Source organism: Bacillus sp. B4EP4a (assembly GCF_006680105.1).
GTDB classification, from domain to species: domain Bacteria; phylum Bacillota; class Bacilli; order Bacillales; family DSM-1321; genus Peribacillus; species Peribacillus simplex_E.
Genome location: NZ_VHIK01000016.1, coordinates 171,110 through 278,514 on the forward strand (window position 1 = coordinate 171,110; position 107,405 = coordinate 278,514).

Genomic DNA, 107,405 nt, shown 5'->3' on the forward strand with positions numbered 1-107,405 from the left:
CAGTATTTCACAAGCGTTTTCGCGAAGGTTCTTATTTTTTTGGCAGGTAAATTAATACTTTACATATCAATTGATGGTTACAAGTAGATGATAGTAAGTATGGATATGCAATTAACAATCTTTTGCAAAAACATTATACGGACTCTAAAATGATAGTGTTGGATAATGGTTATTATACGAGCCCGGCCTATTATACGTTAAGGACTGTGTCCTTGAATCGTTCAGTGCAAATCATGAGTGATGTGTTACATTCTTCGGCGGGTAATGACATTAGTTACTTTACCATTGATTTGTCGAAGCGCCTCTTTCAAGAAAGCTGTTTTCCTAACTTTCTCATCAATATGATGAGTGCTTTGGTTTGATGAGGGTGGAAACGATCATAACGGGGGTCACTCCAACCTTTGCCAAGGAATATGTAAATAACTTTGATTTAAAGAATCTTAAAACTAAAATGGTTCACTTGATTACATAGGTTATGCCTTGATCGAAAATTGAAAATCCATGTTTGAACAAGCCAATTATTATATGATTATGGAACATTCATACAGGTGAATGGAGGTAAGTAAGTCCTATCGATCTTGATTATCAAAAATTGACCTCCCGTAACTTTATGAAGCAGGAAAGGTGGGATGCGTTGTTAATGGCATACATACTTACAACGAAGGTCATCTGTACCCTTCCCGAAAGGCTCCAAACACCCATAGTTCACAAACATATAGTGGTGATGCTGTAACCCGCTAATTCCTTGAACGGTGTCTTTTTTCGAAAAAGTAATAACATAACAAGTCTTCGGTTTTGTTGCGAAGGCGGGGATTGAAATAATTATGATGTTCCTCGTATCCTTTATATAAAAAACAATACATCGTGAAGGATTCATCGCGTTTGATTTCACTAACCTTAATATTCTCCTTGCGCAAATATCGCCTTACCTCGGCAAGTTCGTCTTGAACCACTTTTAAAATATGTTCGACTAGCTCCGAATAGGGCCTTTTTAATTTAAACGGACTAATTTCGATGACCTTGAGATCCCGGTTTAAGACTGTTATAACCATAGGGAGGTAGATGGCTTTTTCAATCATATTTCGGTCATCTTCTGGAATGCGGGTCATCTTGACCGCTCCTTTCTAAAGTAGCACGGTTTTTAATATTAGTATGTATACTATGTAAAAAAAGAACGTTTGTTCTGTTTTTTTATCCTAATGTATTTTCAGTGTATATGCAAGCGGTTTTGATAAATCTAGAAATATTCGTTAACAAGATTATGTTTTCCGGAGTTAGGGAAAGTATGAAGGTATATGGATAATAATTCTTGCAATTTCAGGGGAAAGTGATATATCTAAAATAAACAGTTTTTAATAAGTTTATGCTGCTTGGATAGCAGCATGTCGAGGGAGATAATTATGGATTTGGATACTATACGTGAGTGGTTTACACTTGATCATATATCTGCACTTATTCAGCAATATCGCTCATTCGGTCCAATTCCCGGGATCTTACTGCCGATGCTGGAAGCTTTTTTGCCCTTTTTGCCTTTAGTGGTGTTCGTGCTTGCTAATGCAACGGCTTTTGGCCTATGGTGGGGATTTTTATTTTCTTGGATTGGTGCGGTAGCGGGTTCTTTTTTGATCTTTTGGATTATTAGAAGATATGGTCAAACGAGGTTTTTCCGGTTTTTGCAAAAGCATAAACAGGTGCAGAGGTTGATGGTTTGGGTGGAAAGCCATGGATTCGGTCCTTTGTTCATATTGCTCTGCTTCCCTTTTACACCTTCGGCCATCGTTAATATCGTGGCAGGACTTTCAAAAGTCAGTCCCTTGCAATATGGACTTGCAGTAGTGGGAGGGAAAGCGGTGATGATCTTTACGATCAGCTTCGTAGGTTACGATTTAGTATCCTTAATTCATAAACCTGTGCGTACGATCATTATCGGGATCGTCATCTTTATCCTATGGTATGTGGGGAAAAGACTTGAAGTCCGGTTAAATAAAAGCATGAAGAGGGAAGAAGGACAATAAATTAGAATATAAATGCAGTAGGGGTTGAACTAGATGGAAAAAACAAATAAGAATTCTTTATCCGATTGGATAAAACCAGCGATGATAGCTTTTGTTATTTACATCTTAATCCGTACATTTTTCTTTTCAAGCTATGATGTTGAAGGGAAGTCGATGCAGCCCACCTTAGAAGATGGAAATAAACTTGTCGTGAATAAAATCAATTACCAGATTCATGATATCAACCGTTTTGACATTATTGTTTTTCATGCGAATTCACAAGAAGATTATGTTAAGCGAGTTATAGGGATTGCAGGTGACCAAATTCGTTATAAAGATGATTGGCTTTACGTAAATGGTGAGAAAGTGGATGAGCCTTATCTTGAGAAATTCAAGGAAGGTTTCCCGGGACAGGACTTTACAGGTGATTTTACATTAAAAGAGTTGACGGATGTGACCAAAGTTCCGAAGGGCAAGCTTTTTGTCATGGGTGATAATCGTCTTGAAAGTGCTGATAGCCGTCACTTTGGTTACATATCGGTTGAAAATGTTGTCGGTAAAGTGGATGTTCGATATTGGCCGGTCAAAGAATTCAATTATAAATTTACAGGTGAATGATCGTGGAAGCCCAAAATTATGTGGGCTTTTTCTTTTGGGGAAAAACGCGAACGTACGATTGGTGTTTTTTAAAGGGAAACGGTAAAATAATAGAAAGTAAATCTAATTGGAAACAGAAACCTAGTCATGGTGACTAAAGTATTTCTGGTATGATGGATCTAGATATTATGTTGTAAGGGGGAAAAAGAGATGTCACTCCGTTTTTTACTGGGAAGATCGGGTGCAGGGAAAACTTCGAATATATTGGACGAAATTCGCTCCAAATTGGCAGAAGATCCCGAAGGAAATCCAATTATCTACCTCGTTCCTGATCAGATGACGTTTCTATCTGAATATAAATTAATTAAAACACCAGGCCTTGCCGGAATGATCCGGACACAGGTTTTTAGTTTTAGCAGGCTTGCTTGGCGCGTTCTTCAGGAGACCGGGGGGATGAGCCGGCTGCATTTGGACAGCGTAGGCGTTAATATGTTGATACGGAAGATCATGGATGATAAAAAGGAAGAGTTAAAGATGTTTCGTCGTTCTGCTGATAAGCAGGGGTTCATTGCACAGATGGAGCTAATGCTGGCTGAGTTCAAGCAGTATTGCATCCAACCTGATGACATTCAAAACTATTTGGCCGAAACCTCGCAGGCTGGCAGTGGCATTCAGGATAAACTGCATGATCTTGAATTGGTCTATCAGGCTTTTGAGGATGAAATGGTTAACAAATATTTAGATTCAGAAGACTACTTCACTTTGCTGATCGAGAAAATGGCAGGTTCTTCCTATATAAGGGATGCGGATATATATATTGATGGTTTTTATAGTTTGACTCCACAGGAATTATTGATTGTGGAAGAAATGATCAAGCTGTGCAGGAGTGTAACGATCTCGCTGACGTTAGATCAGCCCTACAGACAATATGCTCCGGATGATTTACAGTTGTTCAGGCAAACGGGAAATCTATATCATCACCTTTATCAGGCTGGATTGAGGAATGGCATACCGATTTCAGAAGATCGAATCTTAAAAGGAACGGAAAGGTTTGGAAAAAGCCCAGGACTGAATCATCTGGAAACTTATTTTGCCATTCGACCTGCACAAACTTTTGAGCAGTCGCCTGATGTAACGATCGCCCAGGCAGTTAACCGCAGAGCCGAAATCGAAGGAGTTGCCCGGGACATCTTGTCGCTGGTCAGACAGAAGCAGCACCGTTTCAGTGATATTGCGATTTTAGTCCGGAATGGAGAAGCGTACGCAGATATTTTACAAACTGTTTTTCGGGATTATCAAATTCCCTTGTTCGTCGATTCCAAACGGACGATGCTGAATCATCCTCTGATTGAGCTGATTCGTTCCACTTTGGAGATCATCAATGGCTATTGGCGCTATGAGCCGGTATTTCGTGCCATCAAGACGGAGCTTCTATTTCCGCTGCAAAATAACCACGATAGAATGCGCGAACAGGTAGATAAGCTGGAAAACTATGTGCTGGCCCGTGGCATTAAAGGAAGCAGGTGGACGTCCAAAGATCGTTGGAACTACCGGCGCTTCCGCGGACTGGAACTCGAGGACCGGAATCAAACGGATAAGGAAATGCAGCTTGAGCAAGAGTTGAATGAGCTGAAGCAATTATTTACCGAGCCCATCTTGAAGCTCTCAAAACGTGTTAAAAAGGCTGTTAATGGCAGGGAATTGTGTGAAGCCCTTTATCTATATCTTGAAGAATTGCATGTATCGGAAAAATTGGAAAAGCTGAAACAAGAGGCAGAAGAAGCAGGTGATTTGGTATCGGCAAGAGAGCATGAGCAAACATGGAATGCAGTTGTCGACCTATTGGATCAATTCGTTGAACTGCTGAGCGGGGAAGAGCTTTCCATGAAACAGTTTGCAGTTATCATTGAAGCTGGTCTGGAGTCGCTTGAATTTTCTTTGGTACCGCCGGCAATTGACCAAGTATTGGTCGCTAATCTAGATTTATCCCGTCTGGATGATGTGAAGACAGCTTTTGTCATCGGCCTAAACGAAGGGGTTTTGCCAGGAAAAGCTGTATCTGACGGGATATTTTCAGATAGTGATCGTGAGGCGCTGCTGGCTGGTGGACTTGATGTTGCCCCAAGTTCAAAAGTGCGCCTGCTGGATGAGGAGTTTACAGCGTACAAAGCCTTTACTACGCCTGCTGAGGCCCTTTATTTATCATATCCGCTTGCCGATGAGGAAGGAAAGGCACTTTTACCCTCATCTTATTTGAAACGGGTAAGGGACGTATTGCCGAACGTGTCCGATGTGTATTATATGAACGATCCGTCCGATCTGCCTGCTGAGGAACAGGTGAAATATGCTGCAAATCATGATGTTGCCCTATCGTACCTGGCTGCCCAATTGCAGCTGAAAAAAAGGAACTATCCAATCCATTCACTATGGTGGGATGTATATAATGCCATTATGGATGATGAAATGGCCGGTCCTTCAGCAACTAAGGTTTTATCGAGTCTTTTTTATCAAAATAGAACAAAGAAATTATCTGAGGAAACAAGTAAGCAATTATACGGTGAGAGCATTCTTACAAGTGTATCCCGGATGGAAATGTTCAATAGCTGCCCGTTTTCCCATTATGCCGCTCATGGCTTGAAATTGCGGGAACGGCAAATTTTCCGTTTGGATGCCCCGGATATAGGCGAGATGTTCCATGGAGCGTTGAAAATGATTTCCGATTATTTAAAGGAACATGATATTCCATGGTCTGCATTGACCCCGGAACAATGCTTGGAACTGGCCAGAATTGCTGTGGAGAGACTTGCTCCTAAACTCCAAAATCAGATTTTGTTAAGTACGAACCGCCATCACTATTTACGCCGGAAACTGGAACACGTGATTGGACGGGCCTCGATCGTATTAAGTGAACATGCAAAGGTGAGCGGTTTTGCCCCAGTCGGATTAGAACTTGGATTCGGAAAAAATGGCGAGCTTCCTCCACTTTCTTTCACATTGAAAAACGGTACGAAGATGGAACTGATCGGGCGGATCGATCGCGTGGATAAAGCGGAAGAAGATGAGGGTGTCTATTTGCGTGTGCTCGATTATAAGTCGAGTGAAAAGGAACTGAACATGAGTGAAGTGTATTATGGACTCGCGCTGCAAATGTTGACATACTTAGATATCGTCGTCACCCATTCCAAGTCGCTTATAGGAAAAGAAGCGATTCCAGCCGGCGTTTTGTATTTTCATGTGCATAATCCTGTTGTCAAATCAAAGGGAATGCTCAGTTTGGATAAAATTGAAGAAGAAATTTATAAAAGTTTTAAAATGAATGGACTTGTACTAGATCATTCAAATGTCATTCAGATGATGGATACCTCGCTTGATATTGAAAATTCGGGTAAGTCGGATATCATTCCAGCTGGATTTAAAAAGGACGGATCGCTCCTTGCGGCTTCCAAAGTTGCCAGCAGGGAAGAGTTCTCGCTTCTGAATCATCATGTGCGCCGTATTTATCAGGAGGCTGGTGATCGAATGGTCGATGGTGATGTGGATATAACGCCATATAAATTAAAGGAAAAAACGCCGTGTACCTTCTGTTCCTTTAAATCTGTATGCCAATTCGACCAGTCACTGGAGGAAAACCAATTCAGGAATTTGGCACAGAAGAAACAAAATGACGTTCTTGAGCTATTAAGGGGGGAGGGAGAGAACGATGAGTAAAACGAAAATTCCTGCTCTGCCAGGAGACGTGACTTGGACGGAAGATCAATGGAAGGCGATATGGGCTAAAGATCAGGACATTCTGGTTGCGGCCGCTGCAGGTTCAGGGAAAACAGCGGTGCTGGTCAATCGGATCATTCAAAAAGTCATTTCCGAAGAAGATCCAATCGATGTAGATGAACTGCTCGTCGTTACATTCACCAATGCCTCGGCTGCCGAGATGCGCCATCGGGTAAGTGAGGCATTAGAAAAAGCGATCAATGATAATCCGCATTCACAGCATTTGCGTAAGCAGTTGAGCTTGATTAATCGTGCTTCGATTTCCACACTTCATTCCTTTTGTTTAGAGGTGATCAGGAAGTATTATTATCTGACGGATATTGACCCGGGCTTCCGGATTGCAGATTCTACGGAGATCCAGCTGCTCCGTGATGAAGTGATGGAAGAGCTTTTCGAGGAGCAGTATGGCCAAAGTGATAATGAAGAGTTCTTTAATTTGGTTGATGCTTTCACAAGCGATCGAAACGATGATGCGCTTCAGAATATCGTTCGATCGCTTCATGATTTTTCGCAATCGAATCCTGATCCGGCCCGATGGCTCGATGGTGCTGCTAGCATGTATGAGTTGGCAGATGATGATGGGATTGATGTTCTTTCGTTTATCGATTCATTGAAGTTTGATATTGGTTTACAATTGGACACTGCCAGGGACTTATTGGAACGCTCATTTGCGTTGACAAAAATCCCTGGGGGGCCGGCACCAAGGGCTGAGAACTATATAGCTGATCTTGCCCTGGTTGCTAAACTTTCGGAAGTGAAGGATCAATCCTGGAACGCTCTTTATGAAGAAATCCAAAATGTGAAATTTGGAACGGCAAAACGCCTTACTGGTGGAGATTTTATCAAAGAAGTTACGGATGAGGCTACCAAGTATCGTGATAAGGCGAAGAGGATCATCAAATCGTTACAGGAAGAGTTATTTTCCCGTAAACCGGAAAGCTATCTGCGTGATATAAGGGAGCTCAAGGGCTATGTCGATACACTTGTAATGCTTGTTAAACAGTTTGACGATCGATTCTTCGCTGCAAAAGCAGAAAAGAACTTGGTGGATTTCGCCGATTTGGAACATTATTGTCTTCAAATTTTGACAGGGGAAACTGTGGATGGTGAACGAAAACCTTCAGCGGCAGCCGTAGAATATAGGAGCCAGTTCAAAGAGGTACTCGTAGATGAGTATCAGGATACGAACCTGGTTCAGGAATCCATCTTAAAACTGGTGACGGCTGACGGCGAATATAATGGGAATCTTTTCATGGTTGGCGATGTCAAGCAGTCCATTTACCGTTTCAGGCTTGCGGAACCGAATCTCTTCCTTGGAAAATACACACGTTTTACTCATGATGGTGTTGATTCCGGACTGAAAATTGATTTAAACCGCAATTTCCGGAGCCGTAAGGAAGTTCTCGATGGGACCAATTTCTTGTTTCAACAGTTGATGGGCATTACAGTCGGTGAGATTGATTATGATGAAGATGCCCAATTGAAAAAAGGTGCCCCATATCCCGAAGACGATCCAAATCCGATCGAACTCCATTTAATTGATGGAACAGCCGATCCGGAAGCTCATTCGGAAACGGAAGGATCGGACGGCGGGTTTGAAGCCGAGGAGCTTGAAAAAGCACAGCTCGAAGCAAGGCAGATGGCCAAGCTCATTAAAAAGGCTATAAGCGAAAAGCATCGGATATATGATACGAAAACCAAAAAGTACCGATCTGCCACTTATCGAGACATGGTCATTCTTCTTCGATCGATGCCATGGGCACCGCAAATCATGGAGGAATTTAAAAAGCAGGGAATTCCAGTATATGCCAATTTATCGACAGGGTATTTTGAAGCGACCGAAGTGGCCATCATGATTTCCTTATTGAAGGTGATAGATAACCCGCAACAGGATATCCCATTGGCATCCGTTCTCCGTTCACCTATCGTCGGGCTGGATGAAGAAGAGATGTCACAGGTGCGTTTATTCCATACAGGAAGCTATTACGAAGCGCTAGCTGATTTTTACAGAAAGAGTGACCCGGAAGAACATCCGGGGCTTTATGAAAAAGCCTCTGCGTTTTATAAAAAACTAGTGAAGTGGAGGAAGCTTGCCAGGCAGGAAGCATTATCAGATTTGATCTGGCTACTATACCGCGAAACGCAGTTTTATGATTTTGCAGGTGGGATGCCGGGTGGCAAACAGCGTCAGGCCAATTTAAGAGCGCTCTATGACAGGGCAAGGCAATATGAAGCAAGTTCTTTCCGCGGTCTGTTCCGTTTCTTGCGTTTTATAGAAAGGATGCAAGAACGTGGGGATGATTTAGGGGCAGCTCGGGCTTTAGGGGAACAGGAAGATGTAGTCCGGCTGATGACGATTCACTCCTCAAAGGGGCTTGAGTTCCCGATCGTGTTCATTGCCGGCCTTTCCAAGCAATTCAATATGATGGATTTACGCAAGCCCTATTTACTGGACAAGGATTATGGCTTTGCGGCAAAGTATGTGAATTCCGAATTACGTATAACTTATCCATCCCTCCCTCAATTGGCTTTCAAGAAAAAAAAGCAGCTTGAATTAATTGCCGAGGAGATGCGTGTCCTCTACGTGGCGCTTACAAGGGCTAAGGAGAAGCTTTATTTGATTGCCAGTATCAATGATGCTGAAAAAACGCAGCAGAACTGGGAAAGTAATGCGGCACATGGAGAGTGGCTATTAAAGGACTATGTACGGGCAGGTGCAAAAAGTTATCTTGATTGGATTGGTCCATCCCTTGTCCGACATCGGGATTCTTTTGGTGCTGCAGGTCTTGGCTTGGAAATGGAGTCACATCCATCGAATTGGTCCATTTCCGTCATTCCAAGTGAAGAGCTTGCTGTTCTGGATGAGGAAGAGGCACTGGTTCAAGAGCAAATGCTTGATCATGTCCAGAAATCGGAGAAGGTCGGTATCGTTTCCGAGTTTTATGATGATATCAAGGAACAGCTGGAATGGGAGTACCCAGAGCATGATGCGACGGTGTATCGTTCCAAGCAATCCGTTTCTGAACTAAAACGTCAATATGAACTCAAGGACGAGCAAAGCTCCACAGAGTTGTTGCGTAAATTTAAGCGGCCTATCACGAAGCGGCCGACTTTCATGCAAGAAAAGTCACTGACCCCCGCTGAAAGGGGTACGATTACACATTTAGTCATGCAGCATATCGATCTATCTAAAGAGATTACCATTCAATCGATTCAGGAACTGATCGTTGACTTGATTCAACGTGAGTTGTTGACGGAGGAACAGAAAGAAGCTGTGGACCCTGAGGCGATCGTCGATTTCTTTGACAGTGAAATCGGGCAAAGAATGCAGAGGGCCGGGAGCATTCGCCGTGAAGTGCCATTTACGATGTCGTTGCCTGCAAAGGAAGCTTATAGCGATTGGGCAGCTGGAGATGAAGAGATCCTTATTCAAGGTGTGATTGATTGTATCTTTGAGGATGAACAAGGTCTTGTGCTCCTCGATTATAAAACGGATACCATCACCGGCCGTTTTGCTAGCGGGTATGAAGGGGCTAAAGAGATTCTTGCTGATAGATACCGGATGCAGCTTCAGCTTTATACGAGGGCTGTTGAAGGGATAATGAATAAGAAGGTAACCGGCCGTTACTTGTTTTTCTTTGATGGCTCGCATTTATTGGAAGTATAAGAGAGAAGGAGTGTCCCATTGATGTGGGACCTTCTTTTTGGTTAAATAAACAGAATAGTTTGAAAAGGTATAAATGCTTACTATATACTAGTGGAGAAAAATACCTTTTTAAAGGAGTAGAGAAGAGTATGACGAGTGAGATCAAGAGTAAGGGGTACTTTGGTGAGTTTGGTGGAAGCTTCGTACCAGGTGAACTTCAGGAAGTTATGGATATTTTGGAAACGGAATTCCTGAAATACAAGGATGACCCGGAATTCATTGAGGAGTTTCAATATTATTTGAAAGAATATGTCGGGCGCGAAAATCCGTTAACACTTGCGAAGAATTTAACGAAAAAGGTTGGCGGGGCAAAAATATACTTGAAGCGTGAGGATCTGAATCATACAGGTGCTCACAAAATTAATAATGCGATCGGACAAATCCTGCTCGCTAAACGGATGGGTGCTAAACGCATCATAGCAGAAACGGGCGCGGGGCAGCATGGTGTGGCGACTGCGACAGCATGTGCGATGTTTGGCATGGAGTGTGTGATCTATATGGGTAAGCTGGATACGGAGAGGCAGGCATTGAATGTCTTTCGGATGGAATTGTTGGGGGCAAAGGTCGTAGCGGTTGAAAAGGGACAGGGTCGATTGAAGGATGCCGTTGATGAGGCATTGAATGATTTGGTGCAAAACTATGAAAATACTTTTTACTTGCTTGGTTCAGCAGTGGGACCACACCCATATCCAACGATCGTTAAGCATTTTCAATCAATCATAAGTGAAGAATCAAAGCGCCAGATCCTTGAAAAGGAAGGAAAGCTGCCAACTGCCATCATTGCTTGTGCAGGAGGGGGAAGTAATGCAATTGGTGCTTTTGCTCATTATATCGATGAAGAAAATGTCCGTTTAATTGGTGTAGAGCCAAGTGAAGCACCAAGTATTTCGCAAGGTGTCCCGGCAGTATTGCACGGATTCAAAAGTTTGACGTTAGTGGACGAACAAGGGGAACCAAAACCGACATTTTCCATAGCAGCCGGATTGGATTACCCAAGCGTAGGACCCGAGCACAGTTTTTTGAAAGATAGCGGACGGGCGGAGTATGTAACGGTTAAAGGGGAAGAAGCTCTTGAGGCTTTTCAGGTATTATCCAAAACAGAGGGAATCATTCCAGCTCTCGAAAGCTCACATGCTCTAGCTCACGCCTTGGAGCTGGCGAAAGAGTTGACAAGAGAGGATATACTGATCGTCAATTTATCAGGCAGGGGAGACAAAGATGTCGAGCAAGTATTTAACATGTTAGAAAAATAGGCCGAATTTAAAAGCCTCCCTGGAAAGGGGAGGCTTTTTCTTAGACTAATTATTCCCTGTAATGGGCTGGTCGACCCCATTGACATCAAGGACATTACTACCATTCAGGCCATTGGCTGTAAAAACGATTGCAGCTGTGTTAGCTGAACCAGATCCGGTGACAGTTTTGCTGGAAGATTTCGGCGAAATGACGGCTGCATCCCCGAATAACAGGTTTCCTTCCGCGATATTGAATATTTGGATTGGACCGACAATAGCTGGCATATGAATTCCTCCTTTTAAAATTTAAGTGGTGTTGGTTGAACCCTCAATTGGTGTCTCTTCGGTTTTTTTAGGAATCTCCCGAATGTGTTTCACTCTTGATTCCATACGTGCATGGCCTACGTTCCCCACACCAACTACAGATGAGGTTGATATCCCGATTATATTGATATTGCCGACCCGTATGAAGGGATTCGGATTTGAAAAACTTGATATGACTGGTTCATTCAATCTCGGAATATAAAATGGTCTCTTGGAAATTTCATAATCTTCGAAATGAATATCGACTGACTGGAAAGTTTCGCTTTTCTTCTGGATTGCCAAGGCAAATGATTTTCCGTCAATATAAGAACAGTCTCCAATCTGCATGGTGGAGCTAAAAATGAGTGTCTTGGAAGATATAGACTTTACTTTTGATATTCTTGAAAACATCTCTTTTATCCTTTTGGAGCAAATGGGACGAATGGTCCGATGATAAGGGATTCCGGCGGGGTATCGAATGCGGAAGATAGTTGGACCGTTTGTACATCCCCTATGAGAAATAAAGCAGAGCTTGCTACACCGGTAATTTTAATATCTCCTACGCAAAGCTGGTGATTGGTTACATTAAACTCCATTTGGATTTCCTCCTGTCTCGGCTTGTGAATGGGTAATGAATTGAAATAATGCGGTTTGAATATCGGATTTCACCTTTTCCCTGATCTTTTCCTTGATATTATCCCTTTGCTGCGGAGCACGTTCCGCGTACGAAAGATTATCGAAATACATATTGATTCGTTGATGCAGCTGGCGTTCGACGTCCTGCTTAATAAAGTCATGATAAGAGGGTTCCAATGATATTTTCAGCTGGTTTTCCGCATCGTGAATCATATTTTCCAAGTCTGAAAGTATATCGTTGTGAATTTCCTCGACGACGATCTCCCTGCCTGGAAATAGGTTAGGGCCAGGTTGAACAGGTTGGTTGTTGACGGCAAATTCATCAATGTTGTTAAGATCAGTTGGATTTAAACCGATATTCAAAGTTCCATCTAGAGATTCGACCTTTAACTGATCGAATTTATATTCAATTTTATCTACATGGATTGGCGGTTTATTTTTCAGCTCGGCTAGTTCATCTTTCAGGCGTTTGAGTTCGTGTTCAAGTTTCATGATCCGTTTATCCTGGGCTTCAAGAAAACGCTGCATTTGTATGGAATATGAATATAGATCCTGATTCACGATTCAACACCCCACCTTCACAATAAGTTAATTTTATATAAGACAGTATATGAAAAAGTTGGAGGTAGGTGAATGCCTATGAACTAGGAGCGGGTAAACGGGACGAAACTGGTTGATGGGACTACATCAGCTTCAATTTGTGGAGCAGGCTCAGTGAATCCACCAGTATTGGCTAAGGTGGAATATGGTTTAATAACCCCGGCGCTTCCTATTTGAAAAACGGATGAATTGGCGATGCTTTCAATTTTTATCATATTGATTTGTATGGTCTGGTGAATATTGAAGATCATGCTGACTCCTTTCTTAAAACCATTAGAGATTTAAGACCAGTGGCTGATCGACACCATCTGTATCATTTGTATTTGTGGTGCTGTAGGCATTATAGAGGGATATGGATTCACCTGTATTAAAAGAGCCAGCACCTGCAAACGTTTTTGAGGTGGTATATGGACTAATCTTAAAGACGTCCCCAATATGGACAATTCCACTGCTACCGACGTTGATAACTTGAACGACTCCTACGATGGCTGGCAAGAAAATCACCCTTTTTTTATTCTGGTTTTTCCCTTGAATCTCAGGCCATGAGCCTATCACTGAAGGGAGTTTCAAGGTATTGTATGTTGACTCATGATTGATGTGATTCATCTGCCTACTAATATATTGTTATATAACAATGGTAAATGTTATTGGAATTTTGATAACAGATATGGTAATATAATGCTAATTCAGAATCTTCAAATAAAATTAGAGGTGAGGAAATGAATGTACCATTAGTTTTATCGCATTTCTTGGATCGAGCAGCCTTACTATATGGCGATAAGAAAGCCATCATTGGAGATGACAAGGTTTTAACCTACTCAGAGTTGAAAGGCCGTGTAAACCAGCTTTCAAATGGTTTAAGGGACCTTGGAGTCAAAAAGGGTGACAAGGTGGCATATTTGGCACCTAACTCAATTGAAATGCTTGAAGGCTTTTATGGGGTATTTCAGCTTGGGGCAGTAATCGTTCCATTGAATATCCGTTTGAAGCCTGCCGATTATGTATTCATTTTGAACCATAGCGATTCAAAGGTCCTTTTCGTAGATCAGGAATTGTATCATCTAATTTCCCCTGTCAAGGATGAACTTGAGTCGGTGGAGCACATAATCGTTCATTATAAAAATGAAGAGATAAATGAAACCGATTACAACCATTGGCTGGAACGTTATGATAACAAGTGCTTCAACCGGGAGTCCGTGGATGAAAATGATGTTTCGAGTCTCCTTTATACTAGTGGGACCACAGGGAATCCCAAAGGGGTGATGCTGACTCACCGCAACAACTATTTGCATGCCCTGGGAGCGATGCATCATTTCAGGGTCAATGACCGCGATACATATTTGCATGTACTGCCGATGTTCCACGTGAATGGGTGGGGTGCCCCATTTTATTATACGGCAAATGGTGCAACTCAAGTTTGTTTGAGGAAAACCAGCCCCGAAATGATATTTGATGCACTGCAAAAGCATAAGGTTTCCATAATGCATATGGCACCCACGGTTCTGAATTCGCTGTTTCAATATTATGAACGGAATGTTCCGAATATCGAGCAGGATATCCGAATCGTCGTTGCGGGTTCCGCACCGCCTCCTGCATTCGTTACAAGGGTGGAAAAAGAGTTAGGCTGGGAATTCATTCAAATTTACGGAATGACTGAATCAACACCGGTTAGTCTGATATCGCTGATTCGTTCTGAATTCGATGATCTTTCTGAAAAAGAAAAATACAGAATGAAGGCGAAAGCCGGATATCCCATCATAGGCAGTGAGGTAAAGGTCATCCGTGGCAATGGGGAGGAAGTGGCCCATGATGGCGTGGATATCGGGGAGCTCATCGTCCGCAGTCATGGAGTGATGTTAGGTTACTGGAAAAATGAAGAAGCGACAAGCCAGACACTAATAAATGGATGGCTGCATACTGGGGACATGGCCACAATCGATGAAAATGGCAATGTTGATATCGTTGACCGCAAAAAGGATATCATCATTAGTGGCGGAGAAAATATCTCTTCCATAGAAGTGGAAGGAGTACTCTACGAACATCCGGAAATTCTTGAGGCGGCAGTCATTGCCGTTCCGCATGAAAAATGGGGAGAGACGCCGCATGCCTTCATTGTGCCAAGAACGGGCGTGGAATTAACGGAGGATGATATAAAGTCCTTCACACGGGAAAAACTAGCTCATTTCAAATCAGTTACCAGTGTATCGTTCGTCGATGAGCTTCCAAAAACGGCATCGGGGAAAATACAAAAAATCCATCTCCGTAATGATTACTGGGAAATTAAGGGGAAATCAGGAAGATTCGTTAATTGATGCCTCGCTAACGCTGGTCAGAAATGATCAGCGTTTTTTCTGTTTCCCTTTAAATTCGGTTTCATATTAAACTATGAAGAGTAACTCATGCCATTGTTGGATATGGACGGTCATTTTAGGAGCACTGGAATTTGTTTCGAAAAAAGCATCCTGTTTAACGATAAAGTGTTACTATTATAAAATATTTCAAATTATTATAATTTTTCTTTTTCATCATGTTGATTCTAAGATTTTTGGATTGTGGGGGAGAGCATTGAAACGTATTCATTATAGCTGGGTTATTTTAATCATAACCTTCTTCTCGATTATTGTAGCGGGAATCGTTAGGTCATCATCGGGAGTATTCATCGTACCATTTGAAAGTGAGTTCGGGTGGGACCGGTCCGTCATTTCTTTAGCCTTCGCCATAAGTCTTTTTCTTTATGGATTATCGGGTCCATTCATGGCCGCTCTAATTGAAGTGCTTGGATTGAAGAAAATGATGGTATTGGCCATGTCCACTTTATTGGCAGGGATTTTCCTCACTTTTTTCATGGAGCATGAGTGGCAGCTCATTTTAATTTGGGGAATTATCATTGGATTGGGTTCTGGAGTGTTTTTAACGGTTTTGAGCCCATATGTGGCAAATCGTTGGTTCGAGAAGAGGCGGGGGCTTGCGGTAGGGATACTCACGGCAAGTACAGCCACAGGCCAGCTCATTTTACTTCCGGTTTTAGCCATCATCATTGAGAATTATTCATGGAGATGGGCGATTGGATTAATTTTGATCCTTAGCTTGATCATGCTGGCAATCATCCTTTTATTCATGAAAAACAATCCGATGGAAGTTGGCACTCTTCCATATGGATTAGAAGAGGAAAGTCAGGAGGCTGTTATAGTCCAAAAGAAGAACCCCATCGCCATGGCTTTTCAGTCATTGATTGAAGCAGTGAGAGTGAAGGAATTCTGGTTATTGGCAGGAAGCTTTTTTATATGCGGTCTTTCAACGAGCGGGTTGATCGGCACACATTTCATTTCTTACTGCATTAGTTTTGGTTTACCGGTTGTGACGGCAGCATCACTGCTATCTTTCATGGGGATCTTTGATTTGATTGGTACGACTGTATCCGGGTGGTTATCAGATCGTTTCGATAACCGATGGCTGTTGTTTTGGTATTACGCTCTAAGGGGTGCTTCCCTCGTATTACTTCCTTTTGCGCTAAATGAAGGCTCTATCGGTCTATTGATAATCTTCTCCGTTTTTTATGGCTTGGATTGGATAGCCACCGTTCCTCCAACCATAAGCATTTCAAGGCAAGTCTTTGGCATGGAGAAAAGCGGGATTGTATACGGTTGGATATTCGCGGCCCATCAGGTGGGTGCAGCAGTGGCGGCGTACGGTGGAGGGCTTATCTTCAAAATATTCAATTCCTATACATGGGCATTCTTTCTTGCAGGAATCTTTTGCTTATTGGGCAGCTTGTTTGTCATACTGATAAAAAAGCAAAAAGCGGTCACGAAAGTTAGAGATGATGCAATGGAGTTATAGAAAAGATGCTAAATCTGTATGGATGAAAGAGGGTGTACGGTATGAAGGGCACAATGGTACCATTGCAGGAAAATAAACGGATCGTAAGCATCGATGTTTTACGTGGATTAGCCATTTTAGGTATTTTTTTAGTGAATATGCCTTCTTTCCACTCTCCGCTCTTGTACATAGATGGTGCCGAGCGGTGGTCCGAGGGATGGGACAGGATTTTGTACAGATTCAGTGATATTGTCGCACAGGCCAGCTTTTATCCATTATTCGCCTTTCTGTTCGGTTTCGGGGCAATCATACTAGCTGTAAGGACTGAAGAAAAGGGTATTTCATTTCCTTTACTATATATGAAAAGGCTAAGTTTCCTGCTGATACTCGGGTGCATTCATGCTTTTTTCATCTGGCATGGGGACATCCTCATTAATTATGCTGTATTTGGGTTTGCATTTTTATTTTTTTATAAAATGAAGGGCAGGAATTTAATTCTGCTAGGCTCGGTTTGTTATGTCCTGCCTTTTGCGATATTGGGTTCGCTATTTCTTATATTGGGCATTTTTGATAGGGAAGGGATGGCAATAACGACTGATTCGGCGATGATGAAACAGTCTTTGGAAGTTTATCAATCTGGTACATTTACGGACATAATGAGTCAAAGGGCACTGGATTGGTATATGGTGAATAACCCTTTTAATGCCATTATCCTTTTTTTATCGATTTTTCCGTTTTTTTTAATTGGAGCAGGCGTTGCAAAACAAGGCATTCTCCAAAATCCAACCCAATATAAACGACAATTGAAGATGATTTCGATTGTAAGCTTGCTATTGGGCATGTCAATTAAGATTCTGCCATATGTGACGGTTTACCATTTTGGTACGATATTCGTGCAGGATTATTTGGGAGGGCCGTTACTTACGATTTTTTATATCACGGCAATTACGCTTTTGGCGGAACAGGCAGGGGCTTTCCGCCTTTTACACCCGCTTTCGTATATCGGAAGGATGTCGATGAGCAATTACTTGTTCCAATCGATAGTATGTACGGCCATTTTTTATTCATATGGCCTTGGCTTATATGGATCAGTCTCTTATACGACAGGATTTGTTTTCTTAATAGCCCTGTTTTGCCTCCAAATTCTGCTTTCCTTATTGTGGATGGGGCTGTTTAAATACGGACCGGTTGAATATATATGGCGTTTGGTTACATATGGTAAAAAGCCGGTTATGCGCAGGTAGGGACCAGTTAAGAAGAAATGTAAATGGTGTTCATTAAATTGTTGGTTTTACCCGTTCAGGTGATTCCTTAGTTTTGTTTTTTTGTAAAAGCCTATGATATGATGAAATGGAAACTGAACGAGGGGGCAAAAAAATGACACATATGCATATTACGGCTTGGGTTATCGGAATCATTCTTTTCTTTGTCACATATTCGATGCTTAAAGGTGGAAATCCGAAAGCGAAAATGCTACATATGATAACACGGTTGTTCTATCTATTGATTTTCCTGACTGGCGGTATGCTGATCACTGATTTTGGTGCTTACGCAGTAAAAATGATTGTTGGAATCATCGTGATTGCGGCGATGGAAATGGTGCTGGTCCGTACGAAAAAAGGGAAAAGCACAAGTGCCATGTGGATATTGTTCATCGTAGCGCTTATATTCGTCCTTTATTTAGGGCTTTCGCTGCCACAAGGAATGGACTTTTTTTAATACTGAATTGAAGACGGGTAAATGAGGAAACCTCATTTACCCGTCTTCTTTTATCCTTTATTGTGAATTCACTTTCTCAATGACGATCCTTTTTCCAGTGTTCAGGGTGAATTCAAAACGATCGTGATCCTTTTTCCCATAAGAAAAGTGGTGCTGGACGAGGCATATTTGGCTCTCATTATCAAAGGTGAAGAAATTCACGCCGGACTGGTTAGGGACGGCCCTTAAAAAGGTGAGCTGGTTATAACTATATATACAATCATAAATAGAAAAATCAAGTGAATTCAATGTCGTTACAAATTGGAAAAAGGAATCATCGTTCAATTCTTCCAATAAACGTTCAAAAGAGTAGAGCAGTTTTTTGCGTATCCGAATGGGCTCATTTTCCCTTAAGAAGGTGATTTCCCGGTGAAGCAAGATTTTCCCCTCTTCTTCAACTACTCCTTGCTGCCAGCGCCCACCCCTGTACACTTCAATGATGCTATCAACGTGGTCTTCAATGGAGCAGGCCTCATCTGTTTCATCATCGAAAAAAATCCATTGTTGATTGATATTTTCCACTGTTCCTTCGGTAAAAGCTCTTGTTTGCCTGTTCATTAACTTGATTCGTTGTTGCTGACTCATACATATACCTCCAATAGTGGAATCCTCACCTACTTTTTAGTCAAAATCCAATGAAAATATAACTGTATATTTTAAAGTTTTATGGACAAATAACCATCTTTCCGTCTTTGCATAGGCTATGTTTAAACACGGGATGCTTTGCTCAACAATTCATTAACAACGCCGGGCGATGTGGGCAGGGTAGTCCTACGGAATTGCTGATCGGTACTTAGGGACTGTAAATCTTTTTTAAGACAGGGAGCCAATCTATTTTTGATGGTCCGGATAGAAAGGATGAAGTGTAAAATGTGTGGGATAACAGGCTGGGTGCATTTTCAAAAAGATTTACGGACAAAAACGAAAACACTGGAAAACATGACAAAAACGTTGGCAAAGCGGGGGCCAGACGAAGAAAATGTTTGGAGCGAAGCCCATGTTGCCTTTGGTCATAAACGGTTAACGGTTGTCGATGCGGAAGGCGGAAAACAGCCGATGACGAAAAATCACGAAAACGGTAGATATACACTTTGTTATAATGGTGAGCTATATAACACCGAGGATATTCGTAAACAGCTATTATTAAAAGGATATTCCTTTAACGGTCATTCTGATACAGAAGTTTTACTAATTTCTTATATAGAATGGAAAGAAAAATGCATTGACTTGTTCAATGGGATTTTTGCATTTGCGATTTGGGATGAAAAGGAACAGAAATTATTCGTTGGAAGAGATCGCATGGGAGTAAAACCATTCTTTTACGCGGAAAGGGACGGCGGGTTCATTTTCGGATCGGAGCTTAAGGCGATTCTGGCCCATCCGGATGTTAAAACGGAGATTGACCGCGAAGGGTTGTCTGAAGTTTTTGGTGTTGGTCCATCCCGAAAGCCAGGTTCAGGCGTATTTCATAATATCCAGGAATTAAGGCCTGCCCATGCGCTTACCTTATCAAGGAAAGGCCTCCGGATTTGGAGATATTGGAATGTGAAAAGCGAAGAACATCGGGATACTCTTGATGAGACGGCCGAGAAGGTTCGCTTCCTTGTCGAAGATGCAGTCACACGGCAACTTGTATCAGATGTTCCGCTGTGTACCTTCTTATCGGGAGGGCTTGACTCAAGCTCGATAACAGCCATTGCGGCAAACGCCTATCAAAAAGAAGGAAAAGGCCAGCTTCATACGTATTCCATCGATTATGAAGATAATGAGCGCTATTTTAAGGCAAATGACTTTCAGCCTAACTCTGATGGGTATTGGATTAAAAAGATGTCGGATACCTTTAATACGGTTCACCATTCATCGATCATCACTCAAGAGCAGTTGACGGATTATTTAACGGAAGCTGTCCTTGTAAGGGACCTCCCAGGCATGGCGGATGTCGATTCTTCTTTACTTTGGTTTTGTAAGGAAATCAAGCGGGATTTTGTCGTAGGCCTATCCGGCGAATGTGCGGACGAAATTTTTGGCGGTTATCCTTGGTTTCATCGTGAGGATGATTTGAATCGTGCTGGTTTTCCATGGATGAGATCGACCGGGGAGCGGGTATCTTTATTAAAAACGGAATGGCGCGAGAAATTGAAGCTCGAGGAATATGCGCAGGAAGCTTATTTGACCACCCTTGCCGAAACGCCTAAATTGGAAGGGGAAAGCGGTGTGGCAGCAAAGCGGAGAGAGCTTTTCTATATGAACTTATTATGGTTCATGACGACGCTCCTTGACCGGAAGGACCGGATGAGTATGGGTGCAAGTCTAGAGGTGCGCGTTCCATTTGCCGACCATCGCCTTGTTGAATATGCATGGAACATTCCTTGGGAAATGAAAATGGAAGGCAACCGTGAGAAGGGTATTCTAAGGAAGGCGTTGGAGGGGCTGTTACCTGATGAGGTATTGTATCGTAAAAAAAGTCCATATCCAAAAACCCATAACCCTATTTATACAGACCGTGTGCAGGCGTGGTTGAAAGACTTACTTACGGATAAAAATTCGGTCCTGCATGAGTTTTTCGATAAACAGAAGCTAACCGATATAGTAGATTCCAAGGGTGCCGCTTTTAAAGTGCCGTGGTTCGGGCAATTGATGTCAGGTCCACAGTTGCTTGCTCACTTGGCACAAACCCATGTATGGTTCAAAGAATATGATATCCAAATAATCGATTGAAAAAAACGGGGCGGATGACTTTCATTGCCCCGTTTTCATTGCCTCAATGATTGAATGCGAGAATTTTATATTGATAACCACCCAATTCAAATTTACCTTCTTGTGTGGTTTCTTTTGTTCTTAAATCGGTTAGTGTACGTCCTTTCAAATCAAAAGGAAGGGTAAAGGATTGCTGGACATCCGTCGGATTGATGAGGATCACGACAGAACGTTCTCCATTATACTTTTGGTAGGCCACGATATTTTCGTTACCGGCTGTGTCAAGGAATTTGAACTTTCCGTCATTGGCAAGTAATCTTTCTTCTTTTCGCAAGAGGATCAATGTCTTAATTTCATTGAAAAGCTCGGTATTATGTTTTTCTTCTTCCCAGATCATGCATTTTCGGCACCCTGGATCCATGTCTCCGGTTAAGCCGATTTCATCTCCATAGTATATACAAGGGCTGCCATTGAATGTCAAAAGGATTGCGTGGATGAGCTTGGTTCGAGCTAGATCTTCCCCGCAATCCGTGAAAATCCGCGGTGTATCATGGCTTCCAAGAAGATTGAATGTCACGTCAAAAACATTGGTAGGATAACTGTGATAGATGGCTGTCATTTCTTCTGTGAACTCGCGCGCATTGATGGTTTGTGAAGCGACCAAGCGAAAAACTTGGTTGGTAAACGGGTAATTCATGACCGCATCGAACTGATCGCCGCGAAGCCATGGCATCGAGTCATGCCAAATTTCCCCAAGAATATAAAGGTCAGGCTTTATATTTTTCACCGTTGTTCGAAATTCACGCCAGAATGGCTGATCGACTTCATTTGCCACATCGAGCCTCCAGGCGTCTATATCGAACTCCTTGATCCAATAAGTCGAGACCTCGAGCAGATATTCTTTCACCTCCGGATTCGCAGTATTCAATTTTGGCATCGATTCAAAAAAACCGAATGTTTCATAATTGGGCCTTTCCCCTCCTTTAAGAGGAAAGCTGTGTGGGTGGAACCAATCCTTATATTTTGATTTCTCCCCTTTTTCGAGTAAATCCTGAAAAGGGGGGAAATAGTAGCCGCTATGGTTAAAAACGGCATCAAGCATGACCCGGATATTCCGTTTGTGGCATTCGGTTATTAGGGTTTTCAATGTTTCCTTCGTTCCGAATTGCGGATCGATACTCCGATAATCAATCGTATCGTATTTATGATTGGAGTAGGCATGGAAGATTGGCGTGAAATAAATTCCGTTGATGCCGAGGTTCTCTAGGTAATCCAAATGTTCAATGATTCCTTCGAAATCCCCGCCAAAAAAATTGTCCAAGGCCGGTTCTTCACTTCCCCAAGGTATCACACCTTCCGGATCATTTTCGGGGTTTCCGTTCGCGAATCGTTCAGGAAAAATTTGATACCAAATTGTATCTTTGACCCATTCCGGTGCCCCGAAAACTTCATTTTGATGTAGATAGGGAATCGCAAAATAGCTTCCGGGATCTCGGGGTGGTTCTTTAAAGAAGCCCTTTTCCGTGTAAATGGCACTTTCATCTTCTGAGGATACCTTGAACCCATATCGAATTCTTCGGTAGGGAGGCTTCACATAGATATGCCAATAATCATAACGGTTATCGCTGCCTGATAAACTCATGGGAAGTTCTTCGTACAGCCACTGACCATCATTATCTGAAATGTATGGATCCCCAAAAATCAATCCAGCTGAGGAGATATCTTGTTTTTTCGTACGTAGGCGGATATGTAGGGTTTCAGTGTTGATGGTATAGCCGTAATTGTCATTAGGTCTATGGTGTATGGATGAAAATTCCATTATAAAACCACTCCAATTCTATAGGTATTTGGGGATGTGAAAAAGGAAACTTTCCGGCTGTTTATGAGGGGGGGCACCATGAAGTTGCACTAAGCCAGGTTAAGTGTTTTTCAATATGGTTATATACCCGATTTCAATTGAAAAAAGCACTTATTAACTAAAAAATAACAAAAAGTGTTCATCACTACAAGGAAATAAATACACCAAGGAAAATGTTGTAAAAACCAAAGCCGTTCATATAATGATAACAATAGCTTTGGCACCGTTTTCATTAAGTGGCTTTGTTTGAATGACTGAACTGAAAAATAGTATTATTTGGTGCTTTTGGACATGATAGAATAAACATTTTAAAAAGGAGAATGAAAGTGAAGAAGCTGATTTTTCATTTGTTCATGTCCATGTTTTTAATCGTTAGTGTAAGTGCTTGTGGTACCAGTTCAGATTTGGAGAATGAAGTAGTGAAAGAAAATAAGAAAAAAGAAGACAAAGCCAGCAATGAAGCGAAGCCGGAAAAATTGATCATTTGGGAGGAAAAAGGTAAAGCGGAGGCCCTAAAGCCGGTGATTGAAGCTTTTGAAAAAGAATATGGAATCAAAGTTGAGCATGAAGAGCTTGAAATAGCTACCGAGATGTATGAGCGGCTTCGAAGTGATGGGCCAATCGGAAACGGAAAGGCCCCGGATGTCGTAACTTTTTCTCATGAAAAAGTCGGGCAAATCGTGAAGGAAGGCTTAATTCAGGAAGTGAAGGTGGAAGATGAGGTATTGAATGCCTTCATTGAACCTTCAATTAGTGGGGAGATGTATCAAGATAAGGTATTTGGATTGCCAAAATCCGTAAACACATCCGTTTTCATTTATAACAAAAAATTGATGGCTAAGGCTCCTGAGACGATGAATGACCTTTATAAAATGGCGAAGGAATTAAGAAAGGGTAACGTGCATGGTTACTATGCCAAATGGAATGATTTCCATGATTCTTATGGAGTGATCGCTGGAATGGGAGGTTATATTTTTAAAGATAAGAATGGAAAACTGGACCCTTCCGACATTGGTTTGAATAATAAGGGTGCCATAAAAGGGGCTGCGTACATCCAAAAATGGTATAGGGCGGGGTTGATTCCTAAAGGCGACAAGGCAGCGATCGAGAAGTTGTTCATACAAGGGAATTTGGCTTCTATCATGAGTGACAGTGACTCATTTACCGGGCGAAAGGATACAGGAATTGCCCCCATGCCCGAATTGCCCAATGGCCAGCCAATGAAAACGTTGATGGAAATCAAAGGGTGGCATGTAACAGCATTCACAAAACATCCTTATTGGTCTACGAAGTTAGTTGAATATTTGACAAATGATGATAATGCAATGCAGCGTTATGATTTAACCGGGGAAATCCCTCCTAATAAATCAATCAAACACAATGTCGCAATCAATGAAAATGAAAGGGCACAAGCCATAAGTATACAATTACAATACGCTGAACCAGTGCCGAGTATACCGGAAATGAATAGGGTATGGGGACCGATGAATGCAGCCATGGATGAAATAAGCACTCAAAAAGCAAAACCAAAAAGGGCCTTGGATAAAGCGGTTAAGACGATAAAAAAAGAACGTTAATCGTGTTCTGCCTTTTCCGATTCGGTAAACATGACCAGTATCTCCAATTTGTCCCTTTAGTGTAAAGTTTTTTATAAATTGGATTTGACGTTAAGGGGTCAAAAGGCTAATCTTAAAGGCGTAAAGAGATAGCTAGGAGGAGAGCGGATATGAGAAAAAGAGTGTTATCACTCGCTTTAATTCCGTTGCTTCTTTTTTACGCCATTCCAGTAGGAGCAGCTGAAAAAGAACAACGAACTTGGAAGGATGAAATCGTATATTCATTATTGATCGACAGATTTTTCGATGGAAATACTCAAAATAATGGAGATGCGAACGTGAATGACTCTTCCACGTTTAATGGTGGGGATTTCGAAGGTGTCACGAAGAAACTGAATTATTTAAAAGATATGGGTTATACCGCTATCATCCTTTCACCGATTTTCGCTAATGATGAAAATGGCTATCATGGCGATTGGGTGGCAGATTTCTATAAAACGGATAAACATTATGGGACATTGAAAGAGTTTAAAAAACTCGTGAATGAGGCACATAAACGCGATATGAAGGTGATCATTGATTTTCAAGCAAATAATGTGGGTCCTGACTCCACGTGGCTGACCGATCCAAAAAAACAAGATTGGTTCCATGAAGAAAAAAAGATTTCACAGGACAGTAGCCAAAAGGATTTGGAAACAGGCTGGGTTGATGATCTTCCCGATTTGAATCAAGATAATGAGGAAACAAGGAAATATTTACTTGATGCTGCCAAATGGTGGATAACGGAAACCGATATTGATGGTTACCGTATAAATAAAGTCCAATACGTAGCAAAAGATTTTTGGAAGGAATTTGTGGATGCAGTCAAATCTGAAAAATCAAATTTCTATACAATCGGCGATGTACAAGGTGATGCCGATTTGATATCAAGCTACAAGAAGACGGGTATCGATGCTTTTATGGCTTATCCACAAAATGCTGAGCTACGGGAAGCATTTGCTGCACCCGATAAAGAATTGAAACCTGTTTTTAATGCGTTTGAGAAAAGCGAAGATGAATTAGGGGGAAATGCCCAGCAGGCATTATTCATGGATACACAGGGAATGCCCCGTTTTACAAAGGATGCAGCCGACCATAACGAAAATCCAGGTTCCAGATGGAGAATGGCGCTGTCGTATCTATATACGATGCCAGGGGTGCCAATCGTATTTTATGGATCGGAAATTGCCTTAAATGGGGATAATGCCCCGGATAATCACAAGTTGATGAATTTTAAGACAGAACAGGAATTGGTGGAATATATAACAAAGCTTTCTGATCTCAGAGACTTGTACCCAGCTTTGGTAAAGGGGGATATGGAGCTTTTATATGAAAAAGGTGGAGCTTCGGTATTCAAGCGTGTATATGGTGATGAAACGATTGTCGTCGCCATGAACAATACGACTGAAACTCAAACGATAAACCTTACTGATAAGGAACTTGAAAGTAATAAAGAGTTGAGAGGTATGCTGAATGGGGATCTGGTCCGCAGTAAGGACAACAGTTACTCTATCGTAATCGACAGGGAGACGACAGAAGTCTACACACTGTCACCTAAATCGATTATTAATATTCCTTACCTGTTAGTCATAGGATTGGTTCTTCTTATTTTTGGTATATTCATTGCTTTGGTTATTAAGCGTTCAAAACGGAACCAACCAAAATAATCATATACCTCTCGATTGTCGGTAGCCGCCAAACATTGTCCCTAAGGCTTTGTGGAAAACAGGATCGGGAGGTTACAGCATGAATAAGACCTGGTGGAAAGAAGCGGTCTGCTATCAAATATACCCGCGCAGTTTCATGGATAGTAATGGTGATGGAGTCGGTGATATAAAAGGTTTGATTTCAAAGCTTGACTATTTGCAGGAATTAGGGATAGATGTTATTTGGATTTGTCCGTTTTATAAATCGCCCAATGCGGATAATGGCTATGATATTAGTGATTATCAAGCAGTTTCCGATGAATTCGGTTCAAACGAAGATATTGATCTGTTATTGAAAGATGTTCACGGACGTGGGATGAAGGTGATACTCGATCTTGTTTTGAATCATACAAGTGATGAGCACCCCTGGTTCGTAGAGTCACGTTCGTCCCGCGATAATCCGAAACGGGATTGGTATATATGGAGGGATGGGCAGGACGGTCGTGAGCCTAATAATTGGGAAAGCATCTTTTCCGGAAGTGCCTGGAAATTCGATGAAAGGACCAATCAATACTATTTACATTTATTTGCCGAAAAGCAGCCAGACTTAAACTGGAAAAATACTGATGTACGAAAGGCATTATATGAAATGGTCAATTGGTGGCTCGATAAGGGAATCGATGGCTTCCGAATTGATGCGATCACGCATATTCATAAGCGTGATGGCCTTCCGGATATGCCCAATCCATATTGGCATCAGTACGTACCTGCGTTTGAAATGCACACCAATCAGGACGGGATTCTGGATTACCTTAAGGAGTTGAAAGAAGAGACTTTCTCTAAGTATGATATCATGACGGTCGGTGAGGCCAATGGCGTCAGGATTGAGCAGGCGGAAGAATGGGTCGGGGAATCGAATGGGAAGTTCAATATGATATTTCAATTTGAACATCTTGGACTTTGGAATAGGGGACAGAATCACAATGTTGATGTTCAGGGGTTAAAGCGCACAATGACCAAATGGCAAAAGGGGCTGAAAAACAAAGGATGGAATGCTTTGTTTTTTGAAAATCATGACCAGCCAAGAAGTGTATCCACCTGGGGAAATGATCATCAATACTGGTTGGAAAGCGCAAAAATGATTGGGGCTCTTTACTTTTTCATGCAAGGCACACCTTTTATTTATCAAGGTCAGGAAATTGGCATGACGAATGTCCAATTTGATTCGATTGATGATTATGATGATGTAGGAATGAAAAACTTTTACCGGATAGAGACCTCCAAAGGTCGTCCGCATGATGAAATCATGAACATTATCTGGCATAGCGGCCGTGATAATTCACGAACACCGATGCAATGGAATGATTTTGAAAATGGCGGTTTCACGCACGGAACACCTTGGATGAGGGTTAATCCCAATTATCGCGCCATTAATGTAGAACAGCAGAAAAATGACCCGTCATCCATTTATCATTTTTATAAAAAGATGATTGATCTTCGAAAAAAACATCAGGTCCTTGTTTACGGGGAATATGAATTATTATGGGAAGATCATCCTGAACTTTATATTTATACAAGAAACATGAATGATAATTCAGTCATGGTAGTATGTAATTTTAGCATGAATCACCACCAAATCGACCTCTCTCACTGGGGGAAAATGGAACTCTTGCTAGCTAATTATGAGGATTGTCCTGAGGTGTCCCTTATTGATTTACGTCCATATGAAACGAGGGTTTATCGTTATTAATTTGTATATCACTTCTATGGACTTGATTGGAAATCAGCTTAAATCCTATGTAGTTAGTCGTCTGACTTCTTAATCTCCAATAGACATGCGGTTTTTTAGAAGCTGATCATACATCAGCTTCTTTTTGAATTTTAAAACAAAGATGAAAAAAACGGAAAAGTAAGTATTTTCTGAAAAATTGAACAAACATTAAAAAAAGTATGGATATAACTATCGAACTGAGTGTATTATGAATACATACAAAATGTATAAATATAAAACGAATATTAGAGAAGTGTTTATTGGTATTCACCTTGTATTAAATGAAGTCAATAAAGGCTAAGAGGGGAGAGGGGAAATGCATGGCCATAACAATAAAAGATGTGGCACAGTTAGCGAATGTTGCTCCTTCAACAGTTTCTCGAGTGATTGCAAACAATCCTCGGATAAGTGAAAAAACAAAGTTACGGGTACGTAAGGCGATGAGTAAATTAGGATACCATCCAAACTTCATTGCACGTAGTCTTGCCAATCAATCGACCAGGATCATTGGCTTGGTAATGCCAAGTTCTTCAAATGATTATTATCAAAATCCGTTTTTTCCGACGATCCTTCAGGGTCTAAGTGAGGGAGCTCAGGAAAATCATTATTCCCTGTTGCTAAGCACGGGAAAAACAGAAGATGAAATCTACGAAGGAGTAGTGAATATGGTGCAGGGGGGGATGGTTGATGGAATAATCCTGATGTATTCAAGGATGAACGATCACATTCTGACCTATTTGAGAGCAAGGGCTTTTCCATTTGTGATCATTGGGAAACCCTATGATTTTATCGAGGAGATAACATATGTTGATAATGATAATGTCTTGGCTGCCGAACAGGCAACGGATTACCTCGTACAGCTAGGACATGAAAGGATTGGATTCATCGGAGGTGACGTAACCCTTGTGATGACCCTTGATCGCCTGTCAGGATATGAACGGGCATTGAAGAGGGCTGGAATCGATCGAAGGAGGGAATATACCCTGCATGAAGATTTTTTGCATGAAGGGGGACAAGCAGCTGCAAAAAGGTTACTATCCATCGATGAACCACCAACCGCTTTGGTGGTCAGTGATGATCTTATGGCACTTGGCATCGTGCATTCACTTCGTGAGATGGGCGTGCGCACTCCTGAAGAAATTTCAATCGTCAGCTTCAATAACGTTCTTTTCTCTGAACTGTCATTACCAGCCCTGACTTCCGTAGATATCAATATTTTTGATTTGGGCTATCAGGCCGCTAAGGGCATCATTCAAATGCTGCAGACTGGAGATGCTCCTGCTGGGACCATCATTCCACATCATTTCGTGGAAAGGCATTCCTGCAGATCGATCAAGCAAGGTGTAATGGCCATGACTTATTGAACGAAAAGGGCATTGCATAAAAGCAATGCCTTTTTTTCCTAGAAATGTACACTGAAACTTTTGAATGCATGTACACCCGTTCCGTGTCTGACTAAATTATTCTCTTTAAGGTATTGAATGGCTTCAAGGACTTCCTCAAAGATCCCTGGTTCGAGGCCGAGTTGGTTGTGTCCGCCATAAATTTTGGATACTGCCTTGATTTTTGCGATTTTTTCTAATGAATTCACAAGGTCTTCAGGGCTTGTCGAGGGATAAAATGCATAAACTGGAGTATCTGAATAAAGCAGGTCGCCAGTAAATAAATAACCTGTTTCATTATCCAAAATTGAGATGTGGCCAGGTGAATGCCCAGGTGTGTGATAAATGCCTAAACTGCGGTTCCCAAGATCAATCGTGTCCCCATCCGATAAGAGCCTATCAGGGGACCCCCGGTATGGCTTTTATTTAAAAGGATCGAATGATTCGGGTAGGGGGACAGTGATGTCCCGGGCAATGTTCTTTCTTATTTGTTCCAAGGACAAACCTTCAATGCCGTTGATCAGCCAATTGGCATCATCACCATGAACATAAATTGTTTCATAATCCCCATGACCGCCAATATGATCGGCATGAACGTGTGTCGTCAGGACGATAATCGGAAGATCGGTAAGCTGGTCTGTAATCCGCTTAATTGAACAGATGCCTAATCCTGTGTCGATTAACGCAGCTTGGGTCTCCCCAAGTAATAAAAAGGAATGGACTTTCTCCCAATGACCATATTCACTGATTGCAAACGTTTCTGAGTCCAATTCCTGAACGGTGAACCATGGATCTACAATATTTTTCAAAAATGACTCCACTCCTTCCCATTCATATATTCCGCTTTAACCGGAAATATCCTGCTTTTGAAAGGGTAAAGCTTATCCGTTTACCACGGTCCCGCCGTTTACGTGGATGACTTGTCCGCTGACATAGGATGAATCATCACTTGCCAAATATACATATGCTGGTGCTAATTCCTCTGGCTGCCCTGCACGGCCCATTGGAGTATCCTGTCCGAATTTGGCAACATCCTCTTCTCCGAATGAGGCAGGAATCAGCGGTGTCCAGATCGGTCCTGGCGCAACACCGTTCACTCTGATGCCATCTTTTGAAATGGAGTTCGACAGGGCCCTTGTAAATGCCAATATTGCACCTTTTGTTGAAGAGTAATCGATTAGTTTTGGGTTGCCTTGATAGGCTGTGATAGAGGTTGTATTAATGATGCTGCTTCCTTTTTTAAGGTGCTTCAATGCAGCTTTAGTTAAGTGGAACATCGAGAAAATATTCGTGCGGAACGTTTTTTCCAATTGTTCAGCTGAAATGTCAAGGATACTTGTCTGCACATGCTGTTCACCGGCGTTGTTGACTAGTATGTCCAAACCGCCAAATTCATCAACCGTTTTTTTGACGACATCCTGGCAGAAGGATTCATCACCGATATCTCCTGAAATTAGTAAACATTTCTGTCCTTCTTTTTCGATCAATTCTCTAGTCGCTTTGGCATCCTCGTGTTCATCCAAGTATGCAACTGTCACATTTGCTCCTTCCTTGGCGTAATAAATGGCAACCGATTTACCGATTCCGCTGTCTCCTCCTGTTATGATTGCCGTTTTACCTTTTAGTTTGCCGCTTCCTTTGTAGGCAGCTTTAACTGAATCAGGGTTCGGTTCCATTTTTGTTTCCAATCCAGGTTGATGCTGTTGATGTTGAGGTGGAAATCCTTGTTTATTCTGATTTTGATTTTGGTTAGTCAAGATTAAAACGCCTCCTGTTTAATTATCTATACTTTTTCTATTCCTTTTTTAGAAAAAAGAAAACATGGAAAAAATGACCAAGTAAATCATAGGTAATTATTTATATAACTAAGGGAACATGACTAGTCTTTCCTTGTTACATGAAGGAGATTCATTTGAAGAAAAAAGGGAGGGAAGACGGCTATCGAGGCAATGCTGCAAATAAAAAAGACCCACCCAAAGGTGAGGCCTTCATACTTAGCGGTAATTTAAGAATTGTACATCAATGGATAGATCAGCGCCCCGGATTGCGGAAATGATTCCTTGCAAATCGTCACGGTTCTTACCGGTAACACGGATTTGATCATCTTGGATTTGGCTTTTCACTTTAAGACCGCTATTTTTAATGATGGTATTGATTTTTTTTGCTTGTTCCTTATCGATGCCTTGAATCAACTTAGCCCGTTGGCGAACGGTTCCGCCAGAAGCTCCTTCTAATTTGCCATAGTCCAGGTTCTTGACTGGTACGTCACGTTTAATGAGTTTACTGATGAGAACATCCTTCAGCTGTTCGAGCTTATATTCATCGTCGGACACTAAAACCAGGTCTTCTTTTTCAATGGTGATGCTGCTTATACTCCCTTTAAAATCATAGCGTGTTTGTATTTCCTTCATAGCCATGGTAACTGCATTCGTTACCTCTGAAAAGTCTACTTTCGAAACAATATCAAATGAATTTTCCTTTGCCATCACTTACCTCCAGCAGGTTTTATTTCCTTTATTATAGAGAAAGTGTGATAGGAAGACAACTATCTAAACCATATTAAAAAAGCGAGGGGACAAGCCCCTCGCTTCATTTATGGTCTGTTTTCTTCGAATAGGAGTGCTTACCCGCAGCAAGATTTTCCTGATAGGCGACATTTTTTTCAGCATTTCTCGCCTGGTTATCTTTTGGCCTTTTGTTGTCATCGGTTGTTTTTGACATAGAGAAAACTCCCTTCCATTATCTGATCAATATATATTGTTCACAATTATGGAAGGGAGTATGTATGTTTATGATTTCTCAGGGGTATCGTTTAAGAAGAAGAGGGCAATTGTACCAGGACCGGCATGTGCACCGATGACGGAGCCGATTGTATGGACCATGAAATCGGTTGTCCCGAATTCATTTTTAATGGCTTCCTTCCATTCCAGGGCCGTCGCATCATCATCACCATGACTGATGGCAATCGTTTGGTTTTTTAAATTTTTTCCTCTTTCGTGCATTAATTCGATTACACGTTTAATCAATTTCTTTTTGCCGCGTAACTTTTCAAGCGGAACAAGCTTCCCATCTTCTACATGCAATAACGGTTTAATGTTTAATAAACCGCCAACAAGGGCAGATGTCTTGGAGATGCGGCCGCCACGGGCCAAATACTCAAGGTTATCTACAGTGAATAGATGCTCCATATGCCGGGTTTGGAATTCTATGTCAGCTAGGATTTCTTCTTTAGTGGCACCGTTTGCTGCTAGATCGGCTGCTTTCTTTACAATTAATCCGACGCCCATCGAAGCGCATTTCGTATTGACGATTTCAATGTCAAGGTCAGGGTACTCTTCCTTCACCTGATTAAGAATCATCACTGCCGTTTGATATGTTCCTGATAACTCAGAGGAAAAGGCTATATATATCCCTTGTTTTTTCTCTTTGGCAAACTGTGTGAAAAGTTCTATAAAGCATTCTGGTGAAGCTTGCGATGTTTTCGGGGCTTTTCCCTCAATCATCGCTTGATAGACTTCGTGAGAATTAATGGTAAGTAAATCTTCATAATTTTTCCCGTCAAGATGGACTTGTAAAGGAATTAATGAAACATTGTTTTCCTTATAGAAAGACAACGGCAAATCACATGCACTATCTGCCAGAATTGTGATAGCCATAATACACCTGCTTTCTTTTTACAATTTTTAGAAAATGAGTGGTCACTCTACATTTTAGTGTAGCACGTAACGGTGAAAATTCAATCTCTACGTAAATAGAATAAATAATTAAGGTTAAAAAGATAATAGAATAAGGGTGAAATGGAGGTTTTTAGGATGTACAGTGGTGAAATGAAGAAAATTATCATAGTTGTGGTCGGAGCATTACTGAATGCCGTCGCAATGAACTTTTTTCTAATACCGGCAAACGTATATGCAAGCGGCTTTACAGGAGTGGCCCAGCTTCTATCGAGGATGATTGGTTCTTTTGCTCCTTTTAATGTATCGACAGGTATTCTATTGCTTTTATTGAACATTCCAGTGACGATCATTGCTTGGCGAAAGGTTGGAAAGTCTTTCACTTTTTATAGTTTCCTCAGCGTTGTCTTGATGTCCTTCTTTATGGAAATCATTCCGATTACACGCTGGTCACCTGACATATTATTAAATGCGGTATTTGGCGGAGTCATAGCTGCAGTAGGTGTGGGGATCACCTTGAAATACGGTGCGTCGACTGGCGGAATGGATATTATCGCCATGCTACTGTCACGGAAGAAGGACAAACCCGTGGGTACTTATTTATTTCTGCTGAATGGCGTGATCATTGTAACGGCAGGTGCTGTTTATGGACCGGAAAAAGCTTTGTACACACTTGTTACCCTTTACACATCGACGCGTGTCGTTGACGCGATTCATACGCGTCATGAAAAGCTTACGGCCATGATCATTACAAAGAAAAGCGAAGAACTTAAACAGGCAATCCATGCTAAGTTAGTTCGCGGAATCACGAGGGTTCCTGCAAAAGGGGCGTTCACGAACGAAACTAAGGAAATGTTATTGATTGTCATTACAAGGTATGAACTGTATGACCTTGAAAAAATCATCAAGGAAGTGGATCCACACGCTTTCACAAATATCATAGAAACTTCAGGCATTGTTGGAACTTTCCGCAGGGAATGATATTAACAAAAAATTAAGGCCATTACACTTCTATTACAAAAGGCAGTATTTAGGCGTATTATGTTTATTGCCTGTATCAAACGGTTAATTCTTATATTGTAGCGCCAATTTAAAATCTTATGAAGGAGTGATAAAAATGGCTAACGACGAAAAAATGAGCAGACAGGAAGCAGGTCGTAAAGGCGGGGAAGCCACTTCTAAAAATCACGACAAGGATTTTTACCGGGAAATTGGGCAAAAGGGCGGAGAAGCTACATCGGATAATCATGATAAGGAATTCTATCAAGAAATTGGACAAAAGGGCGGAGAAGCCACTGCTGATTCCCATGGTAAAGACTTTTATAAAGAAATTGGTGAAAAAGGCGGTAAGGCACGAAATAACAATTGATAAAGCGAAAGCCTCCAGGAATCCCGGAGGCTTTCACGTTATTTAGAGTGGTTTTCCAGCTCTTCCTGGAGTTCTCGCAGTTGTTCTTTTTCGGCCTCTGTCGTATTGGCAAAGGCTGATGAAAGAGCGTTTTTAGCGATTTCCTCTGTCTTGCGCTGGTCAACGTCATGCTCAGAGTGGAGAGCATTTTTAGCGATTTCCTCTGTCTTATGCTGGTCACCTTCATGCTCAGAGTGGAGAGCTTCTTCAACAAATTCCCTTGCCTTCTGGAATAAATTGTTTCCCATTAGAAACCACCATAGCTTTGTTCTGACATAATTCTTAACCTGTCTTTTTCAGCCTCTTCAAACGTAGTGTGATAAGGGATTTTTTCGGCATGCCTGGCAACACTTTCTTTGCCTTGCTGTACAAATCGTTTAGATTTACTGCTTTTACCCATTCTTATCTCCTCCGATTCTGAGCGTTGTCGACAACGGAATGGAAGCTGTTGTCCATATTAGTTTGGCTTGAAAAAGAGATATTATGAAGGTAAAAAATGACGTATTAGGCTTTTATATTGAATTTTTCTTCGAGGAAGACCGCTATACCATCTTCTTCATTCGTCAATGTAGTCGTATTTGCTACCGTTTTTACTGGTGAAATCGCATTTCCCATGGCCACCCCGGTTCCCGCGTAATCGAGCATTTCCAAATCATTATCTTCATCACCGAAAGCGATTATCCTGTTTTGAGGGATTTCCAGATAGTTGGATACACGTTTTAAACCTACGGCTTTACTTAACCCGCTTTTTATTATTTCGATGATATGAAAAGGCTCTGCCCAGCGGCGATGATCGACTAATTCTGCATGGACATCGGATAAATGCTGGCGAATCTGTCCTACGAATTCACTATCTGTATGAATTAGCATCGAAGTTGGGGAATCCTGAAGATAATTGCGCAAGTCACCTGTCTTCATGATCGGATTTCCTACATTAAACATGTTCATCAACTTTTCATCATGATAATGAACATAAACATCATCCCGGACTTCTGCGATGATGTTGTGATATTTAAACTGATCACACGCTTCAACAATATCTTTCGCAACACTTATATCAAGTGGAGAGTGGTATACCCCCCAGCTTGTATGTAATGGGTGATGGACGAAAGCGCCATTGAAATTAACGATTGGTGTAGTCAACCCCAATTCCCGGTAATAAAGTTCACTTGAGCGAAAGGGACGCCCGGTAGCGATCATAACTTCGTGTCCATCTTCTTTTAGTTTTAGGAGTGTTTTTTTAGTCCTTGAAGAAATTGTTTTGTTATCTGTAAGTAAAGTACCATCAAGATCTAATACGATTAAATGTTTCTCAGCCATGTACACACCTTCTGTTCTTTTTGATTTCATTATATGCAAATATTGTTAAGCCTATTTTAAAGTAAATGTAAATCTTTTTCATTCTTTATGCATTCCTGTATGATATTACTATATCCAGGATCATGATGATTAAAGCGAAGCTCGGGATTAAGGAGTGGAATGATGAATGCCAATGCCATATTGATAATGGCATTGAAAAGACCGGAACAAATTATTCGGAGGGGTTAACTTGATAATAATTGAAAAAGAACTAATTGGACATATTCCTGTACTGCACCTAGGTGAAGAAACCACTTTCAATCAGGAATTGCCGGTTATTATTTTTATACATGGTTTTCAAAGTGCAAAAGAACACAATCTTCACTATGCTTATTTAATGGCAGAAAAGGGTTTTCGTGTGCTTCTTCCCGATGTGATCCATCATGGGGAAAGGGAAGCTGGCTTAAGTGATTCTCAAATGATGCCCCGTTTTTGGGAAATGGTTTTACAGACAATCCGGGATTTATCTTTGCTGAAGGATGATTTATTATCCCGAAAATTAATTGATCCTGACAGAATAGGCGTAGCTGGTACCTCTATGGGGGGAATAGTGACTAATGGGGCCCTGGCTGCATATGAATGGATATCCGCCGGAGTCAGTTTAATGGGAAACCCATCATATGTCGCGTATGCAGAGCTCCAAATGGCGGAGATTAAGAAAAGGAAAGTTAATTTCCCAGCTACTGATGAGGAAGTTGCCAAGGTGATTGAACAGCTCAAGCCATTTGATTTGAGTCTGAATCAGGATAAGCTTTCCAACCGTCCGCTTCTTTTTTGGCATGGTGCCAAAGATCCGGTTGTTCCTTATCAACATGCATATCGTTTTTATGAAGCTGTCAAAGCAGGGTATAATGAGGCAGATGAAAAAATTGATTTCATCCTTGATCCTAAGGCTGGACATAAAGTGAGTAGGGAAGGCGTACTTATGACTGCAGACTGGTTCGCGAAACATTTACTGTCAACTGTGCAAAATGCTTAAGTACTCACTCAAAATCTGTTATGATTCTAATACGGACATAAAATAAAGTCTAAAACGGACATAATGATGAAACCGATAATCTAAAACGAAGAGATTTTCCATAAAAGGAGTGATCGAAGTGGATCAAGATACAAAAGACATTATCATTGGAGCTTTGGAGCAGGTCATTGACCCTGAGCTTGGTATAGATATAGTTAATTTAGGCTTGGTATATGATGTGGATATGGATGAGGAAGGTCTGACTACGGTGACGATGACATTGACAGCAATGGGCTGTCCGATGGCTGGGACGATCGTCGATCAAGTTAAATTGGTTCTGGAAGATATCCCAGAGGTAAAGGAAACGGATGTGAAGATTGTCTGGAGTCCGCCATGGACGAAAGACAAAATGTCCAGATATGCTAAAATTGCATTAGGAATCAAATAATAACTCTATATAGAAATGAAAAGCCAGTCAAAAAACAGTGAACCCATTCAATTGAGTCACTTTTTATGGTCTGGTTTTTTCTAATACTTTCGGCTAGGAGTGGTTAATTGAACAGTCAAATTAAAGATTCATTGGACAGGCCACTAAGGGATTTAAGGATTTCAGTCATAGATCGCTGTAACTTTCGCTGCCAGTATTGCATGCCTGCTGAAATTTTTCATGAGAATTTTCAGTTCCTGCCTAAAAGTGAGCTATTATCCTATGAGGAAATTGTAAGGCTTTCTAAAATATTCGCAAGCTTAGGGGTAAAAAAACTAAGGTTGACAGGCGGGGAACCATTACTCCGGAGAGATCTCACCACTCTGATTTCAAATCTCGTTAAAATTGAAGGTATTGAAGATATTGGACTGACTACGAATGGTGTCTTCTTGAAAAAACATGCCGTGAATTTGAGGGAAGCTGGTTTGCAGAGGGTGAATATCAGCTTAGACAGCCTCGATGATGAACTTTTCAAGAAGATGAACGGCAGGAATATCGGTATAAAGCCTGTTATTGAAGGCATCGCAGCTGCCAAAGAAGCTGGGCTTGGCGTTAAAGTGAATATGGTAGTGAAAAAAGAAACCAATGAATCTCAAATCCTGCCGATGGCCCGATTTTGTAAAGATGAGGGCATTCAATTACGCTATATAGAATTCATGGATGTCGGACATACAAATGGCTGGCAGTTGAAGAATGTCATTACGAAAAGAGAACTGCTTGCAATGCTCCAAACCGAATTCGATCTAGAACCGGTAGAAGAAGATTATTTTGGAGAGGTGGCAAAACGCTTCCGTTATAAGGGCACTACTGCAGAAGTGGGCTTCATAACCTCGGTATCCGAGTCTTTTTGTTCAAGTTGTACACGTGCACGTCTTTCTGCTAATGGAAGTTTATATACATGCCTGTTTAATGGAAAGGGACATGACTTGAAGTCATTGCTCCGTTCCGGCATGACAGATGAAGAATTGACCGGGTTCATCATTTCGCTTTGGAATCGCAGGGACGATCGCTATTCGGATGAGCGGGCAGCGGGAACGGCCAAGAAACAGGAAAAAATCGAAATGTCATTCATTGGCGGGTAATATACAAATACTCCTTCCGAATGAATAAAAAATGAAGGGATGGCAATTACGCCATCCCTTCATTTTTTATATAGTTATTAGGAACTTCTGATGCCAGTCAATGGACGAAATCGATTTTTATGCTTTTTTTATGCATATTTATATTTTTTTATAGGAATCCATGAAAATGAAAATAATTAAATGGTCCTAGGGAAAATTCAGCCTGGAAATAAACGCCGATCAGTTTAAGGTCAGAAAGGCATTATGTATTTACTGCTTTTTATGTGGGATTTAATCGATGGTACAGATTTCTATTGGACAGTTTTCACAGTCGATTTCCTGTTTCAAAAAGTCAAAGTCAAGAATCGTAATGCGTCCCTTTTTAATGGAGATGACATTGTTTTTCCTTAATTGAGCGAGCATTCGATTGACTACCTCGCGGGATGTGCCGCAAAAATTGGCGAGTTCTTGGTTTGTAAAGGGAAGATTGATAACTTTACCGTCTTCTGCTTCAGTGCCATAACTATTTGATAAACGGATAAGGGTGGAGTAAAAGGCACCTTTCTTGCCGTGCAGGAGCATATCGCGGAATTTAGCCTGATTTTTACGGTTTTGAGCCGATAACCATGTCATCATCTCGACTGCAAGGTGGCTATCTGAGGCGATTTTCTCTTCTAATGCTTCTTTGGAAATTACCGCAACAGTTCCATCTTCCATCATCTTTGCATTCATCATATATTTAGGATTTGGAGAAAATAAGACAGTTTCCCCAACCAAATCATTCTCCGAACTAATGCGTATAGTTAATTCCCGACCGTCAGGAACAACCTTACTCACTTCTACTTTACCTTTTAAAATGTAATACAAATCACTTGCTGGGGTGCTCTCCTGAAAAAGATAGCGCCCTTTTTCCATATGTTTAACTTGCTGTTTATTATCTAAAATTGAATGCATCCGATTAGATAACGATAATTCATTCATGCAAATGACCACCTTTCCAAATGCCGTTAAAACTCAATCACTACCTTTGATTTAAACGGAAAAAGCACTAGTAGTCAACAACTTTGGATAATTCTAGGAGTTTTGATGGATAATTTTTCATTTAAAATTTTAGTTTAGAATTTTATAAAAATACATTTGATTTTATTTTTATTCAGTCTTATAATAATAGAATCAAAGAATGACAGGGACCTGAAATTATAGGAGATGGTTTTATGAACGTATCAATAGTAGGTGCAACGGGTTATGGAGGAATGGAACTAATAAGATTTTTGAATAATCATCCGCAATTTAAAATAAAATCATTGCATACTTCTTCCCAATTTGGCCGAAGTTTATCTGAAGAAAATGCACATTTAATGCATATGAAAGACAAATTAGAAGAAATTGACCCGGAGGCGATTGCAAAAAAATCCGATATTGTATTTCTTGCAACTCCTTCTGGTGTTTCCTCACAATTGATTTCGGAATTTTCTGACCTTGACATTAAAGTAATCGACCTATCAGGAGACCTCAGGCTTCAAACTCCAGGTGAATATGAACACTGGTATAAAAAACCAGCAGCGCCTCAGCACATTATTGAAGAAGCCGTATACGGATTGACTGAATGGAATGCCGAAGCAATAAAAAAAGCAACGATTATTGCAAATCCAGGGTGCTACCCAACCGCATCACTATTAGGTCTTGCCCCTTTATTCACTGAAGGATTGGCCGGAGCAGCTGCCGATGTGATCATCGATGCAAAATCCGGGGTTTCCGGGGCGGGTAAATCACTTTCGGCAGTCACCCATTATAGTGAAATGAATGAGAACTTTAAGATATATAAGGTAAATCAACATCAACACATACCGGAAATCGAACAACAGCTTGGGAGATGGTCAACAGGTCTACAGCCTATTACCTTCAATACACATCTTGTTCCAATGACAAGAGGGATTATGGCGACGATGTATATAAAGGTTAATCGGGAAACCTCAAATGTTGAATTAAGGGATTTATACGAAACCGTTTACGAGAACCACCCATTTGTCCGAGTACAGCCCCTTGATCGCTTTCCATCCACGAAACAAGTATATGGATCGAACTTTTGCGACATAGGCGTTGATTATGATGAAAGAACAGGTAAGGTAACGGTGGTTTCAGTTATTGATAATTTAGTGAAGGGTGCTGCAGGGCAGGCCATTCAAAATGCAAATATATTAATGGGACTAGAAGAAACGGCAGGACTATGGAACAGTCCGCTATATCCGTAAACTTTGGAGGAAAATAATGAAAACATTACAGCCAGTTGAAGAAATCAAACAAATTCAAGAAGGAAACATTTTAATGCCCCAAGGGTTCAAAGCGTCAGGTGTTCATGCAGGATTACGCTATTCTAAAAAGGACGTTGGCATCATTTTTACCGATGTCCCAGCATCAGCCGCGGCGGTTTATACACAAAATGTAGTTCAAGCCGCTCCAATCAATGTAACGAAAGATAGCATAGCCGTTAATGGAAAACTTCACGGCATTGTAGTGAATAGTGCTTGTGCGAATGCTTGTACGGGTGAACAGGGTTTAAAAGATGCAAATGAAATGAGGAAGCTAGCGGCTCAAAAGTTCGGTTTGAAGGACCATTCATTTGCAGTGGCTTCAACGGGAGTCATAGGTGAATTCATGGAAATGGAAAAAGTGAAAAAAGGCATAGAGTCATTGCAGCCAGAAAATACACCTGAAGCTGCTGAAGCTTTTGGTACAGCCATTTTAACAACGGATATTGTAACGAAGAGCTGTGGTTATGAAACGATTATTGACGGAAAAACCGTGAAAATGGGCGGTGCTGCGAAGGGTTCGGGAATGATTCATCCAAACATGGCTACAATGCTTGGTTTCATTACGACGGATGCTGTAATTGAACCGGATGATTTACAGCAGGCACTTTCCTCCATTACAAATGATACATTCAATCAAATCACGGTTGATGGTGACTGTTCAACGAACGACATGGTGTTAGTGCTCGCGAATGGAGAAGCGAACAATGAACCATTGACACCTGACCATCCTGAATGGTCCATTTTCCTGGAATTATTAAAACAAACTTCCGAAAATCTCGCCAAACAAATTGCGAAAGACGGAGAAGGTGCCACAAAACTGATAGAAGTGAATGTTCATGGCATGCCTACGAAGCAAGATTCACAGATGATGGCGAAGACGATCGTTGGGTCAAATCTAGTGAAAACGGCAGCTTTTGGAGCGGATGCAAACTGGGGACGAATCATTGCTGCGATGGGAAGAAGCGGAGTGGAATTCAATCCGGATCAAACAACGATCGTTTTTGGTGATATCGTCGTACTTAATGATGGTGAGCCGGTAATGTTTTCTGAGGAAGAAGCCAAAGCATACTTGGAAAATGAAAGTATCATCATTAATGTTTATTTGAAAGATGGTAATGAATCAGGCACGGCATGGGGCTGCGATTTAACCTATGATTATGTGAAAATAAACGGGAGCTATCGTTCGTAAGAGGTGAAAAGTATGGACATATTAGTCATAAAGTGCGGCGGTAGCATCATTAATGAGTTATCGGAGTCGTTTTTCAATAGTGTTAAAGAGTTACAAAACCGCGGGTACCATATTGTCTTTGTGCATGGAGGCGGCCCTGATATAAATTCAATGCTTGAAAAATTTGAAATTGATCCAGTATTTGAAGATGGTTTAAGAAAAACGACCACAGAAGTGCTGGAAATTGTGGAACTTATGCTGGCAGGCAAATCGAACCGCAGCCTCGTTCATAAATTGGAATCCCACGGCATCAAGGCAATCGGTTTAAATGGCTCGGACGGTGGAATTCTCACAGGTGATTATATCGATGAAAAGAAACTTGGAGCTGTTGGTGAAATACAACAAGTCAATACGGAATTATTCGGACTTTTATTCGAAAAAGGTTATTGTCCGGTATTGACGCCCATTTCAACTACCGAAGAAGGCACTAAATTAAATGTGAATGCCGATATGGCTGCAGGGTCTGTAGCGAAGGCACTATCGGCCGATATGTGTTTATTTGTGACAGATGTTAAAGGGGTTTTGAAAAATGGACAGATCATTGAGAGATTGAATGAAACGGAAACGAAGAATTTAATAAGGGATGGAAGCATCCATGGGGGAATGATCCCGAAAGTCACTACAGCGTTGTCGGTACTGAATAAAGGGATTGAAGAAGTGATGATCGTTAGTGGGAAAGATCATTTTTATCAAGACGGACAATTCATCGGTACGAAATTTCTTCAGGAAGAAGGGGTATTTCAATGAGTAATTTATTTCCAACATATGCAAGGTGGAACATTGAGCCAAGAAAAGCGTCAGGGTTGAAGATTACGAGTGCAGCAGGTAAAGAGTATCTTGATTTCACATCCGGAATCGGGGTTTTGAATCTTGGACATTGTCATGAGTTGGTAAAAATGGCCGTCACGGAACAGCTAAATAAATATTGGCATGTATCGAACATGTTTCAAAGTTCCCTACAGGAACGGACAGCAAAAATGCTGGCTGATGCCTCTGGTTTAAGTCAGGTGTTCTTTGCCAACAGCGGTGCCGAGGCAAATGAGGCAGCTATCAAACTAGCACGTAAAGCTACCGGGAAAAGCAAAATTGTCACATGTCAGCAGTCTTTCCACGGCCGTACGTTTGCAACGATGGCTGCAACGGGGCAGGAAAAAATCAAGACCGGTTTCGGACCGATGCTAGCTTCGTTCGACTATGTTCCATTTAATGATAATGACGCCATGACAGCAGCCATCGATGAAAATACGGCAGCTGTAATGATTGAAATAGTTCAAGGAGAAGGCGGCATCCATGTTGTACAGCAATCATATCTGGACACGATTCAAAAACAATGCCAAAAACACGGAGCTCTCCTTATCATAGATGAAATTCAAACTGGGATAGGGCGTACAGGGAAACCATTTGCATTCCAGCATTTCAATATCCAACCGGACATCATCACTTCAGCAAAGGGGCTGGGAAATGGCCTGCCAATCGGTGCAATGATTGGGAAGGAAGCGCTGTCTGAGTTCTTTAACCCTGGAAGTCATGGATCCACTTTTGGAGGTAATCCCGTTAGTGTTTCGGCGGCCGAAGCCGTGTTAAAGGAAATTTTCCAATCAGGTTTTTTAAAAGAAACCGTTAAAAAGGCTGAATACCTTGGGAGCGAATTGGCAAAAGCATTGAAGGACATGGAAGAAGTGAAAGAGATTCGCGGTCTGGGAATGATGGTCGGAATTGAATGTAAACAAGATGTTCAGGTGTTTTTAATGGAACTGCAAGAAGAGGGCTTACTTGTATTGAGTGCAGGTCCTAAAGTGCTTCGTTTACTCCCATCCCTGACAGTTACCGAATCGGAGATCGATATGGCGATAAATAAAATAAAAAAAGTATTGGGAATAAAACAAACTATCTAAATTTATTGAATTTTTATGGAACAAAATGAATAATTATGCTATCGTATATATAAATATACATCATCTAAAGAGGTGAAGATCATGAAAAGCTATCTATATTTAGAGAATGGTTCCGTCTTTGAAGGGGAACTGCTGACTAAAACGACTGAAAAAACAATCACTGGAGAGATTGTCTTTTTCACAGGAATGACCGGATATCAAGAAGTGTTGACAGATCCTTCGTATAAGGACCAGATTGTCATCTTCACATACCCACTGATCGGAAATTATGGAATCAATGAACATGATTTTGAAAGTAAGAAGCCGCATGTTGCCGGTGTGATTGTATATGAAGGAAATATGAGCCATTCCCATTATCAAGCTAAATATTCACTTGGAGAATATTTAGACAAGTGGAACATTCCTCTTTTAAGCCATGTTGACACAAGAGCGGTCGTTAAGAATATAAGACAGGAAGGTTCCATGCAGGCAGTCATCACAGCGGAAGAAGAATACACTGCCGTACCCGGCCTGGTTGGTTTATCAGCCCACGTTGCTGAGGTATCCACAAAGGTTGTCGAGAGTTTTGGGGAAGGCGACAAGCACGTGGTAATGATGGATTTCGGCTATAAAAAATCCATATTGGATTCATTGGTCGAGCAAGGCTGCCGAGTCTCTGTCGTACCATTCGATACTGAATTCGAACAAATCAAGGACTTGAAGCCAGATGGTATTTTGCTTTCAAATGGGCCTGGGGATCCAAAACAGCTTGAATACCTTTTAGGAAACATAAAAAAGATCATTACGAATTTTCCAACGATGGGCATTTGCCTCGGTCATCAATTAACGGCCCTTGCCTTAGGTGGAAATACCAAAAAAATGCTGTTTGGGCATCGCGGTGCGAATCAGCCCGTGGTCGATTTGAAAACGAAAAAGGTGTATATGAGTTCGCAGAACCATAGTTATGAGGTTGATGAACCGAGCTTACAAGGAACATCGCTGCAAGTGAGATTCAGAAACGTGAATGATAACACGGTTGAGGGGCTCATGCATGAAGACTTGCCAATCTTCACTACCCAGTACCACCCAGAGGCAAATCCAGGACCTATCGAGAGTTCATTACTATTCAACGACTTTTTACAAATGATAAATGATTATAGCGGGAGAGAAAAAGCTTATGCCTAAGGACGACACGATACAGACCATTTTAGTGATTGGTTCGGGGCCGATTGTCATCGGGCAGGCCGCCGAATTCGATTATGCAGGTACACAGGCCTGCCTTGCTTTAAAGGAAGAAGGATATAAAGTCATACTGGTCAACAACAATCCTGCAACGATCATGACTGATGATATGAATGCGGATGCTGTCTATTTCGAACCTTTAACAGTTGATGTACTGGAAAAGATCATTTCCAAAGAAAAGCCGGATGGCCTGCTCGCTACATTAGGCGGTCAAACAGGATTGAATCTTGCTTATCAATTGGATGATACTGGAGTACTTGAAAAATATAAAGTCAAATTATTGGGAACTCCGATCGACTCCATCAAAAAAGGGGAGGATCGTGAACTGTTCCGTGAGCTGATGTTTGAAATAGGTGAACCCGTTCCCGATAGTACAATTGTTCATACTCTTGAAGAAGCGTTGGCATTTGCCGACAAAATCGGTTTCCCCATCATCGTTCGTCCCGCTTATACACTTGGCGGAACTGGCGGTGGGATTGCTGATTCACTGGATACCTTTAAGGAACTTGTACGGGGCGGACTGCAAGAAAGCCCAATAACACAATGCTTGATTGAAAGAAGCATAGCTGGTTATAAGGAAGTAGAATATGAAGTTATGCGAGATGGCAACAATACGTGCATCACCATCTGTAATATGGAAAATATCGATCCGGTAGGGATTCATACAGGTGATTCGATCGTCGTGGCACCATCACAGACTTTATCGGACGATGAGTTTCAGATGCTGCGTGCCGCTTCCATTAAAATCATTTCTGCTTTAGGTATCATTGGCGGCTGTAACATTCAATTTGCACTTGATCCTAATAGCAAGCAATATTATTTAATAGAAGTAAACCCGCGCGTCAGCCGTTCATCGGCACTAGCTTCCAAAGCAACAGGTTATCCCATAGCCCGCATAGCTGCAAAGCTCGCTGTCGGCTACGATTTATCGGAGCTCATCAACCCTGTAACGAAAAGCACATATTCAAGCTTCGAACCTGCTCTTGACTATGTAGCTGTGAAGTTCCCGAGGTGGCCATTCGATAAATTCACGACCGCCAACCGCAAATTGGGAACACAGATGAAGGCGACTGGTGAAGTGATGGCTTTACACCGCAGCTTTGAGGGTGGAGTCCAAAAGGCCGTCGATTCTTTGGAATTGAAAACGATTGGGCTGCAGCTATCATCGCTGAAAAATAAAACGGTTCCTGAACTTTGGGGAAAGCTTGCCGAAAAATCTGATGAACGAATCTTTGTCATTTTTGAAATGCTTAGAAAAGGTGTGACGATTGAAGAAATCCATGAAGCGACAGCCATAGATTATTTCTTCCTTAAATCCTTTGCTTCATTGATCCAAAACGAAATGGAAATTGAAGCTAAGGAAATCGATCAGATAACAAGGGAAGAACTTCAATCTTACAAGGAAAAGGGCTTTTCAGATCGCTATCTTGCTTCCGTATGGAAAGTAAATGAAATGGAAGTGAGAGCACACCGGAAATCACTGGGCGTAACTGCTGTCTACAAAACGGTTGATACATGTGCAGCCGAGTTCGAATCACATACGAACTATCATTATTCAACATATTTTGGTGAGAACGAACAGAAAAAAACGGCTAAAAAGAAAGTGTTGATGATTGGCAGCGGTCCGATCCGCATCGGACAGGGGATTGAATTTGATTATTGTTCGGTTCACGGTGTTTATGCACTCCAGGATGAAAATGTCGAAACGATCATGATCAATAATAACCCGGAAACGGTAAGCACGGATTTTGCGACGGCAGACCGCCTATATTTCGAACCTTTAACTCTTGAATATGTTCTGAATGTAATAGAGGCGGAAGATATTGAAGATGTTATCGTCCAATTCGGTGGGCAGACTGCGATAAACTTGGCAAAAGGTCTGGAAGAATACGGTGTCAATTTGTTGGGGACTTCATTCGATACACTTGATCAATTGGAAGACCGTGATCGTTTTTATCAGCTTCTTCAAAAACTGGATATCCCCCATGTACCGGGTTCAATGGCTAATGGTGAAGAACAATTAATTGCCAGTGCAGAGGCAATAGGCTTTCCAGTGCTCTTACGTCCATCCTATGTAATTGGCGGTCAGGGAATGGAAATCATCCGCTCCAAGGAAAGCTTATTGAATAGAATCGCAAATGGATCGGCACTTGTATATCCCGTGTTGATCGATTCCTATATTCCAGGGAAGGAAGCCGAAATCGATTTGATTGCGGATGGAAATGAAGTATACATTCCCATCATTGCAGAACATATAGAGAAAGCAGGCGTCCATTCAGGGGATAGCATGGCATTATTGCCAGCTCAATCCTTAACGGATGATATCAAAGATAAAATGACCCTTTATGCTAAAAAACTAGTTAGGGAACTTGGGTATAAAGGACTCATGAACATCCAATTCGTGATTGAGGGAAATAGTGTATATGTATTGGAAGTGAATCCTCGCGCCAGCCGGACAATTCCAATCATCAGTAAAGTGACTGATGTATCCTTGGTGCAAATAGCGACAAAAATATTGCTCGGGAAATATTCATTGTCGAATGTGTTCGATAAAACAGGCTTAATGGAGGAAATTCCATATGCTGTCGTCAAATATCCAGTATTCTCTACATTTGCACTAAGCGGACTTGATTCGAAGGTAGGTCCGGAAATGAAATCAACAGGTGAAGGAATCGCCATTGGAGAAACGGTAAATGAAGCGTTGACCAAAGTATTCCATGCTCAAAAAGCTAAACATACTACAGGAGTTTATCAATCAGAATCAGTCCAATTAAGTGAAGATTTGTTAATGCAAATCAAAGAAGCGGGTTTGACATTGGGGAATTCAGATTTTGATAAATGGTTAAATGAAGGAAACGCGGCAGTCGTTTTGGCATATGGAACAACGGAAGAAGATAAGAAGCTAAGGTTACTTGCAGCGAAATACCGACTGCTTGCATTTACGGAAGAAGAGACTTTCAAGGCCTATCTACAATCGTTAGAAAATGCTGATCCAGGGGTTACCTCGCTTCAGGAATGGCTTGTACCATATTCGAAAGGAGTGTCACACGTATGAGTTCAATGACGGCACCGACACAAGCGAAGATTTTAAATGGAAAAGATTTTTTAACCATGAAGGAGTCTGCACCAACGGCAATTGCAGATTTGTTAAAGCTAGCGCAGGCCATTAAAGCCAAATTGCATGCTGGTGAAGAATATACGCCTTTAAAAGGGAAAACGCTAGGGATGATCTTTGAAAAATCGTCTACCCGTACCCGTGTATCTTTTGAAGTAGGCATGATGCAGCTTGGCGGACACGCTTTGTTCTTAAGTGGCAATGACTTGCAAATTGGGCGTGGTGAAACTATTTCCGATACTGCAAAAGTCCTTTCTGAATATATTGATGGCATCATGATTCGTACCTTCGAGCATGAAAAAATCCTGGAATTGTCAGAAAATGCCTCTATCCCAGTCATCAATGGATTAACAGATCTTGCGCATCCTTGTCAGGTGCTTGCAGACTTCTTGACAATCATCGAGATAAAAGGGAAGTTAAAAGGCTTGAAGATGAGTTATATCGGTGATGGCAATAATGTTGCCAATTCATTGATGGTAGGCTGTGCAAAAATGGGAATGGATTTTTCCATTGGGTGTCCTGAGGCCTACAAACCTGATGAAAAGGTCGTCGCCTATGCTCAAAAAGTGGCAGAAGAAACTGGCAGTGAAATTGTGGTCACGACCTCCGCTTCGGAAGCTATAGAAGATGCGGATATCGTCTATTCCGATGTTTGGACCTCCATGGGGCAGGAATTCGAGAATGGTATCCGCTTAGAAGCTTTTAAAGATTATCAAATCAATAGTGAACTTGTAAAACTTGCCAAAAAAGATTACTTATTCATGCATTGCCTGCCTGCACACAGGGAAGAAGAGGTAACGGCTGAAGTCATCGATGGACCTAATTCCGTCGTTTTCCACCAAGCCGGAAATCGTCTTCATGCCCAAAAGGCGGTCCTGGTGGACTTAATGTCTTAAAAAAAAGGCGTTTGCTCTCTGAGCAGATGCCTTTTTGATTCAAGCCACTTTCCTAATTTTTCTGACATGAAAGAAAGGAACCTGGTAATAATAACAGGGAAAGCATGTAAAGGGGTGAGATCTATGGGGCAAAATCGTCAATTTAAGCCGGGTCAGAAGGCACCTAATAATGGGACCTACGTAGAAATCGGTGAAACGGGCAGCACGGTAGTGAATCCGAAAATGGTAAAGCTTGATGCAGGGGATTCTTTTCCTGAAACATCCAATCATAACCGGATCTGGACATATAAGCGGAAGCCATGAAACATCTAAAAGCAGGAAAAAGGAATGATCGCATCCTTTTTCCTGCTTTTTTCTATTCAGCGGAATAACCGAATATTTTCGAGATTTCCAAACAGCTCTTTCTTAAATAGTCGCTTAAGGGATCATCATAATGATCTGGAATGCTTTCGGTGAACCCAACGGCAGTGATCGCTCCCAACAATTCTGAATTATAATTAAAAACCGGAATGGACATGGAGGAAACAGAAGGTACAAGAGGCTCTTTGGCAAAAGCTATTTTGTATCTCCGAATTTCATGATATTCATCTGTTTCTTTAAGGAACGAGCCTGTAACATTACGATCTTTTTCAATCCATTCGGCTGTCAAGGAAGGATCCTGAAAAACAGTGAATACCTTTCCGGATGAGGATGATGGCGGAAGACGCGTACCTAACTGTGCCCCGATGTTTAAGTTTTGGTTGGAATTCCAAATTTTCGCCGTGATTGGTCCATCGTATGTCCAAACGGAAAAAAGGACTGTGCAAGAAGTATGGTGACTGATTTCCTGTAAATAAGGAGTTATTCTGCTCGTGACATCCTCATTTCCTATCGCTGCCATGCCGTATTGAATCAGTTTGCTCCCAAGGTGATACATACCGGTTGTCTTATCACGATATAGCAACTCAAGCTGAGTCAAAGTATTCAAATACTTATAGAGGTTACTTTTCGTTATTTCCGTTAATTCTTGAATATCAGAGAATCTTAAAGGAGTCCTTTGGGAAGCAAGTAAATCTATGATGCCCATCCCTATTTGTAATGATTGAATCGTCGAACCGGATTTTACGATTTCCATAAGTCAATCTCCCTAATCTGTTTTAATTTAGGTCTAGTATATCAGAATCTGTAAAATATAAATGAAATTTAGCATGAAAAACCGCCTGCTGCTTGAAGCTATCAATATACTTTTCCTTTTAAATAAATAAATTTAGCGGATTTTAAAATTGATTCCGAAGTACTCATAATGGTGTAGATGATAACATTTGCACAAAAATTTGCAATAGTTTCTTGACAGTATTCCGAAAATTAAGTTATTATTTATATAAATAGTGAACAATGTTATCTATAAGTGAAATTAGTGAGATGTATAGCCGTTCAAATTCTGGTTTGTGAAGTGAATCCAGCAGAATTAGGATGGTGGCATCAAAAAGAGGTTTTTAAAAAATCCGGATTAATAAAGGAGAATGAAATATGAGATTAGTAACTTTCAGCATTCAAGGATATAAACGTATTGGTGCAATTTACCCGAATAATGTAGTAGTTGACTTGAACTATGCCTATCAAGCGCTTCTTGAAAGCGAAGGGAAACTTCGCAGTGAACAAATCGCTGAAGCGTATGTCCCTGCAACAATGGAGGCGTTTTTACAGGGAGGGAATGAAAGCCTTTCCATCGCGAAAAAGGCTGCGGACTATGCTATTAACAATCGTGATTCCTTCAGACATAAATTGGTGCATGAAATTGAAAATATAAAGCTTGAGGCTCCTGTCCAAAAGCCAGGCAAAATTATTTGTGTCGGACATAACTACCGTGAGCACATTGCTGAAATGGGTCGTGAACTGCCGCCATTCCCTGTGGTATTCGCAAAGTTCGCCAATACAGTAATCGGTCCCCAGGATGATATACCGTTTTTCCCAATCTCTGAACAACTAGATTATGAAGCGGAATTTGCTTTTGTAGTCGGACAAAGGGCACGTAATGTATCAAAAGAAGATGCTCTTGAGTATGTGGCTGGTTATACAATTGCGAATGATGTAACGTACCGTGATATCCAACGGCGTACACTTGAGTGGCTTCAAGGGAAAACGGTTGAAGGAAGTGCTCCGATGGGGCCTTGGTTAGTCACTTCCGATGAACTATCCGATCCATCTGGCTTAAATGTCCGATTAACGGTAAATGGTGAAGAACGCCAAAAAACGAATACATCCAACTTCGTATTCGATGTGAAGTATTTAGTTGAATTCTTATCGAATTTAATGACTCTTGAACCAGGTGACATCGTACTCACAGGAACACCTGGTGGGGTAGGAGTAGCCCGTGATCCACAAGTGTTCTTAAAAGATGGTGACGTTGTCAAAATCGAAATCGACAAAATAGGTTATCTTGAAAATCGTGTTCGACGTGTCGGGGAGGGAAAATAAAATGGCTTATCAGGAGATCGGGACATCAATCCAATCGGTTCAACAATCAATCGACCACATTCTTGAGACAGCGGCAAACCTACCGGAAGAAACGATCCGATTTAAGCCGGCAGATGATGAATGGTCTATCATGCAGATACTTTCCCATTTAGCTGAGGCCATTCCTTATTGGTTAGGTGAAGTGGAAACTGTAATAGCGATGCCTGGAGCCAAATGGGGGCGTGGATTGCAAGATCCAGCCCGATTGGCAGCAGTTACCGATACTGACAAAATTGCTGTAGATGATGTCATGAAGCAAGTGGAGGAGCTTAAATATAAAGTGGAGAGCAGTCTGGGGAATTTAGATGAAGAAACACTATCCAAAGAATCGCCACACCGGAATTTCGCTAAATTCGGAAACAAACCAGTTTCTTATATAGTCGATCACTTCATCGATGAGCATGTTTCAGGACACTATGATCAAATTAAGCGAAATCTTTCTAAAATCCAGTGAGGAAAGATAAAAAAGAAAGTAGGGATTAATATGGCTGAAAAATCGGAATACATGAACAGTACAATCGTAAAAGATTTTACAAAGGATATTCAGCAGTATAACCTTGGGCCACTGTGGGAAGCCATTCCCGCTTTGATGGACCATGAACCTAAACCTCATGCACATGCTTATTTATGGAAAGAAGAGCTTTTGACAAAAAAATTGATGGAAGCAGCTGAAATCTTCACACCTGACCGAGGAGGGGAGCGCAGGGCCATTTATTTTCAAAACCCTGGCCTTACTTATCGCCAGCCTTGGGGATGGGCTTCAACGACACAAACGCTTTATGCAGCAGTTCAGCTATTGTTGCCAGGTGAAGTGGCCCCTTCCCACCGTCACTCCCAAAGTGCACTTCGTTTCATTACGAATGGTGAAGGTGCCTACTCCATCGTGCAGGGAGAAAGGATATTCATGGAAGAAGGAGATTTCTTGATCACGCCTAAAAACCTATGGCATGGTCATGGACATGTAGGCGAAAAACCAATGATTTGGATGGATGCCCTTGATATCCCAACCATCTATTCCATAGGTGGCACTTTCTTTGAACCATATCCAGATCGGATTGAAACGCCTAAACGTCCGGATAATTTTTCAGAGCTCCGTTATCAAGGCGGGATGGTTCGTCCAGTATCCGACCGTTATTCACAAGTGGCACCGCTTGCCAATTACAAGTGGAAAGGCACAAAAGCAGCGATAGAAGGATTAATGAATTTCGAACCGGACCCATATGAAGGTTTCGCAGTGGAATATATCAATCCGTCAAATGGCCAAACGGCCAATCCGACGATGGGGGCATGGATGCAGAAACTTCCTAAAGGTTTCCATACGAAAGCGCATCGCCATACCCATTCCACAATTTATCAAGTGCACCAAGGATCAGGCTATACCGTTATTAATGGAGTGCGTTTTGACTGGTCCAAGGGAGATTATTTCGTCGTTCCGAATTGGGCATGGCATGAGCACGTTGCAGAAGCGGATTCTTACTTATTCTCGGTAAACGACCTACCAATAATGGAGAGATTCGATTTGGAACAGCAACAGGCATTAGACACAAACAATGGTTACCAAAAGATTGAAAGTGAATTCAAGCCTGTTTTGGTTTAAAAGTAATCTGTTTGGGACTTTCAGCTTGATCCTGATGAATATATGGAATGCCAGCCGAATGAAAACGCTTACTGTGGCATTGTCCGCAACATTGGCTAAAAGCAACTAATATAGGGGGAATTGATGATGAGCACAGAAAAAAAACCATTCATAGTTATCGGTGGGGGAATTGGCGGTTTGGCAACTGCTTTAGGAATCGCAGAAACTAAACAGTATGTAAAGGTCCTTGAACAAGCTCCCGAATTTGGAGAAATTGGTGCAGGGATTCAGCTTGCAGCAAATGCCACCAACGTATTGCAGCGTTTAGGCGTCATGGATAAAATCAATGAAATTGCAGTATTTCCAAAAAGATTGGTGCTGATGGATGCCTTTTCCGGCAAAGAGCTTTCCGCTTTGGATTTAGGTGATGTTTATAAAGAAAGATATGGAGCGCCATATGTTGTCTTGCATCGTTCCGATTTGCATAAAGTACTGGCTGAAGCTTGTGAAAATAACCCTTATATTGAACTGGTTACGAACCAAACCATTATTGAAACAGTAGAAAATGAAGGTGAAGTTACGGTTACTTCAGCCAACGGGTCTAAACATTCAGGAACTGCTGTCATTGGAGCCGATGGATTATGGTCCAAGGCACGGAAACTTTTTGTGGAAGATCAACCGATCTGCTCTCAATATGTTGCATACAGGGGAGCGATTCCGATGGAAGAGGTTACGAGCCATGGAGATTTAGATGATGTGTATATGTGGATTGGGCCAAACCTTCATCTTGTTCAATACCCGGTTAGAAGGGGGGAACTTTACAACCAAGTAGTGGTGTTCAAAAGTTCTCAATACACGGAAGAAAACGAAAAAACCGATCAATGGGGAACCCCGGAAGAAATGGACAGTGTATTTGCCGGAACTTGTGAGCTTGTTCAAAATGCGATTTCATTCATTCAAAGGCAACGCCGCTGGCCGATGTATGACCGGTTACCAATTGATAATTGGAGTAAAGGAAGAATTACGCTTACGGGCGATGCGGCACATCCGATGCTCCAATACTTGGCACAAGGGGCTTGCCAGGCTTTAGAAGATGCAGCTTATTTGTCGGATATGCTTCATAAGCATGGAAATGACATTGAACAGGCATTTTTGGAATATCAAGAGGAACGCATTCCGCGTACAGCTAATGTTCAAACGAGTGCAAGAATGTGGGGGGAAATCATCCACAATACGACCGATGCAGGCATTCTGCTCAGAGATACGATCCTAGCAGGTCGCACGGATAAAGATTTCCAATTCGTCGATGAATTTCATGGTTATAATAAAACGGCCGTAAAAGCATAAGTCGTTTTGTTTCAGCCAATCAGTGATTTTATGCCATTTTACAAATGGGTCTGCCTTTCTTCTTTTTGAAGAAAGGTTTTTTCCGTTTATCCTCCATACCTCCTGCATTTTTTATAACTTTCCTTTACATGGGGAAAATTAGAAGTATAATGAAAATATAAAGGTCAAAGTTGGTCAAACCGAGTGATAATTCGTTCATGATATAGATGAATGGGAGGTTTCAAGATGGATATTAATAATATGACGGAGAGAACCCAACAGGCGTTCATTGGCGGCCAGGAACTAACCAAAGATAGAGGGAATCCCGAGTTGACGGAGCTGCATTTATTAAAGGCCTTAATGGAACAGGATGAAAGTTTATTAATCAGGATTTTATCGGAATCTGGTAAACCGATGAATCTATTTGATATAGAGCTAAATAAGGAACTGGATCGATTACCGGAAGTGAGAGGGAGTGTTTCCCAGGTTTACATGTCAACCTCCCTACAGCAAATTTTGACGGCTGCCGAAAAGGAAATGCAAATGTGGGAGGATGAATATTTATCCGTCGAACATATACTGCTTGCGTCGTTGCAAGTCAATAAAACGAATGTAATCAGGCTTTTTTCATCATATGGAATTGATTATGATATAGCAAAACGGGTTATAAACGATATAAGGGGGAATCAGCGAGTGACTAGTCAAAATCCTGAAAGCACTTATGAAGTACTGAAAAAATACGGCAGAGATCTCGTTGCTGAGGTTAAATCGGGGAAGGTCGATCCAGTAATCGGCCGAGATACGGAAATCCGTAACGTCATCCGGATCCTTTCACGTAAAACGAAAAATAATCCTGTATTAATAGGAGAACCTGGAGTAGGTAAAACAGCGATTGTCGAGGGGTTGGCACAAAGGATCGTCAGGAAGGATGTGCCGGAAGGTTTAAAGGATAAGACCGTTTTTTCACTAGATATGAGTGCACTTGTTGCAGGGGCCAAATTCCGCGGTGAATTTGAGGAACGCCTAAAAGCGGTGTTGAATGAGATCAAGAAGAGTGACGGTAAAATTCTTTTATTCATTGATGAATTACACACAATTGTCGGTGCAGGAAGAACGGATGGCGCACTTGATGCCGGAAATATGTTAAAGCCGATGCTTGCGCGTGGTGAGCTGCATTGTATCGGTGCAACGACCCTTGATGAATATCGGCAATATATTGAAAAGGATCCGGCTCTGGAACGCCGTTTCCAACAGGTTCTGGTTCCTGAACCGGATGTGGAAGATACAATTTCAATTTTGCGGGGATTAAAGGAACGGTTTGAAATTCACCATGGCGTCAGGATACATGATCGGGCGATCGTTGCGGCCTCTGTCCTTTCGAACCGATATATAACGGAGCGGTTTTTACCGGATAAAGCTATAGATCTTGTGGATGAAGCATGTGCGATGATCCGGATGGAAATCGACTCAATGCCATCCGAGCTGGATGAAATCACGAGAAAAGTCATGCAACTTGAAATTGAAGAAGCGGCCCTGAAAAATGAGGAGGACCCTCAAAGCAAGGCAAGGCTGGAAGTGCTTCAAAAAGAACTATCAGAACTTCAGGATCAAGCGAATAGCATGAAATCCAAGTGGCAAATGGAGAAATCAGCGCTTCAGAAGGTGCAGGATAAACGTGAAGAGCTTGAGAAACTGCGTCATGAACTGGAACAGGCAGAGAATGACTATGACCTTAACCGGGCAGCTGAACTTCGGCATGGAAGGATTCCGCAGCTTCAAAAAGAATTGGAAACAATGGAAGACGAATTGGAAAAGGAAAAACAGGAATCACGATTGCTTCGCCAGGAAGTGACGGAGGAGGAAATTGCCTCGATTGTTGCAAGGTGGACGGGAATTCCGATAAGCAAGCTGGTGGAAAGTGAAAGGGAGAAACTGCTTCGCCTATCTGATATTCTGCATGAACGTGTAATAGGTCAAGGAGAAGCGGTGGAACTCGTATCCGATGCCGTTTTAAGAGCAAGGGCGGGAATTAAAGATCCAAACAGACCAATCGGTTCATTCATTTTTCTTGGGCCGACTGGTGTCGGTAAAACCGAATTGGTAAAAGCTTTGGCAGAAACGTTATTCGATAGTGAGGAACATATGATTCGAATCGATATGTCAGAATATATGGAGAAACATTCCGTGTCCCGCCTTGTTGGTGCACCTCCTGGATATGTTGGATTTGAGGAAGGAGGCCAACTTACGGAGGCTGTTAGGAGAAACCCATACTCAGTCATATTATTAGACGAAATTGAAAAGGCGCATCCGGAAGTCTTCAATATTTTGCTGCAAATGTTGGATGATGGAAGGATTACAGACTCCCAAGGCAGAACAATCAACTGTAAAAATACGGTGATCATCATGACTTCCAATATCGGTTCCCATTTCTTATTGCAGTCCAACCGGGAGGATGGTGGCATTGAAGAAGAAATAAAAGATCAGGTCTTTAAAGAATTAAGAGGCCATTTCCGTCCCGAATTTTTAAATCGCGTTGATGACATTGTTTTATTCAAACCTCTGACGAAACAAGAAATCGTTGAAATCGTGGATAAAATGGTTCATCAATTACAGGTAAGGTTAACTGAACAAAATATAGTCCTGAACGTCACAGAAGCGGCTAAGGAATTCATTGCGGACCAGGGATATGACCCGGTATATGGAGCAAGACCGCTGAAGCGATTCATCCAAAAGCATCTGGAAACGAAAATCGCCCGTAAAATCATAGCTGGGACTGTTGAGCTTAAAGAAGGAATAACGATTGATCATGATCATGATGAATTGGTCCTCATATAAAAACGTTGAAATGTTGTTTACACGTAAGCAAAGTACGGTATAACAAAAAAGGACATCCTAAAAAGGATGTCCTCTTTTGCTTCTTCTTAATGTTGATGAGAGTCTTTAGCTGGCCCGGCAGGCAAGATAGCAGGGATGATAAGAATCAGGATAGCAGCAGCTAATCCTAGAATCGTTCCCTGCGCAGCATCGTATGAAAGTCCGATCATGGAAGAAACAACATATACAGTCATATGCACTAATAAGAATGTCCAAAAAATTGCCCAAGCATAACGCATCGAATTTCACCTCATTCCACTACATTCATTTTTATCTTACCATAATTAATATACAGTTAAAACGTGTTTTTAATAATAACCTTTAAATAATTCAATACATTAAATCATAAGAGAACTTTTTCCGGCAGACAAGTTGGTTCCAAACCCTAAATGGGAAATCATAGGGGGGAATTAAAACAAAAATCGTCCATGCTTGGTTAATTTAAGATAAGAAGTTAGGCGTTTCCACTGACCCTTTCTATTTTTCTTCATAAATTAATATAGTAGTAGTAATATTCCTTAAAGGAGTTTGAACGATGGAACAACGAACTTTTCAAATTGATGAGCAATGGAATATCATCTATTATCCAGAGCGGCCCAGTGGTTTTTCCGTAATGGTAATTGGAGACCGTAGTCATTTTGTCGAAAAAGACAGCAGCTTTTGGCTGCAGCATCCTGGCAGGCTGCAGATATTGGAATATTTAAAGGAATACGGATACACGCTATTTTCATCCAATTTTCACGGAGCCAACTGGGGCAGTCCTAAAGCACTGGACCTTTCCCTTAACCTATATATTCTTTTCATGAAAAAAGAAATAGTCAATCAAAGGGTTCATATATTGGCAGAGGGGACAGGCGCACTACTTGCCCTAAAGCTAATGAATGAACTTGGAAATAAAATTCGGTCTGTCGTATTGATTGATCCGGTTTTTTCATTGAAAGCACAACTTGAGAAAGAAAAGGAAAACAAGTTCTTCTTTAAAAAGTGGCTGTCAGAGGTTGCTGCTGCATATGAGCTCGATCCAGCCGAATGTGAACAGCATATCCTGGACACTGAGGATTCAGTTATCGCAGAGAATATCCCCTTGAAAGTGATCCAGGTTTTTGGAAGCTTACGGAAAGAGCAAGCCTCCCTTTATCGGCAAATCCAGCTGGCTAGAAAAACAGATTTGCAACTGACGTATATATTGCCCGAAAAACGTTATAAAATCCCCTATCAAATACAAAAGTTTTTCAATGAGAATGAAGAGATTTTATGAGAAGTGATATATTTTTACAATAGTTTGCATACGATACAGCATCTAAAAAAACTAGACGTGCCGGGTGAAGTGGGCTTGATGGCATACGAGGAGGCTGTATTTATGCAAACAAACATTGTCATTGGCACTTATCGATTTGTGGGATTCTATGTGACTCAATATTTTTTGAACCAAGGTAAAGAAGTAATCGGAATTGATTGGGCTGATTCCGAAGCAAGTCAATATATTATGGAAGAAAAGGAACTTGAAATAGGCAGGAATTCAAATTATATATACTTTCCGATAAATAAGCTTCAATTATTGGATATTTCACAGCAGGACACGGTATTCATATCTCTTTACGATATTCAAAGCGGAAAATTGGACAAAATCGATTTTCTGATAGGCGAAATCGTTTCATTCATTGAGAAATTCAAAAATGGCAAGGATGAAACGCCAAATTTCGTACTTTTCATGCCCATTGAAAAAGATGTCAGTGTATTTCAGTCCATATTAAGCTCGATTCGTGAAATAGATTCTACGAAAATCATATTTTTACCGACGATTTATGGACCTTGGCAATCGGAAGGCATGAGCTTTGAAGCTGGAATCAATCAGCTTGGACAGTCTGATATCAAAGCGGCAATTGCTGCCGAATATACCGGAGATGCTCTCTATATCACTGATTTTGTTAACGCTTTGGAAGCAGTGCTTACCTCCTCTTCCGATAGGGACATCCAATTGTGCAGCAGTATTGATGACCATTGGAATAAATGTGCCGAGTTAATATTTAGTGAAAGTATGGATTCATTCACTTCCCACTCAACAACTAAAATCAATAAAGGAACAATATTTGAAGTGCAATGCAAAATGGAACCAGAAGAAGGCATTGCTTTACAAAGAAAACATAATAAACGATTAAACTTACTTAAAAAGTGGAGAAAGCGAGACTGACTTGGGAGAGCGATAACCAAATATGAAGGCGAAGCGCATGATCGGGAAAATATGAAATCGATAGTTTTCGATATTAGGGAAGTGCAAAACTGTATATTTGCCTCTAATCTATATGTCTTGTACTATAATGTTCAAGGATAGGAATTCACATCAAAAGATATTCATGATTTTATATGTGCGCCCTTTACGAATGGGTCTTGTGGAATTATGATAATATTGAGCTTTATTTGGCATCACAATGATCAATTGGATGAATATTCAAAAGATAGGGGGGAAACGCGAATGAGTTCAGATAAAACTCTTGAATTTATGGGGATTGCCATGAAATACTTCCCAGAGGCTAAAGCGAAGCTTGAAGCAAGCGGGATTACATTCTCAATGGAGATGGCAGAGCCATTCATGGAGCTCTTTAAAAGCGTAATGCAAGAAGCTTATGAGCTTGGTAAACAAGATGCTCAGCGTTAATTAAAGGAAGGCTGTCCGGTTAAACGGCAGCCTTAATATTTTTATTCTTTTTTCAAGAACTTGGCAATCAATGGGTTCAGATTAATTTTATCAATGGTCGGTTTGTATTGACTGTATAAGCCCATCAATGTTTCAACGCTCTCCATCAATTGCATGTTATCAACTTTCGATTCCTCTTGCTCCGGTTCAGCCTTCCTGCCAAACATCAAATTCGAAAAATGATCATCCGGGTTTCTTTCGCGGTTGCGATTGAAGATGTCCACAATGAATTCCTCCTTTTATTTATAATGTATGTCCTAAATCTCCCTTGGCATAGGCGCTTGACCGACTTCTGAAAGAGATTTCTTTAGCCTTTCAAACTGTTAACTCTTGCAAGGAAGTCTTTTTTTATATAAAATTAGTACCAGGTAATAATAGATGATTATAATAACTCATAAAAATATAAGGGGATGGCAAGATGAATGCTGGAATACTAGGGCTTGGCCGCTACTTACCCGACAAAATCGTTACAAATGCGGATTTAGAAAAAATTATGGACACTTCCGACGAGTGGATCCGGACTAGGACGGGTATTGAGCAAAGAAGAATTGCAAATGATGATATTGATACATCAGATATGGCTTATCAAGCCGCAAAAGCTGCATTGAAAAATGCGGAAATTTCTGCTGAAGAGATAGATTTAATTCTTGTAGCTACTGTTACACCTGATCAGTCGTTTCCTTCTGTCGCTTGCATGATTCAAGAGAAATTGGGAGCGATGAAGGCAGCTGCAATGGATGTAAGTGCTGCATGTGCCGGTTTTATGTATGCAATGATCACGGCACAGCAATTTATTAAGTCAGGTGCATATAAGCATGTGTTGATTGTCGGTGTTGAAAAACTTTCGAAAGTAACCAATTGGGAAGACCGCAATACTGCTGTACTTTTTGGTGACGGAGCGGGTGCAGTTGTACTTGGACCTGTATCTGAAGGCAAAGGAGTCCTTTCCTTTGAATTAGGAGCAGATGGAACCGGTGGGAAGCACTTATTACAGGAAGGAGATTTCATTCATATGAATGGACGTGAAGTATTTAAATTTGCTGTCCGTCAGATGGGGGAATCCAGCCTGAGTGTATTGGACAAAGCTGGTTTGACAAAAGAAGATGTGGATCTGCTTGTCCCGCATCAAGCAAACATACGCATTATGGAAGCCTCAAGGGAACGATTGGATCTCCCGCTTGAAAAAATGACAAAAACGATTCATAAATATGGGAATACTTCTTCAGCGTCCATTCCAATGGCCCTTGTGGAAGAAATGGAAGCGGGAAGAATCAAGGACAATGACTTAATCGTCATGGTCGGTTTTGGTGGTGGCCTTACATGGGGAGCGATCGCTCTTAGGTGGGGTAAATAAAAGAAGAAGCAAAACGTAAGTGCTTTAAAAATAGGAAGGAGCCATTTTTAATGACTAAACGCCGTGTAGTTGTAACAGGTATTGGAGCAATCTCTCCAGTTGGTAATGATGCAGAAACTGGATGGAAGAATATAATCGAGGGGAAATCGGGAATAGGGCCTTTAACTCGTTTGAATGCTGAGGAATTCCCCGTTAAAGTGGCTGCTGAAATCAAGGAATTTGATATAGAGACATATATAAATCGTAAAGAAGCACGCAAAATGGACCGTTTTACCCATTATGCAATTGCAGCTTCCGTTATGGCATATAATGATAGCAAGCTGGAAATAACCGATGAAAATGCTGCACGTGTCGGGGTCTGGATCGGTTCGGGTATCGGCGGGCTGGAGACACTTGAAACACAGCATGAAAACTTTTTAAACAGAGGATATAAACGGGTGAGCCCATTTTTCGTTCCAATGATGATTCCGGACATGGCAGCCGGCCAGGTTTCTATCTTACTGGGTGCTAAAGGAATCAATTCATGTACGGTAACAGCCTGTGCAACAGGAACAAATTCAATTGGGGATGCGTTTAAAGCCATTCAACGGGGCGATGCCGATGTCATGATCACAGGCGGGGCCGAAGCGCCAATCACAAAAATGTCGGTTGCAGGCTTTTGTGCAAATACGGCTTTATCGACCAACCCTGATCCACAAACGGCTAGCCGTCCTTTTGATCTTAATCGTGATGGTTTCGTAATTGGGGAAGGAGCTGGAATTATCGTTCTGGAAGATCTTGAACATGCATTGAATAGAGGAGCCAAGATTTATGCTGAAATAGCTGGTTATGGCTCAACTGGAGATGCCTTCCATATTACCGCTCCGGCACCAGGTGGAGAAGGCGGGGCAAGAGCAATGAAAATTGCAATTGAGGATGCAGGTTTGAATCCGGAAGACATCCAATATGTGAATGCCCACGGAACGAGTACGCCATACAATGACAAATACGAAACGATGGCAGTCAAAGAAGTCTTTGGCGACCATGCTAATAAACTTGCAATAAGTTCCACTAAATCGATGACAGGCCATATGTTAGGGGCAGCAGGCGGTGTGGAAGCAATATTCACGATTCAGGCAATAAGGGACAGCATATTGCCTCCAACCATCAATATTGAAACACCAGACCCTGAGTGTGATTTGGACTATGTTCCGAATCAAGCAAGGAAGGGCGAAATCAATGCAGCCATCAGTAATTCACTTGGATTCGGTGGACATAACGCAACCATTCTTTTCAAGAAGTATCAATAAGTTATGAAGGAAGAGCAGATCCTTTGGGATCTGCTCTTTTTATTTTGAAGGGAAAATGCAAATGCGAGGGATATAAAATGTGTCAACCGCCTTCTTAAAATCATACGATAGTCAATAGGAAGCGGAGGTGTATGGGAAATGGGAGTCATTTCAACCGATGAATGGATGATGAAGGATTTCAACCGCCCGGTACAGATGATGGAAAGACTTAAAAGTACATTCAACAATACCCTTGATTCGAACATGATTTATCATCATTTATTAAAGCATGGCATGTATTCGCCGAATCAAAAAACAAAACTCACATGGAAAGACTTAAAAGAAAATAATGCATGGGAAAAAACTCAAAGCTTGTTTACAGCCTATAAGAAGCTTTGGGGAGGGCCTGATGTTCCCATATATATTTTTCCGCTCATGTCTTCAGGGATATGGAATAAAAAAGTTGAAACGAAGTCAGGGTTGGCATTTAAAGATAAACTTTTCCTTTTTTACGGCACGGGGATGGCCGAAAAGGAAATGGAGGCCCTGTTGATTCATGAATATCATCATGTTTGCCGTCTGCATCATTTGAAAAAGGACGAAAAAGAATACACTCTCCTGGATACGATGATCATGGAAGGACTGGCGGAAAGAACGGTGGGAAAATATTTAGGAACAAAATTTTTAGCGAAATGGACTAAGTTATATCAGGAAGATAAACTACGGGAATTTTGGAACAAGCATTTAGAGGAAAAGCACATGATAAAACGTACAGATCCTCTTCATGATGCACTTCTCCTTGGGGCGAAAGGATATCCGTATATGCTTGGATACTGTAGTGGCTATTACCTGGTGAAAAATTTTGAAAAGCTCTCTGTGAAAAGATCATTCATTATCCAGTCTGAAGAATTCATATCAAAAAAGAGTTAATATATACGTTCTTTTTTTCTTAATCTGTTTTCTAGAATAGGAATAAATTGTATGGTTCCTGCCTATACTGATTGACAAACAGAAATTTGTTTAAGTGAGGGATGAATGATGCTATATCTTCATGATGTATGGGTTAACTGGTTTGAAGGAGAAGAAAACGGCTATAATATTTGTCATTTTCATGAATGGAGGAAGGATGACGGGATCGAACTACTAGATCAAGTTCCTTTGTTGAAAGTGTCATCAACATTGTTCCACTACATAGAGAACGACTTGTCAGAATTACCTAAGCCATTGCTCAATGATGTTTATCAAAAAGCATATGCAAGGAAAAATCATGAAAGAATTCAGCTTGACTATTGTTTTATCGTGACTGATGGAAATGGAATTTTAGCTGTTGATACGATAGGTTATCATATTCCGATTAGGAAAAGTAGAATAATTCCCCGGCAGGAACAAATTGTTTATGACATGATAGAAAACCATGATGAGATGGATTACACCTTTACTGAAAAACCTACATCTGAGAAAGAATATCATATTTTGTCGCCGTCTCCCTTATTCATGAACGGTTTGACAAGAAAAGAAAGACAGCTTAAGCAATTGCTATTCATGGCCATGGACCAATTATTCACTGCGAAAAACACAGCTGAAATCCGCTATTGGTATACAGAATGGGCCCCTGAGAAATATGAAAGCATTCAAGAAATGGATTTTCAGATAGCTTGGCTTGAGTTATATGAAGAAATGAAGGAAGGCTGGTCAGAGAAGCATCTTCAACTTTGTGAAAACCTTGTGAAGGGGCAGCCTTTTTTTGAAAAGCTTTGGCAAGTGGAGGCCGGCGATAGTCCATCGATATTATGAACAAAAAAGACGATCCGATGAGGATCGTCTTTTTTTATCTCTTTCTGCCAAGTCCCATGCCATTATACATTTTTCTGATCATTTTATTGGCTTCAATATTCGCCTTTTCTGCACCGCGGTCCAGAATCTCATCCAATTCAGGCGAATCGATCAATTCATTAAAGCGTTCCTGGATTGGTAGGATTTCTCCAAGAACCACCTCAGCCAAATCACTTTTAAAGTCACCATAACCTTTACCTTCATACATCTCTTCAATTTCTGAATAGGATTTTCCACTGAAGATGGAGTATATGGACATCAGGTTGGAAACACCCGCTTTGTTTTCCTTATCATAACGGACAATTCCTTCCGAATCGGTAACTGCGCTTTTGATGTTTTTTTCGATTTGCTTCGGATCATCCAATAAGGCAATCGTTGCCTTTTTATTAGGATCAGATTTGCTCATTTTCTTGGTTGGTTCCTGAAGGGACATGATACGGGCCCCTTCTGTAGGGAGGCTGATTTCCGGAATTTTAAAAATGTCATTATGCTTTTTATTGAACCGTTCAGCCAAATCGCGTGTCAATTCAAGATGCTGTCTTTGATCTTCCCCGACAGGAACCACATCTGTACTATAAAGGAGAATATCGGCAGCCATCAGCGGCGGGTATGTAAGCAGTGCTGCGGATACCCCTTCTTTGCCAGCGGATTTGTCCTTAAATTGCGTCATTCTCTCAAGTTCCCCTATATAGGATATACTTTGTAAAATCCAGCCTGCCTGAGCATGCGCAGGTACTTCTGATTGAATGAAGATGGTATTCTTTTCAGGATCCAAACCAATGGCCAAATATAAAGCGGCCAATGTTTTAATGTTTTTCCTTAACTTAATGCGATCTTGTGGAACTGTAATTGCATGCTGGTCAACAATACAAAAGAAACATTCATATTCATTTTGTAAGTTAACGAATTGTTTCATGGCTCCGATGTAATTTCCTAAAGTAACGGAACCGGATGGCTGAATGCCGGAGAAAATCCTTTTCAACTGCTAGTCACTCCTCTAAATACGTTTATTGATAAATGGATATTCGCTCTTCATTATTGTAAGGATAAATAGAAAATGAATCCACTTTCTTTGAAAGAAATGTGCGTGCCCCTGTGATGGGGAAAAACGCTCATTAAAATCTTGTGGAGGGCCGTTTTGTCCTGTATCGATGCCATTCTGAGAATACGAAATGTCCACTATACTGTATTTTAGCATTTATTCATATTAAATGTATAATCGAAACGGCAATCAAGCCAATAGAAAGGATTTTCCGTTTCTTTTTTTTGACATGGAAGAAATGAAGGGTTCAAGGAAAATCAAACCGTTTAACATATATCACAATGAGCAGACCATTTTAGGGAAGGATACTCACAAGGGAATACAGGATTATGAACGTATTCTTAAGGTTGAAACATTGTAAGGCAGTTTTTTTAATTATTTATAATATATAGGAGTAAAGTTAATTGTTTGTGGTATTAAAGAAAGGGGTTTATTATATTTGTTGAATATTGATGACTGATGGCGAATGAGGTGGAGAAAATGAAACCAATGTGTAAATGGTTGATGACAGGTATGTGCATATTCCTGATTCAACAGCCAGTTCATGCGCAAAGCATGAACGAAACCAGGCAGGTGGCATTAGAAAATAAAGAATTGCCTGTGAGCGTACCGCGTTTTGTTTTTGATTCGGGGTTGAAATTTGACTATCCGGATGCTGTGCGCGGAATATATGTGACAGGGCCTGCAGCGGGTGGCAATAAATTGAATGAGCTTATTAAATATGTAGATGAAACCGATTTGAATGCGATGGTCATTGACATTAAGGATGACAGGGGGAACGTTACGTATAAACCCGAAGATCCCGATTCTCCATATGCTGGGATCGGTAAAGACTACATAAAAAACCCAAGGTCAATGCTGAAAAAATTTGAGGATAAACAGATTTATCCAATTGCAAGGGTAGTCGTCTTTAAAGACTCCCATTTGGCCAAAGAGAAGCCTGAATTGTCTTTTTTAGATGGAGAAAAGGTATGGAAGAATGGTCGAGGGGAAGCCTTCGTTAACCCATTCTTAAAAGAGGTGTGGGATTATAATGTCGGTATTGCCATTGAAGCGGCAAAGATGGGTTTTAAAGAAATTCAATTTGACTATGTCCGTTTCCCCGAAGGATTCGAAAATAAAGAAGATGATTTGAAATATGATGTAGGTGAATATGATGAAGCGAAAGTGAGTAATACAGCCAAAAGGGTTCAGGCAGTGACAGATTTCGTAAGTTATGCGAGGAAACAACTGGAGCCATATGGTGTGGAAGTGTCAGTGGATATTTTTGGATATGCGGCTACATTGCCTGAAGCTCCCGGAATTGGGCAAAACTTTACAAAAATTTCTGAGAATGTTGATGTAATTTCCTCGATGATCTATCCGAGTCACTGGACATCTTATTTTGGTATCGATAAGCCTGATTTGGAGCCTTATAATCTCGTTAAGGAATATGCGAAATTAGAAAACGGGAAGCTGAAGGAATTAAAAACACCACCTACTTCAAGACCTTGGTTACAAGATTTTACTGCCTCATATTTAGGAGAGGGGAATTACCAAAGGTATGGTAAGGAAGAAGTGGAAGCCCAAATAAAAGCATTGAATGACAATGGTATTGATGAATACTTGTTATGGAATGCAGCAAATCGATATACAAAGGGAGTAGACTATACCCCATGAAAAAAAGGATGACCTAGGAAGATTCTTCCGGTCATCCATATTCTCTCTGAATTACCGCTTTTTATTCCCGCCAACTTGACTCCACCCTGACTGAATTCGTTTCGATTGATCGAAAATATGAGAGTGACGTTTCCCGCCAAACCATTTTTCGCCGATGCCATTCGTCACAACGCCATTCACAGCTGTAATGCCAATAACGCAAGCAGCGACTAAAAAAAAGTCCAAAAAGTAATTGACCATCAAAACCCTCCTAATATTTTCAAGCTATTCAAGTTCCATTGTAGTGGATAAGAAATAATCTGGAAAGTATAAACTAGCAAATGAGGAGATTAAATTATGAATTGGTATGAAAAGCTAAATCAGTATTTCCCTATTGAAGAAATGAAGTCCAAAGAACATATAGAAGTTCTTTTAGAAGATAAACAGGAAATTTATAAAAAAGATGAAGGTCCCGACCATGTTTTATTGTATGTGGAAGGGGAAGAGTTTATATTCGTTGATTACCTTTTTGTATCTAAGAAAACAAGGGGGCAGGGACTAGGGAGGAAATTGATTCAAAAATTGCAAAAAAAGCAGAAAACGATCTTGCTGGAAGTAGAACCAGTACAAGAAAATGATGATGACACATTTAAAAGGCTGAAATTTTATAAAAGGGAAGGATTCCGGCACGCCTCTTCGATTTCCTACAGCCGAAAATCGCTTGCCACCAAGGAGGATACGCCTATGGAAATCTTATATTGGCCTGCAAACCCATCTGTTGATGAAGAAGACGTATTTGATTTCATGAAAGAGATTTATTCTGAAATCCATACTTACAAAGATGATGATCTTTATGGGAAATCTTATCAAGATGTAGAGGATGTACTAAGCTTGAATGCAGGTCAGGAAACGGATATTTTTAAAGAGGTGCAAATTTGAGAAAAAGGGCCGGTTGTTTCACCGGCCCTTTTTAATTTGTCGAAAAAAGTACAGTAAAGGAAAAAAATTGCGTGAACGGCCGAAAAAGTGTTCCAGCAGAAAACAACCGGAACATTTTTTGAAAATTGAGGCAAACTGTCTTTTCTTAAAATTTGTAAATAAAAGGAAGCTTCGAACCCCGAACCATGATTTTAAAAGAAGGTTTGGTTCCCTCATGATTAATATGGGATGAAACCCACACTAGAGTGAAGAAATTTGCGACACTCCTGCCGAAAAACTGGCTCCGCCAAGACCCCACAGTCGGCGGAAAGGGAGCGGATTTCTGAAAACAACTGGATCGTTTTTTAGACTGTAGGCAATATGTCTTTTCTTATTGTTCATATTTTACGGTAAAATGAATTTCTATAACTTCTTGGATGGTAGAATGCTCCCTTATCGCTGATTCTTTCGAATTATCTTTTTACTTTTGGAAATATATGTGCTAAAAGAATGGTTTTTAATGTAAAAGGAGGAATTTGCATTTGATTAAAGAAAATATATTAACATGATCTTGTTTATTGAAAAAGATTGGGGGTAAATAAAAGTAACGAGTTATTTAAAAAATCATGAGGGCCGTAATGAGAGTTAAATGAGAATGGTAGGTAGGTATTTTCAATTAGAAAAAGCGGTTTTAATGTATTACATAAAAAACGGAAAAAGCTATAGTACAGGCTAAACTAGAAGTTTAAAAGGATTTTTCCAAATATCAAAAAGGGTATTCATTTTAAATAAATTAGTGTATAATAAAGAAAATGAAATACTTATTTAAAATTATTTCAAATTAGAGTGGTACTTATGAATACTAATAGTAGATTTCCCCTCATAGATCACCGATTCTATATTTAGGGAGTGTGAGTAAACATGGTAACATTATATACATCACCTAGTTGTACTTCATGCAGAAAAGCAAAAGCATGGTTAGAGGAACATGAGATTGGATATAAAGAAAGAAACATTTTTTCAGAACCGTTAACGATTGATGAGATTAAAGAAATTCTTCGAATGACAGAAGATGGAACCGATGAAATCATTTCAACACGGTCAAAAACTTTCCAAAAGTTAAATGTAAATTTAGAGAGCCTGCCTCTTCAAGAATTATATAAATTGATCAAGGAGAATCCAGGTCTGTTGAGACGTCCAATTATCCTTGACGAGAAACGGCTTCAAGTTGGTTATAATGAAGATGAGATAAGACGCTTTTTACCACGTAAAGTCCGTACCTTCCAGTTACGGGAAGCACAACGTATGGTCAACTAATAAGGTCTTTCAAGCTCTGCCAGGAAATGTGCAGGGCTTTTTCTTTATACATAACGATTTTCCGCTGATTTTTTTAACTTAATGAAGGGGAACATAAAAGAATCCTTAGGCGACAGCAGACGTTTTGGATTTGCAGAAGGTCCCTTGAACCTGTCATCATTTAAAGAAAAAATAAAGAATGAAGCTCATCATTCTGTGTATATAATAAGGCATTAATGGCAGTAAGATTAAAATTGAATAAAGCATTAGGATAGTTGCATGAGGATGAATTATTTTATAGAATGAATGGAATATTAGGCAAACAATTGTTTTTTAGATAAGTAATGTTTTTTATTTCCCTTCTTCAAGGTTTTGTCATAAAATGATGTAAAATAGTCTGTTTTAATGACTATCATGATTTACAGTATTCACTTACGGGTAAAGAGCTTTTAAGAGCAATTTTCGCTTGGGGGTTATTATCCCTTCAAAATGAGAAAGGAAGGGAGAGGGGAATCATGGAAATCGAACGCATTAATGACGATACAGTTAAATTTTATATTTCCTATATAGATATTGAGGAAAGAGGCTTTGATCGCGAAGAAATTTGGTACAGCCGCGAGCGAAGTGAGGAACTTTTTTGGGAAATGATGGATGAAGTGCATCAAGAAGAAGAATTCATGATTGAAGGACCCTTATGGATTCAAGTTCAAGCCCTTGAAAAAGGCTTGGAAGTTTTGGTCACAAAAGCCCAGCTTGCCAAAGATGGTCAGAAACTCGAGCTGCCTCTTTCAGATGATAAGTTAAGGGATTTGAATGTATCAGACAAGATGGATACGCTTCTTGATCAACATTTTCATGGTAAAGATGAAGAAAGCGGTATGACATTCGAGGATGGTATAATTGAATTCATCACGACTTTCGAGGATTTTGAAGATGTCATTTCATTAAGCAAGCGTCATGGCTTGGATGACTGGACAACAAAACTTTATGTTTATCAGAATAAATATTATCTTTATATCGAATTTTCCGAGGCGGAGATTGATGAGGAAGAAATCGATAATGTTTTAAGTCTTTTATTGGAATATAGTCAGGAGTCACCTATAACGGTGCACATGCTTGAAGAGTACGGGAAGATAGTTATCGAAAATGATGTATTCACAACGGTCGATAAATATTTCGCATAGACTGTTGAGGCCGATTTCAGTAGAAATCGGCCTTTTCGTCCAAGATTAAGTGTTTTTTGCCTTAGCATGGAGGTTTTTCAAATATGCCTGTGTTTGTTTGTTAATTGGAGGTAGTCTAGGTGAAGAATATAGTTGGCATCGGTCTGCTTATTCTCTTGTTGGTCAGTTCATGGCATTTTCTAATAAATGGCGTCGATGGCGGGCTGATTTTTTATTCTAGTCTTATATTGACCATTTTCTTGGTGATAATTGGATTCAACATTTTCCTGGAAAACCGAGATCCCATCCAGACCATAACATGGCTTGTTGTTTTTGGCGCTTTCCCATTCATCGGTTTCATTTTTTACTTTTTGTTTGGCCGTAATTTTCGGAAAGAGAGGATTTTTCGCAAGAAGTACTTTTTGGACAAACAGAGTTTCGTGAAAATAAGCGGCGAAGCGGATTATAATGAACGAATTAAGGAAATGGGCGAGAACCCTCAGCAGTTAATCACTCTTGCAAATAGGCTGGGGAATAGCCCTATTTCATTTCAGACTGAAACCCGGGTTTTAAGGAATGGTGAGGAGACATTTTCCAATATCATCGAAGAATTAAAAAAAGCCAGACATCATATTCATTTAGAATATTATATTGTTAGGGATGACCGCATTGGCGGACTGTTAAAAGACATCTTGATACAAAAAGTAAAAGAAGGGGTAGAGGTCCGATTTCTCTATGATGCGGTTGGTTCTTGGAAATTAGCACGCTCTTATATCGATGAGCTGAAGAATGCGGGAGCCGAAATGGTGGCCTTTGGTCCGTTGCATCTCCCTTTATTAAATAATAAATTCAACTTTCGTAACCATCGTAAAATAATTGTGATAGATGGCTCTGTCGGTTTCATCGGCGGTCTCAATATTGGGGATGAATATTTGGGACAAGATCGGAAATTCGGTTCTTGGCGGGATACGCACCTTATCATAAAGGGGGAAGCGGTCAGGACTTTACAGCTCATATTTCTGCAGGATTGGTATTATAGCACCAATACTAGTTTTTTAAGTGATGAATATCTCATGGCCGGACTGCCGAACCATCACGGACATGGCGGAATTCAATTGATTGGCGGCGGACCTGATAGTGAGTGGACGATCATTAAAAGCATTTTTTTTAAGATGATCACTTCAGCAGAAAAGTCCGTCTGGATAGCCTCCCCGTATTTCGTTCCTGATGACGATATCTTACAAGCATTGAAGGTGGCTGCTTTAAGTGGTTTGGATGTCCGGCTGCTCGTCCCGAAGAACCCCGATAAACGTATCGTATTTCATGCTTCGAGAACTTATTTTCCCGAATTACTTGCTTCCGGAGCTCGTATATTCCAATATAATGAAGGCTTCATGCACAGTAAAATCATCATCGTGGATGAACAATTGGCATCAATTGGGACAACCAATATGGATATGAGAAGCTTTAACCTGAATTTCGAAGTCAATGCTTTTCTCTACCGGACGGAAAGTACTCAGCAGCTGGTGAATGATTTTTTGGAAGATATAAAGGTATCCCAAGAAGTGGAGATTGATGCGTTTTCCAAACGGAATTTCGGTTTGAAAGTTTTGGAGTCCACTTGCCGATTGCTTTCACCCCTTCTTTAGATTCTTTTTCTTATGCCGATCAGGCATTTTTTTTTTGCGGATTAAAAGGAATCCTAAGCGAAGCAGGCGAATGTAGTGGAAGAGGAGGAGATGTATGCTAACTGCGATAAAGAAGGATGGGACATGGATTACCCTCCCTGAAAAGATACCGGCAAACGTGATTGATGAATGGAGAAAGTCAGCAGATTATTACTGTCCATGCTGCAAGATGGAAATGACCATCAAAGCGGGAAAAGTCAGGATCCCGCATTTCGCCCATAAAAATAGTTCTTCATGCCGCGCTTCTTCAGAACCGGAATCCGCCTATCATTTAATGGGAAAAAGAAAATTGTTTCAGTGGTTCTTATCACATGGTTATCAAGTGGATTTAGAAGCCTACCTTCCTGAAATTAAGAAAAGGGCTGATATTTTAGCTGTGATAGGAGGTAATCGCTATGCAATAGAATTTCAATGCTCAGTTATCCCAGAGGTTGAATTCATAGAAAGGACAAAAGCCTATCAAAGCATAGGCATCAAGCCAATTTGGATTCTCGCAGCAAAACGCCTAAAAAGGAAAAGTTTGTATGAATTCAGTTTATCCCGCTTCCACTGGCTCTTCGTCACCGGCAGCTTCCATCATCCTTTTCTTTGGATGTATTGTCCGGAAACTGATCATTTATCAGTATTGAAAAACCTCACTCCTTTTACCCCCAGAACCGTCTTTGCCGAATTGACAACAGCTTCTTTAAAGCTCCTTCCCCCTAGTCGGGCATTGCCCCAAAACAGCTTTCGATTCCCTTTTCTGCCTGCTTGGAGATATAAACGAAATGGCTGGTCCCTTCATCGAATGAAAACAGCACGGAGATGCGATCCTTTTTTCGAAGGGCTATATTTACATCATATTTCACCTGCGACACTTCCAATTGAAGTGGGTGTTCCCGTCAGAGGGATGCTGTTGATCGAAACAGCCTCAATCGAATGGCAGGCATGGTTATACATGGATGTGTTTCAAGAGAAAAGAACAGGGGAAAAGATTTTTATGGCTGATATTATCCATATTTTTAGAAAGCGTTCAAAAAAAGGGGAAATAAAGTTCAGACCGTTGCCATTGCTTCATGAGAAACCCATCGAGTATCCTGTAGGTCAATATATCATGCTTTTGGAGCAATTTGGTTATCTATCAAAGCTGAAAGAAGGGGTTTTTAAAGTTGAAAGGGAAATTACCCTTCCCTTCACCAGTGATCAAGCTCAAATTTTGGAAAAAAATTTCTATGATAAGCATAAATTGATGATGGAAAAGGGGAATATCCAGTATAATCAGTGATAACATCTCTATTTATCTTGAATTCAGATGAAAGGGCAGGATTATTTTTGTTAATGGAGAAATAGTAATAAGAACTGGGAATTAAGAAAACTTTAAGAAAGAATGAACGCCGAATGAAGTATTGCAGCGTTCGATCCGGTTTAACGAGTTAGCCCAATGGCAAGTTTCTATAGAATGGGGAGGAATTTTTTTATGGCACAGGAAACAAAAGCGAATACATTACCTTCAAGAAGTGAAATAGCTCCTGAAGATACTTGGAGACTGGAAGATATCTTCGCAACCGAGGAAGATTGGGAAGCTGCCTTCAAAGCGGTAAAAGAAGACCTCAAGAAAGCGGAAGGACATAAAGGGACGTTGGGAGAAAGCGCAGAAAAATTATTTGCGGCCCTTCAACTCCAAGATGAGGTATTCGAGAAGCTAGGGAAAGTTTATTCTTATTCACATATGCGTAATGATCAAGATACAACCAATCCTTTTTATCAAGGGATGGAGGATCGGGCAAAAGCTTTATACGCCCAGGCAGCGGCTGCGTTTTCATTTATGGTTCCTGAACTATTGAGTATTGATGAAAACAAAGTGGAAGGGTTTTTGGAAGAAAAAGAAGATCTGAAATTATACAAACATTCTTTAGAGGAAATTAATCTTCAGAGACCCCATATCTTATCTGCAGAGCAGGAAGAATTATTGGCGCAAGCATCAGAAGTACTTGATGCATCGGGCAATACTTTCGGAATGCTTAACAATGCCGATTTGAAATTCCCGACCATAAAGGATGAAGAGGGAAATGAAGTGGAAATTACTCACGGAAGGTATATCAGTTTTCTTGAGAGTGAAGATCGCCGTGTACGTGAGGAGGCATTTAAAGGGGTATACAGCAAGTATGGAGAGTTCCGTAATACATTTGCTTCAACCCTGTCAGGTGAGGTGAAAAACCACAACTTCAATGCCACGGTTCGAAAATATGAATCAGCACGCCAAGCGGCGTTAAGTAATAATAACATTCCGGAGACCGTATACGATAATCTCGTTAAAACGGTCAATGACAACTTGCCATTACTGCACCGTTATCTTGATTTACGTAAAAAAGTACTGCAATTAGATGAACTTCATATGTACGATCTATTCACTCCTCTTGTTAAAGAAGTGAAGATGGAAGTGACATATGACGATGCCAAAGATTATGTCCTTAAAGGTCTTGCTCCGCTTGGGGAGGACTATTTGAACGTTTTGAAAGAGGGATTTGAAAACCGTTGGGTCGATGTGCATGAAAACAAAGGGAAACGAAGCGGTGCCTATTCTTCTGGTACATTTGGGACGAATCCTTATATTTTAATGAACTGGCAAAATAACGTCAATAACTTATTCACGCTCGTTCATGAATTTGGGCATTCGGTTCATAGCTACTATACACGTAAATATCAGCCATATCCATACGGGAATTATTCCATATTTGTAGCGGAAGTTGCATCAACTTGTAATGAAAACTTGTTGAACGATTATTTACTGAATTCAATCGAAGATGAAAAGAAACGCATCTATTTATTGAATCATTACCTGGAAGGTTTCCGCGGCACATTGTTCCGGCAAACGATGTTTGCAGAGTTTGAACATACGATTCATTTAAAAGCTCAAAATGGGGAAGCGTTGACAGCGGATATGCTTACTAAGGAATATTATGAGCTGAACAAGAAATACTTTGGAGAGAACGTGACCATTGATGAAGAAATCGGTTTGGAATGGGCGCGCATTCCACACTTCTACTATAATTACTATGTTTATCAATATGCAACTGGAATCAGTGCAGCAACAGCATTGAGCAAGCAAATCCTTGAAGAAGGAGAGCCTGCTGTCAAAAGGTATCTGGAGTTCTTGAAGTCAGGAAGTTCCGATTATCCGATTGAAGTGCTCAAAAAGGCTGGCGTCGATATGACTAAAGCCGAACCTGTACAAGAAGCCATGAATGTATTCGAAGAAAAATTAAATGAGTTGGAAGAGCTTTTGAATAAATAGGATATGGAAAGGACCCGAGCACTTCGGGTCCTTTTCAACTTATATGAATGTCCGTCATAATCCTTTAAAACGATTTCTCTGATTTAAGCTATGAAGAATTATGAAGAAAACAAAAAATAAAATAGGGGAGGTAAAATACAGAGGAATGAGGTTCATGATACCGAGCAGCTGGACAAATAGCGACCCTATCAAGAGTATGAGTAGAATAAAGCCTTTCAATTTGGTCACCTCCAACCTGGCCACAGTAAAAGCTCATCTGCGCTTTATTAGATAGTATGTTTTAAAATAAGCAGTATTCTAAGAATATGACAATAATGTGAAGTTGCGCACAAAGTTCTTGCAATTAAGGTGTATAATCTGCTATAGTACAGATATAGAAGTTATCACATCCCAAACATATACCCCTTTGTTTGTTCGTCGTGAAATTTCTCCTATCCCCTTATTCGTATAAATAGATGAAAACCCCAGCAAATTTCGTGATTTGCCGGGGTTTTTCATTTGCATCAAAAGTAAAAAGAACAAAATGACGCCGGTTGTAACAAAAGTTGTACGAAAGATTAGGAAATAAAAACAAATGATTTAATATTTCTTGTGATTTACTTCACAATTAGATTCATTCCCACGCTTATCAGATATCAAGAACACTTATGTCTTTTAATTAAAATGGGCTCTTATTTAGCTATATATACCAGAAACGATAATTAAAAAATGAAAAATATATATTGTGAACAATTTGTGAAATGTTACACATACAGTTGAAACATAACTGGGTTATCTGTTATATTGTTTATTGTGAAGTGAATCACAAACAAACTTATACCCCTTTGTTTGATCGTGAAAAATTTCTCCCATCCCCTTATTTTCTTATAAAAAAAACCATGCAATCTTTTGATTTGCATGGTTTTTCCTTTTTAAATATAACAAAAAAGCAGTCAAATTCATGACTGCTTCTTTGTATATCTCCAAAACGTTCCGTATTTAGCAGGAATCTTCTCTGCCAACTGTTTTAAAACAAGCTTTTTCATTTCCAACTCGACGTTATTCTTATTCATATTATAAACAGTTTCAATTTCCTTTGTGGCCACTAGTTTGAAACAGCTTAAAAATTCTTCGAGAGAGGGGGGTTTTGCAGGGGCTGGAAGACCATTGAGCATATCTTCTAAAATTTGAACATATACCTCGTAAGAATAGACACCTGAAACTTTTATTCCCTCTTCTTCAATATTTTGATTGAAAAAGACAAGGGAAGGTATTTCAGTCACTTCCATTTCGCTTGTGATTTTCATGTCACATTGAAAGCCTTTGGCTGCACTGGAAGAATTGATGTCATAAAGGAATTCCTCCACATCCAGTCCAACCATTTTGGCACATTCGGTCAAGACTTCGATATTGGATATATCCTTTTTTCCTATGAATACATATTCTTGAAGCTGCCTTAAAAAGCGAATGGCCAATTTACGCCCCTGCAATTCCGCTGCTTTTATTGCGATGGAAGCTGTATATGGAGAAGAGATTGGGTTTTCAGACCAAAGGCTCCCGTCGCAGGACATTCCCGAGCGGCTGGCTGTCTTTTCCCAAACTTGAGCAATGTTTTCATAATTTTTATTTTTCCCCATATTAAGAGAATCGATTTTACCGCTTAAAACATGGCGTAAACTGAACAATTGGCCATATTCTATCTGTAATTTCCTAATAATTGGTTCTAAGCCCCAGCATTCGGGACAAAGCGGATCAACAAAAACATAAATTTCAATTGGCTTTTTTCCTATATCATAGCAATGCTGCGTCTTGATCCAATCGGAAATATTGAAAACTGGTTTTTGTGCGCTCAACTGTCTTCTCCTTTCCCGTCAGTTCCGGATGTATTGATCATATGCTGTGCTGTCAAATAGAGGCGGTGATAGAAAAACTCCCTAATCTCACCCTCAAGGCCAACTTCGTCCATAGCTTGATACATGCATGAAAGCCATGCTTTCGCACGTTCTGGTGTAATTTCAAAAGGTATATGTCGAGCCCGCAACATAGGATGGCCATGCTCTTCGGTATATAAAGAGGGACCGCCTAAATATTGAGTCATAAATTGTTTTTGCTTACGGACCGTTTCAGTTAAATCGTCAGGGAATATTGGCTGCAGATCCGGGTGCTGACTAACGTTGGAGTAAAACACATCAATTAATTTGTGTAATTGCCCTTCTCCAATTAATTCATATGGTGTAGGGTTCCCTTGCATCATGTTGATTACTCCTTTTAAAGAAAGATGGTTGATATTTATTCATATTTTATCAATGACGTACTGATATAACAAATATATAGCTTAAAGAAAATTTTACATCTGTAGTATGACACAGGGGAATGATCGGAAATTACACCTTTGGGGGGCTCTCCCATTTGTTCTGGGTTTGTGGAAGAAGCCATATATAGACATGAAAAAAACTGACCCGTCACAAATAAACAAGGTCAGCTTGCTTTAGCTTGAAAATGTGCCATAAACTTTTTGAACATAGTTCTGAGTTTCTTTAAAGGGCGGGATGCCGTTATATTTATCGACGTTTCCTGGCCCTGCATTATAAGCAGCAAGGGCAACCTGGATGTCCCCGTCATATCGTTCCATCATTTGACTTAAATATTTACTCCCGCCCATGATGTTTTGTTCTGGATCGGTTGCATCATCCACCCCAAGGCTTTTTGCAGTTGCTGGCATTAAGTAGAGTAAGAACCCGGCGCCTTTCCATATTTCTATGGTAGGTTTCCAAGAACTCCTCCCCGAACCGTACGTACACCTCTCGACGTATACGGCTCTCCATTTATCAATCTAGCTTCCCGTTATGCAAGTTGAGGTGACATTCTTTACAGAGTGCCATGGTTTTGCGGTTACGTTCTATCATTCGCTTTTCCCATCTCTTCTTGCCTTTGAGGTCTTTTAACTTTTTTATATGATGAATTTGTAGAGGAAGATTTGTCTTCCTACACCATTCACATTGACCAGCTAAAAGTCTTTCGATTAAACTCGTTCGATTGTAGATTATATTTCTTCCCGAAGGGATAGCGTCTATTGTTTCTTCTTTTGAAATGTGAACTTGTTTTTTAAATCCGTCATTATAAAAGAAGGAAACCTTTTTTCCTTTGGCAGTTTCATATCTTACTCCAAAATGACCATTTATGCTGAATTTATTGATTATCTTTTTAACGCTTGATTTGTATTTATTTGCGAATGTTTTATACATGCTATATTCCATGATGTGCTTGAAACCATCAAGTTTATAGACATCATTCGCTAGTCTGTAGTAATTGTACAAACCTCTTATTTCAGCGTTATAAGTAGAAAGTATCTCTAAATCGTCATTTTGAAGTAGGTGCGCTCGGTGAGCTGACTTCCACTTTTTTGTGTTTGAGTCTATTTTTAACGCTTTGTATTCAATCAGTTTGTTTCTCCAAACTTCATGAGGGAGTAAAAGTTCGCAACACATGGTTCTAGTACGTTGTTTGTGACCACTTGCGGTAAATTTAGTCGTCAAATTATCATGACTAATTTTAACATCGTATCCTAGGAACCTCGCTCTATTCTTAGAATGAGTGATTAGCGTTTTCTCTTGAGATAGTTCAATCTTTAATTCATTCTCAAGAAATAGAGTGATTTCGCGCTTAATCTTTCTACAATCTTCTTTACTCCCAATGACCCCTATAAGGAAATCATCAGCGTATCTAACGTATTGAATTCTTTTATAGTTATCGTCCATTGGTTCTTTGTAAGGAAGTTCCATCATGTGTTCTTTTAATTTCTTAACATGTAGTTGTGCTTCATCTTTTTCTTCTGCACTCATTTCGTCCCACTTCTCTTTGTATCTTGCTCTTGCTCTGAGAAGTCTGGCTTCCCGAGTTCGATAATCTTTTAACCTTTTACGACTTTTTCCTTTATCAAAGTTTGATTTATAAACTTTCATAAAGTAGTCTAGTTCATTTAGGTAGATGTTAGAGAGAATCGGACTGATGATTCCGCCTTGTGGTGTTCCACTGTATGTTTTATAAAATTGCCAATCTTCTAGGTATCCTGCTCTTAGGAATTTCCAAATCAAGTTGATGAAGTGTTCATCATCAATTTTTCTTTTTAGTATTCCAATGAGAGTGTGATGGTCAATATTATCAAAAAAGCCTTTAATATCGCCTTCGATGAACCATTTGGCTCCTGAAAATCTATCTTTCACTTGAGCCAATGCAGTATGACAACTTCTTTCAGGGCGGAATCCATGAGACATTTCGGAAAAGTTTTTCCCATAGATACTTGCTAGTATCATTCGCACAACTTCTTGTATTAACTTATCTTCAAATGATGGAATGCCTAAAGGTCTTTTATCTCCATTCTTTTTTGGGATATAGACCCGTTTGGATGGTTTTGGTTGATAACTAAAATCTTTAAGTTTTTCAATAAGTTTCTCAATACGTTCAAGACTCATACCATCAATGGTTTGTCCATCTACACCTTCTGTCATGTTGCCTTCTTTAGAGTAGATCTTCGCATATGCGATAAGATAAAACTCCATGTTGTAAAGATTTCTATAGAGCCTTTGAAATTTGTAATCTTCACGAGTTGTCTGCTTCGCTAGATTGTCTAACACTACTCTTGGACTTCTCATAGAGCCTCACGCTCCTTTCCAATTTAAGTTAGACTAGATAAACTGTTCCCCTTCGCCATGTGATAAGCTTTCCTTATCTCGGACTACTACGGGAACTCCGTTACCTTATTGGATATTCAGACACTATTGTCATAGCTTTTAGAAAGCGTTCCAACTTAGGTAATCACCATTTAGTACATATAAGAACAAGCACGTTGTAATATCGGATGCGACGTTCGTCCTTTTATCCTTTATTGGGAACGGTCAGCCTTGAACCACTCACTTCTGACATGCAGTTAATCAGAGGTGCAATTGAAAATAAGCCAACAGTTATCTTATTTCCCTTGGCTGTATAACGTTTATAACTACTTTCCGTTATAGGTGGGCCTTTAACCCCCTTGGACTGTCGTTCAGGCAGTTTAGCTTTCATCCTTGTTTACAACTTTTCATCTTGCCATTCAGTCGTATCATAGTAGTTTGATAACTTATGGCTTTCCTAACATGCTACACTCCCCGATATTGGTTTCCCTCACGGATAAGTTAGGTGATGACAGGTAATTGTGGTTAAACCTGCTTCTTGCTAGGGAAGATTTCTTATATGACCTTATGGTCGCACCTGCATAAGGCCAGTAGCACCCGCATAACTGGTTGCTTCAGGGGTGAAGTTCGATTCTTGTTTAATGACAGACTTAATCAGTTTTTCCGGGAGATTATATAAACTGGCCGCCTGGCTGATTATATGATCATAGTTTGTTGCGGTTTCGCTGCTGCTCTGATTGTTAGGATGGGCAGCGGATATCGTGTTGATGTTCATGGATGTTAGGCCGCCGGGTTGAAGAAAGGATTTCGTTTCCGCTTCCACATTGGATAATAAGGAACCCAATTTCTGCGAAGTGCTTTCAAGAGCATCACCCGAAACCAGTTCCGAGAGCATGTCCTGGAAAACGAATCGAGATGAATTTGTATTTGTGAGGCTGCCATTTGTGAATTGCTGGATTGCTTGCAATTCCATAAACGTTTTGAAATCTTGGATTTTCAAACTCTCCACCTCCGAATGGGTTCAAACAGGATTATTCCTGGAATTTGGCGCGATAAAACCTCTTAACCTTATTTTCGGTTTCCCTTACCGGAATTTGAAGGGTTTCAAGGAGGGTCAGGAAGTTTTTTTTCCCGGCTTTTGCATCCGTCACTTCATATTCAAGCTCAAAGTCTTCCTGATTCAAATACGAACTATGATCTAATACAAGTAAACCCTCTTTGTAAGGAAATTCAAGACGGTCTGTCTTTAGTGTCCCAAAGCAGGTAAAATCTTTTGGATCAATTCCGCATTCTAGGATAAGATGTTGGATCTCGCCATCAGGGAATGTGTTATGATTCAGAAATGCATATGCGGTTTCTTCAGGAATATCTTGATTCGTTTCCAATAATCCTTCTGTAGCGGGCTGTTTTAAAGTCAGCTCGTAACGCCCGTTTTTCTCCCGGATTCTAAGCGCAGAATCTTGATTTTTTAAAGTGAATCCGAGTGTATCGAAGTAATGATTTTTCTGGGTTTTAAAGTTCGATGCCCCGAGATGAAAGTATTCGATCAGTTGACGAAATTCTTTTTCGCTTAAAAGGTTTTTAAATTCAATTTCAATATGCTGGTTCATGTGTTCCATCCTTTCTGACTGATTCTTAGGTTAATCATATAAGAACCATTCCAGCTGTCAAATTGAATTCAATAATTTTTGCTATTATACTTGAATATTTAGGAATCAATTGCAGGATATGATAAAATATAAACGTTGAGCACGAAAAATGGATTATCGTATATATAGAAATTTAATACATACTTTTTGCTAGAAAAAGAAATAGGATCCAGCGGTGAATTGGCATAAAGTCATGTGACTGCTGGATTTAGGAGAGCGTTCTGCCCATACCAGAGTTGAACAGGCGCTTTTTAGATAGATATAGGTGGTGTGGCAATGGAGAGTTGGGACGATTTCTTGGCGCCTTATACTCAGGCTGTCGAAGAATTAAAGGTTAAGCTAAAGGGATTAAGGAAACAGTTTGAGAGAGAGAATATTCACTCGCCGATCGAATTTGTAACAGGCAGGGTAAAGCCGATTGTCAGCATTTTGGATAAGGCGAGCTTGAAGGATATTCCCATTGATAAATTGGGAACTGAAATTCAGGATATTGCAGGGCTTCGCATGATGTGCCAGTTCGTGGATGATATCGAACAGGTAGTTGAACTTTTACGAGGTCGCAATGACTTCGAGATAGTCGAGGAGAGGAATTATATTTCCCATAAAAAAGCAAGCGGCTATCGTTCTTATCATGTTGTAATCCGCTATCCGGTCCAGACGATCCATGGCGAAAAAAATATCCTTGCCGAAATACAAATCAGGACTCTTGCGATGAATTTTTGGGCAACGATTGAACATTCTTTGAATTATAAATATAAAGGCATTTTCCCGGAAGATATTCAACTGCGACTCAAACGTGCAGCGGAAGCGGCCTTCCTGCTTGATGCAGAGATGTCGCAAATCCGTACGGAAATCCAGGAAGCACAGCGTCTTTTTTCCAGGAAGAAAGATTCTTGAACGCATAAATGGGTAAACGAGAAGAAATCTAATTTGTGAGGTGGTATTACATGAAATTTGCGATTACGTCAAAAGGAGATGCGAAATCGAATACTTTAATGCAAAGGATGCGAACGTATCTTCAGGACTTTCATTTGGAATATGACGAAGATCAGCCGGATATTGTCATTTCTGTCGGTGGTGATGGCACTTTATTATATGCTTTTCACCGTTATAAGAATCGATTGGATAAAACTGCCTTTGTCGGTGTACATACAGGACATCTTGGTTTTTATGCAGATTGGACCCCTGATGAAATTGAAAAATTGGTGATAGCTTTAGCTAAAACCCCATTTCAAATAGTGGAATATCCACTGCTCGAAACGATTGTCCGTTATCAGCATGGAGGACGGGAAGCAAGATTTTTGGCTTTGAATGAATCGACGGTCAAAAGTGTGGAAGGGACGCTTGTCATGGACGTTGAAATACGCGGCCAGCATTTCGAGACGTTCCGTGGAGATGGTTTATGCATTGCGACGCCATCTGGAAGCACGGCGTATAATAAGGCGCTTGGCGGTGCCATCGTCCATCCATCAATCGATGCTATCCAGATTACCGAATTGGCATCCATTAATAACCGGGTGTTTAGGACGGTAGGATCTCCACTTCTGCTGCCGGCACATCATACGTGTATGTTCAGGCCGGTCAATGCGGTCAATTTTCAAATTACGGTCGACCATTTGTCCTTGCTTCAGGAAAATGTAAAGTCGATACAGTGCCGAGTGGCAGATGAAAAGATCCGATTTGCCAGATTCCGCCCTTTTCCTTTCTGGAAAAGAGTGCATGATTCATTTATTGCTAATTAAGGAGATAGATTCACCTCATGTCAAATCAAAACTTTTCTTTGACCTGGTCGGTTTTTGAAGAGGATTCTGGCTCTTTATTGCGAGAGTTTCTCAGCAAATGCGATATTTCAAAACGAGCATTAACGGATATTAAGTTTAAAGGTGGATATATCCAGTTGAACGGCGAAGAAGTGACCGTAAGGGAACGGATTGAAACGGGCGACATCGTCACCGTCATATTTCCGCCGGAGCAGGCAAGCGAAGGTCTTTTGCCGGAACCCATCCCCCTGAATGTCAGGTATGAAGATGAGTTTGTATTGGTGGTGGCCAAGCCCCCTTCCATGAATACCATTCCTTCCCGCGAGCATCCCAACGGCAGTCTGGCGAATGGCCTGGCGGGTTATTATAGGAAGACGGGAATACAGGCGACGATCCATATAGTTACACGTCTTGACCGGGACACATCAGGTTTGGTTTTAATTGCCAAGCACCGGCATATCCATCACCTTTTAAGTGAACAGCAAAAATCAGGACAGGTTAAACGGAGATACCAAGCCGTAGCTGAAGGAATCGTTGAAGGACCTGTAGGAGAGATAGTGGCGCCAATCGGACGAAAATCGACCAGCATCATTGAACGGGAAGTCAGGGAGGATGGCCGGTATGCCTGTACCCTATTTAAGGTATTGGCACATACAGAGTCCTATACATTCCTTAATTTGGAACTCCGAACAGGGCGTACACATCAAATCAGGGTCCATATGGCGCATATTGGTCACCCGCTGGCTGGTGATGATTTATATGGAGGGAACAGGAGAGGTATCCCTCGCCAAGCCCTTCATTGTTTTGAATTGAAATTTTTACATCCTTTCACCAAGAAGATGATGTTGTTTCAAGAAGAGTTACCAGAAGATATGACCCGTTTGCTCGAGGGAAGTAAAGGATGGGATTCCTGACTTTATATCCGTCCGGGCTGCATTAAACGAAACCAAGATTATGAAAAAACTTCATAGACGCAAAAAAAACTCACCAAGATGGCGAGTTTTTTTGGTTAATCAAAAGATGTCCTGAATTTTTCCGCTATATATGGCATGGAAGAAGGCACCTCTTGAAGATCCATTTCGGGATAACGGACAGCCGTCAGTTTTCCACCGAAGACGCAGCCTGTATCAATATTATATGTATGATTGACTCGTCTAGCTTCAGGGACTGGTGTATGTCCATATACGATCCATGTTTCCCCTTTGTATGATTGTGCCCAGTCTTTCCTGACCGGTGACCCATCGGGATGTTTGGAGCCATTGATATCACCATAGAGGACAAAGGTTTTTACCTTATTGCTATATTGGCCAATATAGTCTCTGCGAATTCCTGCATGGGCAATGATCAATCGCCCTTCATCGATGAGTTGATAAAGTGGGGAACGTTCATACAGATCCATAAACTTTTTTCGGATCTTCTTCTGCTCCCGAATGTTCAGTGATTCATATTCAGCTACAGTAGTCTCTAAACCGTGTGAAATTTGAACTTTATTGCCTGAAAAATAACGATACAATTTATTGCAGTGGTTACCTGGGGCATACCTTGCTATATTTTGGTTAATGACTAATTCATGGACAACCTCTATTACTTGAAGGGAGTTTGGGCCGCGATCGGTTAAATCCCCTACAAAGCCGAGAATTCTTCCAGAGGGATGTACAGGAAACCCAGTCTCCCATGTATAGCCCATTTTTTCGGTCAGCTGCCTGAATTCAGCGAAACATCCATGAATGTCCCCTATGATATCGATGTTCATTTGACACACCCTTTGTTTGTTTTGTATATGTTTATGGTATTAGTATAGTATTATTTAAAAAAATAAAATATAAACGAGGAAATGAAAAAATATGTTTTAGGAGGTGTATGGTTATGGAGGAGATGAAGGACCGGGAGCGGGAGAATAGTCAAATGAATAACGAGCTTTTGCTTGAAGCGCTAAAAACGGAAAGTCTAGATCAGTTTCGTACGGAGTTCCTTGAAATGCATCCATATGATCAGGCTCAATTTTATACAAGCTTGTCAGATGAATTCAGATCCGTCGTCTACACATATTTGTCACCGGAAGAAATGGCGGACCTTTTTGAAAATATAGAAATAGATGAAGAGGATTACGAAAGCCTGTTGGCTGAAATGAATCCTACTTACGCAGCCGATATGCTTTCCCATATGTATGCGGATGATGCGGCTGACGTCCTGAATGAAATCAATGATGAGCAGGCAGTCAGCTATTTGACCATCATGGATGATGAAGCGGCAAGTGAAATCCAGGAGCTTCTGAACTATGAGGAATCTACGGCAGGAAGTATCATGACGACAGAATTCATTGCCATTGAAGCAAATGAAACCGCTCGATCAGCCATGCAGATCTTAAAAAGGGAAGCTCCGGAAGCGGAAACAATTTATTATGTGTTCGTAACCGATCAGGATAAGAAGTTGCTTGGTGTTTTATCGCTCAGGACATTGATCATTGCTGATGAAGATGCTTTAATCGGTGATTTAATGGATGACAGGGTAGTTTCCGTACCTGTATCTGAAGACCAGGAAGAGGTGGCACGAAAAATAAGGGACTATAACTTCCTTGCCGTGCCAGTCGTCGATTTCCAAAACCATTTATTAGGGATTATAACGGTTGATGATATCATTGACGTCATGGATGAAGAGGCATCCGATGACTATTCTAAATTGGCAGGTATCTCTGATCTTGATCATGTTGATAAGAGTCCATTTTCCGCTGCAAAAAAACGGCTGCCATGGTTGGTCATCCTCTTATTTTTAGGCTTGCTGACTGCGAGTTTGATCGGCCGATTCGAAGAAACACTAAGTCAAAAAGCGATTCTTGCTGTATTTATTCCATTGATTGGCGGCATGGCTGGAAATACAGGAACACAAGCATTGGCAGTAGCGGTCAGAGGGATCGCAACAGGTGAATTAGAACAAGAAAGCAAGTGGAAACTGGTCCTTCGAGAGGCTGGAACTGGCCTTATTATTGGCCTGACATGTGGAATTGCCATCACTTTCATTGTCTATTTTTGGCAAGGTGATTTAATGCTAGGATTATTAGTCGGTATTTCCATTTTCATAACTCTAATCGTGGCCACACTTGCCGGTTCAATCGTCCCGCTTCTTATGCATAAAATGAAAATCGACCCAGCGGTAGCTTCAGGTCCTTTCATTACAACAATCAACGACCTTATCAGTATTCTTATTTATTTCGGATTAGCAACATTATTAATGGGCTATTTACTATAAGTCAAAGAAGGCCCTCTTGGAGGGCTATTCCCACAGGACTTTAGAAAACGGTGTTTTTATCAAAGGAATTTTGATATACTATCATTAGTAGCAGGTACTAATAACTTGTATTAAAAATAGGAGGTCACATACGATGACTTTTTCATTAGAGGGAAAAACGTTTGTCATAATGGGTGTAGCGAATAAAAGAAGTATTGCATGGGGAGTTGCCCGTTCCTTACATAAAGCAGGTGCAAAGCTGATATTCACTTACGGAAAAGACCGTACGGAAAAAAGCGTTAGGGAACTATCTTCTACATTGGAAGGGGAGCCTTCCGCCATTTTACAATGTGATGTAACGAAGGATGAAAGCATTGAAAAATGTTTTGCGATGATTAAGGAAGAAACAGGTATCATTCATGGCGTGGCACACAGTATCGCATTTGCTAACAAGGAAGAGCTGGACGGCGAGTTCGTCAACACGAGCCGTGAAGGGTTCTTGCTTGCCCATAATATCAGTTCATTCTCTTTGACGGCTGTAGCTAAAGCGGCGAAGGAAATCATGCCGGATGGTGGCAGCATTGTCACAATGACGTATCTTGGCGGTGAACGGGTCATGCCAAATTATAATGTAATGGGAGTGGCCAAGGCCTCACTAGAAGCCAATGTCCGTTACCTGTCAAGTGATCTTGGCAAAGATAACATCCGAGTGAATGCAATTTCAGCTGGTCCAATCCGTACCTTATCCGCTAAAGGTGTCCGTGACTTCAATACAATTTTAAAGAAGATTGAGGAAGAAGCACCGCTCCGTCGTACAACGACTCCGGAAGAAGTAGGGGATACGGCAGTATTTTTATTAAGTGACATGTCCCGCGGAATTACCGGGGAAAATATCCATGTGGATTCTGGTTATCATATAATCGGATGACAGTAATTGAGGGGGGCCGATATCGGTCCCCTTTTTTTGTTGATTGTCCACTATGCAGGTATGAACTGCTACATCCTCAATTGAAATCTTTCCGATTTTTTCATCTTCAAATGTTTTAGTTTTCTCCGCTAATCCCCACCATACTTAAGTTTGGTTAGTGTCCTTTTTTGAGGAGCGGCACATCTCCAGCATAAAGAAGGGTGAATCTCATATAAATGATACATAGAGCTGATATACATTGTTTGCGAGAATCGGCAAAAACCTGCTTTCAACCCTATTCGTGAAAAAGAAGGAGGGGAATCATGGACGTGAAGAAAGTTGGTCTGCCTTGTGCTGTTGGAAAACAAACCATATACAATCCGCTGAAGAGACATATTAATTTGAATGAAAAAAATATCAGCACTCCATATACTGCCGAGGAATTGGTGGAGCTATTGTCCCGGCTTCCAGCCTTTGCACCTAAACCTGTTTGTAAGTTCATCATCAATGACCGTACACTGTTTGGGAAATTGGAACAAAAAAAAGAATCCAGTTTATTCATAAGGCATAAATTTGGGAAAAAAGTTGTCCAATACCATATGGAGCAGCTGCAGTCTGTGGATATCCTGAAATATTAAGGAGGGTTTTCATGTCAGGGAAAAATGGCGATAAGGAATCCAAACCACTTTTATATGTCGATCAAGCAAAAATATCAGATCAGCGTGGGAATATGCAAAGTGATTTTCGAACGAAAAAAGCTACACCTAAAGACAGTGTTGAGCCTGAACCCGAACTACAGGAAGCCGAGCAAAAAGAAGAAAAAATCGAAAAAGTCAAACGAGAATTCGGTGTTTATGATGCCATGAAGGAAATTGAAAAAGAGATTACGGGATTAAGGAAAATCACCGGACAATATGTCCCTGAGCAAACTCCGGTTGAACAAATGGAACATCCTGAACAAATAGAACAAGAAAACGAAAAACCAGTTAAGAGAAAAAGGAAAAAGGTGGAGAAGAAAGAATCTTCCCGCGACATCATTTCCCGCCTATCCAATCATCAAGGTTTTCCAAAGCCATTATGTGAGGCTATTGTTAACGGAAAAACAATTCAGTTTCATGTATTGGGAATGAAGGGGGAATCAGTGAAGATTAAAAGAGGGAAGCATATTCGTTTCGTGGGCCTGCCGGATATCATCGATGCCAAAATAATTGAAGAACCTAAGTGAAGGAGCAATATTAAATGTTTCCCCCACAAAATGAATTTACCTTATTTATAATATTAGGCTTGGCTTCCTTCAGGCTGACACGCTTGATCGTTTTCGATAAGATCCTGGAGCCGCTGCGCCGCCCCTTTTTTACAGAAATAGAGGAAAAAAATGAAAAAGGGGATGTGGAAATATTTTTAATGCCCAAAGAGAAGGGCCTGCTTGGCTGGATTGGTCAATTGCTGAGCTGTTTTTGGTGCGTTGGTGTCTGGGTAAGCCTTTTTCTGGTTTTTCTTTATATCCAACATTGGTTTATTGGCGACGTATTGATATTAATCCTTGCCGTAGCAGCAGTAGGCGCAATCATTGAGGTCATAATCAGCAAAATTATGGACATTTGATTGGAAACAACTTGTCTCTTCGTTCATATAGTATGGTATAGATCTTAAAGGAGGAGTTATAAATTGAATCAGAAACAGAATCCATGGGCTTATGCAAAACCGATTAAAAAAGATCAGCCGGTCAAAATCAAGAAAGACTGTGGCTGTAATAATAACAATAAAAATAAAGGCTATTGAGTGAAGAAACCTTTCCATTTTGGAAAGGTTTTTTATTTCCTAATCCTACCATTCATAAAAAAACAGTTATACAAGAAAATAACAATAGAACGATAAATTAGGATGTGATTCTATGCTCAGACAAGGAAGATATTTTAAGGGCAGCTTGCTGGTTTTTATAGTTTTTTTGTGTGTGCTTACTGCTTGCAGCAATCAGAATGATGGAAAAACGGAGAATTTAGCAATGATTAAACGTACGAATCCTGAACCGATGGATATCATTAATGGAATGGATGAGAAGGATGAAAAGGGACTGATCTCAAAGGTCAAGGAAACAGTTGCTAATGAAGACACCATCTATGACGTGATCGTCGTGAAAAACGAAAAAAAGATTATCGTCGCTTATAAAGTTAAGCACCTGCAACGTTTTCATATGAAGAAAATTGAAAAGACTGTGACTGAAAATCTGGAAGAGAAGTTTCCCAAAAATGATTTTATCGTATCAAGCGATTATAAAATATTTTTGGAATCTGTAAGATTGAACGAATTACTCAAAGAAAAAGATGTACCCGAAAAAAAGGCAAGGAAGAAGTTCAAGGAAATTGAAGAACTTCAAAAAGAATTAATTTAGAAGAGAGGTTCAGCTATGAGTGGCAAGGAGAAAACGACCCCACAGCAGAATGCGTATCAAGAGCTCCAAGGGAAGCATGAAATTAAAAGACCAATAGTGAAGAATTGTTTGAAAGCTTTTTTAGTAGGTGGCATTTTCTGCATAGTGGGACAAGCCATTTCCTACTTCTATATTTACTTTTTCAACTTTACGGAACAGACAGCCGGAGGTCCTACAACTGCCACCATGGTGTTCCTGGCCCTTTTGATGACCGGTTTCGGATTTTACGACCGCATTGGCCAGTTTGCTGGGGCAGGAAGTGCCGTCCCTGTTACAGGATTCGGTAACGCAGTCATTTCGGCAGCAATCGAACATCGGACGGAAGGTTTTGTACTTGGTGTTGGATCCAATATGTTTAAATTGGCCGGATCTGTCATTTTATTTGGAGTATTTTCAGCCTTTGTCGTGGCGTTGATAAAAACAATTTATCAAATGAGTGGGGGCTAAGCGGTGTTAAAGGGAGAACAAACATGGATGTTTACCAATAAACCGGTCATCTTGGAAACAGGGGTAACAGGCGGTCCATTTGAAGCAAATGGAGAAATCGCGGGTGATTTCGATATCCTATACGACAATTTGTGGATGGAGCAGGAATCATATGAGAAGGCACATCGACATTTGATGGAAAAAGCGGTTGAGCTTGCATTGGAAAAAGGTAAGATCAACAAGGAACAGGTACAATTTTTTTTGGCGGGTGATTTAATCAATCAGGTTACACCTACAAGCTTTGCAGCCAGAACTAATGGAATTCCATATTTCGGATTGTTTGGAGCCTGTTCCACTTCAATGGAAGGGCTTGCTCTAGCTGCATTCATCACTAATTATGGCGGGGCTAACTATGTGTTGACAGGCGCCTCGAGCCACAATGCAGCTGTTGAAAAACAATTTCGCTATCCAACTGAATATGGAGGGCAAAAACCACCTACAGCCCAATGGACGATAACAGGAGCGGGGGTGGCGCTGGTTGCTCCTGGTGGAAGCAAGCAAGGGGAATTTCCCCATATTGTCTCGGCCACTATCGGAAAGGTCATTGACATGGGATTGAAAGATCCTTTCAATATGGGGGGAGCGATGGCCCCAGCGGCCGTCGATACGATACTTGCCCATTTCAAAGATACTGGTTTGACCCCGGATGATTATGATTTCATCATTACTGGTGATTTAGGTCAGATAGGGAGGGAGTCAGCCATTGAATTATTAAAGCAAAAGGGCTGTGACATCAATCAGGAAAAATTCAAAGATTGCGGATTGATGATTTTTAAAAAGGATCAGCCTGTTTTGGCTGGCGGGAGCGGTGCGGGATGTTCGGCAGTGGTTTTATACGGTCATATATTAAATGAGATGATTTCTGGTAAATATAAAAAAATTCTGCTTGTCGCAACAGGAGCATTATTGTCACCACTTTCCGTCCAGCAAAAAGATACGATTCCGTGCATTGCCCATGCGGTGGCCATTGAATATGGAATGAATTCATGAAAAAGGAGAGATTTCGATGTTAGCAATGTTTTTTTGGGCCTTTGTCATCGGTGGCTTGATCTGTGTCGTCGGCCAGCTTCTTTTCGATGTTGCTAAGCTCACACCAGCACATACGTTAAGCTTGTTCGTTGTAATAGGAGCTGTTCTTGGCGGATTTGATTTATATGAGCCGCTTATTGACTTTGCCGGTGCTGGAGCAACCGTACCGATCATTTCGTTTGGGAACTCACTGGTGAACGGGGCGATGATGGAATCGGAAAAACATGGGCTCGTTGGCGTACTGACTGGTATGTTTGAAATTACGAGTTCCGGTATCTCTGCAGCAATCGTCTTTGGATTCATCGGAGCTTTGGTTTTCAGACCAAAAGGATGAAATAATCGGAAATAGGCAGCCAGGACTAGGACATGGCCTATACATATTTGTCCAGACCTACATATGTTATCAGTAAGCTTTAGCGAGAGCGAGGTGATATGTATGTTTGGTTTTGGTGGCTACGGTTGTTGTGGCGGCAGCGGTTATGGATACGGCGGCGGTTATGGATACGGCGGCGGATATGGCGGCGGTTCCACTTTTGCGATAATCGTTGTATTGTTTATCCTATTGATCATTGTAGGGGCTTCTTTCTGCTAAGGAAAATGGAATAGGCAGAAGAAGCCTATTCCTTTTTTTTTTTTGTTTGGGCCAAGCACCATTTTTCTGATAATGCCATAGGATAGGTACAGAAAAGGGAGGGGCTTAAGTATGGATAATAACTTTTTTAAAAACATAGAAGGTAAAACCGGCGTAAATATGAAAGATGTATTAGAATTGGCAAACTCGCTGCAAGGAGCCAATTTCAAAGATGAAACAACTGTTAGAAATGTCATTAAGCGTGTTTCAAAAATAGCGAACAAACCGGTCAATAAAGAAACGGAAGATAAAATCGTCCATTCCATCGTAGCTGAAGGGAATAAGCTGGATTTCGGTACTATTTCGAATATGATAAATAAAAAGTGAAAAAAGGCCTGCTATCATGCAGGCCTTCAGACTGCAGACAAACTCGAAGAAAAGCGAGTTTGCCTGCAGTTTTTTTAAAAAAAAGTTGTAGTTGATTCCAGAAATTTGCCGACTGCCTGCCAAGCCTCCTCGCCATAAGCATCTAGCGGTTTCCTGGCAAGTCAGTTTTCCGGCAGGAGTGTCGTAAATTTCTTCATTTTAGTAAGGGTTTCATAAAACAGTAAAAATCCATAAAGTATAAACTAGTCTTAAACCTGGTTCGGGATGAGACCATTCCTAACCTCATCTTGTTTTATCCTTCCATTTCCTAAGATGGGATAGCATCAGATTTGGTCAAAGCTTCAGAAAACGTGATGGATGGGCGGTCCGTCCGCGTCTAGTTTGCAGGATGGAAAGGTAAAGGTCCTTTTTAGCCCTGGTTGCCGCTACATAGAGCAATCGTCTTTCCTCTTCAAGAGGGGATAGTTCCCCTTTCCGGTAAGATTCAAGTGCGAAATCATGAGGAATGCTGCCATCGACAGCAGCAAGAACATATACTGTGTTATATTCAAGCCCTTTGGAACGGTGTATGGTGGTAAGCTGTATGGCATCCTTAAAATGTTTCGATAGCTGTTTAATCTCTTGGACCATCGCAGTCATGTGATCGACATGTTCAAGGAAAGCGGCGACGGTGGGAAAACGATTTGCTGCCACCTTTAAGTCACGGATGTCATCGGACCCTTTTTCCAGGTTCGCATCATTTCCGCGTTTTTTTACATATTCCTGGTATCCTAAATCTTTCTCGATGATTTCTAAAGCTACGAGTGGCGACATAATTTTTAATGAGCGGATCTGTCCTGGAATCGTTTTTAATTTTCGTTCTTGAAAAGCATGTCCTGTCTTAACAAAAGCAAATGCATCGATAAAATCACAATCCTGCAATATTGTCATTGCTTTTAACTCCTGTAATATACTTTGCTTTAAGAATAAGGAGGAAAGGACATCAGATGCTGCCTTGCTGTCATGAGGAAACAAACTCAAGCGCATAAAGGCAAGCATGCCGCGGATGACCCTGCGCTGATAAAACGAATCCGCATCCTTTTCAATGACGAATGGCAGGTTGGAAGCGGCTAGCCGTTCAAAAATGGCCCTGGACATCGTGTGTGTCCTGTACAATACTGCAAAGTCCCCAGGGTTGGCTCCCTTGGATATTTTCTCTTGGATATCGGATACGATCATCGTTGCTTCCAATTCCTCATCATAAGGATAAAATAAAATAGGGGGATTTCCTGAATCATGCTGTGCCCTCATCTTTTTCTCCATCCGGTTCTGGTTGCGCTTAATCAATCGGTTCGCTGTAGCGACAATTTCATGGGAAGAGCGGTAATTCTCCGTCAGCTTCACTACTTGGGATTGAGGGAAATCATGATTGAAATTCAAAATATACTTCGGATCGCTTCCCCGGAATGAATAGATGGATTGATCATCATCTCCAACTGCACATACATTTTTTGATTCAGCAGAGAGGAGTTTTATCAATTCATATTGAACTTTATTGATATCCTGAAACTCATCTACCAAAAAATAGTTAAACCTTTGCTGATATTTCTTTAAAAAATCCGGGTGATTTTTTAAAAATACATAACAGCCTACAAGCATATCATCAAAATCATACTTCCCTGTTTGCTGTTTATATTCTTCATATTTCTTATATAAAAATAAACACGATTTCTCCCAATCGTCCTTAGGGTGAATATCTTCTGGAAAGGCCAAAGAGTTTTTCCAAAGCCCGATTTGCTGAAGGGCTTGATCATATGCAAATTCCTTATCATCAAGTTCCAATTCCCTGCCAGCCTGTTTCAATACCTTTTCTTTTTCCCACTCCCACTTCAATAGAAAATCGCGCTGCCATTTGGCTGGTTCATGGAAAATCAGGATTTTATAAAAGATGCTATGAAAGGTCCCGCTAACGATTTGAGAAACAAGGGAAGGCGTCATAGAGGGATAGCCGAGCAGACGCTGCTGCATTTCCTTTGCGGATTTCGCCGTAAATGTTACAAGCATGATACTTTTTGGATCAATTTTTTTCACTGTAAGCATATAGGCAGTGCGTACCGTCAATACGCGGGTTTTCCCGCTGCCTGCTCCTGAAAGGACGAGAATTGGACCATCGATCGTCATTACGGCCTTGAGTTGCTCTGCATCGAGTACAACCCCTGATGAGGATAATTCTTGAAAGTATGGTTCCTCTGATTGTGCCAGACCATATGGTTTATCTGAATATTTCGGATTGCCGGTTATGGGCCGGCTTTTAAGGAAAGGTTCTGTAATGGTTTTTGTTTCCGTAATGGTTCGTGATGTTGGAATCCTAAATCCATTCTGTTCCATATATTCTAATGGCCTGTCCTCGTTCATCGATTCTGAAATTGGCATTTCACAGGGTCCCTGCGACGGGTCACTATGATAAAAATAAGGTGTCTCATGGATTCCAATAAATAATTTCACTGGTTTATGACAAATGATACAAGAAAGCTGATCACGTTTTCCTTTTTCAAAAAGTGTCTGCAGCTCACCAGCTGAAACGGTATGTAAATGTACGATTTCATTGCCAGATTTTGCTTGATTCATATAAATGGATACCTCTAATCTATTAAAAATATCGGCAATACTCATCATACCAGAAGATTAGGAAAAAAGAATGCGGAAATCATGTTTAAATTATGGTTCCGGATAGGTAATTAAATGACAACATAACTATTTAAATATAAGGAGGGGTTACTATGGGATACATAGCACCTGTCACACAATTTGATTATATTCAATATGCCAACAGGAAGGTCGAAGCTGCAGAGAAAGTAAGAATTGTTAAAGGAACGACACTCATTCAACCTATCCGTTTTGATCAGGTGTTGGAAAGGGAAAGCATTGGAGGATTACTTCAAATACAAGATAATGATCGGGTAAGTACATATGGAGCAGGCATATATAAATATCAAATGGGCATGAGGGTCAGTGAAGATTTAACGGCTGGAATGACAGGAAAAGGAAGGTTTATCAATAAAATTGTCTAGTTTCTCCATGAAAGACAAAAGAGGACACGTGAAGTGTCCTTTTTGTGTTGATTCTTTTAAAGAATGTCAATTTCCACGATTAGAGCTAACAATAGTTGCAGTAATAGTTGGATGTTTAGAGCGATTTGTGCATCAGTTGTTGTAATGTCGATATCACGGCTGTTTTCAACAATTGTTTTTTGGCGCGTGATTTGTTTAACATTAGAAGATTGGATTAATTCTTGAGTGATCTTTTCAGCATTATCAGCATCTGCAATGGAAATGCTTACGATGACCGCAATAGCAGCTTGTAGTGCAGCTTGTAGAGAAAGGGCCGCTTTAACATCCGTTGAAGTGACATTTACATTACAAGAATCTTTAATGTAAATAAGTTCTTCAGAAAGCTGTACTTGATTATTATCCTGTCTTGCCTCTTGGTCAATCTTTGTGTCATCGTCACAGAATCCTGACAGGGGATGTCTGGAAGCGGAATCTAGAGCCGACCATGATCTTTCAGAATCATCATGTGTGTTACAATTGCTACGATATACATTTTGGTTCATGTTGTTTTTTCCTCCTTAGGTTTTATTCCCTATTAAAATATGCTTTGATGATTAATCTGGTTGGACGAATAAATCAGTTAATTCGTCTATTTTTTTAATACTTAGAGAAAGTATTAGTGTGTGGGGGATGAATAATAAAGAAGCTGGAGCTTTAGGAATGAAATGTAAGTGCTGCTATGTCTCGTTTTACTTATTTCTCGCCAGCAAGTAGGGTGATTAGGTGATATGGTGCTTCATTTATCTTTGGAATCCGTGAATTTGTTGTGAATGGAATTTGTAACTGGATTAACATCATGTTCCGTGATGTTCTTTTCTTGGTTTATGATTTTTTGTGATTGCTCTTGTAAATAACGAATGGTTTCTTTAAGGTTGTTTCTCTCTCTTTCAGTTAGATCGACTTTATCCTTTTTGAAACCATGTTTTCTCATAGTCCTCGAAACCAGCAGTTCCATCAGTCTTTTTTGAGACTCCTCCAGGTTAAATTCATTGTTACCCATAAAATTTTCCCTCCTTCTTGCTTTCTATATATAGACTATGTATTTTTGAGGAGATTGCCATTGAACGCAAATGTTTTTTTTTAAAAAACGATATTTAAGTCCATGAACGAACAAAAAAGCTGTCCAATCAGAAGACTGAAAGGACAGCTTTTTTATATCATAAAATGGTTTTCTTCATCGTTTTATGAGGAATGCCAGCATCCATGAATTCGTCGGAAACGATCTCATACCCTAATTTTGAATAAAAAGGGATAGCATGCACCTGGGAATCAAGCTTCAATTGAGGCACTTCCTGCTGGATTGCGTATTCCTCAATAGCATTCATGATCATGGCGCCGGCACCATTCTTACGGCCCGATGATAGTACACAAATGCGCTGGACTTTACCAATGTTGTCAATGACCCTGAAGCGGCCGGCACCGATTGGCTGATGCTGCTCATCATATAAAACGAAATGTGTGGACTCTTTTTCATATTCATCGATCTCTTCTTCAAGAGGGACGTTTTGTTCTTGGACGAACACTTTTTTTCGAATCATATATGCATTTTCAAGCTCTTGGCTGTTCTCTGCGATTTTTACAAACACGAAATCATTCAGCTCCTAATCTAAATGTTTCATATACGGTCCATGCCCCGTCTTCAAGTTGATACAGCAAGTGAACTCGTTTAACTTCTTCTTCATGGCTGATGTCAAGCATGCTTAATTGGCCTAAAACATCAGAATGCTCATTATCGGATAAATCTTGAGCGATGGTAATATGCGGGACAAATGCATGTTCACTTTCACTTTTCATGAAGTCCTCATTGTTAAGTGCATCATGAAGCTCTTGAAGCCCTTCGGATAATTCCACTTTGAAATAAATAGTATTGCTTACGGGTTGGAAAGACTTCGTTTTCGTTACGCTCATCGTAAAAGGCCTGCACTTTTGAGCAATGCCTTTTAATTGTTCCGCGATTGTTGAAATTTCCATATCCGTCGCTTCGAACGTTGGTTTAAGCGTCAGATGCGGTGGTATGAAAGCGTATTTCGTATCATACCGTTTGCGATAGGAGTTAGCTAAATCTTGAAGTTTTTTTGAAGGGAAAATTGCAACACCATATTTCATAAATAAAACCTCCTGATATTTTTTTTGTTGTATTATAGTTGGACATGTTTTTACTTGAAACCATCTCAAAGAGATGATTTCGAGTAAATTAGAACATTTCCAATAGTGCTCGTTTTAAATCTGCCTGCCAATATTTCCAGGTATGATTACCTTCAAATTCTTCATAGAAGCAAGGAAATCCTTTTTGATTTATTAATTTATGCAATTCCCTATTTGGTTCTATGAAGTTTGCCTTGTTGCCATCCGTCGTCGGAACATCTGTTTCACCAGTCCCGATCACATGATAAAGTTCGAGGAGATGCGGATCCTCAAAATTACGTACAGCGTCCATTACTGCTTCATTGGCAAGTGGAGACTGCATGATGCATTTCCCGAATGTATGCGGGTACTGCAAAGCGGCCAATAAAGAAACTGTACCCCCAAGAGAGTCACCGATCAAAGTTCGACCATGTCCCATTTGATAGGTTGGGAATTCATCATCTAAAAACGGGACAAGTTCATGTGCAAGAAAACGTATGTATGAAATGTGCTGTTCCCCGTCCGGATGATATTTGCGCCTGCGGTCAAAGCGGTCTTTATAGGGAATGCCGACAATGATGATATTCTCGATCTCATCGTTCCCTAACAGTTCATCTGCTACCCGACCAATTCGGCCCATTTGAAAATAATCACGGCCATCCTGAGCAATCACAAGCGAATATTTATACAATGGCGAAAAATTAGCAGGCAAGTAAACAAGCAGTTCCAATTCTTCTGCTAAAGCTTCGCTTTTAAACATGTACTCTTTAATTGTGCCTTTGCGTAAACTCATTTTCCCGCACCTCAATGATAAATAATAATGAAAAACAACTTACTTGATTATTTTAGCATAGCCTTGCGACTTTTTCCCGTGACAAGAATTTAGAATATAAAATTTTCGTTATATTTTCTAAAAATTTAAATTATAAGGTGTTATAATACAAGGATATAGAAAAATAATACAAAAAAGGTGGCGAATAAAATGGCAGATGTACACGTACACAGCAGGGAAGTAACAAAAGCGGCTAAACGAACATTATTAGATCGTGGTGTCAGTGTGGAGGCAATTGCAAAAATCGTTTATGAATTGCAGTTCCCGTACAAAGCTGATCTTAAGCTGGAGGAATGCATCCACAGCGTTGAGCGTGTCCTGTTGAAAAGGGAAATTCAACATGCCATTTTAGTCGGTGTGGAGCTGGATAAACTGGCAGAGCAAAAAAAGCTATCAGAACCCTTGCAATCGATTGTTGAGTCTGATGAAGGGCTATTCGGAGTGGATGAAACGATTGCCTTTGGTGCAGTACTCGGTTACGGAAGCATTGCTGTAACGACCTTTGGCCATTTAGATAAAAATAAAATAGGCGTCATACACGAACTTGATAAGAAGCAAGAAGGAATCGTTCATACCTTCCTGGATGATATCGTTGCAAGCATTGCCGCGAGTGCCGCCTCAAGGTTAGCTCATCGTCTGAGGGATGAAGAAGAATCATTAACTGAACAGGAAAAGGATATCCAGGAAGAAGAAGAGTTAATAGGTTGAACCTTGATTAACAATCTTCATCCAGACCTGTCAAACCTGGCCTTAATGAGGCGGGCAGAAAGGATATTGGCCACTTTAAATGTCCGTTTTGTCTGCCTTAGAAAACAGAATGCGTGAATATGGCCTGGATAAATCTCAAGCACCTGAATTTTCCGCTGCGTAATCTTACCTTGTTCGGAGAGATAAATTATCTCCAATGGAGCATTTTCTTCCATATGTTTACGAAGTATATATTTCATTCCCTGTCACTCCTTTGCTGACTTGCTTACTATCATTATATGCGAACAAATGTTTTGTATGCAAGCGAAAAGAGAACTCTAGTTCGTGTTTTGTGGAGCGGGGAAATAAAATAAGAAAAAATTAAAACTTTTTTAATATAATGCGTTGACTTTTTAACAAAAAAACTTATAATAAATTATGTACTTAAGTAACCAGTCAGTCATTACATACGACTTGTTAGCTCAGTGGGAGAGCACTTCCTTGACAGGGAAGGGGTCGTGGGTTCGAATCCCTCACAGGTCATCAACTACCAAAGGCTCAAATTCTTGATATCACAAGGGTTTGGGCCTTTTTTTGTTTTCAAAGATATAGTTCATAATATATTATTTACTCAATTGTTGGCGGATAGAGCAGCATTTAAACGTATTACAGGACAAGGCAAAGCCTATCGCTTATTCAGCTAACGATGGAGGTTAAAAGAAGACCATCTTTTTGGCTTTTCTTTAAAAGGTACATAATCATATTCTCCGGTAAAATCCACTTTACTATAATGTGTTGGATTACCTTTACTACCAAATACCATGCACGGGAATACTTTTTGGAAGCTCTGAACATGACGCATGAAGACTATGCAAAATATTGGCAAACGATGAAAGACTTCAGAGATAAATTTTCAGCTCACAGAGAGAGTGGTTACAACGAACCTGTCCCCTACTTTGATATTGCGCATAATGTAGCACTTCATTACGTTTCTTGGCTTGAAAAGTATAATACAATGCCTTCACTAGAAATGATGGTAGAACAATATCAAGAAGAATTACAACCAATGATAGAAAGTTTTAAAGTGAAATAAATAGAAGGAGGAAAGTATGGAAGAGTAATTAAAAGCAAATTCCTTTCCTATTAGGGGATTAATCACACTTCTCGTAGGACTTACCCTCCACTTTAGTATTATATAGTAAATATTTCCTTTGTTTTTAACTGTGTGATTTTAATATCTCAACAGTTTATTATATTGATAAAGGAAGAATAACTTAATCTACTACTATAATGAAGTAAGTCTTTAAAAGGGAAGTGATAGTTAAATGCTTTATATAAGCGATATCGAAAAGATAATTAATAACACATTAAATGAGCACAATTTGGATATTATTTATGAATTTGACAATAATCTAAGTGCACCTATGAGTTATAACGTATCGACCAATACTATAAAATTCAATTACCTTCAAGTTAACGGTTATAAAGGGAAAATTAGAATTAAAGAGACAGAGGAAGACTTTGTTAAAATTATTCTTTATCGTATGATTGGTTATTATTTAGATTTTAAGAAAAACAAACATGATTTAAGGATTTTAATGTATGGTCACGAAGAAGAAAAAGAAAAGCTGAAATCTGAAATAGAAACTAATGCTTGGGATTATGGGAGAACATTAATACCTGAACAACTATTGAAGTCATATGATAAAGTTCGTGAATTAGATAAAATGCTAATAAATTAATGTACTCTTAGAAAATGGAGACCCGACTTTAAACTAAAACAAGAAAAATAAGCCTCCTTGGAGAACCTCTCTGGAGCTGACTTTGAGTGAGAAATTAAACTGATATCCAATAAGATAAGACCCAGAGAAAGAGGAGTTGTCTTAGAAAGCTTGATGAATAAACAAATAGAAAATCAAGTTCAAAGTTCGTGCTCAATTTTTAAGAGAAAACATGGAAAAGCATATCGATTACTTGACTAAAGAAATACACTGGACTGAACATACTTCTGAAGAAAGGTTTTAATGAACAACTTATACTAGATGAAGTGGAAAGAGAATATTGTTGAAGTGGGCTACAGAGAACGATTGCGTAGATAAGTATTATGACCTGCTCATCCAACAATTTGTTCATAGCAGTAATTTCGATACTGCAGACCATAATTACGATGTTTTTATCCAACCAAACTTAAAGCAATTTAATCGAGAACAATTTCTTGCTATATATGATGGTATTAACAGAAAACGTCAATGTTATGCGCATAGATTGGGACGCTTAGTGCTATCTTTGTAAATTCGGTTTTATTAATATTTCCTTTTGTATATATGATTTTAGGAACAGTGATATTTGTTGTTTAAGTTTTTGATAATACTGATGACCTTTCTTCAATTAACAGGTGCTTTACTTCAATAAGAGAGTTGCTTTGGCAGCTCTTTTTCTTATGGAACTATCGTGGAAGGTTAGTTCAAGAAGAAAAATTACAGACAGATATAGAAACTAGTATTTACTACTTAGGTGGAGGATCTTATGCATAAGCAGGTTTACATTGTCAGACATTGCAAAGCACAAGGGCAACCTTCGGAATCTCAATTAACAGAAAAAGGGTCAAAACAAGCGAAATATTTAGTTGAATTCTTCAGTAATACAAAAATAGACCGAATTATATCAAGTCCGTTTTTGCGTGTGGAATACGGAGTAAAGCTATTTTATAATTTATGTAACTGGAATTTAGTTGAAGAAGGAAAATTTTTTTGAGAGGATACTTTTAAGCTCTGTAGGAGATATAACAAAAATTTTAAAAAGGTGTACAAGAGGGGGGCACTATTTAATAAACGACCTCGTTGGTTTAAGAGATTGTATTCCCCCCCTTTTTTATGCATCCCCTAGGCTTCGGGCAGTTGCCCGAGCAAATGGAGCGAATTAGGTATCCACTCTTATTCTCTTCATAGAGTTATTTCTGCTAATGGAGATCTTGGAGATATGACGGGGGAATTCAAAGGAAAGTCTTGCTGCTTGAATTGGAGAGGAAGGCTAACAAATAAATACATTTAAAAAGAGCGTTAGAATGAATAGGATTCTAACGCTTTTAAAATGTGAGACTTGAACATTAAGTCTTATTAGCGCGGTAACTTTCACTCTTAACGGAATCAGTACGGCACTTATTTGCAAAATGGGTGATTAAGGCCTTAGAATTAATCACAATTAATCCTGCAATGATCGTGATTCCCCCGAAAAACATGAGCCATGTTATCTTTTCCTGATACAAAACCTTCCCAAGTCCTAAGGCAATGATGGGGGAGATGTAGAGCCATGTGGACGGAAATATCGGGTCCGTTTTTGAAACAAGCCAATAGTATACGGTATGGGCAATCATAGAGCCAAAAACGGTCAAGTACACGATCGATCCTATTGCATTCTTATTTGCAAGATCTCCTATGTTTATCTGCTCAGATGCCAAAGACAGCAGCAGAAGCAATGCACCGCCGTAAATCATTTGAGCAGCATTCAGCATAATAGGTGAGGTGCCTGAAAAACGCTCTGACACCTTTTTGGAATAGATCGTTCCTGCTGCATAACCCACTTGACCAAGCAGAATAAGGAAGCAGGCGATCAGCCATATTGAATCGAAGGAAACAGTCAGATTCGGCATAAGGAGCAGAGCCACTCCAATCAAGCTGATTGCACATCCTACAAACGTTCTTATAGATAACTTAACGTGCAAGACCATTGTTTGAATCAGCAAAATCATAATTGGTCCCGTTGCAGACAGGACAGCACCAACTCCGGAAGCAACGTACTGTTCCGCCCAATATAGCGTAGCAAACGTTCCGAATGTTAACGTACTTCCTGTGATGAATGATTCTTTAGAAAAAAGAACAGCCAGATTTGCTTTTTTTCGCAGCGACATCATTAAAAATAGAAGGATTCCTGCCATGAAAAATCGGATCCCTGCTGAAAAAAAGGGAGGAAGCCCTTCGTCTACTCCTATTTTTATTGCCAGGAATGTTGTCCCAAAAATCAAGCACATACAAATATAGTTAAAGATAATCATGTAAATCCCTCCTTGCTACTCATCATATAGGACGGGAAATAGAACAGATTCATTGTAGGTAGAACAGATCGCAAACCTTGGTGCTAAACTGATATTGGGGGGGATTCATGTGAAGATAAAATCCTCAGAGCTTTATAAGCAGATTTACGATTTGGTTCTTGCCAAAATTGATCGTAAAGAATGGAAGAAACATGAGAAACTGCCTTCTGTTAGAAGAATGGCGGAGGAACTGAAAGTAAATCGGTTGACTGTTCTAAGAGCTTATCAATTACTAAAAGAACATAAAAAGATATACGCAAAGGAAAAATCAGGGTACTTTGTTAAGCCTGAAGATCCATCTTTTTCTTTGAATGAATCTCAGCTGCCAGAAATCGCTGACTATCCTTATAGCAACCTGTTGTCATCGATCCATCAGGTAGCTGTTGACTATCAATTCTCTCAAGCTCTTATTGATCCGAATCTCCTGCCGAATTCTTATTTATCTGAATATGTCAAAAAGGTTTTTACCCTCTATCCCAAAGTGCTTGGCACCTATTCGACTGTTCAAGGGGATGAGGAATTGAGGACAGCGCTTTCAGACTACTTTTACAAGACGCACCATTTTTTTGCACCGATTGATGAGCTGTTAATTACTTCAGGTGCTCAACAGGCCATTGATCTCGTGGCAAAGGTTCTGCTCAGGGCGAATGATACAGTATTAGTTGAGAGGCCTACATACAGCTCAGCTATTGATATTTTCAGGCAATATGGTGCGCGTATTATTGGGATTGAGATTGGGCAGGGCGGTTACGATCTGAATCAGCTAGAACATATCTTAAAAAAAGATAAACCGCGGTTTTTCTATACAAATCCAACCTTCAATAATCCAACAGGGTGCACCATTTCTGCTCTGCAAAGAAAACAGCTGGTGGAACTTGCAGAAAAGTATCAATGTGTCATCGTTGAAGATGATCCTTTCAGGGATATTTATTTTGATAAGGCTCCTCCATTCCCGATTTATTCGTATGATACCGATGGCTATGTTATCTATATCCGCAGCTTTAGTAAATACGTTTCGCCTGGATTGCGTGTTGCAGCTGTAGCTTGCCGTCATCCGCTAATGAGCCATTTGATTACTTCAAAGTCACTTGCTGACAACGGGACGGCTCTTATTAATCAAAAAATGTTCCTGCACTATTTTTTCTCGGAACGAATGCAGATTCACTTGGAGAAATTGCGAACAGCTCTATTTTTAAGGAAAGAAGTAATGAGAAATGAACTGGCTGCAACGTCATGGAAATGGACAGATCCATCAGGAGGATTAAACTTGTGGGTGGAACTTCCAGAACAAATTTCAGTTGAAAAGCTCCTTGATGCCTGTTTGGAACAGTCCATTTCCTTCGTGCCGGGATCTATATGTGATCCAGATCAAGCCCTTAGATCGTGGATTAGACTGAGCTTTTCGTATGCAAACGAAATACAGCTGCAAACAGGCATGAAAAAACTAATGACGGTTGTTGAAACGATAAATAGTGATTCCGCATATCGACAATGATTTTAGAAAGACATCGTAGCGATATAAGTTTGATGGGGATATTTTTAAATCATTACATGAGAGGACTATAAACGGGTTTGCTCTTTTTGTGTGATTGAAATAATGTTGTCCGCGGTCTGTACGGGATGTCTTTATGCTAGTTAGCGATGTGCTACATCCAGATGAGGCGTATAAAATTTGGAGGCAAGAGTAAGCTAACATACGTATATAAGCTGCCGCGGGAGGTGAATAAGTATGAGTAATGATGCAAGAGGTTCTAAAAAAAATAAACCAAATGATGCAAACCATGTGAATGCTGAGACGAAAGCCAATCAAAGACGAATTTCAGAAAAGAATAACCAAGAGAATAATGATAAGAAAGAATAATGGGAAGGTTCAGTAGGGACTGATTTTTTTTGATTCCACTATAAATTTCTTCTCGTATAACAAATAAAGAATATAGAAAAAAATTTCACTAGAGAACTGATATATCGACATCAGTTCTCTTTATTGATTTATCACTCGAAAAAGAAGGTCGTATTCAAGACCATGCACCTTGTTAGAATATATAATATTAAAAGTGATCTCTATAAATATAAGTTAGTTTCCTTTTGTTTTAGAGTTACTTCCTTATTGAAACCATATTTTACATAAGCTCTAGATTTATGATAAGGAAGAGAGTGTGGCCATTTATATTAACCTTTGCGTAAAATATCTATTTTACGCAGAAATCAAACTTTATAAAGGAGTAAACCAATGGCCAATACCAGACAACATAAAGTCCATTAGCAGAAATTGGAACAGCTGGTTAAGTCCATGCCTTTCTACATCGTTGAATATGTTGACAATAAATTGGATACCCGGTCCCCACCACCCTCTATACTAACCCTGAGCAGGAGAAGGCTAAAAAAACTGTGAAACAACTGGGAGAGAGAAGAACAAATTATCTTGAAAAGGACTAAATGAAAATATGTGTTTTTCCTTGGGGCACTTATGTAGGTGACAGGATTAGCCGAACTTCAAAAAGACAGAAAAGGATTTTGGGGGTATATGAATATTGCTATCTCTTTATTTATTTTCTTTTCTTTGCTTCCATAAAGGCTTTCTTAATGAACTAACGGGTGCGTTAGCTGAAGATCGGAGCTGTCTTTAAGGCAGCTTTTTCTATATGCAACTATCGGGGCAGATTAGTTCTAGTAGAATAGTTTATTCGAACTGTGCAACATAATCATTTAAAAATCACTTTGGAATATTTTTTGATTTACTACGAATCCTAATTTTAGGAGGCGACAAAAATGAAAAAACAAGAAAAATCAAAAAAACTTGGCCAAAAAGCCGATTCAATGAATGCTTTAGATCAGGGGTTAAACTTGTTTCCACAAATAGTTAATAACGCTACTGGTATTGACAAGGGGAACGACGGTAAAATAAATAAAAATGATTAAATTGAACGCCTTTTTTGGGGCGTTTTTCTATCTTTTCTAATGATCTTCTCCATCCTACTCCCTCCTTCACTTGTCATCTCAACAATAAGTCTTATAGAACTAACAGGTGCTTTACTTCAATAACAAGGGTTGCTGCGGCAACCTTTGTTTTCTTTTGGACCTAAAGGACTAACGAATGGGCTCTAATGACATAGTTTATCGACCTTCCTCTCACAGCCTTAGCATTAGTATTGAAGGTTTTTCGCCATTTTCATTCTCAGTGGTGAAGCGCTGATTTTTGCGCTTCATGGGTGGCAAACGGGAAGGTTAGCTACATGGGAAGTACCAATAATTTGTAAAATAAAAAGACGGATTATTACAAAACCTCTAGTAAGGAGTTTTTTTGGAAGGAGTAAAAAGATTAGACATATGTTTTCATTACGTGGAGATGCTCATAAAATTTATCTTCAATTAAAAAAAGTCTCATACAAAGACCGATCTTTCAAATGTATGAAGAAACTTAAAGAAGTGGAAGAAATTCAAAACTTTTATAGTTCGATTGATAGCGATACGTTAAAAAAAATTTATTATTGTATGATAAAAGAGAAAAATGGATCGGGAATCATTCCAATTATAATATCCTCTGGACCTTGGCTTTTTTTTCTGTTTTCAAAACAATTACAAGATTTCCTTTTCAAAGATGGGAGTTTGCTTTGGGTTGTCTTTGTTTTAACTTATATTTCCATTCTTGCCATAAGTGTGTTTCTTCATTTTCATGAAAAATCATGGGCTTTTGTTCATATTGAAATCATTCAAGAAATTTTACATGAACGAAAAGAGATAAGTGAAAAGCCCTGAGGTGAGAAACTATAACGGCTTCCCTCAATGGGAGTTTGGCGAGAAAAACATATACTTTCGCACTGTTTCCATGTGTATTTTTCAGCGCGAAATATTATAGCAAAAAAGGATATTGAAACCGATGCTCCTTTAAATACGAAATAGTGATTATTTTTACATATTCAACCTTAATTCCATTTTCTCTTTCATCCATTTCGTAAGTCTCAGATGTTTTTTAATACGGGAGCGATTCTTTAATAAGAATCGCTTTTCTTAATGAACTCCCTCAGTTTAATAGATAATGCTCACGAATACTCGCTTATTCGCAGGATTTCAA

The 107,405-nt window shown here is 40.4% G+C and carries 104 protein-coding genes, 1 tRNA gene and 3 pseudogenes; 70 read left to right on the forward strand and 38 right to left on the reverse strand.

Translation table 11 applies throughout. The annotated features are described in order from the left end of the window. Nucleotides 1-737 precede the first annotated feature (737 nt). Nucleotides 738-1,109, reverse strand: a complete 372-nt coding sequence (locus FNK51_RS09220; protein ID WP_098371342.1) for a YhjD family protein — start codon at nt 1,107-1,109, stop codon at nt 738-740. A gap of 291 nt (nt 1,110-1,400) precedes the next feature. On the opposite strand from FNK51_RS09220, the gene FNK51_RS09225 reads away from it, so the two are divergent. The 5 genes from FNK51_RS09225 (at nt 1,401) to trpB (ending at nt 11,318) form a co-directional block, all read left to right on the forward strand. After that, nucleotides 1,401-2,015, forward strand: a complete 615-nt coding sequence (locus FNK51_RS09225) for a TVP38/TMEM64 family protein (protein WP_098371341.1) — start codon at nt 1,401-1,403, stop codon at nt 2,013-2,015. Nucleotides 2,016-2,048: 33 nt separating this feature from the next. Continuing rightward, the gene (gene lepB / locus FNK51_RS09230; RefSeq protein WP_141993119.1) at nt 2,049-2,612 is read left to right on the forward strand and encodes a signal peptidase I; all 564 of its coding nucleotides are present in this window, start codon (nt 2,049-2,051) and stop codon (nt 2,610-2,612) included. Nucleotides 2,613-2,801: 189 nt separating this feature from the next. Beyond that, a complete protein-coding gene (gene addB / locus FNK51_RS09235) occupies nt 2,802-6,299 on the forward strand; it encodes a helicase-exonuclease AddAB subunit AddB (RefSeq protein ID WP_141993120.1) in 3,498 nt (1,165 codons plus the stop codon). After that, a complete protein-coding gene (addA, locus tag FNK51_RS09240) occupies nt 6,292-10,026 on the forward strand; it encodes a helicase-exonuclease AddAB subunit AddA (protein WP_141993121.1) in 3,735 nt (1,244 codons plus the stop codon). The genes addB and addA overlap by 8 nt, the downstream gene beginning before the upstream one ends. A 128-nt stretch (nt 10,027-10,154) precedes the next feature. Then, complete coding sequence (trpB, locus tag FNK51_RS09245) at nt 10,155-11,318, forward strand: tryptophan synthase subunit beta (protein ID WP_098371337.1); 1,164 nt, start codon at nt 10,155-10,157, stop codon at nt 11,316-11,318. Nucleotides 11,319-11,363: 45 nt separating this feature from the next. Here the strand turns inward: trpB and FNK51_RS09250 are convergent, their stop codons facing one another. From FNK51_RS09250 to FNK51_RS09275, 6 genes are all read right to left on the reverse strand, one after another. Then, nucleotides 11,364-11,582: a spore germination protein gene (locus FNK51_RS09250; protein WP_141993122.1), complete on the reverse strand. Its 219-nt coding sequence runs from the start codon at nt 11,580-11,582 to the stop codon at nt 11,364-11,366. A 21-nt stretch (nt 11,583-11,603) separates the two neighbouring features. Continuing rightward, nucleotides 11,604-12,011 (reverse strand): spore germination protein GerPE, encoded by a 408-nt coding sequence (locus FNK51_RS09255; protein ID WP_098371335.1) that lies wholly within the window; start codon nt 12,009-12,011, stop codon nt 11,604-11,606. 5 nt (nt 12,012-12,016) lie between these two features. Then, a complete protein-coding gene (locus tag FNK51_RS09260) occupies nt 12,017-12,196 on the reverse strand; it encodes a spore gernimation protein GerPD (RefSeq protein ID WP_098371334.1) in 180 nt (59 codons plus the stop codon). After that, nucleotides 12,186-12,797: a spore germination protein GerPC gene (gene gerPC / locus FNK51_RS09265; protein WP_141993123.1), complete on the reverse strand. Its 612-nt coding sequence runs from the start codon at nt 12,795-12,797 to the stop codon at nt 12,186-12,188. The genes FNK51_RS09260 and gerPC overlap by 11 nt, the downstream gene beginning before the upstream one ends. 83 nt (nt 12,798-12,880) lie before the next feature. Continuing rightward, nucleotides 12,881-13,087 (reverse strand): spore germination protein GerPB, encoded by a 207-nt coding sequence (locus tag FNK51_RS09270; protein WP_098371332.1) that lies wholly within the window; start codon nt 13,085-13,087, stop codon nt 12,881-12,883. 22 nt (nt 13,088-13,109) lie between these two features. Further along, complete coding sequence (locus FNK51_RS09275; protein ID WP_098371407.1) at nt 13,110-13,331, reverse strand: spore germination protein; 222 nt, start codon at nt 13,329-13,331, stop codon at nt 13,110-13,112. A gap of 224 nt (nt 13,332-13,555) precedes the next feature. On the opposite strand from FNK51_RS09275, the gene FNK51_RS09280 reads away from it, so the two are divergent. From FNK51_RS09280 to FNK51_RS09295, 4 genes are all read left to right on the forward strand, one after another. After that, nucleotides 13,556-15,148 (forward strand): long-chain-fatty-acid--CoA ligase, encoded by a 1,593-nt coding sequence (locus FNK51_RS09280; RefSeq protein WP_141993124.1) that lies wholly within the window; start codon nt 13,556-13,558, stop codon nt 15,146-15,148. Between the two features lie 253 nt (nt 15,149-15,401). Continuing rightward, nucleotides 15,402-16,676 carry an MFS transporter gene (locus FNK51_RS09285; RefSeq protein WP_141993125.1) on the forward strand — a complete coding sequence of 425 codons (1,275 nt, stop codon included), beginning with the start codon at nt 15,402-15,404 and terminating at the stop codon, nt 16,674-16,676. 41 nt (nt 16,677-16,717) lie between these two features. After that, nucleotides 16,718-17,899: a DUF418 domain-containing protein gene (locus tag FNK51_RS09290; RefSeq protein WP_141993126.1), complete on the forward strand. Its 1,182-nt coding sequence runs from the start codon at nt 16,718-16,720 to the stop codon at nt 17,897-17,899. Nucleotides 17,900-18,032: 133 nt separating this feature from the next. Continuing rightward, complete coding sequence (locus FNK51_RS09295) at nt 18,033-18,374, forward strand: YisL family protein (RefSeq protein WP_063232221.1); 342 nt, start codon at nt 18,033-18,035, stop codon at nt 18,372-18,374. A gap of 57 nt (nt 18,375-18,431) precedes the next feature. Here FNK51_RS09295 and FNK51_RS09300 read toward each other — a convergent pair whose 3' ends face one another. Then, nucleotides 18,432-18,998: a DUF2777 domain-containing protein gene (locus FNK51_RS09300; protein WP_076367203.1), complete on the reverse strand. Its 567-nt coding sequence runs from the start codon at nt 18,996-18,998 to the stop codon at nt 18,432-18,434. Between the two features lie 285 nt (nt 18,999-19,283). Here FNK51_RS09300 and asnB point away from each other — a divergent pair, with 285 nt between their 5' ends. Then, nucleotides 19,284-21,131 (forward strand): asparagine synthase (glutamine-hydrolyzing), encoded by a 1,848-nt coding sequence (asnB, locus tag FNK51_RS09305; protein WP_098371328.1) that lies wholly within the window; start codon nt 19,284-19,286, stop codon nt 21,129-21,131. Nucleotides 21,132-21,174: 43 nt separating this feature from the next. Here asnB and FNK51_RS09310 read toward each other — a convergent pair whose 3' ends face one another. Beyond that, the gene (locus tag FNK51_RS09310) at nt 21,175-22,929 is read right to left on the reverse strand and encodes a glycoside hydrolase family 13 protein (RefSeq protein ID WP_141993127.1); all 1,755 of its coding nucleotides are present in this window, start codon (nt 22,927-22,929) and stop codon (nt 21,175-21,177) included. A 365-nt stretch (nt 22,930-23,294) separates the two neighbouring features. On the opposite strand from FNK51_RS09310, the gene FNK51_RS09315 reads away from it, so the two are divergent. The 4 genes from FNK51_RS09315 to FNK51_RS09330 all read left to right on the forward strand — a co-directional run bounded on the left by FNK51_RS09315 (nt 23,295) and on the right by FNK51_RS09330 (nt 29,344). Next, nucleotides 23,295-24,545 (forward strand): extracellular solute-binding protein, encoded by a 1,251-nt coding sequence (locus tag FNK51_RS09315; RefSeq protein ID WP_141993128.1) that lies wholly within the window; start codon nt 23,295-23,297, stop codon nt 24,543-24,545. A gap of 149 nt (nt 24,546-24,694) precedes the next feature. After that, nucleotides 24,695-26,230 (forward strand): alpha-amylase family glycosyl hydrolase, encoded by a 1,536-nt coding sequence (locus tag FNK51_RS09320; RefSeq protein WP_141993129.1) that lies wholly within the window; start codon nt 24,695-24,697, stop codon nt 26,228-26,230. Between the two features lie 79 nt (nt 26,231-26,309). After that, entirely contained in the window at nt 26,310-27,959 is a 1,650-nt protein-coding gene (locus FNK51_RS09325; RefSeq protein ID WP_141993130.1) for a glycoside hydrolase family 13 protein, read from the forward strand. 341 nt (nt 27,960-28,300) lie between these two features. Further along, nucleotides 28,301-29,344, forward strand: a complete 1,044-nt coding sequence (locus FNK51_RS09330; protein ID WP_098371323.1) for a LacI family DNA-binding transcriptional regulator — start codon at nt 28,301-28,303, stop codon at nt 29,342-29,344. 38 nt (nt 29,345-29,382) lie between these two features. On the opposite strand, the pseudogene FNK51_RS09335 reads toward FNK51_RS09330, so the two are convergent. The 5 genes and pseudogenes from FNK51_RS09335 to FNK51_RS09355 form a co-directional block, all read right to left on the reverse strand. Further along, nucleotides 29,383-30,171: pseudogene (locus FNK51_RS09335) on the reverse strand (MBL fold metallo-hydrolase). Between the two features lie 72 nt (nt 30,172-30,243). Next, complete coding sequence (locus tag FNK51_RS09340) at nt 30,244-31,119, reverse strand: SDR family oxidoreductase (RefSeq protein ID WP_098371321.1); 876 nt, start codon at nt 31,117-31,119, stop codon at nt 30,244-30,246. Nucleotides 31,120-31,356: 237 nt separating this feature from the next. Further along, nucleotides 31,357-31,848, reverse strand: coding sequence for a YajQ family cyclic di-GMP-binding protein (locus FNK51_RS09345; protein WP_063232211.1), 492 nt, complete (start codon nt 31,846-31,848; stop codon nt 31,357-31,359). Between the two features lie 103 nt (nt 31,849-31,951). Then, nucleotides 31,952-32,083 (reverse strand): DUF3941 domain-containing protein, encoded by a 132-nt coding sequence (locus FNK51_RS09350; RefSeq protein WP_076367185.1) that lies wholly within the window; start codon nt 32,081-32,083, stop codon nt 31,952-31,954. Between the two features lie 68 nt (nt 32,084-32,151). Continuing rightward, on the reverse strand, nt 32,152-33,018 hold the full coding sequence (locus tag FNK51_RS09355) for a DegV family protein (RefSeq protein ID WP_098371320.1): 867 nt from the start codon (nt 33,016-33,018) through the stop codon (nt 32,152-32,154). Nucleotides 33,019-33,174: 156 nt separating this feature from the next. Here FNK51_RS09355 and FNK51_RS09360 point away from each other — a divergent pair, with 156 nt between their 5' ends. Next, nucleotides 33,175-34,017 (forward strand): YitT family protein, encoded by an 843-nt coding sequence (locus FNK51_RS09360; RefSeq protein WP_098371319.1) that lies wholly within the window; start codon nt 33,175-33,177, stop codon nt 34,015-34,017. A gap of 136 nt (nt 34,018-34,153) precedes the next feature. Further along, a pseudogene (locus tag FNK51_RS09365) lies at nt 34,154-34,402 on the forward strand (KGG domain-containing protein); the annotation flags it as partial. Between the two features lie 41 nt (nt 34,403-34,443). Here the strand turns inward: FNK51_RS09365 and FNK51_RS09370 are convergent. The 3 genes from FNK51_RS09370 to FNK51_RS09375 form a co-directional block, all read right to left on the reverse strand. After that, nucleotides 34,444-34,692: a DUF3813 domain-containing protein gene (locus FNK51_RS09370; protein WP_141993131.1), complete on the reverse strand. Its 249-nt coding sequence runs from the start codon at nt 34,690-34,692 to the stop codon at nt 34,444-34,446. Next, nucleotides 34,692-34,844 (reverse strand): hypothetical protein, encoded by a 153-nt coding sequence (locus FNK51_RS26510; protein ID WP_164468789.1) that lies wholly within the window; start codon nt 34,842-34,844, stop codon nt 34,692-34,694. The genes FNK51_RS09370 and FNK51_RS26510 overlap by 1 nt, the downstream gene beginning before the upstream one ends. Before the next feature lie 104 nt (nt 34,845-34,948). After that, complete coding sequence (locus FNK51_RS09375) at nt 34,949-35,764, reverse strand: Cof-type HAD-IIB family hydrolase (protein ID WP_141993132.1); 816 nt, start codon at nt 35,762-35,764, stop codon at nt 34,949-34,951. Nucleotides 35,765-35,993: 229 nt separating this feature from the next. On the opposite strand from FNK51_RS09375, the gene FNK51_RS09380 reads away from it, so the two are divergent. The 3 genes from FNK51_RS09380 (at nt 35,994) to moaA (ending at nt 38,330) form a co-directional block, all read left to right on the forward strand. Continuing rightward, the gene (locus FNK51_RS09380; RefSeq protein WP_141993133.1) at nt 35,994-36,782 is read left to right on the forward strand and encodes a prolyl oligopeptidase family serine peptidase; all 789 of its coding nucleotides are present in this window, start codon (nt 35,994-35,996) and stop codon (nt 36,780-36,782) included. A 118-nt stretch (nt 36,783-36,900) separates the two neighbouring features. Beyond that, nucleotides 36,901-37,209: a metal-sulfur cluster assembly factor gene (locus FNK51_RS09385; RefSeq protein ID WP_063232206.1), complete on the forward strand. Its 309-nt coding sequence runs from the start codon at nt 36,901-36,903 to the stop codon at nt 37,207-37,209. Between the two features lie 107 nt (nt 37,210-37,316). Next, entirely contained in the window at nt 37,317-38,330 is a 1,014-nt protein-coding gene (gene moaA / locus FNK51_RS09390) for a GTP 3',8-cyclase MoaA (protein ID WP_098371315.1), read from the forward strand. 270 nt (nt 38,331-38,600) lie between these two features. Here the strand turns inward: moaA and FNK51_RS09395 are convergent, their stop codons facing one another. Further along, nucleotides 38,601-39,290, reverse strand: a complete 690-nt coding sequence (locus tag FNK51_RS09395; protein ID WP_098371314.1) for a Crp/Fnr family transcriptional regulator — start codon at nt 39,288-39,290, stop codon at nt 38,601-38,603. Nucleotides 39,291-39,523: 233 nt separating this feature from the next. Here FNK51_RS09395 and argC point away from each other — a divergent pair, with 233 nt between their 5' ends. The 8 genes from argC (at nt 39,524) to FNK51_RS09435 (ending at nt 49,279) form a co-directional block, all read left to right on the forward strand. Further along, nucleotides 39,524-40,561 (forward strand): N-acetyl-gamma-glutamyl-phosphate reductase, encoded by a 1,038-nt coding sequence (gene argC, locus FNK51_RS09400; RefSeq protein WP_141993134.1) that lies wholly within the window; start codon nt 39,524-39,526, stop codon nt 40,559-40,561. Nucleotides 40,562-40,577: 16 nt separating this feature from the next. Beyond that, nucleotides 40,578-41,810: a bifunctional ornithine acetyltransferase/N-acetylglutamate synthase gene (argJ, locus tag FNK51_RS09405; protein WP_141993135.1), complete on the forward strand. Its 1,233-nt coding sequence runs from the start codon at nt 40,578-40,580 to the stop codon at nt 41,808-41,810. 12 nt (nt 41,811-41,822) lie between these two features. After that, nucleotides 41,823-42,596: an acetylglutamate kinase gene (argB, locus tag FNK51_RS09410; protein ID WP_141993136.1), complete on the forward strand. Its 774-nt coding sequence runs from the start codon at nt 41,823-41,825 to the stop codon at nt 42,594-42,596. Then, nucleotides 42,593-43,744: an acetylornithine transaminase gene (locus FNK51_RS09415; RefSeq protein ID WP_098371310.1), complete on the forward strand. Its 1,152-nt coding sequence runs from the start codon at nt 42,593-42,595 to the stop codon at nt 43,742-43,744. The genes argB and FNK51_RS09415 overlap by 4 nt, the downstream gene beginning before the upstream one ends. A gap of 81 nt (nt 43,745-43,825) precedes the next feature. Then, nucleotides 43,826-44,908: a carbamoyl phosphate synthase small subunit gene (locus FNK51_RS09420; protein ID WP_141993137.1), complete on the forward strand. Its 1,083-nt coding sequence runs from the start codon at nt 43,826-43,828 to the stop codon at nt 44,906-44,908. After that, nucleotides 44,901-48,020 carry a carbamoyl-phosphate synthase (glutamine-hydrolyzing) large subunit gene (locus FNK51_RS09425; protein WP_141993138.1) on the forward strand — a complete coding sequence of 1,040 codons (3,120 nt, stop codon included), beginning with the start codon at nt 44,901-44,903 and terminating at the stop codon, nt 48,018-48,020. Before FNK51_RS09420 ends, FNK51_RS09425 begins: the two co-directional genes overlap by 8 nt. Further along, the gene (gene argF / locus FNK51_RS09430) at nt 48,017-48,976 is read left to right on the forward strand and encodes an ornithine carbamoyltransferase (RefSeq protein WP_098371307.1); all 960 of its coding nucleotides are present in this window, start codon (nt 48,017-48,019) and stop codon (nt 48,974-48,976) included. Before FNK51_RS09425 ends, argF begins: the two co-directional genes overlap by 4 nt. Nucleotides 48,977-49,099: 123 nt before the next feature. After that, nucleotides 49,100-49,279, forward strand: coding sequence for a YjzC family protein (locus FNK51_RS09435; protein WP_034314546.1), 180 nt, complete (start codon nt 49,100-49,102; stop codon nt 49,277-49,279). 52 nt (nt 49,280-49,331) lie between these two features. Here FNK51_RS09435 and FNK51_RS09440 read toward each other — a convergent pair whose 3' ends face one another. Further along, a complete protein-coding gene (locus FNK51_RS09440) occupies nt 49,332-50,090 on the reverse strand; it encodes an IclR family transcriptional regulator (protein ID WP_098371306.1) in 759 nt (252 codons plus the stop codon). A 395-nt stretch (nt 50,091-50,485) separates the two neighbouring features. Between FNK51_RS09440 and FNK51_RS09445 the strand changes: the two genes are divergently transcribed. From FNK51_RS09445 to clpB, 5 genes are all read left to right on the forward strand, one after another. After that, a complete protein-coding gene (locus tag FNK51_RS09445) occupies nt 50,486-51,433 on the forward strand; it encodes a fumarylacetoacetate hydrolase family protein (protein WP_141993139.1) in 948 nt (315 codons plus the stop codon). Nucleotide 51,434: 1 nt separating this feature from the next. Beyond that, nucleotides 51,435-51,926, forward strand: a complete 492-nt coding sequence (locus tag FNK51_RS09450) for a DinB family protein (protein ID WP_141993140.1) — start codon at nt 51,435-51,437, stop codon at nt 51,924-51,926. A 30-nt stretch (nt 51,927-51,956) separates the two neighbouring features. Then, nucleotides 51,957-53,069, forward strand: a complete 1,113-nt coding sequence (locus FNK51_RS09455; protein ID WP_098371303.1) for a cupin domain-containing protein — start codon at nt 51,957-51,959, stop codon at nt 53,067-53,069. A gap of 126 nt (nt 53,070-53,195) precedes the next feature. After that, nucleotides 53,196-54,395: an FAD-dependent monooxygenase gene (locus FNK51_RS09460; protein WP_098371302.1), complete on the forward strand. Its 1,200-nt coding sequence runs from the start codon at nt 53,196-53,198 to the stop codon at nt 54,393-54,395. 225 nt (nt 54,396-54,620) lie between these two features. After that, on the forward strand, nt 54,621-57,209 hold the full coding sequence (clpB, locus tag FNK51_RS09465) for an ATP-dependent chaperone ClpB (protein WP_141993141.1): 2,589 nt from the start codon (nt 54,621-54,623) through the stop codon (nt 57,207-57,209). Nucleotides 57,210-57,295: 86 nt separating this feature from the next. Here clpB and FNK51_RS09470 read toward each other — a convergent pair whose 3' ends face one another. Next, the gene (locus tag FNK51_RS09470) at nt 57,296-57,487 is read right to left on the reverse strand and encodes a YjzD family protein (protein ID WP_098371300.1); all 192 of its coding nucleotides are present in this window, start codon (nt 57,485-57,487) and stop codon (nt 57,296-57,298) included. 296 nt (nt 57,488-57,783) lie between these two features. Between FNK51_RS09470 and FNK51_RS09475 the strand changes: the two genes are divergently transcribed. From FNK51_RS09475 to FNK51_RS09485, 3 genes are all read left to right on the forward strand, one after another. After that, nucleotides 57,784-58,506 (forward strand): alpha/beta fold hydrolase, encoded by a 723-nt coding sequence (locus FNK51_RS09475; RefSeq protein ID WP_141993142.1) that lies wholly within the window; start codon nt 57,784-57,786, stop codon nt 58,504-58,506. A 102-nt stretch (nt 58,507-58,608) separates the two neighbouring features. Next, nucleotides 58,609-59,439: a Rossmann-fold NAD(P)-binding domain-containing protein gene (locus tag FNK51_RS09480; protein WP_141993143.1), complete on the forward strand. Its 831-nt coding sequence runs from the start codon at nt 58,609-58,611 to the stop codon at nt 59,437-59,439. A gap of 282 nt (nt 59,440-59,721) precedes the next feature. Continuing rightward, complete coding sequence (locus tag FNK51_RS09485; RefSeq protein WP_098371297.1) at nt 59,722-59,904, forward strand: ComZ family protein; 183 nt, start codon at nt 59,722-59,724, stop codon at nt 59,902-59,904. A 41-nt stretch (nt 59,905-59,945) separates the two neighbouring features. Here the strand turns inward: FNK51_RS09485 and FNK51_RS09490 are convergent, their stop codons facing one another. After that, the gene (locus FNK51_RS09490; protein ID WP_141993144.1) at nt 59,946-60,167 is read right to left on the reverse strand and encodes a hypothetical protein; all 222 of its coding nucleotides are present in this window, start codon (nt 60,165-60,167) and stop codon (nt 59,946-59,948) included. 194 nt (nt 60,168-60,361) lie between these two features. Here FNK51_RS09490 and FNK51_RS09495 point away from each other — a divergent pair, with 194 nt between their 5' ends. The 4 genes from FNK51_RS09495 (at nt 60,362) to FNK51_RS09510 (ending at nt 64,359) form a co-directional block, all read left to right on the forward strand. Next, on the forward strand, nt 60,362-61,297 hold the full coding sequence (locus FNK51_RS09495; protein WP_098371295.1) for a beta-ketoacyl-ACP synthase III: 936 nt from the start codon (nt 60,362-60,364) through the stop codon (nt 61,295-61,297). Between the two features lie 50 nt (nt 61,298-61,347). Then, on the forward strand, nt 61,348-62,586 hold the full coding sequence (gene fabF / locus FNK51_RS09500) for a beta-ketoacyl-ACP synthase II (RefSeq protein WP_098371294.1): 1,239 nt from the start codon (nt 61,348-61,350) through the stop codon (nt 62,584-62,586). A gap of 138 nt (nt 62,587-62,724) precedes the next feature. Next, a complete protein-coding gene (locus tag FNK51_RS09505) occupies nt 62,725-63,495 on the forward strand; it encodes a DUF2268 domain-containing putative Zn-dependent protease (RefSeq protein WP_141993145.1) in 771 nt (256 codons plus the stop codon). Nucleotides 63,496-63,603: 108 nt separating this feature from the next. Further along, on the forward strand, nt 63,604-64,359 hold the full coding sequence (locus tag FNK51_RS09510) for a YjbA family protein (RefSeq protein WP_034314514.1): 756 nt from the start codon (nt 63,604-63,606) through the stop codon (nt 64,357-64,359). Nucleotides 64,360-64,393: 34 nt separating this feature from the next. Here FNK51_RS09510 and trpS read toward each other — a convergent pair whose 3' ends face one another. Continuing rightward, a complete protein-coding gene (trpS, locus tag FNK51_RS09515) occupies nt 64,394-65,380 on the reverse strand; it encodes a tryptophan--tRNA ligase (protein ID WP_098371292.1) in 987 nt (328 codons plus the stop codon). A 573-nt stretch (nt 65,381-65,953) separates the two neighbouring features. Between trpS and FNK51_RS09520 the strand changes: the two genes are divergently transcribed. Beyond that, entirely contained in the window at nt 65,954-67,099 is a 1,146-nt protein-coding gene (locus FNK51_RS09520) for a putative glycoside hydrolase (RefSeq protein ID WP_260398029.1), read from the forward strand. A 51-nt stretch (nt 67,100-67,150) separates the two neighbouring features. Here the strand turns inward: FNK51_RS09520 and FNK51_RS09525 are convergent, their stop codons facing one another. Beyond that, the gene (locus FNK51_RS09525) at nt 67,151-67,339 is read right to left on the reverse strand and encodes a hypothetical protein (RefSeq protein ID WP_098371291.1); all 189 of its coding nucleotides are present in this window, start codon (nt 67,337-67,339) and stop codon (nt 67,151-67,153) included. 96 nt (nt 67,340-67,435) lie between these two features. Here FNK51_RS09525 and FNK51_RS09530 point away from each other — a divergent pair, with 96 nt between their 5' ends. The 6 genes from FNK51_RS09530 (at nt 67,436) to pepF (ending at nt 75,417) form a co-directional block, all read left to right on the forward strand. Further along, nucleotides 67,436-68,017 carry a GNAT family N-acetyltransferase gene (locus FNK51_RS09530; RefSeq protein WP_098371290.1) on the forward strand — a complete coding sequence of 194 codons (582 nt, stop codon included), beginning with the start codon at nt 67,436-67,438 and terminating at the stop codon, nt 68,015-68,017. A gap of 900 nt (nt 68,018-68,917) precedes the next feature. Further along, entirely contained in the window at nt 68,918-69,313 is a 396-nt protein-coding gene (spxA, locus tag FNK51_RS09535; RefSeq protein ID WP_034314502.1) for a transcriptional regulator SpxA, read from the forward strand. A 494-nt stretch (nt 69,314-69,807) separates the two neighbouring features. After that, nucleotides 69,808-70,476, forward strand: coding sequence for an adaptor protein MecA (mecA, locus tag FNK51_RS09540; protein ID WP_098371288.1), 669 nt, complete (start codon nt 69,808-69,810; stop codon nt 70,474-70,476). 119 nt (nt 70,477-70,595) lie between these two features. After that, the gene (gene cls / locus FNK51_RS09545; RefSeq protein ID WP_141993146.1) at nt 70,596-72,104 is read left to right on the forward strand and encodes a cardiolipin synthase; all 1,509 of its coding nucleotides are present in this window, start codon (nt 70,596-70,598) and stop codon (nt 72,102-72,104) included. A 94-nt stretch (nt 72,105-72,198) separates the two neighbouring features. Continuing rightward, entirely contained in the window at nt 72,199-73,407 is a 1,209-nt protein-coding gene (locus FNK51_RS09550) for a competence protein CoiA (RefSeq protein WP_141993147.1), read from the forward strand. 192 nt (nt 73,408-73,599) lie between these two features. After that, a complete protein-coding gene (gene pepF, locus FNK51_RS09555) occupies nt 73,600-75,417 on the forward strand; it encodes an oligoendopeptidase F (RefSeq protein ID WP_141993148.1) in 1,818 nt (605 codons plus the stop codon). A 938-nt stretch (nt 75,418-76,355) separates the two neighbouring features. Here the strand turns inward: pepF and FNK51_RS09565 are convergent. The 6 genes and pseudogenes from FNK51_RS09565 to FNK51_RS09590 all read right to left on the reverse strand — a co-directional run bounded on the left by FNK51_RS09565 (nt 76,356) and on the right by FNK51_RS09590 (nt 81,676). Further along, nucleotides 76,356-77,249, reverse strand: coding sequence for a ClpXP adapter SpxH family protein (locus tag FNK51_RS09565; protein ID WP_141993150.1), 894 nt, complete (start codon nt 77,247-77,249; stop codon nt 76,356-76,358). Beyond that, the gene (locus tag FNK51_RS09570; protein ID WP_053534150.1) at nt 77,246-77,650 is read right to left on the reverse strand and encodes a globin domain-containing protein; all 405 of its coding nucleotides are present in this window, start codon (nt 77,648-77,650) and stop codon (nt 77,246-77,248) included. Before FNK51_RS09570 ends, FNK51_RS09565 begins: the two co-directional genes overlap by 4 nt. 234 nt (nt 77,651-77,884) lie before the next feature. Then, nucleotides 77,885-78,175, reverse strand: a pseudogene (locus tag FNK51_RS09575) (lytic transglycosylase domain-containing protein); the annotation flags it as partial. Between the two features lie 49 nt (nt 78,176-78,224). Continuing rightward, on the reverse strand, nt 78,225-80,048 hold the full coding sequence (locus tag FNK51_RS09580; RefSeq protein ID WP_141993152.1) for a reverse transcriptase/maturase family protein: 1,824 nt from the start codon (nt 80,046-80,048) through the stop codon (nt 78,225-78,227). 583 nt (nt 80,049-80,631) lie between these two features. Then, complete coding sequence (locus FNK51_RS09585) at nt 80,632-81,066, reverse strand: transglycosylase SLT domain-containing protein (RefSeq protein ID WP_286178617.1); 435 nt, start codon at nt 81,064-81,066, stop codon at nt 80,632-80,634. A 31-nt stretch (nt 81,067-81,097) separates the two neighbouring features. After that, entirely contained in the window at nt 81,098-81,676 is a 579-nt protein-coding gene (locus FNK51_RS09590; RefSeq protein ID WP_141993153.1) for a CYTH domain-containing protein, read from the reverse strand. Between the two features lie 315 nt (nt 81,677-81,991). On the opposite strand from FNK51_RS09590, the gene yjbM reads away from it, so the two are divergent. From yjbM to FNK51_RS09605, 3 genes are read left to right on the forward strand one after another with little or no spacing between them, the layout of a single operon-like run. Next, nucleotides 81,992-82,612, forward strand: a complete 621-nt coding sequence (yjbM, locus tag FNK51_RS09595) for a GTP diphosphokinase (protein ID WP_034314484.1) — start codon at nt 81,992-81,994, stop codon at nt 82,610-82,612. Between the two features lie 50 nt (nt 82,613-82,662). Then, the gene (locus FNK51_RS09600; RefSeq protein ID WP_053534153.1) at nt 82,663-83,457 is read left to right on the forward strand and encodes an NAD kinase; all 795 of its coding nucleotides are present in this window, start codon (nt 82,663-82,665) and stop codon (nt 83,455-83,457) included. Between the two features lie 17 nt (nt 83,458-83,474). Beyond that, nucleotides 83,475-84,389 carry an RluA family pseudouridine synthase gene (locus FNK51_RS09605; RefSeq protein ID WP_141993154.1) on the forward strand — a complete coding sequence of 305 codons (915 nt, stop codon included), beginning with the start codon at nt 83,475-83,477 and terminating at the stop codon, nt 84,387-84,389. A gap of 95 nt (nt 84,390-84,484) precedes the next feature. Here the strand turns inward: FNK51_RS09605 and prpE are convergent, their stop codons facing one another. Continuing rightward, on the reverse strand, nt 84,485-85,228 hold the full coding sequence (prpE, locus tag FNK51_RS09610) for a bis(5'-nucleosyl)-tetraphosphatase PrpE (RefSeq protein WP_141993155.1): 744 nt from the start codon (nt 85,226-85,228) through the stop codon (nt 84,485-84,487). Between the two features lie 122 nt (nt 85,229-85,350). Here prpE and mgtE point away from each other — a divergent pair, with 122 nt between their 5' ends. The 11 genes from mgtE (at nt 85,351) to spoVIF (ending at nt 92,511) form a co-directional block, all read left to right on the forward strand. After that, complete coding sequence (gene mgtE, locus FNK51_RS09615; protein ID WP_098371404.1) at nt 85,351-86,721, forward strand: magnesium transporter; 1,371 nt, start codon at nt 85,351-85,353, stop codon at nt 86,719-86,721. A 133-nt stretch (nt 86,722-86,854) separates the two neighbouring features. Further along, the gene (gene fabI / locus FNK51_RS09620; RefSeq protein WP_098371280.1) at nt 86,855-87,628 is read left to right on the forward strand and encodes an enoyl-ACP reductase FabI; all 774 of its coding nucleotides are present in this window, start codon (nt 86,855-86,857) and stop codon (nt 87,626-87,628) included. Nucleotides 87,629-87,930: 302 nt separating this feature from the next. Further along, a complete protein-coding gene (locus FNK51_RS09625; protein ID WP_098371279.1) occupies nt 87,931-88,245 on the forward strand; it encodes a hypothetical protein in 315 nt (104 codons plus the stop codon). 11 nt (nt 88,246-88,256) lie between these two features. Next, complete coding sequence (locus tag FNK51_RS09630; protein WP_141993156.1) at nt 88,257-88,832, forward strand: hypothetical protein; 576 nt, start codon at nt 88,257-88,259, stop codon at nt 88,830-88,832. A gap of 14 nt (nt 88,833-88,846) precedes the next feature. Continuing rightward, nucleotides 88,847-89,212, forward strand: coding sequence for a DUF1360 domain-containing protein (locus tag FNK51_RS09635; protein WP_098371277.1), 366 nt, complete (start codon nt 88,847-88,849; stop codon nt 89,210-89,212). A 400-nt stretch (nt 89,213-89,612) separates the two neighbouring features. Continuing rightward, nucleotides 89,613-89,999: a sporulation protein gene (locus tag FNK51_RS09640; protein WP_377396212.1), complete on the forward strand. Its 387-nt coding sequence runs from the start codon at nt 89,613-89,615 to the stop codon at nt 89,997-89,999. A gap of 15 nt (nt 90,000-90,014) precedes the next feature. Continuing rightward, nucleotides 90,015-90,485 carry a stage V sporulation protein AC gene (spoVAC, locus tag FNK51_RS09645; protein ID WP_141993157.1) on the forward strand — a complete coding sequence of 157 codons (471 nt, stop codon included), beginning with the start codon at nt 90,015-90,017 and terminating at the stop codon, nt 90,483-90,485. Nucleotides 90,486-90,488: 3 nt separating this feature from the next. Continuing rightward, on the forward strand, nt 90,489-91,514 hold the full coding sequence (gene spoVAD / locus FNK51_RS09650) for a stage V sporulation protein AD (RefSeq protein WP_141993158.1): 1,026 nt from the start codon (nt 90,489-90,491) through the stop codon (nt 91,512-91,514). A gap of 16 nt (nt 91,515-91,530) precedes the next feature. After that, nucleotides 91,531-91,887 (forward strand): stage V sporulation protein AE, encoded by a 357-nt coding sequence (spoVAE, locus tag FNK51_RS09655; RefSeq protein ID WP_098371273.1) that lies wholly within the window; start codon nt 91,531-91,533, stop codon nt 91,885-91,887. 102 nt (nt 91,888-91,989) lie between these two features. Then, entirely contained in the window at nt 91,990-92,145 is a 156-nt protein-coding gene (locus FNK51_RS09660; RefSeq protein ID WP_141993159.1) for a YjcZ family sporulation protein, read from the forward strand. A 111-nt stretch (nt 92,146-92,256) separates the two neighbouring features. Further along, complete coding sequence (gene spoVIF, locus FNK51_RS09665) at nt 92,257-92,511, forward strand: sporulation-specific transcription regulator SpoVIF (RefSeq protein WP_034314458.1); 255 nt, start codon at nt 92,257-92,259, stop codon at nt 92,509-92,511. A 333-nt stretch (nt 92,512-92,844) separates the two neighbouring features. Here the strand turns inward: spoVIF and FNK51_RS09670 are convergent, their stop codons facing one another. Further along, complete coding sequence (locus FNK51_RS09670; protein WP_141993160.1) at nt 92,845-95,118, reverse strand: ATP-dependent helicase; 2,274 nt, start codon at nt 95,116-95,118, stop codon at nt 92,845-92,847. A 152-nt stretch (nt 95,119-95,270) separates the two neighbouring features. Here FNK51_RS09670 and FNK51_RS09675 point away from each other — a divergent pair, with 152 nt between their 5' ends. Beyond that, complete coding sequence (locus FNK51_RS09675) at nt 95,271-95,561, forward strand: hypothetical protein (RefSeq protein WP_141993161.1); 291 nt, start codon at nt 95,271-95,273, stop codon at nt 95,559-95,561. Nucleotides 95,562-95,617: 56 nt separating this feature from the next. On the opposite strand, the gene FNK51_RS09680 is transcribed toward FNK51_RS09675, so the two are convergent. The 5 genes from FNK51_RS09680 to FNK51_RS09700 form a co-directional block, all read right to left on the reverse strand. After that, on the reverse strand, nt 95,618-96,103 hold the full coding sequence (locus FNK51_RS09680; protein ID WP_141993162.1) for a spore coat protein: 486 nt from the start codon (nt 96,101-96,103) through the stop codon (nt 95,618-95,620). Between the two features lie 233 nt (nt 96,104-96,336). Beyond that, a complete protein-coding gene (locus FNK51_RS09685; protein ID WP_141993163.1) occupies nt 96,337-96,600 on the reverse strand; it encodes a hypothetical protein in 264 nt (87 codons plus the stop codon). 157 nt (nt 96,601-96,757) lie between these two features. Next, nucleotides 96,758-97,186, reverse strand: a complete 429-nt coding sequence (locus FNK51_RS09690) for a GNAT family N-acetyltransferase (RefSeq protein WP_141993164.1) — start codon at nt 97,184-97,186, stop codon at nt 96,758-96,760. Nucleotides 97,187-97,190: 4 nt separating this feature from the next. Next, the gene (locus FNK51_RS09695; protein ID WP_076367073.1) at nt 97,191-97,706 is read right to left on the reverse strand and encodes a YjcG family protein; all 516 of its coding nucleotides are present in this window, start codon (nt 97,704-97,706) and stop codon (nt 97,191-97,193) included. Between the two features lie 88 nt (nt 97,707-97,794). After that, nucleotides 97,795-98,517, reverse strand: a complete 723-nt coding sequence (locus FNK51_RS09700; RefSeq protein ID WP_141993165.1) for an alpha/beta hydrolase — start codon at nt 98,515-98,517, stop codon at nt 97,795-97,797. Nucleotides 98,518-98,706: 189 nt separating this feature from the next. Here FNK51_RS09700 and FNK51_RS09705 point away from each other — a divergent pair, with 189 nt between their 5' ends. Beyond that, nucleotides 98,707-99,264 carry a phosphatidylglycerophosphatase A family protein gene (locus FNK51_RS09705; protein WP_141993166.1) on the forward strand — a complete coding sequence of 186 codons (558 nt, stop codon included), beginning with the start codon at nt 98,707-98,709 and terminating at the stop codon, nt 99,262-99,264. A 17-nt stretch (nt 99,265-99,281) separates the two neighbouring features. On the opposite strand, the gene FNK51_RS09710 is transcribed toward FNK51_RS09705, so the two are convergent. After that, nucleotides 99,282-99,503, reverse strand: coding sequence for a hypothetical protein (locus FNK51_RS09710; RefSeq protein ID WP_076367067.1), 222 nt, complete (start codon nt 99,501-99,503; stop codon nt 99,282-99,284). 211 nt (nt 99,504-99,714) lie between these two features. Between FNK51_RS09710 and FNK51_RS09715 the strand changes: the two genes are divergently transcribed. The 4 genes from FNK51_RS09715 (at nt 99,715) to FNK51_RS09730 (ending at nt 101,997) form a co-directional block, all read left to right on the forward strand. After that, nucleotides 99,715-99,786, forward strand: a tRNA-Val gene (locus FNK51_RS09715). Nucleotides 99,787-100,096: 310 nt separating this feature from the next. Further along, a complete protein-coding gene (locus FNK51_RS09720) occupies nt 100,097-100,336 on the forward strand; it encodes a hypothetical protein (RefSeq protein WP_141993167.1) in 240 nt (79 codons plus the stop codon). Between the two features lie 232 nt (nt 100,337-100,568). Continuing rightward, a complete protein-coding gene (locus FNK51_RS09725) occupies nt 100,569-100,985 on the forward strand; it encodes a hypothetical protein (RefSeq protein WP_141993168.1) in 417 nt (138 codons plus the stop codon). A 784-nt stretch (nt 100,986-101,769) separates the two neighbouring features. Then, complete coding sequence (locus FNK51_RS09730) at nt 101,770-101,997, forward strand: histidine phosphatase family protein (protein ID WP_141993169.1); 228 nt, start codon at nt 101,770-101,772, stop codon at nt 101,995-101,997. Between the two features lie 352 nt (nt 101,998-102,349). Here FNK51_RS09730 and FNK51_RS09735 read toward each other — a convergent pair whose 3' ends face one another. Continuing rightward, complete coding sequence (locus FNK51_RS09735) at nt 102,350-103,294, reverse strand: DMT family transporter (RefSeq protein WP_141993170.1); 945 nt, start codon at nt 103,292-103,294, stop codon at nt 102,350-102,352. 103 nt (nt 103,295-103,397) lie between these two features. Between FNK51_RS09735 and FNK51_RS09740 the strand changes: the two genes are divergently transcribed. The 4 genes from FNK51_RS09740 (at nt 103,398) to FNK51_RS09745 (ending at nt 107,089) form a co-directional block, all read left to right on the forward strand. Further along, on the forward strand, nt 103,398-104,828 hold the full coding sequence (locus FNK51_RS09740; RefSeq protein WP_098372959.1) for an aminotransferase-like domain-containing protein: 1,431 nt from the start codon (nt 103,398-103,400) through the stop codon (nt 104,826-104,828). Between the two features lie 234 nt (nt 104,829-105,062). Then, the gene (locus FNK51_RS27160) at nt 105,063-105,194 is read left to right on the forward strand and encodes a hypothetical protein (RefSeq protein WP_094246567.1); all 132 of its coding nucleotides are present in this window, start codon (nt 105,063-105,065) and stop codon (nt 105,192-105,194) included. 908 nt (nt 105,195-106,102) lie between these two features. After that, the gene (locus tag FNK51_RS26515; RefSeq protein WP_181762230.1) at nt 106,103-106,252 is read left to right on the forward strand and encodes a hypothetical protein; all 150 of its coding nucleotides are present in this window, start codon (nt 106,103-106,105) and stop codon (nt 106,250-106,252) included. Between the two features lie 408 nt (nt 106,253-106,660). Beyond that, the gene (locus tag FNK51_RS09745) at nt 106,661-107,089 is read left to right on the forward strand and encodes a hypothetical protein (RefSeq protein ID WP_098373422.1); all 429 of its coding nucleotides are present in this window, start codon (nt 106,661-106,663) and stop codon (nt 107,087-107,089) included. Nucleotides 107,090-107,405 lie beyond the last annotated feature (316 nt).

Excerpts from the sequence above, each read along its gene's own strand:
- FNK51_RS09220 (WP_098371342.1), bottom strand. The coding sequence starts at position 1,109 with ATGACCCGCATTCCAGAAGATGACCGAAATATGATTGAAAAAGCCATC.
- FNK51_RS09225 (WP_098371341.1), top strand. The coding sequence starts at position 1,401 with ATGGATTTGGATACTATACGTGAGTGGTTTACACTTGATCATATATCT.
- lepB (WP_141993119.1), top strand. The coding sequence starts at position 2,049 with ATGGAAAAAACAAATAAGAATTCTTTATCCGATTGGATAAAACCAGCG.
- addB (WP_141993120.1), top strand. The coding sequence starts at position 2,802 with ATGTCACTCCGTTTTTTACTGGGAAGATCGGGTGCAGGGAAAACTTCG.
- addA (WP_141993121.1), top strand. The coding sequence starts at position 6,292 with ATGAGTAAAACGAAAATTCCTGCTCTGCCAGGAGACGTGACTTGGACG.
- trpB (WP_098371337.1), top strand. The coding sequence starts at position 10,155 with ATGACGAGTGAGATCAAGAGTAAGGGGTACTTTGGTGAGTTTGGTGGA.
- FNK51_RS09250 (WP_141993122.1), bottom strand. The coding sequence starts at position 11,582 with ATGCCAGCTATTGTCGGTCCAATCCAAATATTCAATATCGCGGAAGGA.
- FNK51_RS09255 (WP_098371335.1), bottom strand. The coding sequence starts at position 12,011 with ATGTTTTCAAGAATATCAAAAGTAAAGTCTATATCTTCCAAGACACTC.
- FNK51_RS09260 (WP_098371334.1), bottom strand. The coding sequence starts at position 12,196 with ATGGAGTTTAATGTAACCAATCACCAGCTTTGCGTAGGAGATATTAAA.
- FNK51_RS09270 (WP_098371332.1), bottom strand. The coding sequence starts at position 13,087 with ATGATCTTCAATATTCACCAGACCATACAAATCAATATGATAAAAATT.
- FNK51_RS09280 (WP_141993124.1), top strand. The coding sequence starts at position 13,556 with ATGAATGTACCATTAGTTTTATCGCATTTCTTGGATCGAGCAGCCTTA.
- FNK51_RS09290 (WP_141993126.1), top strand. The coding sequence starts at position 16,718 with ATGAAGGGCACAATGGTACCATTGCAGGAAAATAAACGGATCGTAAGC.
- FNK51_RS09295 (WP_063232221.1), top strand. The coding sequence starts at position 18,033 with ATGACACATATGCATATTACGGCTTGGGTTATCGGAATCATTCTTTTC.
- FNK51_RS09300 (WP_076367203.1), bottom strand. The coding sequence starts at position 18,998 with ATGAGTCAGCAACAACGAATCAAGTTAATGAACAGGCAAACAAGAGCT.
- asnB (WP_098371328.1), top strand. The coding sequence starts at position 19,284 with ATGTGTGGGATAACAGGCTGGGTGCATTTTCAAAAAGATTTACGGACA.
- FNK51_RS09310 (WP_141993127.1), bottom strand. The coding sequence starts at position 22,929 with ATGGAATTTTCATCCATACACCATAGACCTAATGACAATTACGGCTAT.
- FNK51_RS09320 (WP_141993129.1), top strand. The coding sequence starts at position 24,695 with ATGAGAAAAAGAGTGTTATCACTCGCTTTAATTCCGTTGCTTCTTTTT.
- FNK51_RS09325 (WP_141993130.1), top strand. The coding sequence starts at position 26,310 with ATGAATAAGACCTGGTGGAAAGAAGCGGTCTGCTATCAAATATACCCG.
- FNK51_RS09330 (WP_098371323.1), top strand. The coding sequence starts at position 28,301 with ATGGCCATAACAATAAAAGATGTGGCACAGTTAGCGAATGTTGCTCCT.
- FNK51_RS09345 (WP_063232211.1), bottom strand. The coding sequence starts at position 31,848 with ATGGCAAAGGAAAATTCATTTGATATTGTTTCGAAAGTAGACTTTTCA.
- FNK51_RS09350 (WP_076367185.1), bottom strand. The coding sequence starts at position 32,083 with ATGTCAAAAACAACCGATGACAACAAAAGGCCAAAAGATAACCAGGCG.
- FNK51_RS09355 (WP_098371320.1), bottom strand. The coding sequence starts at position 33,018 with ATGGCTATCACAATTCTGGCAGATAGTGCATGTGATTTGCCGTTGTCT.
- FNK51_RS09360 (WP_098371319.1), top strand. The coding sequence starts at position 33,175 with ATGTACAGTGGTGAAATGAAGAAAATTATCATAGTTGTGGTCGGAGCA.
- FNK51_RS09370 (WP_141993131.1), bottom strand. The coding sequence starts at position 34,692 with ATGGGAAACAATTTATTCCAGAAGGCAAGGGAATTTGTTGAAGAAGCT.
- FNK51_RS26510 (WP_164468789.1), bottom strand. The coding sequence starts at position 34,844 with ATGGGTAAAAGCAGTAAATCTAAACGATTTGTACAGCAAGGCAAAGAA.
- FNK51_RS09375 (WP_141993132.1), bottom strand. The coding sequence starts at position 35,764 with ATGGCTGAGAAACATTTAATCGTATTAGATCTTGATGGTACTTTACTT.
- FNK51_RS09395 (WP_098371314.1), bottom strand. The coding sequence starts at position 39,290 with ATGAATGAATTATCGTTATCTAATCGGATGCATTCAATTTTAGATAAT.
- argC (WP_141993134.1), top strand. The coding sequence starts at position 39,524 with ATGAACGTATCAATAGTAGGTGCAACGGGTTATGGAGGAATGGAACTA.
- argJ (WP_141993135.1), top strand. The coding sequence starts at position 40,578 with ATGAAAACATTACAGCCAGTTGAAGAAATCAAACAAATTCAAGAAGGA.
- argB (WP_141993136.1), top strand. The coding sequence starts at position 41,823 with ATGGACATATTAGTCATAAAGTGCGGCGGTAGCATCATTAATGAGTTA.
- FNK51_RS09415 (WP_098371310.1), top strand. The coding sequence starts at position 42,593 with ATGAGTAATTTATTTCCAACATATGCAAGGTGGAACATTGAGCCAAGA.
- FNK51_RS09420 (WP_141993137.1), top strand. The coding sequence starts at position 43,826 with ATGAAAAGCTATCTATATTTAGAGAATGGTTCCGTCTTTGAAGGGGAA.
- FNK51_RS09425 (WP_141993138.1), top strand. The coding sequence starts at position 44,901 with ATGCCTAAGGACGACACGATACAGACCATTTTAGTGATTGGTTCGGGG.
- argF (WP_098371307.1), top strand. The coding sequence starts at position 48,017 with ATGAGTTCAATGACGGCACCGACACAAGCGAAGATTTTAAATGGAAAA.
- FNK51_RS09435 (WP_034314546.1), top strand. The coding sequence starts at position 49,100 with ATGGGGCAAAATCGTCAATTTAAGCCGGGTCAGAAGGCACCTAATAAT.
- FNK51_RS09440 (WP_098371306.1), bottom strand. The coding sequence starts at position 50,090 with ATGGAAATCGTAAAATCCGGTTCGACGATTCAATCATTACAAATAGGG.
- FNK51_RS09445 (WP_141993139.1), top strand. The coding sequence starts at position 50,486 with ATGAGATTAGTAACTTTCAGCATTCAAGGATATAAACGTATTGGTGCA.
- FNK51_RS09450 (WP_141993140.1), top strand. The coding sequence starts at position 51,435 with ATGGCTTATCAGGAGATCGGGACATCAATCCAATCGGTTCAACAATCA.
- FNK51_RS09455 (WP_098371303.1), top strand. The coding sequence starts at position 51,957 with ATGGCTGAAAAATCGGAATACATGAACAGTACAATCGTAAAAGATTTT.
- FNK51_RS09460 (WP_098371302.1), top strand. The coding sequence starts at position 53,196 with ATGAGCACAGAAAAAAAACCATTCATAGTTATCGGTGGGGGAATTGGC.
- clpB (WP_141993141.1), top strand. The coding sequence starts at position 54,621 with ATGGATATTAATAATATGACGGAGAGAACCCAACAGGCGTTCATTGGC.
- FNK51_RS09470 (WP_098371300.1), bottom strand. The coding sequence starts at position 57,487 with ATGCGTTATGCTTGGGCAATTTTTTGGACATTCTTATTAGTGCATATG.
- FNK51_RS09475 (WP_141993142.1), top strand. The coding sequence starts at position 57,784 with ATGGAACAACGAACTTTTCAAATTGATGAGCAATGGAATATCATCTAT.
- FNK51_RS09480 (WP_141993143.1), top strand. The coding sequence starts at position 58,609 with ATGCAAACAAACATTGTCATTGGCACTTATCGATTTGTGGGATTCTAT.
- FNK51_RS09485 (WP_098371297.1), top strand. The coding sequence starts at position 59,722 with ATGAGTTCAGATAAAACTCTTGAATTTATGGGGATTGCCATGAAATAC.
- FNK51_RS09495 (WP_098371295.1), top strand. The coding sequence starts at position 60,362 with ATGAATGCTGGAATACTAGGGCTTGGCCGCTACTTACCCGACAAAATC.
- fabF (WP_098371294.1), top strand. The coding sequence starts at position 61,348 with ATGACTAAACGCCGTGTAGTTGTAACAGGTATTGGAGCAATCTCTCCA.
- FNK51_RS09505 (WP_141993145.1), top strand. The coding sequence starts at position 62,725 with ATGGGAGTCATTTCAACCGATGAATGGATGATGAAGGATTTCAACCGC.
- FNK51_RS09510 (WP_034314514.1), top strand. The coding sequence starts at position 63,604 with ATGCTATATCTTCATGATGTATGGGTTAACTGGTTTGAAGGAGAAGAA.
- FNK51_RS09520 (WP_260398029.1), top strand. The coding sequence starts at position 65,954 with ATGTGCATATTCCTGATTCAACAGCCAGTTCATGCGCAAAGCATGAAC.
- FNK51_RS09525 (WP_098371291.1), bottom strand. The coding sequence starts at position 67,339 with ATGGTCAATTACTTTTTGGACTTTTTTTTAGTCGCTGCTTGCGTTATT.
- FNK51_RS09530 (WP_098371290.1), top strand. The coding sequence starts at position 67,436 with ATGAATTGGTATGAAAAGCTAAATCAGTATTTCCCTATTGAAGAAATG.
- spxA (WP_034314502.1), top strand. The coding sequence starts at position 68,918 with ATGGTAACATTATATACATCACCTAGTTGTACTTCATGCAGAAAAGCA.
- mecA (WP_098371288.1), top strand. The coding sequence starts at position 69,808 with ATGGAAATCGAACGCATTAATGACGATACAGTTAAATTTTATATTTCC.
- FNK51_RS09550 (WP_141993147.1), top strand. The coding sequence starts at position 72,199 with ATGCTAACTGCGATAAAGAAGGATGGGACATGGATTACCCTCCCTGAA.
- pepF (WP_141993148.1), top strand. The coding sequence starts at position 73,600 with ATGGCACAGGAAACAAAAGCGAATACATTACCTTCAAGAAGTGAAATA.
- FNK51_RS09570 (WP_053534150.1), bottom strand. The coding sequence starts at position 77,650 with ATGATGCAAGGGAACCCTACACCATATGAATTAATTGGAGAAGGGCAA.
- FNK51_RS09580 (WP_141993152.1), bottom strand. The coding sequence starts at position 80,048 with ATGAGAAGTCCAAGAGTAGTGTTAGACAATCTAGCGAAGCAGACAACT.
- FNK51_RS09590 (WP_141993153.1), bottom strand. The coding sequence starts at position 81,676 with ATGAACCAGCATATTGAAATTGAATTTAAAAACCTTTTAAGCGAAAAA.
- yjbM (WP_034314484.1), top strand. The coding sequence starts at position 81,992 with ATGGAGAGTTGGGACGATTTCTTGGCGCCTTATACTCAGGCTGTCGAA.
- FNK51_RS09600 (WP_053534153.1), top strand. The coding sequence starts at position 82,663 with ATGAAATTTGCGATTACGTCAAAAGGAGATGCGAAATCGAATACTTTA.
- FNK51_RS09605 (WP_141993154.1), top strand. The coding sequence starts at position 83,475 with ATGTCAAATCAAAACTTTTCTTTGACCTGGTCGGTTTTTGAAGAGGAT.
- prpE (WP_141993155.1), bottom strand. The coding sequence starts at position 85,228 with ATGAACATCGATATCATAGGGGACATTCATGGATGTTTCGCTGAATTC.
- mgtE (WP_098371404.1), top strand. The coding sequence starts at position 85,351 with ATGAAGGACCGGGAGCGGGAGAATAGTCAAATGAATAACGAGCTTTTG.
- fabI (WP_098371280.1), top strand. The coding sequence starts at position 86,855 with ATGACTTTTTCATTAGAGGGAAAAACGTTTGTCATAATGGGTGTAGCG.
- FNK51_RS09625 (WP_098371279.1), top strand. The coding sequence starts at position 87,931 with ATGGACGTGAAGAAAGTTGGTCTGCCTTGTGCTGTTGGAAAACAAACC.
- FNK51_RS09630 (WP_141993156.1), top strand. The coding sequence starts at position 88,257 with ATGTCAGGGAAAAATGGCGATAAGGAATCCAAACCACTTTTATATGTC.
- FNK51_RS09635 (WP_098371277.1), top strand. The coding sequence starts at position 88,847 with ATGTTTCCCCCACAAAATGAATTTACCTTATTTATAATATTAGGCTTG.
- FNK51_RS09640 (WP_377396212.1), top strand. The coding sequence starts at position 89,613 with ATGATTAAACGTACGAATCCTGAACCGATGGATATCATTAATGGAATG.
- spoVAC (WP_141993157.1), top strand. The coding sequence starts at position 90,015 with ATGAGTGGCAAGGAGAAAACGACCCCACAGCAGAATGCGTATCAAGAG.
- spoVAE (WP_098371273.1), top strand. The coding sequence starts at position 91,531 with ATGTTAGCAATGTTTTTTTGGGCCTTTGTCATCGGTGGCTTGATCTGT.
- FNK51_RS09660 (WP_141993159.1), top strand. The coding sequence starts at position 91,990 with ATGTTTGGTTTTGGTGGCTACGGTTGTTGTGGCGGCAGCGGTTATGGA.
- spoVIF (WP_034314458.1), top strand. The coding sequence starts at position 92,257 with ATGGATAATAACTTTTTTAAAAACATAGAAGGTAAAACCGGCGTAAAT.
- FNK51_RS09670 (WP_141993160.1), bottom strand. The coding sequence starts at position 95,118 with ATGAATCAAGCAAAATCTGGCAATGAAATCGTACATTTACATACCGTT.
- FNK51_RS09675 (WP_141993161.1), top strand. The coding sequence starts at position 95,271 with ATGGGATACATAGCACCTGTCACACAATTTGATTATATTCAATATGCC.
- FNK51_RS09680 (WP_141993162.1), bottom strand. The coding sequence starts at position 96,103 with ATGAACCAAAATGTATATCGTAGCAATTGTAACACACATGATGATTCT.
- FNK51_RS09685 (WP_141993163.1), bottom strand. The coding sequence starts at position 96,600 with ATGGGTAACAATGAATTTAACCTGGAGGAGTCTCAAAAAAGACTGATG.
- FNK51_RS09695 (WP_076367073.1), bottom strand. The coding sequence starts at position 97,706 with ATGAAATATGGTGTTGCAATTTTCCCTTCAAAAAAACTTCAAGATTTA.
- FNK51_RS09700 (WP_141993165.1), bottom strand. The coding sequence starts at position 98,517 with ATGAGTTTACGCAAAGGCACAATTAAAGAGTACATGTTTAAAAGCGAA.
- FNK51_RS09705 (WP_141993166.1), top strand. The coding sequence starts at position 98,707 with ATGGCAGATGTACACGTACACAGCAGGGAAGTAACAAAAGCGGCTAAA.
- FNK51_RS09710 (WP_076367067.1), bottom strand. The coding sequence starts at position 99,503 with ATGAAATATATACTTCGTAAACATATGGAAGAAAATGCTCCATTGGAG.
- FNK51_RS09720 (WP_141993167.1), top strand. The coding sequence starts at position 100,097 with ATGACGCATGAAGACTATGCAAAATATTGGCAAACGATGAAAGACTTC.
- FNK51_RS09725 (WP_141993168.1), top strand. The coding sequence starts at position 100,569 with ATGCTTTATATAAGCGATATCGAAAAGATAATTAATAACACATTAAAT.
- FNK51_RS09730 (WP_141993169.1), top strand. The coding sequence starts at position 101,770 with ATGCATAAGCAGGTTTACATTGTCAGACATTGCAAAGCACAAGGGCAA.
- FNK51_RS09735 (WP_141993170.1), bottom strand. The coding sequence starts at position 103,294 with ATGATTATCTTTAACTATATTTGTATGTGCTTGATTTTTGGGACAACA.
- FNK51_RS27160 (WP_094246567.1), top strand. The coding sequence starts at position 105,063 with ATGAGTAATGATGCAAGAGGTTCTAAAAAAAATAAACCAAATGATGCA.
- FNK51_RS26515 (WP_181762230.1), top strand. The coding sequence starts at position 106,103 with ATGAAAAAACAAGAAAAATCAAAAAAACTTGGCCAAAAAGCCGATTCA.
- FNK51_RS09745 (WP_098373422.1), top strand. The coding sequence starts at position 106,661 with ATGTTTTCATTACGTGGAGATGCTCATAAAATTTATCTTCAATTAAAA.